This window comes from Snodgrassella alvi (assembly GCF_002777855.1).
Lineage (GTDB): Bacteria > Pseudomonadota > Gammaproteobacteria > Burkholderiales > Neisseriaceae > Snodgrassella > Snodgrassella alvi_E.
Genome location: NZ_MEIK01000034.1, coordinates 461,373 through 569,578, shown reverse-complemented (window position 1 = coordinate 569,578; position 108,206 = coordinate 461,373). Strand labels below are relative to the sequence as shown.

Here is a 108,206-nt window from a genome sequence, read left to right as displayed (position 1 = left end):
TCCATCGGCGGCCGTTATACCGTGCGCGGATTTGACGGCGAAGTCACCCTCATGGGAGAACGAGGCTGGTACTGGAACAACAACCTCAGCTGGCAATATCTAGGTACCCATCAGGTATATCTAGGGCTAGATGTCGGCCACGTTGCCGGCCCCGCCACCGAAATGCAGCTGGGTAAAACACTAGCTGGTGCCGTTATCGGCTTCAAAGGCCAGATGAAAGCCGGTGGCCAGTGGTATTACGACATCTTTGCTGGCAAACCAATATATAAACCACAGTACTTCCGTACCGCCAATACCACCGTTGGCTTCAGTCTCAACTATTCCATATAACACAATCAAACCACACATATCAGAACGCCGTTAGCCCAGACTGTACGGCCGAATAACAGGAAAAATCATGAATAAAAACAGATACAAAGTCATATTCAACAAAAAAAGAGGGATTCTGGTTGCCGTAGCCGAAAACACCATCCGTGAAGGCAAAAGCACCGCAGACCGTAATCAAAGCGGCGGCACCATCTTCAGCAGCCTACTGGCTAGACTACCCGTATTAACCAGCTCTATCCTACTCGGATTAGGTGTATGCGTACTCATTAATCACTCTGCCATAGCAGCAGACATCCATGCCGACCCGTCAGCCCCCAAAAACCAGCAACCCACCATCCTCCAAACCGCCAACGGCATCCCGCAAATCAACATCCAGACCCCGAGCAAAGGCGGCGTATCCATCAACCAGTACCGGCAATTAGACGTCAACAAACAAGGAGCCATCCTCAACAACAGCCGTAAAAGCACCCAGACCAAACAGGCTGGCTGGATACAAGGCAACCCATGGCTGGCCAAAGGCGAAGCCGGCATCATCGTCAACCAAATCAACAGCAGCAATCCCAGCCGGCTCAACGGCTACATCGAAGTAGCCGGCCGACGAGCCGAAGTCATCATGGCCAACCCTTCTGGCATCAGCGTCAATGGCGGCGGCTTTATCAATGCTGCCGGCGTCACCCTAACCACCGGCAGACCCGTACTCAATAACGGCAGCCTGGACGGCTTTCAGGTACGGGGAGGCGACATCAGCATCAACGGACAGGGGCTGGACACAAGCGGCAGCGATTACACCAACATCCTGTCCAAAGCAGCGCAAATCAATGCCGGCATCTGGGCAAATAAACTCAGCATCAGTACCGGCAGTAATGACATCGATGCCCAAGGGCAGATCACCGCCAACGTAAACAACGATATATCGAACAAACAAAGCATAGCCATAGACAGCAGCAGCCTAGGTGGCATGTATGCCGGCAAAATCGTACTAATCAGCAACGACAAAGGCGTCGGCATCAACAATGCCGGCCAAATCTTTGCCGGAGCCGGAGGCGTCAGCATCAGTGCCGATGGCAAACTGAGCAACAGCGGCAGCATCGTTGCCGCAGATAAAAACAGTAGCGCCGCAGAAGAGGCCACTGCCGCCATACATGCAGACAGCATCCGCAACAGCGGCACCCTGTCCAGCCAAGGCAAAATGCAATTACAAAGCCAGCAGCTAGACAACAGCGGTTTAATCACCAGTGCCGACGAATTAAACATCCGCAACCGGCAGCTGCTGAGCAATCAGGGCGAAATCAACGGCGGACGTCTGGACATCAGCAGTGGCAGCATCCACAACCAGCAGGGCAAAATCATCCAGAGCGGCCAGCAAAGCCTGAAACTGGATCTGGATAAACTGAATAACAGCAGCAACAGCCTGATCGGGTATGCACCATCAGAACCTCCAACCAGCAACAGCAGCGAATCAGCCACAACAGAACAGCCAGCCAAGCCGCAGAAACCGGCAGAGAACCAAGATACCCCCGTACCGACCAGTGCCACAGGTGCAGGCCAGACCGAAGCAGCGGCGAGCACCCCAAAACAATTTGCCAGCGGCCAAATCATCAGCGAACAAGAAATTCTCAACGACAACGGCCAAATAATTGCCAATGGTGGCATCGACCTAAACGCACATAACGGCCTGACCAACCGTGGCACCCTCAACCTAAACAAATTACAAGTAAGCGGCGAACTACTCGACAACCAGCAAGGGAAACTCAACACCGGCGAAGTCCACATCAGCACAGGCCGGCTGGATAACCGCAGTGGTGAAATCAGCAGCAGCGGACCGTTCCAGTACACAGGCAAAGAGCTGGACAACCGCAAAGGCCGGATTCAATCGACGGAACAAATAGCCATAGAGGCAGAGAACACCGACAACAGTGATAGCGGCGTCATAGCGGCACAGAAACAACTGCAGATACACAGTAGTGGGCAAATTGATAATAGCAAAGGCGGGCAGCTATGGAGTGGAGGTGCTGCTGAAATACAAACAGCCAACCTAAATAACAATAGTGGCGCCATCGATAGTGACAGTCTGCAACTGAAAGCGGATAGCGTAAATAATCAGCTGGGGGCTATTCGCAGCGTCAACGCCCAGCAGCTTACCGTAACCAATCAGCTTAATAACCATACCGGCCAGATAGGCAGCAATGGTCAGCTCACCATTCAAGCCAGTAATATCGATAACACAGCGGGTAAAATCAGTGCTGCACAGCAAGCAGAAATTCACAGCAGCGAATTCAATAACCAACAAGGCACAGTAGACGCAGAAAACATAAAAATTAATGCTGACACACTAAATAACAACCATGGAGCCATACGTGCCAATGGAGAAACGCGCACCAGCATCAACCAAAGCCTGAACAACCAGCAGGGACAGATTAGCTCGCAAAAAGACGTTTATATCAGCGGTAGCGCCTTACAAATAGATAACAGCCAGAACGGACAAATCATTGCCGGCCAGAATCTTACCCTACAGGCAAAAAATCTGAATAACCCAGGCACCATGGCTGCCGGCCACGATGCAGAAATCGCATTAACAGATAACTTCAGCGTCGATGCAGACATCACCGCCGGTCACAACCTGACTATCAGCAGCCAAGGGACGATTAGCAACAGCCATACCCTTAGTGGCGGCGACAGCGTGCGTCTGCAAGCTGCCGATATCGACAATCAGGCCAGCGGCACCATTCAGAGCAACAACCAAACTGAATTACAGGCACAAAGCAATATCACCAACCGTGGCCTGATAAACAGCAACGGCACCACACTAGTACAGTCCGGAAACAGCATCAACAACATCGGCACCGGCCGCATCTATGGCAACCATGTCGCCATCGGCAGCCATGATTTATACAATCAGGAAGAAACCAGCGGCACCGAAACCAAAGCAGCAGTGATAGCCGCACGCCAGAGGCTGGACATTGGTGCAACTAATATCGTTAACAAAGAACACGCCCTGCTTTCCAGCGAGGGTGACATCGCCATCGGGGGCAGCCTAAGCCAACAGCATCAGGCTGTGGGTATGGCAGATAATCTGCTCAACAGCAGCGCGCGCATCGAAGCACAAGGAAATGGCAACATCGCCGCACGGCAACTACAGAATCTGAATAATCATTTTGCTGTAGAAGAATATCTCGACAACAGTAAAAAAATCTTCCAGATACAAGAAAAAGGCAATCCAGCAATCTGGGTAGATGGCGTAGATGGAAAATTCAAAAAAGGGAAAAAAGAACTCAGTTTCAAATTCAATGACGGCACCAATAAAAAATGGAAAAAATACTCAGCTAAAGACGTAAAATGGTGGGACTATAAAAGTGATACGTATAAACAGCGTGTTACCGAAAGTCAGCCAGCAGAAATCATCATCGGCGGCGACCTAACCATCAGTGGCGAACACTGGGTCAATAACAACAGCCGTATCATCATCGGTGGCAATCTGACCGGTGGTGACAGCCTCAATCTGGAAAACCAAGAAACCAAAGGCCAGCAGCGGGTTGAAAATCATGGTCAACAAGGTGGATACAAATATAAAAATCCCAAACTGGGCTCCGGTAAAATTAAAAAAACAGGCGAAAAGCCATATAACGAAACCATCATAACCAGCCATGAATTTGACACACCAGTAAGCGTTGTACAGCAACATGCCGGCGTTAGCGCCAATCAAGGCAAAGCCGAACAGGCAAATACAGGCAGTCAGCTGCAACCACAGGATAAAGCGCAGACACAGACAGAAAACCACAACCAAAGCATCCAAAGTCTCAGCCGCTTCAATACCAACTTGCCTAACAGCAGCCTGTACCACATCAATCCCACCAACAGCGGCTATTTAGTTGAAACCGATCCAGCGTTCACCAACATGAAAAAATGGCTCGGCAGCGACTACATGCTCAGCGCATTAGGGCAGAATCCAGACAGAATGCAAAAACGGCTGGGTGATGGCTATTACGAACAAAAACTGATAAACGAACAGATAGCACAGCTTACCGGCTACCGCCGGCTAGAAGGCTACAGTAATGACGAAGAGCAGTACAAAGCACTCATGAATGCCGGCATCAGCTTTGCACAGCAGTTTCACATCACCCCGGGAGTCGCATTAAGTGCCGAGCAAATGGCACAGCTTACCAGCGATATGGTCTGGCTGGTCAACCAGACCGTCACCCTGGCCGATGGCAGCCAGCAGACCGTACTCGTACCCAAAATCTACCTGAAAGTACGTGATAACGACGTGACCACAGCCGGCGCACTAATCAGTGCGCACAACATCAACCTGCAAAACAGTGGCAACATCAACAATCAGGGCAGCATTGCCGGCCAGAACATCCTCAATCTGGGGGCACAGAATATTAACAATAGTGGCATGCTTAGCGGCAGCAAAGTAGCTCTTACCGCCAGTGACAGCATCAATTTCAACGGCGGATCCGCAGTAGGTAAAGACCTACTCAGCCTCAAGGCCGATAAAATCAACCTCAACACCACCACGGCCAGCTATGGCGATGAACGCAACGGTGGTACCGTTATCGACCGCACCGCTGGGCTGTATGTCACCGGAGACAAAGACGCTGTTCTCAGCGTAGCCGGTACCCACGGCATCACTACCCATGGCGCCAGCATCGTCAACAATGCAGATAATGGCACTACACAGCTCAGTAGCAGTGCCGGTAGCATCGACCTCAATACCGTTACTACCCGCCGCGACATGACAGACGGCAGCAGCAGCGACAAAAACCACTGGATAAACCACTATCAAAACGAAAACGGCACCAGCATCAGTGCTGCCGGTGATATACAAATACAGGCTGCAGACCAGCTCAACATCCGGCAGGGCGACATCAACAGCGAAAACGGCAACGTCAGCCTGCACGGCAAAAACGGTGTCAATATCATAGAAGGGCGTCAACAGACCGAGCTAGACCACTCCGTCTACATCAAATCCAGCGGCCTAATGTCCAAAAAAACCAGTCTTGACCAATCGCGGGCCAACTATGATGAAGCTGTAGGCAGCAATATCACCGGCGCCAAAGTCAGCATCAGTAGTGATCAAGACATTAACATCCGTGGCAGCAACATCATCTCCGATAATGGCACGGTGCTGAAAGCCGGCCAGAATGTTAACATCACAGCGGCGTCCAACCAGTATCAAGATCAGGAATACCACAAAGAAACCAAGTCTGGCCTAATGGGCAGTGGTGGCATCGGCTTTAGCATCGGGAAACAGAAAGAAACCGATGACACCACCAGCCGCCGCACCATCCACAGCGGCAGCAGCGTTGGCAGCCTCAACGGAGACACCACCATTGTAGCCGGCAACCACTATACCCAAACCGGCAGCAGCGTCTCCTCCCCGCAAGGTGACGTAAACATCATAGCGAAACAAATAGACATCAACGCAGCCGAAGACCAGTACAGCCGAGACAACATCCATACCTTCGAAAAAAGCGGCCTTACCGTAGCCGTCAACGTACCCATAGTCAATGCCATCCAAACAGCCAGCACCGCCGTAAATCGCATAGGCGAAAGCAAAAACGCGCGCGTCAACGCCATGGCAGCCTTCAATGCCGGCGTAGACTTGTATAAAGCCGGCAATGCCGCCGCCGACCTGGCCAACAATCCACAAAACGCCACCAATGTCAGCATCAGCATCACCGTAGGCCAGCAAAAAAGCCGCAGTGAAACCCATAGCCGCGACAGCGTCGCCGCAGCCAGCCAGATTAATGCCGGTGGTGAAGTCAACCTACTGGCAACCGGAGCCGGACAGGATTCCAACATCAACATCATTGGCTCAGATGTCAATGGCAAACAAGGTACACACTTACAAGCAGACAACGAAATCAACCTGCTGGCGGCTGAACAAAACCACAGCGAGCGCAGCAGCAACAAATCCAGTGGCTGGAATGCCGGTGCCACCATCGGCATTGGTTCAGGTGGTCCAAAGTTAGGTATTACTGCTGGAATTAATGCCGGCAAAGGCCATGGCAATGGCGACGAAACCAGCTACCGCAACAGCCATATTGGAAGCAGCAGCGGCAACACCAGCCTCACCAGCGGCGGTGCCACCAACATCAAAGGCGCACAGGTAGCAGGTAAAGGCGTACAGATTGATGCAGCCGAACTAAATATCGAAAGCTTACAGGACACAGCCAAATACAACAGCAAACAGCAGAATATCAGCGGGCAGGTTACCGTAGGCTATGGCGCATCCGCCTCTGCCAGCTTTAGTAAAAGCAAAATTAAAGCCGATTATGCTGCTGTAACAGAACAAAGCGGCATCATTGCCGGTGACAATGGCTACCAGCTCAACATCAAAGGCAATACCGACCTCAAAGGTGCCATCATCACCTCTACCGAAGCAGCCGAAGCGGCAGGCAAAAACCAAGTAATTACCGGCAGCCTGACGAGCAGCGATATTCATAATCATAGTGATTACAGTGGCAGTAGTATTGGTATCGGTGCCAGTGGCAGCATTAGTGGATCAACACTGGGACAAAAACAGCCTACTGGTAATGACAAGATTAATCTGGCTAATCAGGGTGAAACGGGTGCCAGCAAGTCCCTTGGCTTCGGACACGATAGTGGCCATAGCAGCAGTACCACCCACAGCGGCATCAATACTGGCAACATCATCATTACCGATGCTGCTGCCCAGCAGCAGAAAACCGGCAAAAGCGTAGCCGAAACCATAGCCGGAATTCATACCGCTACCAGCAGCGACAACTATGCGGATAAAGCCGGCTACCTGAGCAACAACTTTGACAAAGACAAAGTTCAGAAAGAGCTGGATACACAGCGTGAAGTCACACAGGAGTTTGACCAAAATCGGCAGGATTTGAAAAAAGAGCTACTGCAAAAGGCGCGCAAAAAATATGAAGAAGCGCAACTAGAGCGGCTGCAACACGATGGCTTACGAACCGAAAAGAGCATCCAGTTAGAACAGGAAGGGCGTAAAATAGAACAGAACGTTGCCTATCTAGATACCGCGCTTGGTCTGATATGGGCAGGTAACATCGGTATCGGAGCATTAGAAACCGTTGCCCAGCATGCTGATTACACCAAAAATGCTGCTCGCCACATCACAGCCGGACAAGTATATAAAGTTACCTGCAACGGTGAAGCAGCTAAGTACGAGTGTAAAGATATTAATAATGCTAAGGATGCCATGGCAGCCGGAGACGAAAGCAAAATAACTAAAGAAAAAAATCAAGGGGCACCGTTTGAGGGCACGGCCACTGAGATTTATGATTACCGCCAGATAATGGATGGCAAATCAGTAATAATGATTTCAAATCCAGGAATCTACAACAACGAAGATGCCGCATTCAGAAATGCCGTCAAACAGAATCCTGATGCAGCAGCCAGTGGCAATTTGTATGTAGTGGTCAACAACCCTACCGCAGAAGCTATTCCGGCATTAAGTGAAGTGGGTAGCTATGCTTTGTGGGATAAACTCAACGAATGGTTTGGCGGCAGACTGCCCAAGACCAATGCCGAAAAAACCAACGCAGAATTGAAAGAATTGGCCAAAGAAACCGGTACACCAATTATGTTTAACAACCACAGCCGCGGTTCACTGACAGACAAAGTCAGCACGGCTTATCTGCAAAATGTAAAAGGAATAACCGGTATACCGATTGAACAAACTAAATATCTAGGGCCGGCAGCCAATATCGTAGGCGAATTTGACATGCTGAACAAAAATGGCTACGTTGATGAAAATGGTATTAATAGCACATTATTTCTGGGCAATAACAATACTGACTTTGTTGGCAGACTGGTAGGATTGAATCCAGTTGCCGCAGGGGATTGTACTGGTAATCCTTTAGGCTCCTGCTACAGTCATAGTAGTTATAATGGTGCTTATTATCTAAAACCAAATCTGGAAGATGCAAATGGTAAAGAATATATTGATAAAAAAACGGGTAAACCAATTGCAAATCCAGAGTTTGACAAAATTAAAAACACTGTAGCCGAACCTGAACAGGATAAAAACGAACAATATATCAATCCGACGCTTGCTCAAGCAGTAGTAATAGGCAACGATGGGAATATCAATCTGGTAGACCGGCAAGGTAATATGACTACCTATGATAAAAAAACCTTAAAACCGATTAAAACCACGCAGATACCAATTCATGAAATTAATGGCAAACGCTACTTTAACTATGGAGGTAAGAAATACTATGCAGACCCGTTTAAGTAAAATAAGGTTAGTGATTCTGACAGTCCTTAGTCTGTTATTAGAAGGGTGTAGTATATCGGACTGGTATAACGGTTATTATGCTGAAGAGGCTGCGATTATCAAAGGCCAAAAAGATAGGAATGCTTTTTATGATGCTGAGTCTCCGCAAATAAAAGATCTGAGAAAAAAAAATCAAGAATATTGTTTAGAGCTGGCACATAAGCCGGAAAATCGGCTTCAAGAAAAAGGTTATCCAAATGGTGTATCTAATCAACCTCTGTTCCAAAGGTGTATGAAAGATCGTGGGACACCAACGTATGAAGCCTACATGTCAATGCAGGCAAAGAAACGTCGTGCTGAGCGCAGGGCGCAAGGTGAAATAGTTCCTGAAAACCAATAAGACATGTAATTACTAAGTTGTTTTACCTATAGCTAATTAACGGGCGTCAGTGTATGAGAACGACAGCAAATACTCTGATGCCTTTTACTATACCGATAAATACCCCTAGACCATTTAGCCAAAGAATAAATCAAGCATTTCTTCAAGCAGAAATTTTCTTAATTATGAAGGTAAAAAACGTCATGCAGTACTACTGCCCAAGTAAAAAACGCTTATTAATTGTGACAGGAATCAGTCTGCTAGTAGGTGGTTGCAGTTTATCGGACTGGTATAACGGTTATTATGTGGATAGGTCATCATGGAAAAGCTATCAGAAAGATAGTGATGCTTATTATGATGCTGAGTCTCCGCAAATGAAAGAACTGAGAAAAAAAAATCAAGACTATTGCCTAGAGCTAGCAAATAAGCCGGAAAATCGACTTCAAGAAAAAGGTTACCCAAATGGTGTATGGAATCAACCTTTGTTTGGAAAGTGTATGGAAAATCGCGGAACACCCACGTTTCAAACCTATCAATCGAATCGTGCGAAACAACGTGATGCTGAGCGTAGAGCACGAGGCGAAATAGTGTAATAATTAAGATTACTGTAACCATACAGAGTACCGTTAGCGACGTGTAATGGCTAGATGGTAAAACGTCGTCAGATTAAACAGCCGATGAAAAGGAACATGGCCATTTATCTGCACTAACCCACCTTAATATAGGTGGGTTTTTTATGTGAAAAAGATATTGTGGTTAATGCGAGATCACCGCAGGTGCCAACCGCGGCAAAGGACATGGCAACGGCGACGAAACCAGCTACCGCAACAGCCATATTGGAAGCAGCAGCGGCAACACCAGCCTCACCAGCGGCGGAGCCACCAACATCAAAGGCGCACAGGTAGCAGGTAAAGGCGTACAGATTGATGCAGCCGAACTAAATATCGAAAGCTTGCAGGACACAGCCAAATACAACAGCAAACAGCAGAATATCAGCGGGCAGGTTACCGTAGGCTATGGCGCATCCGCCTCTGCCAGCTTTAGTAAAAGCAAAATTAAAGCCGATTATGCTGCTGTAACAGAACAAAGCGGCATCATTGCCGGTGACAATGGCTACCAGCTCAACATCAAAGGCAATACCGACCTCAAAGGTGCCATCATCACCTCTACCGAAGCAGCCGAAGCGGCAGGCAAAAACCAAGTAATTACCGGCAGCCTGACGAGCAGCGATATTCATAATCATAGTGATTACAGTGGCAGTAGTATTGGTATCGGTGCCAGTGGCAGCATTAGTGGATCAACACTGGGACAAAAACATCCTACTGGTAACGATAAGATTAATCTGGCTAATCAGGGTGAAACGGGTGCCAGCAAGTCCCTTGGCTTCGGACACGATAGTGGCCATAGCAGCAGTACCACCCACAGCGGCATCAATACTGGTAACATCATCATCACGGAAGCTGCTGCCCAACAGCAGAAAACCGGTAAAAGCGTAGCCGAAACCATAGCCGGTATTCATACCGATACCAGCAGCGACAACTATGCGGATAAAGCCGGCTACCTGAGTAATAACTTTGACAAAGACAAAGTTCAGAAAGAGCTGGATACACAGCGTGAGGTCACACAGGAATTCAGCGCCAATATACAGGCTACCTCAGCAATGATAAACAGCAAAAAGGATAGCCTGAAAGAAAAACTGAAAGACGAAAACCTGACCTTATCAGAGCGGGAACAATACGAAAAAGAACTGTCGCAATGGAACACAGGCGGCTTACTGCTGAATGCCATCGGAGCGGGATTGGCCGCACCAACCAATAGCGTAGGGGGCATATTGGCAGCCACAGCCAGTCCGGTGGTTTCCTATCAGATAGGCCAATACTTTAAAGGCAAAGAAGCTGAAGGCAGCACAGCTCATCTGGTGGCACATGCAGTATTAGGTGCAGCGGTAGCGGCAGCAGGGGGGAATGATGCATTGGCAGGAGCATTGGCGGCAGGTGGATCAGAGGCAATTGCTCCCGTTGTATCGAAATGGCTGTATGACAAAGAACCAAAGGATTTGACGGCAGAGGAGAAGGCAACTGTATCAGCAATATCAGGACTGGCAGGAGCGGCTACGGGAGCGGTAGCGGGTGGAGGTATGGCAGATGCAGCGCAAGGTAATCAGGCTGCGCATACGGCTGTAGATAATAACCTAAACAATAATGATTGGCCTTATTTTGGGACAACTCCTGAAAAAACTAGAAAGCTAAATGAAGAAAAATTTATCAAATTAATTTGTAAAAACTTAAATCCAAGCGAATGTCAAAGAAAAAGAGAAGAAGTTCAAAAGGATGCAGCTAAGTTTATTATAAGCAATGTAATAGATTTTATACCAATATTAGGAGATATAAAGGGATTGTATGAAGCAGAGACAGTTGGGGATTATGTATTTACCGCAATTGGAGTAGTGCCACTTGTTGGTGATGCAGCTAAAAAAATGCATACTGCACAAAAAGCCTATGAAAAAGCGAAAGAAGCAGGAAATGTAGCAGAAATGGTTAAGCAAACTGAAAATGTGGCTAATCTTATAAAAGAGGATAAAATTAAAAAAGGAATGGATGGGAATGCAGGAAAGGGGATGACAGGAGCCACACAGGCTGATGCAACAAAATATTTTGGGCAAGAAAGAAAATATTGGTCTAAAGATCCTATAGAGTTTAGTGGTAATAAGGTTTATCAACGTGATGATTTATTTGATCCTAAATATATTGATCCTAAATCGGGAAAAACAAATTTACAGCTTATGGAACAAGGGAGAGCACCAATAGGTTATGATAAAAAACCAATTAATTTACATCATATGACTCAACGGCAAGATAGTGCCATAGCGGAAGTTACACAATCATTTCATCAACAATATAGTGATAAAATTCACATTAATCCAAATACTATTCCTTCGGGAATAAATCGTAATCAGTTTAATAAATGGCGCTCTAATTATTGGAAAAATAGAGCAAATGATTTTAAATAATAGGAGTATCAATGAGTGATCTAAATAACGTTATTGAACATTTAAAAAAATTATCAAATGGAGAGGTAATTAATGTCGCTCTTCCTGATGATAATTTGCTTGATAATTATGAGAAAGAAATTAACTTTTGTTTTCCAGAAGATTACAGAAAGCTTCTTAAAGAAGCAGATAATATTTTTTATGGAACAATTGAATTACTATTAGTAACAAAAGAAAAAAAATATCCTTCTGAATTATCAATAGTATTGAATGAAGCAAGGGAGCTAGGTTTACCTGAAGATTGGCTACCAATATGTGAGGATAATGGTAGCTATTATTGTTTACTTCCAAATGGTAAAGTACATTATTGGACACCAGATGGCTATAGCAATGATTCTTGGGAAGATCTTGCAGATTGGATAGAACAAGTATGGATTAATGGAGATTAAATAGTTTATTAGTTAAAATTTAGAATTAAGATCATAATTAAATAAATCATGAAAATAACCAATTAAAAATTAATAGAGTTCTTTAATATCGTTTTAAAGCAGCAAATCAATCTCTACTACCAACTTGCCCTGTTCAATCTGAATGATATCAGGGCATCCCACATAAAAGCCAACCCGCTTTAGCCACACTGATAGTGGTCACAGGCCACTGTCAACAGTATCAATGCAGATATTGACGGCAAACTAAGCATTATCAGTCCGCAGGACAAAGTAGACCAAGTTATCCATCAGCATTGGTTCAGGTGGTCCAAAGTTAGGTATTACTGCCGGAGTTAATGCCGGCAAAGGACATGGCAATGGCGACGAAACCAGCTACCGCAACAGCCATATTGGAAGCAGCAGCGGCAACACCAGCCTTACCAGCGGCGGAGCCACCAACATCAAAGGCGCACAGGTAGCAGGTAAAGGCGTACAGATTGATGCAGCCGAACTAAATATCGAAAGCTTGCAGGACACAGCCAAATATAACAGCAAACAGCAGAATATCAGCGGGCAGGTTACCGTAGGCTATGGCGCATCCGCCTCTGCCAGCTTTAGTAAAAGCAAAATTAAAGCCGATTATGCTGCTGTAACAGAACAAAGCGGCATCATTGCCGGTGACAATGGCTACCAGCTCAACATCAAAGGTAATACCGACCTCAAAGGTGCCATCATCACCTCTACTGCAGCAGCCGAAGCGGCAGGCAAAAACCAAGTAATTACCGGCAGCCTGACGAGCAGCGATATCCAAAATCATAGTGATTACAGTGGCAGTAGTATTGGTATCGGTGCCAGTGGCAGCGTTAGTGGATCAACACTGGGACAAAAACAGCCTACTGGTAATGACAAGATTAACCTGGCTAATCAGGGTGAAACGGGTGCCAGCAAGTCCCTTGGCTTCGGACACGATAGTGGCCATAGCAGCAGTACCACCCACAGCGGCATCAATACGAGCAACATCATCATTACGGATGCTGCTGCCCAGCAGCAGAAAACTGGCAAAAGTGTAGCCGAAACCATAGCTGGAATTCATACCGATACCAGCAGCGACAACTATGCGGATAAAGCCGGCTACCTGAGCAACAACTTTGACAAAGACAAAGTTCAGAAAGAGCTGGATACACAGCGTGAAGTCACACAGGAGTTTGACCAAAATCGTCAAGAATTACGCAATATCTTGCATAAAATCGCCGATAATAAACGCCAACAGGCAGAAAATATTCGTAAGGACAACTATATAGACGGCAAAAATGGTTATAACACTAACGAATCACTGGCACTGGAAGGGAGTGCCGATAAATGGGACAAAGCCGCCTTCTATACAGATATGATATTAGGTACGGTTTATGGGTATGGTAATACTGCTGCACTGGTTTATGCAGATGGCGGCGCTATTATTGACCCCGCAGTTAGAGCAGCCAGAAGACCAATACAGATATGGAATGTGACCTGTGCACAAGATGGTTTATATTGTTCCAATAACAGTTACGATAACAAGAAAACCAGACCGATAGATGCAGACAGTCCCTATGCAGAAATAGGGAATAAAAGACAGATATTTGATATAAATGAAATCAAACCTGGACAGAACACAGGTGTAATAACCATATCCAATCCTGGCATACTCAACCCATTAAATGATGCTTTAAAAAATGCGGTTAAGCAGAACTTGTGGGAAACAGGAGCAGATGGTATCTATGTAGCAGCCAATCCACCAACCAGCAATTTTTTATCAGAAGGAGTATATGCATTTTATGATAAAGTGAATGATTTGGGCGGTAGCTACCTTCCTTTGACCAATTCAGAAAAAGCAAATATATTACTTTATGAGTATGCCAAAGAAAAAGGCTATAAAATAGACCTAAGTAACCACAGTCGTGGTGGGATGACGGCAAGTAATGCGCTACAGTATGCTAATCGAAATGGATTAACCGGCATACCAATAAGAGAAGCAAGATTTTACGGTACAGCAACTAATGTACAACAGTATGCAGACCAGCTACTAATAAATGGTTATGAAGGAAGTAAAGCATATTCAGCAGTGCATTACACCGATTTTGTGGGTAGAAGTCCGCTAATATTGTTCCGTAGTCAATATACGATAGGAGGTAATCCACCTACAGGTGGCGTAGAAGATAAACCCTTTATGTATTCGCACAGTAGCTATTTTAGAGAAAAACCAAAAGATGTTTTGGTAGATGAAAAAGGTAGAAATATAGATGCAAACGGAAATTTGACGGGCGATAAAAAAGTTGATAATCCTTATTTAGATGATTGGAATAAAAAATGGTTGAAGGGATCAAATCATAATTTAAACCAAGTTAATCCCTCTTTACCGGTTTTAGTCAAACCCTCAAAAGCAAGGCAAGGAGTGAAATGAAATGAGACACAACATTAATATTTTATTGATAGGCATCTTGTGTTTTGGACTATCCGGCTGTTATGAATCTTTAGTCCGTTTTTGGAACGGACCAGGTTGGGATTTCTCGTCTGAAGCCGAAAAAAAAGCTAAACAAGAGTGCTTTGAAGAATTGCGTTCACTTCCACGGCCGAAGAATGAATATATTGGATCTAAAGAAATGCAGGATTGGTTAGGTGAAGTATATATACCAGCCAGAAATGAATGTCTAAGAAAAAAAGGATTTTAGATTCAAGCAAAGATTTAATCTATGTATAAGGAAATAAAATGATGGAAAGCAAAATGAAATTAATAGCGATAACAAGTTTTATTGTATAAGTGGTTGTAGCACCGATGTGTCTAGATATCAAAAGCAGCTTTAAGCAAATGGATATACGGGCAGTAGAGTAGTGGTTTATCCAAGGAATGGATATGTACAGCCACCAGCAAAATATCTGGTAGATGAAAATGGGCGTTATATAGACCAGAATGGTAATCGAACCGATTATCCGGTAGAAAATCCATATTATAGAGAATATATAAAACGTCATAAATAAAGGTTGATATTTTGATAATAATAATATTCTCATGAATATCGATGCCTGAGTAATAACTTTGACAAAGACAAAGTTCAGAAAGAGCTGGATACACAGCGTGAAGTCACACAGGAGTTTGACCAAAATCGGCAGGATTTGAAAAAAGAGCTACTGCAAAAAGCGCGCAAAAAATATGAAGAAGCGCAACTGGAGCGGCTGCAACACGATGGCTTACGAACCGAAAAGAGCATCCAGTTAGAACAGGAAGGGCGTAAAATAGAACAGAACGTTGCCTATCTAGATACCGCGCTTGGTCTGATATGGGCAGGTAACATCGGTATCGGAGCATTAGAAACCGTTGCCCAGCATGCCGATTACACCAAAAATGCTGCTCGCCACATCACTGCCGGACAAGTATATAAAGTTACCTGCAACGGTGAAGCAGCTAAGTACGAGTGTAAAGATATTAATAATGCTAAGGATGCCATGGCAGCCGGAGACGAAAGCAAAATAACCAAAGAAAAAAATCAAGGGGCACCATTTGAGGGTACGGCCACTGAGATTTATGATTACCGCCAGATAATGGATGGCAAATCAGTAATAATGATTTCAAATCCAGGAATCTACAACAACGAAGATGCCGCATTCAGAAATGCCGTTAAACAGAATCCTGATGCAGCGGCCAGTGGCAATTTGTATGTAGTGGTCAACAACCCTACCGCGGAAGCTATTCCGGCATTAAGTGAAGTGGGTAGCTATGCTTTGTGGGATAAACTCAACGAATGGTTTGGAGGCAGACTGCCCAAGACCAATGCCGAAAAAACCAACGCAGAATTGAAAGAATTGGCCAAAGAAACCGGTACACCAATTATGTTTAACAACCACATCCGCGGTTCTCTGACAGACAAAGTCAGCACGGCTTATCTGCAAAATGTAAAAGGAATAACCGGTATACCGATTGAACAAACTAAATATCTAGGGCCGGCAGCCAATATCGTAGGCGAATTTGACATGCTGAACAAAAATGGCTACGTTGATGAAAATGGTATTAATAGCACATTATTTCTGGGCAATAACAATACTGACTTTGTTGGCAGACTGGTAGGATTGAATCCAGTTACCGCAGGGGATTGTACTGGTAATCCTTTAGGCTCCTGCTACAGTCACAGTAGTTATAATGGTGCTTATTATCTTGATAAAAATTTAACTGATGCAAATGGTAAAGAATACATCAATAAAAAAACAGGATTACCAATTCCAAATCCAGAATTTGGAAAAATTAAAGATACTGTATTTGAACCTAAACTTGACCAAAATGGACGATATATCAATCCAACAATTGCTCAAGCAGTAGTGATAGGAGAAGACGGTAATATCAATCTGGTAGACCGCCAAGGTAACATGACAACTTATGACAAAAAAACACTAAAACCAATTAAAATTACACAAATACCGATTCATGTGATTGATGACAAACGCTACTTTAATTATGGAGGAAAGAAATACTATGCAGATCCACCCAAGTAGAAAAAAGTTATTAATTCTGACAGGAATAAGTCTGGTATTAGGTGGTTGCAGTATATCGGACTGGTACAATGGTTATTATGTTGATAGGTCATCGATGAAACATTATCTTGAAGAAAGAAGTGCTTATTATGATGCTGAATCCCAAGAAATTAAGCAACTGAGAAACATGAATGATGTTTTTTGCAGAAATTTAGCATCAAAACCTGAAAATTTAATATCACGTGCGGGTTATCCAAACGGAGTTTATAATTCACCTATGTATGAAATTTGTATGAAAGAAAATGGAACACCAACTTTTGATGCTTATTCTTCTATTCAGGCAGAAAAACGTCGAGCTGAGCGTAGGGCTCGTGGTGAAATAGTTCCTGAAAACCAATAAGACATGTAATTACTAAGTTGTTTGACATATAGCTAATTAACGGGCGTCAGTGTATGAGAATGACAGCAAATACTCTGATGCCTTTTACTATACCGATAAATACCCCTAGACCATTTAGCCAAAGAATAAATCAAGCATTTCCCCAAGCAGACATTTTCTTAATTATAAAGGTAAAAAACGTCATGCAGTACTACCACCCAAGTAAAAAACGCTTATTAATTTTGATTAGTATCAGTCTGTTATTAGAAGGGTGTAGTATATCGGACTGGTATAATGGCTATTATGTTGAAAGATCATCAAGTATTAGTTTTGATAAAAAAAGTGATGCTTATTATAATGCTGAATCGCCGCAAATGAAGGAGCTGAGAAGTAAAAATCAAGAATATTGCTTAGAGCTTTCAAATAAGCCGGAAAATAGAGTAGAAAGAATAGGATTTCCAAATGGTGTATGGAATCAACCCATGTACGAGCAATGTATGGAAAAAAGAAAAACACCGACTTATGGAGTTTACGTTTCAGAGCAGGTAAAGAAAAGAGATGCTGAGCGCAGGGTGAGAGGTGAAATAGTCTTGTAAAAGACTTGAAGAAAAATCCACGACACAAAATTTTCGTAGTAACGGCTTGATGTGATTAGAATACCTAGCTAGAGCTGTTCACCCCCAAATTGCCTTTTTGACTGCTTCGCTAAAAACATCAATCATAATGTCACGCACGCCAGAAGCGATTGGTGTTCCAACTTTGCTCATTACCTGCTTGAAGCGAGACAAGGCAACTTGCAATTTTGAACTATTTTTCGTCAGTTCTGCCAAATCGGAACGGAACTGTTGCAATTCTTCGGGGGAAAGAGCAGCCTGAACGTTAACCAACTCAACAGCGCTTGCGATCTTTCGTTCAGTCCAAGGAAACGCTTTACCGCAGTTATAGCAAAACGCTGGTGGTTTGTAATCACTACCCAAATATAATACGTCTTCAACGTGATAGTCACCACGGATAGGTGCACTGCAATTCGGGCATTGTGTTATAGTCTCTTCTCCACATTGCGAACAGAACGCTTCTCGAAATTCGGGATAAACGTCTGCTGCGGTTGTAGCAACATGTCCGTTTGGACAGATCTGTGCCACTCGATAAGTTCCCATAATTTCCTATGTCGACAATGCCCGTTTTGTTATGGGCTTTATAAAGATTAAAAAATAAAAATCTTAGTAATGAGTGTTTTTTAATTATAATTTGGCGGAAGCGGTGAGATTCGAACTCACGGAGGGCTATCAACCCTCGACGGTTTTCAAGACCGTTGCATTAAACCGCTCTGCCACGCTTCCGTCTTTGAAGATGCGCATATTAGACGATAAATGCGCATTTGCCAAGTTTTTTATCTTAATAATTTGCAGTTATCTGCTAAATCATTATTTTTATTTTTAATTAAATTTTATAAGTGATGTATTTCATCCCTTAGGAATACCCATTCTTTATCTGTAGATGATGCTTTGTCGAAATAGTAGCCTTCACAATCGAAATTTTTAAGTTGCTCTGGTTCACTCAGTTCGTTTTGGGCAGCATAGCGCACAAATAAACCACGTGCACGCTTGGCATAAAAGCTGATTATTTTATAGGTACCGTTTTTTTGGTCTTTGAAAACGGGTGTAATTACAGGTGCAGATAATTTTGATGGCTGAATGGCTTTGAAATACTCCTGTGACGCCAGATTAATTAATACTTTGTCGTGAGCAGCTTGCATATTTTTTTCTACTGTATGGGTAATAGTGTTTCCCCAAAATTCATATAAATCCTTACCGTGTTCATTTGCCAGTTTGGTGCCCATTTCCAGCCGATAAGGCTGAATTAGATCCAGAGGCTTTAATAAACCATACAAACCGGAAAGTATACCTAGATGTAGTTGTATATAATTTAAAGCTTCAGAGGATAATGTAGTGACATCAAGGCCTTCATAAACATCACCATTAAACAAATAGACTGCTTGTTTTGCATTTTCTAGAGTAAAAGGAGGCTGCCAGTCGTTAAAACGCTCGGCATTCTGCACTGCAAGTTTGTCCGAAATACCCATTAATTCGGCGATATCATGCGGAGCCAGCTGTTTTAATACTGGTATTAATTTTCTGGCCTGTGTTAATAGCTCAGGTTGTGTATGTTTGTGGGTTAAATTTTCTTTTTTTTCATTCAGTTTTTTTGCAGGTGATATTACAAAGTACATATTTTTTCCTTTTGCCTAGCTATAACTGTGAATATGAGAATTCTGTATCCCAATGTTTAGAAATTTAGCTGTATATACTGGTGTGGGAAGTCTGGTACAAAGAATACTACATTCCTGAATCTGATTAGCTGGTTATTTGCATAATCCAAAAAAAAACGGCACAATTCTTTACTCATATTTATAGATTAACTTAATTATTATGTCTACATTGCATTTGCACCCAGAAACTATTGCGATCAGAGGTGCTAAGGAACAAACTTCATATAATGAGCATAATTCTGCTTTGTTTTTAACCAGTAGTTTTATGTTTGATAGTGCTGAGGCCGGCGCGGCTCTATTTGCTGGTTCGGTACCGGGTTATACATATACTCGTACTAATAATCCAAATGTTGCTGCTTTTCAGGCACGAGTAGCTCAGCTGGAGCAGGCCGAAGCTGGTTTAGCAGCTTCTACAGGAATGGCTGCTATTAACGCCGTTTTTTTGGCTTTGTTGAAAGCCGGTGATCATCTGGTTGCTAGTAAAAGTTTGTTTGGTACCACAATAGGTTTACTGAATAATATTCTGCCTCGTTTTGGCATTGAAGTAACATTGGTTAGCCAAACTGATACTGATGAATGGCAGGCAGCTATGCGTCCTAATACACGTATGCTGTTTGTGGAAACACCATCTAATCCGCTAAATGAATTGGCTGATATTGGGAAACTAGCAGAAATTGCGCACACTAATCAGGCTTTGCTGGTGGTGGATAACAGTTTTCTTTCTCCAGCATTACAGCAACCTCTGGCTCTGGGCGCTGATATATCCGTACAGTCTGCTACTAAGGCAATCGATGGCCACGGGCGAGTGATGGGTGGCGTAATTTGTGGCAGTGAAGCCTTGATTAATGAAATTTTCCAGCATGTACGTACTACTGGGGAAGTGCTGGCACCTTTTAATGCGTGGGTGTTGCTAAGTGGATTGGAAACATTATATGTCCGCATGGAAAAACAATGTGCTAATGCATTAGAAGTAGCTCAGTTCCTGTCTACGCAACCACAAGTCGTGGCTGTTCATTACACTGGGCTGGCAAATCATCCTCAAAAAGCTTTGGTGCGCAAACAGCAGCAAGGTGGCGGTATAGTAGTGGCTTTTGAAGTAAAAGGTGGAGAGCAGGCAGCTTGGCAGGTGATTGATGCTTTAACGTTGTTTAGTAAAACCGGTAATCTTGGAGATGTAAAATCTACTGTGACGCATCCATGGACGACTACGCATGGTCGCATGACTCCTGAAGCTAAGCTAGATGCAGCTATTCAGCCAGGATTGATTCGTTTATCGATTGGACTGGAACATGCGGTGGATTTAAAGGCTGATCTAGCCAATGCTCTGACAGTGATTACAATGTAATACTATAATTTTCAGAAGTATATTTGAGAACTAATGTATGTGTAGAGTTGTATTCATTCTTGGGTAATATTCAGCTATTGCAATGATAGACGATTGGCTATATGGTATATAGACAATGTGATAATAAAGGAAACCATAATGAGTAGTGATTTAATTGTTCATATAGGCGATGGAAATTTTGCAAATGAAGTTTTACAATCAGACGTGCCCGTATTGTTGGATTTTTGGGCACCATGGTGCGGTCCATGTAAAATGATTGCCCCGATATTGGACGATTTAGCTGCTGAATATCAGGGAAAGTTGAAAATTGTGAAGCTAAATGTAGATGAAAATCAGGAAACGCCTGCAAAATTTGGAGTTCGTGGTATTCCCACCCTTATGATTTTTAAAAATGGCTCCAGTGTCGCAACTAAAGTCGGAGCTTTGAATAAAGGGCAACTAGAAGCTTTTATTAATGCTTCTCTATAGTTGATAATTATTAAGGTTTATTTATGTCCTTGAATAATAATGGTTTATGTGTTTATTTGCCTTATAAGAACTGCATTATTCAAGGACATAAATTTATTCGACTTTGATTAACCGGTGATATTTATTAATACATCCTGAACTAAAAATTAATTGGCCTTAATAAAGCCAAGAATAAATTCAAATAAATTTCTAAATTTTTGTCATTTGTTTATGCTGTAGATGATAAATAATTTGATATTCGCTTTAATCAAATCGTTTTTTTTGTATAATTTGTCTTGATAGCAATTAAATTTAAGAGATTTATAAAATTTTGATTATTTATTTTCAATATCCATAAAATAACGATAAATTATAATAAAAATTATACTATCTTAGGTATCTATCACGTGTAAAAACATTGTAAACATATTAATGCATTTTAGTTAAAAATGATTATATGTGTTAAATCTATTCGAATATATTTTTGGAATATCATTTTATTGGCATTTTATTTTACTAATAATGTTTAATTTGAATTAATATTCAATTTTATTGTTTAAATAAATGTAATTTTAGCGTTTTATTTCTTTTTTGGCGCATGAGTTAACTTTATTGTTCAAGCATGCTGGCTTTTGTTAGAATGATTTTGTGATATTTCATTCGTAATTAAACGAAAGCGAGAGCGCTATGAATCAAGAATCAAGAGCCTCAGTGTCTCCTCCCAGTGGTAAAGAATCCAACCTATTAAATAAAACATTTGTGATAGCTTGGTTAATCTGTGCCATTTTCTATTTTGTCCAATATGCATTGCGTTCTGCACCAAGTATTATGCAGACTGAAATAATTGCCACCTTACAAATAAGTAAAGTGGAAATGGCCGGTATTATTGGCCTGTATTTCTATTCTTATGCTTTTTTTGCGCTGGTATCCGGTGTATTGTTGGATCGAATTGGGCCACGTTTTACAGCTTCATTGGGTATTATTTTAGTTGCTATTGGATGTGTGCTGTTTTGCTCGGGTACAGTAATTACTGCTCAGAGTGGACGTTTCCTGCAAGGTGCGGGTTCTGGGCTTGCTTTTACCAGTGCAGTATTTTTAGCTACGCGTGGTTTTCCCAAAAAATGGCTGGCTACTGCCGTTGGTATGACACAATGCTTTGGTATGCTAGGCGGTTTCATGGGGCAGGCTGTAGTCTCTCCAATTATAAAAAATCAGATTTTGACCTGGCAAATGTTCTGGATGGTGGCCGCTGGTGTGCTGGCAGTAATATTCTTTGCTTCAGTGTTCATTACTCCACGTACACGAGAAGGAAAAATTGACTGGACTGGGCTCAGCCATCCTTATTTGGTAGTGCTGAAAAACCCTCAATCGTATATCTGTGCCTTTATTGGGGCTATGATGTTCTTGCCTACTAATGTGGGAAATATTGCCTGGGGTAATCAGTTTTTACAAGAAGGTCTGAGCGCCAGTAATGATGTGGCGTTGCGTTTGGCTATGGTACCTTTAGGCTGGGTGGTTGGTTGTCCAGTTCTGGGCTATTTATCAGATGTGATCGGACGCCGTAAACCTGTTGTAATGGGTAGTATTATTGCTATGGGCATTACCGGTGGTCTGATTGTGTATTTGCCTAACGCTATGCCCCCTTATATTATGGGTTTTCTATTTGGGGTTGCTTCAGGCGCTGCTATGATTCCTTACACTATGATTAAAGAAGTTAATCCAGATGAGGTGAAGGGTACGGCTACAGGTGTGATTAACTTTTTCGTGTTTGTTATTAGTGCGATTATGACTAATCTTTTCAGCATACTGATTGATCATTTGGCTGGGGCTGAAGGTCAGTTGAATCTGAAAGTTTTCCAGAATGCTGATATCGTGTTTGTAGTCGGATTAATTCTAGCTTTTATTATGACGATATTCGTTCGTGAAACCGGCAGTAGAGTAAAAGGTTAATTGATTCTGCTGTGTTGTAGATATTTTATCTATTCCAAAACGGCTACCAAATAGGTAGCCGTCTGTGTTTTTAATATCGGGTAGTCTATATATACAGGAATATAAACTTGTTTAAGCCCATTCTAAATCAGGATTTTGCGCTATTACAGCTTTAAATTGAGCAATAATACCGTCCAGAGCTTGCTGATCATCAGCCTCAAAACGCAAGACTAAGACAGGTGTGGTGTTAGATGCGCGCATTAGCCCGAAGCCGTTTTCAAACTCTATTCTTAATCCATCAATAGTAATGCGTTTTACTTCTCCGCTAAACTCAGCTGTTTTAGCCAGATTGGATATGATTTCGTGTCCTGATTGACCGGCAGGTACGGCAATGTTAATTTCAGGAGTAGATATGCCTTCAGGTAAGGCATTTAAAACCGCAGATGGATCTTCAGTCGCGGATAATATTTCTAGTAATCGTGCACCGGCATATAAGCCATCATCAAATCCTAACCAGCGTTCTTTAAAAAATACATGGCCACTCATTTCACCAGCTAGCAATGCACCGTGTTCTTTAATAGCGGCTTTAATAAAGCTATGTCCGGTTTTACTCATGATGGCTTCACCACCATGTTGTTCAATCCACGGTTTTAATAATCGGGTTGATTTTACATCATAGATGATTTTCGCTTTAGGGTTTCGAGTTAGTACATCAGCAGCAAACAACATTAGCTGCCGGTCTGGATAGATGATTTGTCCATCTTTGGTGACTACACCTAAACGATCACCATCACCGTCAAAAGCCAGCCCTATTTCAGCGTCACTGCTGTGCAATGCTTGAATTAAATCCTGCAGGTTAGCTGGCTTGGCAGGATCAGGATGATGATTAGGAAAATGGCCATCTACTTCGCAGAATAATTCTTTCACCTCACAACCAAGCGCACGATACAGGTCACCTGCATAGGCTCCGGCTACGCCGTTTCCCGCATCAATTACGATTTTCATTGGGCGCTTAAGCTGCACCTGATTGCTTATGTAAGTAATGTATTCCCTTGCTATAGGCAAAGGAACCACATTGCCACTATGTTCTGCATTTGCAGCAAGTTGTTCGGACTCAATTATTGTGCGTAATGTTTGTATATCGTCGCCGGCAAGCGTGGTGCCAGCTAGCATCATTTTAAAACCATTATAATCTGGTGGATTATGACTTCCGGTGATCATGATGCCGCTGCCCTGGCAATGCTCTACTGCGGCAAAATACAGCATGGGTGTAGCTACCATTCCTACATCAATCACGTTGATACCACAGGCAGTGATGCCTTGAATCAAGCTAGCTGCTAGTATTGGACCTGAAAGCCGGCCATCACGGCCAAGAGCAATCTGGCTGATGCCTTTGCTTAGTGCTACTGTGGCTATGGCGCGGCCAATCAGTTCAGCTGTATCTTTGTTTAAAGACACATCAACTACACCGCGGATATCATAGGCTTTAAATATGCTGGCATCTATCTGATTTGGAGTCATGAGTATTTTCCTGAATAATTGTGCTCAGTTAATTTGAGATAGGTCTGATGCTGGTATGGCTGATTCGTGCAATGTATTTTGGGAATCAGGTTTTAATGGTTGGAGCTGGTAAGCCAAAATGGCTGTAACTAAGTTCTGTTGCCATGCGTCCGCGAGGTGTACGTTGTAAAAAACCCTGTTGAATTAAATAGGGCTCTATTACATCTTCTATGGTATCGGTAGATTCACCGATTGCTGCAGCAATATTGTCAAGACCTACTGGTCCACCAGAAAATTTATAGAGAATCGCTTCAAGATATTTGCAATCCATTACATCAAGTCCAGATTGATCGATATCCAGCATTTTTAACGCGGCATCTGCAATTTCTGCATTGATTTTTCCTTCATGTTTCACTTCGGCATAATCGCGTACGCGGCGCAACAGGCGATTAGCAATGCGAGGTGTGCCACGGCTGCGTCTGGCAATTTCAGCTGCACCTGTGTCGTCGATATGAAGTTGTAATAGCTGTGCAGAACGAGTAACGATTGTTGTTAAGTCATTATTATTATAAAACTCTAGACGAGAAACGATACCGAAACGATCACGCAATGGATTTGTAAGCATCCCTGCACGCGTGGTGGCACCTACCAGTGTGAAAGGAGGCAAGTCTATTTTCACCGAACGTGCTGCCGGCCCTTCACCAATCATGATGTCCAATTGGTAGTCTTCCAGTGCGGGATACAGTATTTCTTCTACTACAGGGTTTAAGCGATGAATTTCATCTATAAAAAGGACATCGTGTGGTTCGAGATTAGTCAGAATGGCAGCGAGATCGCCTGCGCGTTCCAGCACAGGACCTGATGTCTGGCGCAAACTCACGCCAAGCTCATGGGCAATGATATGAGCAAGAGTAGTCTTGCCCAAGCCGGGTGGGCCAAATAAAAGGGTGTGATCCAGTGCCTCTTTTCGTATTTTGGCCGCCTGTATAAAAATAGAAAGCTGTTCTTTAGCTTTGTGCTGGCCGATGTAGTCTGTTAATGCGCGCGGCCGTAATGCACGCTCCAGCTGCTCTTCTTGAGCGGAGGCAGTTTGTGGGCTGATAACCCGCTGTGGTTTTGCACCGGAAAGTTGGTCTGCTTGTAGCATGGCTGGATAAAAAATTAAATTATAGCAATATTGGCTTAATGCCAAAGTTAATCGAAACAGACAAGGTAAAATTTAGATTTTAAACAGGTGTGCACATGCTGGCAAAAATTTTGAAATAATTGGGAAAGGTTTTATTCACGCACTGAGGATCATCGATATAGACCGATGTTCCCAAAAGACTTACTAATGAAAAGCACATTGCCATACGATGATCATCATAGGTACTGATATGTACATCTGATTGTAATGTAGTTGGTGGTGTAATGCTGATACTGTCTTCAGTTTCGATTATTTTAGCGCCAAGTTTGCGCAATTCTGTTGCCATGGCTGAAATGCGATCAGTTTCTTTAACGCGCCAACTGGCAATATTTCGAATGCGACAGGTATTTTTACAGGCCAGAGCAATGATGGCTAAAGTCATGGCTGCATCGGGAATATGATTGGCATCAATGTCAAATGGTAAGATTTCTTGCTCAGGTGAACGAGATATTTCTATATATTGGTTTCCCCAGCTAACACGTGCTCCGATTTTTTCAAGTTCATGTACAAAAGCTATATCTCCTTGAATACTATTGGCATCTATGCCATTTACGCGTATGGGTTGGCCAGATAAAAGTCCGGCTGCGAGGAAATAGGAAGCACTGGATGCATCACCTTCAACAAATAATTTTTCTTGAGCATGATAATGTTGACCTGCCGGTAGCTGAAATATCTGAAAATTTTTATGGGTTATTTGTACTCCGAATTGTTGCAACAATTTAAGAGTGATAGCGATATAGGGTTTTGAAATTAATTCACCTGCTACTTTGATGGTATAAGCTTGTCCGGTTAAGGGTAAAGCCATCAGTAATGCTGTCAAAAATTGGCTGGAGACATTACCTTTAATACTGAGGAGATGATTAGTCGGAGTTTGGGCTGGATATATTTGTAACGGTGGATAACCTGTTTTTCCTTTATATTCAATAATTGCGCCGGCTGTTTTTAACGCATCGACCAAGTCACCAATCGGGCGTTCATGCATACGTGCTACACCGTGTAAATAGTATTCCCCACCCAAAATTGCTAGTACAGCAGTTAAGGGTCTAAAAGCAGTGCCTGCATTCCCCAAAAATAATTCTGCTTGCTGTTGTGGAAACTTACCATTACATCCGTATATCCGCAAATTCAACCCTGATTCTTTTTCTGCATTGGGTAGCTGTTCAATTTTAACACCCAATATTTTTAATGCATTCAGCATATGTAGAGTGTCATCAGAATCCAGCACATCGTATATTTCGCTTGTATTGTCTGCTAGTGCCGCAAGAAGCAAAGTTCGGTTGCTGATACTTTTCGAACCGGGTAAGTTAATGGTAGAGGCATGACAAGTGCTGGATGTTAAATGCAGTGTATTCATTCAGGTATTAATAAATTTTCATGATTAGTTTGCAAGTTTATCAGTTAATTGTGCGGGCGGATATGCTAAAAAAGAATGGATTTCGGCAAAGTTAAACATGAAAATGCATAATAAGTGGTTAAATATAAAACCAGTAAGTATTAGTTAGATTAGGTATAATATTAGACATGTTAGTATCTTAAAATAAAAGTTAGTTAGTATGAAATTTAAATTTGATTGGCACTGGTCCAAACTCAGTACACTTTGGTTGATCATGATATTGGGTGTGCCTTTCGCGCAGCAATTGCACATTCCTCCTGATTTTGTTTCCAAAGTTGAAGAGGGGCAGACGCTGTTTCTGCTTTTTTGTTGCTTATTTACTTTTTTTTCAACTATTTGCAGTGGGTTGTCCGGTAAGAAAAAAGCGTTTTGGTTATGGGCATCCTTATGGTGGCTTTTGTTGCTGGGACGTGACCAGAATTGGGGTAGGCAGACATTTCCCGGCTATGAACACGCGGTATATCACACAATAGCGGCAATATTGATTCTCGGGTTAATCTTGATGCTGGTTTGGCCTCGTTTGCGTGAAGGAATTGTTTATTATTACAAGCAGCCTTTTCCTATTTGGAATTTTTTGCTTGCTGCGGCTGGTTTTCTACTTGCTGATGCCATTGAACGTGGTCGTTGGATTTCACAGTTTATTCTTTTCAATTCTGCTTATGATGACTTGTTGGAAGAATTGTATGAATGTCCTTTTATGCTTGCTTTATTCACTGTATCTGCTGTAATGCAGTGGCGTACCATTTTACAGATGAAGAAATCCTTAAAACAAGTTGAAGCACATTGATAAATCTGAAATTTGAATATATAGATGCCAATAACTGCTTTTAAGCATTATGCTAAAGGTTAGAACCAGACTGGAAATCTTTAACAGCGGTTAAAGTACATTGGGTGTGATTGCGCATCTTCGATTATCAGTTATCCCGAAGATACTGGTCATTGAAAAAATTTTGTACAATATATAAAAGATGTACTTAATAAAGGAAGAATATGGTGGCGAAACAACTTGAGCCACGTTTGAAAGTAATTGCAATTGATGGTCCAAGTGCTTCTGGAAAAGGGACTGTGGCAGCAAGAGTAGCAAATGTTCTCAATAGAGATTATTTGGATTCTGGAGCTTTGTACCGGTTGACTGCACTCTATGCACGGCAACAGCATATTAATTGGCAGGATGAATCAGGTGTTGCAGTGTTGGCAAAGAATCTACCTGTGATTTTCCACAATGAATGCATTTTGCTTGATAGTAAGGATGTAACAGCAGAAATTCGTGCCGAGGATATTGGTATGGGAGCCTCCGCAGTTGCTGCTTTACCGGCAGTGAGAGACGCATTATTGCAACGTCAGCGCAATTTTCTGACTTCCAAAGGATTGGTGGCAGATGGCAGAGATATGGCTACAGTCGTATTTCCTCAGGCTGAACTGAAAATATTTCTTACAGCCAGTGCTACAGTACGAGCACAACGGCGTGCCTTGCAGTTTGGAATTGCCAATAATGGGATCGAATATCAGCAGATACTGGCTGATATCGAAAAACGTGATCAGACAGACCGCACCCGATTAGTGGCTCCGCTTAAACCTGCTTGTGATGCCAAAATTCTTGACACATCTCTACTTACTATTGAAGAAAGTGTAGAAAAAGTACTTGATTGGTATCGAAAAATCTAAAAATAATGTATAATTCTCGGATTTTGTACGCAGTGCTAAGTGTGTTCGCCAATACAAGAGCATTCGAGTACTGTATCAAATAATTGTTTTACATATTTATATTTTGCGCTGGTGTATGTATTTATTATATTGGTCGCAATTAAATTAATAGTATTGCTGGCACAGTCAGGGTGTGCCGGTTTTGATTAACTAACTTTCGTATCCCCTGACGATACTTGTTTGAGAACATATATATATGACTATGGAAAATTTTGCCCAGTTGCTGGAAGAAAGTTTCACCTTGCAAGAGATGAATCCCGGCGAAGTCATCACCGCAGAAGTTGTTGCTATAGACAATAATTTCGTCACTGTGAATGCCGGTCTGAAATCAGAATCTCTGATTGATGTGAGCGAATTCAAGAATGCAGCGGGCGAGATTGAGGTTAAAGTTGGCGATTTTGTCACTGTAACCATTGAATCTGTGGAAAATGGTTTTGGTGAAACCAAACTTTCTCGTGAAAAAGCTAAGCGTGCGGCAGACTGGATTAAGCTGGAAGAAGCCATGGAAAATGGTGAAATTCTGTCTGGCGTGATCAACGGTAAAGTCAAAGGCGGCCTGACTGTAATGATCAACAGCATCCGTGCTTTCCTGCCTGGTTCGCTGGTAGATGTTCGTCCGGTTAAAGATACTTCTCACTTTGAAGGTAAAGAAATTGAATTCAAAGTAATCAAGCTGGATAAACGTCGCAACAACGTTGTTGTTTCACGCCGTGCTGTATTAGAAGAAACACTTGGTGAAGAACGTAAAGCACTGCTGGAAAATCTGAAAGAAGGTTCTGTAGTAAAAGGTATTGTGAAAAATATCACTGACTACGGTGCATTCGTTGACTTGGGCGGTATTGATGGTCTGTTGCACATCACTGATTTGGCTTGGCGCCGAGTTAAGCACCCGAGTGAAGTGCTGGAAGTTGGTCAGGAAGTTGAAGCCAAAGTACTTAAATTCGATCAGGAACGCAGCCGTGTATCTCTGGGTCTGAAACAGCTGGGCGAAGATCCGTGGAATGGTCTGGCTCGTCGCTATCCGCAAGGTACTCGCCTATTTGGTAAGGTAACTAACCTTACTGACTACGGTGCATTTGTGGAAATCGAGCAGGGTATTGAAGGTCTGGTACACGTTTCTGAAATGGACTGGACGAACAAGAATGTTCATCCAAGTAAAGTCGTTCAGATGGGTGATGAAGTCGAAGTGATGATTCTTGAAATTGATGAAGATCGTCGTCGTATTTCCCTAGGTATGAAGCAGTGTCAGGCTAATCCATGGCAGGAATTCGAATCCAATCATGAAAAAGGCGATAAAATCAAAGGGGTAGTAAAATCTATTACTGACTTCGGTGTATTTGTCGGCTTGCCTGGTGGTATCGATGGTCTAGTGCACCTGTCTGATCTTTCATGGACTGATGGCGGTGAAGAAGCTGTACGCCAGTTCAAGAAAGGTGAAGAAGTTGAAGCCGTGGTTCTGGCTATCGATGTAGACAAAGAACGTATTTCTCTGGGTGTGAAACAACTGGCAGGTGATCCGTTCAGCAACTATGTTAGTGTAAATGACAAAGGCAGCATTGTAACCGGTAAAGTAAAATCACTGGATGCTAAAGGCGCAGTCATTGCATTGGCAGATGATGTTGAAGGCTATCTACGTGCATCAGAAGTTTCTAATGATCGCGTTGAAGACATTCGCAATGTTTTGAAAGAAGGCGATGATGTTGAAGCTGTGATTACTACAGTAGATCGTAAAAACCGCAACATCAATTTGTCTATCAAAGCGAAAGATGCACAGGACAATACTGCTGCTCTGCGTTCATTATCAGCTAACAATGCCTCAGCTGGTACCACCAGTCTGGGTGATTTGTTAAAAGCTAAATTATCTGGTGAAAGCGAATAAGCGGTTATGACGAAGTCGGAGTTAATGATTCGCTTGGCGGAGTTATATACTGTTAATAATGATAGTACCATTTTAAATGCTAAGGATGTCGAACAAAGTATCAAGATTCTCGTTGATACAATGACTCGTGCTTTGGCAAAAGGCCAGCGAATCGAAATTCGCGGATTTGGTAGCTTTGATCTGAACCACCGTCCAGCTCGCATTGGTCGTAATCCCAAAACGGGTGAAAAAGTTTCGGTACCTGAAAAATATGTACCTCACTTCAAACCTGGCAAGGAATTACGTGAACGCGTAGACAAAGCGCTACTGTCTGCGGACAAGTAATACTTTTTTATTTGAGATAGACGTTAACGCCGCAGTTTCTGCGGCGTATTTTTATTTTTGGGTGGTCGAAGCTTTAATGAGTGTGCTATGGTTACGTCTTTTAACTTTTGCCTTATACGCTCTTTCCTCAGAAGAAAACGAACAATATGACCACATCCGTCTTTGTTGCTCCCGAATTTAATAATCAAAGTCCTCTGTCTTGGTATCAGGCTGCAGAGCAGAAACCTGGATTCATACATGATGCCGCTCAGTTGCGGGCTATTAAACAACTTGACAGGCTCTGGACAGAGTTAATGATGTTTAAACGCAAGCGTAATCGATTTTTAGGACGCAGCTTACGTTCACCTCGGGCACCCAAAGGATTATATATGTATGGAGGTGTTGGACGTGGTAAAAGCTTTTTGATGGATGTGTTTTTTGGTTGCTTACCTTATCGGCGCAAACGCCGAGTCCATTTTCACGCGTTTATGGCAGAAGTGCAGCAACGTCTGAAAGAGCATCATAGTCAGGCCAATCCTTTACATGCTGTGGCAGAGGATATTGCTCGTGAGGTTAGGGTATTATGCTTTGATGAATTTCATGTCAGTGATATCGCTGATGCAATGATTCTCGGACGCTTGCTGGAAGGCCTGTTTGAGCAAGGCGTAGTAATGGTGGCTACATCTAATTATGCTCCAGCAGATCTTTATTATCAGGGGCAAAACCGTTCCAGTTTTTTACCAACTATTGCATTGATTGAAAAAGAACTGACAATTCTAAATGTTGATGGTGGTGAAGATTATCGCATGCGATCGCTCAAGCCTGCTGATATATTTTACATACCGGCAGATACAGTTAGCGAAAAAAAACTAGGGGATATTTTTCATAAAATAAATGGTCAGCAGCCAATCACTGGCGGAGATATCGAAATATTGGGCCGGAAACTGTCCTATAAAGCAATATCTGATTCAACGATTTGGTTTGATTTTGAAACTTTATGCTGTGGACCGCGTTCACAGAATGATTATCTGGAGCTGGCGCAAAAATTTCGCGTACTGATTTTATCTGCTATACCGAAGATGGGCTCTGCTCAGATGGCAGAAGCCCGTCGTCTCACTTGGCTTATTGATGTATTGTATGATTATCGAATCAAACTCTGTGCCAGTTGTGATGTGCCAATAGATAATATATATACGGAAGGTGACTTTGCTAATGAATTTACCCGAACGGCCAGTCGTCTGACAGAAATGCAGTCTGAAGAATATTTAAACTTGCCTCATCTTACTTTGGATAAAGAAACTGTACATTTAGGAAAAGATATTAAATAAAGCGGAAATTTGTTAAAATGACAAAAACAGTCTTACGCATTCTTTGCGCCTAAAAATATGTATTTTTATTAATTTGAATATAATGGAAACAAACATGGCTATCGAACGTACTTTATCTATTGTTAAACCTGATGCAGTTGCAAAAAACGTTATTGGACAGATTTACAGCCGATTTGAAAATAATGGTTTGAAAATTATCGCTGCAAAAATGAAACATTTGTCTAAAGCTGAGGCAGAAGGTTTTTATGCTGTACACAAAGAACGTCCTTTTTTTGGTGAACTGGTGAATTTTATGATTAGTGGTCCGGTGATGATCCAGATACTGGAAGGAGAAGGTGCGGTCGCTAAAAATCGTGAGCTCATGGGTGCAACTAATCCGAAAGACGCAGCAGCCGGAACTATTCGAGCTGATTTTGCTGATTCAATCGATGCTAATGCTGTGCATGGCTCTGATAGCCTTGAAAATGCAGCTACAGAAATTGCTTATTTTTTTGCTGCCGATGAATTGTGCACACGATAAAATAGTTTGTATATGAATTGAATTAGTCCACCTATAGGGGTGGACTAATTTGTAACTATATATGTTAACTGGAGAAATGAGATGTCTGATTTTTTTAATTTACCAGCTTTAAAATCACTTTCTGTACAAACATTTAACGAAACAAAACCATTTCCGAATCATCTATTTAAGGAAATTTTGTTACCAGAAGCATTTAATAATTTATATAATAATTTTCCAAGTCTTGAGTTGTTTGAAAAACATGTTAATAGACCACGTGGAAAAAGTGGTCAGCGTCCTCATAACCGTTATTATCTGGCTTTTGAGAAATCTATATATCATAAAAATGACCAGTCTGGACCAGGCGTTACCAAAATAGAACAATTACCTGAAGTTTGGCAAGAGTTTGTTCGGGAGGTACAAACTTTTGAACCTTATCAGGAGTTTTTAAGACGGTATTTAAATCTTGATGAATATGAGATTCGGTATGCGTGGCATGTTGGTGAAACAGGTTCTGAGGTTTCACCACATTGTGATAGTTTTGACAAAATCGGAACACATATTTTTTATTTTAATACTTCAGCAGACTGGGAAATAGAATGGGGTGGTTCAATATTGGCTCTCAGTGGTAAAAAAACAGCCAAAACTAACCCAGACATTAGTGATTTTGAGAGTGTGGAAGGCTTTGATATACGTGATAACAGCAGTTTTCTTTTTAAAAATACTGCTGATGGTTGGCATGCTACTGAAGTCTTAACTTGTCCGCCTAATCATTATCGTCGTTTATTTAATGTGATAGTTCAAAAGAAAAAAACTGAGAAAACACTAAAAAAAGTATGGCATTTTTTATCTGGTAAAAATTAAAGAATTGTATAAATTGTTGAATAAATTTGTATTATCAGCATAATGTTTTAGATTAGTTTGTTTTGTAGCATTTGTTACGTAATTTTTGTGTATTTTCCAGATGAAAACCAATTTGCTAAATTTTGACTTACCCGGCTTAACTGCACACTTTGCTCAGATGGGGGAGAAGCCATTTCGTGCCAAGCAGGTTATGCGCTGGATGCACCCAGGGGGTGTAGCTGATTTTACAGATATGACTGATCTGGCTAAATCATTACGCCATAAATTATTGGATAAGGCAGAAATTAAAGTGCCTGATCTTTTGGTAGAGCAAAAATCTGCAGATGGCACTTGTAAATGGTTGTTAGACGTAGGTACAGGCAATGGTGTGGAAACAGTATTTATTCCTGAAGATAGTAGGGGTACTTTATGTATTTCTTCACAGGTTGGTTGTGCTTTAGAATGCTTATTTTGCTCAACAGGCCGACAGGGTTTTAATCGTAACCTCACTACTGCAGAAATTATCGGTCAGCTTTGGTGGGCAAATAAAGCGCTGGGTGTGACACCTAGGGATGAAAGAGTGATTTCCAATGTGGTAATGATGGGGATGGGCGAACCTTTAGCAAACTTTGAAAATGTAGTTACAGCGCTGAGTATAATGCTTGATGACCATGGGTATGGCTTGTCCCGTCGCCGTGTGACAGTGTCTACGTCGGGCATGGTGCCACAAATGGATCGATTGAAGGATGTGATGCCTGTAGCTCTTGCTATTTCATTGCATGCTTCAAATGATGAGGTTCGAGATCATTTGATACCATTGAATAAAAAATATCCGCTTAGCCAATTAATGGCAGCATGTCAGCGTTATTTGGCTAAAGCTCCACGTGATTTTATTACTTTTGAATATATTATGTTAAAGGGTGTCAATGATGAACCTCAACACGCACGCGAATTGATTGAGCTGGTTAAAGATGTACCTTGTAAATTCAATTTGATCCCATTTAATCCATTCACTAATTCTGGTTTTGAACGATCGACTAACGAGCGCATCCGTGTATTTAGAGAAATATTACTGGAAGCAGGTTTTGTTGTTACTGTCAGAAAAACTCGTGGTGATGATATTGATGCAGCATGTGGTCAGCTTGCTGGCAAAGTAAAAGATAAAACTCGGCGTCAACAAAAATGGCAGCTTGTACAGGGGTAATTTGATGAAAAAAAAACTTGGATCAATTTTACTGATGACTGTAATTTTATCAGCTTGTGCTACTCAAACTCTGGATAAAAAGCCAACTGCTGCTCAGCGAGCACGCGAGGTAGCTCAAATTAAAACCCAGCTGGCAGTAGAATATCTAAGAAATAAAAATTATAGACAAGCTGTAGAAGCTATTGATGAAGCTATAAAAAATAACAGTAGCTCACTTGATGCTTGGTTAATTCGTGCGCAAATCTGGCAGTATTTGAAAGAGCCAGCTAAGGCAGAAGAAAGTTTTCAGCGAGCGCTTGCTTTGGCTCCAGACAGTGCTGAAGTTAATAACAATTTCGGCTGGTTTGTCTGTGATGTTCTTAAGAAGCCAAATGCATCCATTTCATATTTTGATAAGGCTTTATCAGATCCGACTTATCCTACACCGGAAGTTGCTCAGTTTAATAAAGGAATCTGTAGTAGTCGGATGGGACAGTATCAACTGGCAAACAGTTATTTTGAGCGGGCTTTAGCTGCTAATCCTAATTTTATTGCTGCAAAGAAAGAAATGGCTCGAAATGATTTGCAATCAGGTAGTGTTTCTGAAGCCAATTATCTGTTTAAACAATACCAAAGCCAGGTAAATAGTTTATCTGCTGATGATTTGTTACTTGGATGGAGAATTGAAAAATCTCTTGGTAATATGCAAGCGGCTTATGAATATGAAGCACAATTGCGTAATAATTTCCCTTATTCTGCTGAATTAGAGCAGGTTTCTACAGGAAAATTCTAATGAATGAGCAAACCAAAAATCTCGATTCCAGCCCGAATGCCGCTGTCACTTTGGGAGCAATATTATCCCAGGCAAGAAAGCAAAAAGGCTTATCTGTTGGTGAGGTTGCAGAGCGTTTAAAATTACCAGCTAGACAGATTGAGGCAATGGAAAGTGGCAGTTATAAAGGTTTGCCGGAAGCGGTATTCATTAAAGGTTTTTTAAGTTCCTATGCACGCTTGCTTGAGCTGGATGAGTCAGAATTTAAGCAATATTTGCAGCAGATTTTTCCATCCGGACAACGCTATTCCACATCAGACAGTAGCAAAGTGTTATCTTCTGAATTAGATTTTCAGGACAAACCGCAACGCCGCCATTTCCCGCGTTGGCTTATTGCATTGCTGGTGCTGATTATCATTGGTGCAGTGGTATATGCGTGGCAAAGTAAATCAACATCTGAAAATGCCAAACAGGCTGCTACAGCTAGTCAGGAAGTTTCTGCGCAAACTGCGTCCATTAGTGATATTGCAGCTAGTAATATTCGTGTGGTACCGATGCCTGCAAGTGAACAAGTCAGCAGTACTGCATCGACTACAGTAATCAGCGACAGTCAGCCTCAGGAAGCTAATACCAAAACTAATGCATCAGAGCCTGTTGCTGCTGATTCAGAGGCGTTGCTTATCAAACTTGAAAATAAATCTTGGTTACAAGTGAGTGACAAAAATGGCAAAGTATTAATCAGTCAGGTTGTCGATGCCGGAAGCACTCAACAATTTAGCGGCAGTGCACCTTATAAAGTTATTATTGGTTATACACCCGGGGCCAGCATCAAGTTTGCGGGCAAAGATGTTATTATTCCTCAAAATAAAAAAAGAACTGCTGTAGTTATGGTAGGTGGTAATTGAAATGACGTTGTCCGGAGTACGCAGGAAAACTTATCAGGTAAAAATTGAACAAATTGTAATTGGTTCTGACGCACCGGTGAGAGTGCAGTCTATGACCAATACTGATACGGCTGATGCTGAACTGACGGCTAATCAGGTGAAAGCACTGGCTGATGCTGGTTCTGAGCTGGTTAGAATTACGGTAAATACCCCCCAAGCTGCTGCTAAAGTGGCTGAAATTCGTCAGCGACTGAATGATATGGGTTGTAATGTACCGTTAGTAGGGGATTTTCATTTTAATGGTGATCGCTTACTCAAAGATTATCCAGATTGTGCTCGGGCACTAGCAAAATACCGCATTAACCCGGGAAATGTAGGCAAAGGGGTTAAAGGCGATGAAAAATTTGCCTTTATGATTCACACTGCAGCTGAAAATGATAAGGCGGTTCGTATCGGAGTGAACTGGGGGTCATTAGATCAGGCTTTGGCCAAACGGATGATGGACGCCAATTTGGCTTTACCTGTTCCTCAGCCTGCTGAAGCTGTAATGAAAGAAGCTTTAATTGTTTCAGCTCTTGATTCAGCACAAAAGGCTGAAAATCTGGGATTGCCTTCAGATCGAATTATTTTATCTTGTAAAGTATCAAATGTGCAGGATTTGATTGAGGTTTATCATAATCTAGCTGCCCGCTGTCAATATCCATTACATTTGGGTCTTACTGAAGCGGGAATGGGCAGTAAAGGTATCGTTGCTTCCACTGCTGCATTATCCATTCTTTTGCAACAGGGCATTGGTGATACGATTCGCGTTTCATTAACGCCCGAACCTGGAAGTGCTAGGACGCAGGAAGTCGTTGTGGCTCAGGAAATTTTGCAGACTATGGGTATCCGTTCGTTTACACCATTGGTAACAGCTTGCCCAGGTTGTGGAAGAACCACTAGTACTGTTTTTCAGGAGCTGGCACGTGATATTCAGCAATATTTGCGTGAAAAAATGCCGGTGTGGCGTTTGCAATATCCTGGTGTAGAAAACTTGAATGTAGCAGTAATGGGATGTGTTGTGAATGGACCAGGTGAAAGTAAACTGGCTGATATAGGTATTTCATTACCCGGTACTGGTGAAACGCCTGTGGCTCCTGTATATATAGACGGTGAACGGAAAACCACTCTAAAAGGTGAGCATATGGCTGAAGAATTTCTGGCATTAGTTGAAGAATATATCCATACTAATTATGGCAGTCAGGGTAAAAAAAGGGCGCCAGCTAAAGTTATTCCGATTGCCGCTTTACAATAAACAGACCTTCAAGCTGTGACAGGCTGTATTGTTTCATAGGGATAAAAATAAAATATTATGGGTAAGAAAATCCAGGCCGTTAAAGGCATGAATGATTTGTTACCAGTAGTGCAAAAAGATTTCAAGCTAACAGCAGCACTCTGGCAGGCATTTGAAGATGTAGTGGCATTATGGACACGCAGTTTTGGCTATAGCCAGATTCGGACGCCGATGGTGGAACAAACCGGTTTATTTGTGCGTTCTATCGGCGAAGAGACTGATGTGGTTGGCAAGGAAATGTACACTTTTGCCGATTCAAACGATAAATTAAGTTTGAGCCTGAGGCCTGAAGGTACAGCCTCCTGTTTACGCGCCGTAGTAGAGCACAATTTACTTTATAATAACCCGCAAAAGTTATGGTATATGGGGCCGATGTTTAGACGTGAACGGCCGCAGAAAGGGCGTTATCGTCAGTTTCATCAGGTTGGAGTTGAAGCACTTGGATTTGACGGACCTGATGTGGATGCTGAGCTTATAGCTATGAGTGCCAATTTGTGGGAACGCCTAGGCATTCAAGAACATCTTACTTTAGAGCTCAATACTTTGGGTAATCAGCAGGAGCGGGCAGCACATCGCACAGCTTTAATTGCATATCTGCAACAGCATGAAGCTATTCTAGATGAAGATAGCCGGCGGCGAATGCATACTAATCCTTTACGGGTACTGGATACTAAAAATCCTGACTTACAGGCAATGGCCAATGCCGCCCCACGCTTGACTGATTACTTGGGCGATGAGTCATTGGCACATTATAATACTCTGAAAAGTATGTTAGATGGTCTGGGTATCCATTATGTTGAAAACCCACGTCTGGTTAGGGGGTTAGATTACTATAATCTGACAGTGTTTGAATGGACAACGGATAAGCTCGGATCACAGGCTACGGTGTGTGGTGGTGGCCGATATAATGGCCTTATTGAAGAGCTAGGAGGTAAACCGGCACCGGCAATTGGTTTTGCACTGGGAATTGAGCGTTTATTATTACTTGTGCAGGAATTCGGAAAATTGAAGGTTAATGCTGCTCCTGATATTTATGTTCTGCATCAGGGTGAAGGTAGTAGTTTGACAGCAATGCAGAATGCAAAAATATTACGCGAAGCTGGATTGAGTGTTTACCTGCATTGTGGCGATCAAAGTTTGAAAGCGCAGCTGAAAAAAGCCGATGCCAGTGGTGCAGCTTTTGCTGTAATTGTGGCGCAGGAAGAAATGTTAAACAATACGCTGACAGTTAAAAATCTGCGTACTCATGAACAACAAACTGTTGCTGCAAATGCAGTTTTACAGTTAATCCAACAATGGAAGAATGCATAATGGTTGTACATATTCAGGATGAACAGGAAGTTGCGAATTTTAAGTACTTTTGGCAGCGTTGGGGACGATGGATTTTTGCAGTTTTGCTTTTGCTTGCATTGGCCTATCTGGGTTATGTGCTTTATCAGGGGCATATTCGCAATAATAATGAAAAAGCAGCTGCTGTATTTGAAACTTTTGTGACTCAGGCCAGTGCAAATAATATGGCTGAAAGTAAAAAAGCTCTGATGCAGCTACAGGAAAAATATCCGGATACCATGAATGCCACTCAGGCCACACTGATGATGGCCGGATCTGCTTTTGATGAACATAAGTATGATGAAGCAATCCGTCATTTGCAATGGGTGAAAGATAGACAGAAAGATGACTTATTGCAGACAATTGTTGCTCAGAGGCTGGCTACCGTTTATTTGCAGCAGGGTAAATATAACGAAGCATTACAGGCTCTGGATGTAAAAGTAGTGGCCCAGTTTAAACCTATTCTTTTGGAAACTAAGGGCGATGTGCTACAGGCACAAAAGAAGAATACCGAAGCCATGGCAGCTTATCAGCAGGCATTGAATCTTCTGGACAAGGATTCAGTACAGCGCGATGTGCTTCAAATGAAAATCAGCAGTCTGAGCTAATTGGTATATTTCAACCTGAGATTACGAGCAAGTAATCATGCCTTAATCTCAGGATTGTAGTTTTTTAAAAAGCTTGCCTATGGCAGGCTGTTGCTGTTTTACAGCGAAGTAAAATTATTAGAAAGAATTTATATGAAACCAACAATCGTTTTGGTTGGTCGACCGAATGTAGGCAAATCAACTCTGTTTAATCGCCTGACCCGAACCAAAGATGCGCTGGTTGCTGATTTACCGGGTCTGACACGAGATCGTCACTATGGCCATGGACGGGTGGGAAGCAAACCTTATCTGGTGGTAGATACTGGCGGTTTTGAACCAGTTGTAGATAGTGGCATTCTCTATGAGATGGCACGGCATACTTTACAGGCTATTGATGAAGCAGATGCAGTTATCTTTTTGGTGGACGGGCGGACGGGTTTAACGCCGCAAGATCAAATTATCGCCAATCGCCTACGTCAAAGCACCCGTCCGGTGTATCTGGCAGTGAATAAAGGTGAGGGTGGTAATCGGCCAGTTTTAGCGGCTGAATTTTATGAGCTCAGTCTTGGTGAACCTGTAGTCATTTCTGGTGCACATGGTGATGGTGTTTATGAGCTGATTGAAACTGTGCTGGAATCGTTTCCTGAAGAGCAAGAAGAAACTGAAAGCAAGCATCCGGTTTTTGCAGTCATCGGCCGTCCTAATGTAGGCAAATCAACGCTAGTAAATGCCATTCTTGGTGAGGAACGAGTCATTGCTTTTGATATGGCCGGAACAACGCGTGATTCGATACATATTGATTTTGAACGGGGTGATAAGCCGTTTACGATTATTGATACAGCAGGGGTGCGCCGGCGTGGAAAAGTAGATGATGCAATTGAAAAATTTTCTGTAATCAAGGCGATGCAAGCTATTGATGAGGCAAATGTAGCTGTGTTGGTATTGGATGCACAGCAGGATATAGCTGATCAGGATGCTACTATTGCAGGTTTTGCTCTTGAAGCCGGACGCGCTTTGGTGGTGGCTGTCAATAAATGGGATGGACTGAGCGAAGAACGCAAACAGCAGGTAAAACGTGATATTGCCCGTAAACTATATTTTCTGGATTTTGCAAAATTTCATTTTATTTCTGCATTAAAAGAGAAGGGCATAGACGGGCTGTTTAGCTCAATTCAAGAAGCATATGATGCAGCAATGATTAAGTTGCCCACACCAAAAATTACTCGCGTACTACAAAGTGCACTTGAGCGGCAGCAGCCACCACGTGCCGGACTAATTCGTCCTAAATTGCGCTATGCCCATCAGGGGGGTATGAATCCGCCAGTCATAGTGATTCATGGGAATGCGTTGCAACATATTAGTGATGCTTATACCAGATATCTGACACAAACGTTTCGCAAAGCCTTTCATTTACAGGGTACACCTTTACGTATTCAATATAATGTTAACCACAATCCATATGAAGAAAAAGACAGCAAGCCTGCACAGCCATTGCGTCGAGTTAAAATGAGTAACCGGATTGCCAAACGTGAGCAGATTAAACAATCGAAAAAGCAGGTAAAACGTAAAAATAAAGTCAGTACAAAGAAAACAAATGCCCATTAATGTGGTAGCATTGACTACGCTTTTCTAATCGCTGTACGCGGGTGCAGCTTAGCGACAACATAATCAAAAAAACGGAGTATCCAAATGAGCGCCAAAGGACAAATGTTACAAGATCCTTTCTTGAATGCACTGCGAAAAGAGTATGTACCGGTTTCTATTTATTTGGTTAACGGTATTAAACTGCAAGGTCAGGTAGAGTCATTTGACCAGTATGTTGTGTTATTGCGTAATACCTCTGTAACACAAATGGTATATAAGCATGCGATTTCTACCATTGTTCCTGCACGGGCTGTAAGCCTGCAGCATGAACCAAAATCATCATCTCCAGAATAATCATTTATTCTGTTTGATAAAAACCGTGGGTTAGCCACGGTTTTTTTGTTAGTGAGTCATTGACTTGGAAAAAAGATTAATGACTACAACTCCTACCAGTATCAGACCTATACCGATAATAGCCGGCATATCCAGCTTCTGGCCAAATTTTATCCATGCAATTAGTGATACGCAAACAATGCCAACTCCAGACCATACAGCATAAGCGATGCCTACCGGCATGGTTTTCAGTGTCTGTGCCAGACAATAAAAGGAAATGATATAGCCCATAATGGAGCAGAAGCTAGGTATGAGTCTGGTAAATCCATTACTTACTTTGAGCATACTGGTTGCAAAAATTTCCGCTAGTATGGCGATGGATAGGAAAATCCATTGATTCATGTTTATCCTTTAATAAGCTGAGTTTCTGTTTGCAAGGATGGCAGAAAATGGTCAGAAAAGCTACATATGAGTCATTTGAAAGAAGTGTAAATTGCATCTTTTGTCGTTATTTTTAGATGCCAGACATTTACAAATGGTATTTGAGATAAATAAAAAAGCGAGTTTACTAGCCTGATGGTTAAAACCCTATCGAAATATTAATGAAACAGCGAATTTACTTGATGAATCCGCTGTTTCATTACTTTAAGCTAATTTAGATTGGTTGCTATGATTGATTTGTTACCGCACTGAATCTTGTGATTTAAGCTTTCTCTTCAGTGCCATAGTATTTAGTGCCGATTTTAATGCTTTCGCGGCCATGTTCGCGACGCCATGCATTGCTGTCACGCAAAGAATAAGCGCAGCCGCAATATTCTTGCTGATAAAACTGCTCACGTTTGCTGATTTCTATCATACGCTGACTGCCACCGCCTTTGCGCCAGTTGTAATCCCAATATGTGAGACCAGGATATTTTTCTGCCGCACGTTTGCCGCAATCATTGATCTGCTGCATATTTTTCCAGCGAGAAATGCCTAGAGAGCTGGTGATGACCGGAAAACCGTTTTCATGAGCATATAAAGCTGTACGTTCGAAACGCATATCAAAACACATGGTACACCGAATACCACGCTCTGGTTCAAACTCCATACCTTTGGCGCGGGCAAACCAGTTGTCCATATCATAATCGGCGTCGATAAACGGAATATTGAATTTTTCTGCAAAGGCTTTGTTTTCATCTTTGCGAATTTCATATTCTTTTTTCGGATGAATATTCGGATTATAAAAATAGATGGTGTAATCAATGCCTGCGGCCAGCATGGCTTCCATTACTTCACCGGAGCAAGGTGCACAGCATGAGTGCAGCAATACTTTGCTGGCACCCTTGGGCGGAATTAGTTTAGGGCGTTGTACATCTGTAACGATTAATTGTGGGTTCATTGATATGGTTTCCTGCTATTTTAATTTTCTTCTGATGAGATTTTAACAAAGCTGCCTTTGCAACGACATAGTGCAAAAGCAAAAAAGCGTTCAGATTTCTGAACGCTTATCTGGATATTATATTTTACAATACTGCTAATGCTTCTTCATAGTTTGGTTCGGTAGTGATTTCAGCTACCAGCTGGCTGTGTAAAACCTGATTGTTTTCATCTAAAACAATCACAGCACGGGCACACAGCCCAGCTAAAGGGCCTGTGCTCAGTTTTACACCATATTCTTCTCGAAACTCGGGATGGCGGAATGTAGATAAGGTAATTACCTGATCTAGTCCTTCAGCACCACAGAAGCGAGCTTGTGCAAAAGGTAAATCGGCTGAAATACATAAAACAACTGTATTGCTCAATTTAGCCGCATCAGCATTGAAATGGCGTACTGAAGCTGCACAAACGCCAGTATCTACACTTGGAAAAATATTTAGAACTTTGCGTTTGCCGGCAAAGCTAGCCAATGAAACTTCATTTAAATTCGCATCGGTAAGGGTGAATTCAGGGGTTGTAGTGCCTTTTTGGGGGAAAAGGCCATTTACTTCAACAGGTGAACCTTTTAGGGTAACAGTACTCATAACTATATCCTTTGATGTTTAATCTCGTTAATGACGTGTAGGCTTATTGTGGGCGAAGGATGGATAACTGTCAAAGTATATCTATGCTGATTACACTAAAGCTAATTTTACGCATAAATAGAAAATTCATTTCTAAATGAATCTATTTTTATTAGGTCTGAAAATAGCAGAGGATAGAAGATTGGCTACGACATTAAATATCAGACATCATAGTTATCATACAGGCAAAGCAACAATTAAATTTAATATTTAAAAAAAGCCTGCTTGTTTAACCTCATCCTCTATTGCTAAATTCAGTTTGAATGCGAATTAACTACTGGATAATTATTGGAATTAATCGGCAGTGGGTAAGCGTACAAAATGCTGTAAGTCATAAACAATATTATCTTGTTTACTCGTATGATTACTGCTTTCTGCTAATTGCCATTCACGGGGGCTAATTTCTGGAAAAAATGTATCTCCGGCAACATCTAAATGAATTCTGGTGATGCGTAGATCAGTGGCTAAGGGCATCGCTTGAGCATAGATTTGTGCGCCGCCCATAATAATGACTTCATCAGTGTCTGCTAATTGGAAAAGAGCCTCTTCGATATTCCGGCAGGATGTAGCACCGCAAAATTCTTGCTCCGGATTTCGACTGATTACGTAATTTGGCCGTCCTGGTAAGGGTTTTTTGGGCAGCGAATCCCATGTTTTGCGCCCCATTATCACTGGTTTGCCCATGGTGTAATGTTTAAAAAATTGAAAATCTTCGGGTACATACCATGGAATCTGATTTTTTTTGCCAATACAATTATTATCAGAAAGCGCTGCAATTAAGGTGATTTTACGGAATTTGTTCATACGGCTACTGGGGCTTTGATATGAGCATCTGGATGATAATCCGTTAGAGTGAAATCTTCAAACTGAAATGCAAATAGGTCTTTTACATCTGGGTTTAAATGCATTTGGGGCAGCTTTTTCGGTGTACGGGATAGTTGCAATTTTGCCTGCTCAAAATGATTGCTGTATAAGTGAGCATCACCTAAGGTATGAACAAACTCACCTAATTGTAAATCACACACTTGAGCAATCATCATGGTCAACAGGGCATAGCTGGCGATGTTGAACGGTACACCAAGAAATATATCGGCACTGCGCTGATAAAGCTGGCAGGACAATTTGCCGTTTGCCACATAAAACTGAAACAAAGCATGGCAAGGGGGTAAGGCCATTTCATCTACCAATGCCGGATTCCATGCAGAAACAATCAGGCGCCGACTGTCTGGATTGTTTTTAATCTGCTGCAGCAAATTGCTGATTTGGTCGATATGGCGGCCATCCGGTGCTGGCCAGCTGCGCCATTGGTAGCCGTAAACCGGCCCTAGATTGCCATCAGCATCCGCCCATTCATCCCAAATGGTAACATTGTGCTCATGCAGATAGCGGATATTGGTGTCGCCGCGTAAAAACCACAGCAATTCATAAATAATGGAGCGCAAATGCAGCTTTTTAGTAGTGAGTACAGGAAACCCATCGGCGAGATTAAAGCGCATTTGATAACCGAAAACCGAACGAGTACCGGTACCGGTACGGTCTGATTTGTCCACGCCATGATCAAGTACATGTTGCATTAAGTCTAGATACTGTTGCATGCAGGTTATCCAATACAAAATAGGGTAATTGTAGCTTAAATTGATGCAGGCTGGCTGACGCTGCTATTTTTCACTGCCTGCCATGCAGCAGCAATTAAACTGGCATTGTTATTTTTTAACAAAGAAGCATCGGATAGCATACGCCGCCACTGGCGTGCTCCTTGCAGACCATGCATCAGCCCTAGGTAGTGACGTGCCATATGGCGCAAAGAATTATCGGGTTCAGCTAGCTGCTGCTGTGTATATTCAATCAATTGCTCGACTAAGGCTTCATATCCCACTGCAGGAAATGTACTGCCATAAAATTCAGCATCCCAACTACGCATCAGCATCGGATTATGATAAGCCTCACGCCCGACCATCACGCCATCGACATATTGTAAATGCTGGCTAATTTGCTTATTGCTGGTCACGCCACCGTTGAGAATGATTTGTAAATCAGGGAATTCCTGTTTCAGGCGATAAACATGGTCATAGCGTAGTGGTGGAATATCACGGTTATCTTTTGGTGATAGCCCCTCGAGCCATGCATTACGCGCATGAACGATAAAAATGCGGCAGGCGGTACGTTCGCGCAATGTGCCGACAAAATCAGCTAATGGCTCATAAGCAGTTTCTTTATCCAAACCGATGCGATGCTTAATGGTAACCGGAATATCTACGGCTTCCTGCATGGCATTCAGACAGTGGGCTACCAGCGCAACCTCACGCATTAAGCAAGCACCAAAAGCACCATGCTGTACGCGCGGGCTAGGACAACCACAGTTTAAGTTGATTTCGTTGTAACCATAGCTGGCAGCAATTTTCGCTGCCTGCGCCAATACATCGGGTTCGCTGCCCCCAAGCTGCAAGGCAACGGGCTGTTCTTGCGGATGATATGCCAGCAATTTATCTCGATTGCCATGAATGATGGCATTAGCGTTAATCATTTCCGTATACAGCCATGTATTTTGGCTAATTAGTCTGGCCATATAGCGGTAGTGCCGGTCTGTCCAGTCTAACATTGGCGCCACAGACAAGGTTCTTGGCGGCAGAGCTTGATTAATCTGCTGATTTATATTGGCCGTTGCAGTACCATCGCTGGCGCTTAAACGTTTGTATTCCTGCATTGTTTGCACTTCTAAAAACCATTGAATCAAGGCCATATCACTGTGTGAGTACAGTGAAGCCCTTAGTTAAATTCTACATAAATGCAGATTATACATGGGTTAAATATATTGCTTGGTAGGCTAAATGCAAAAATACACTTTTGCTATCATTATTCAGTATAAAAATTAACGCAAAGGCATTTCCGATTTAATCAGTTTGATTTCTTTTTCAGTTTGTTTTTTCTTGAAATGATTTTGTAGCCATAATTTATGCTGCATTTTACATTGCGGACCCAGATAAATTTTGTCTATATAATCTTCTATCTCTTTATATTCAATGTACAAATTATTAGCGGCTTGATAATCTGTTGGTTCGACAATATTTTTATCTGCGATGTGAGTTATATAAATCATGCGGCATTCGTCCTCATCTTCGAAAGCAGCGTGTTTTATCAGGCAGGATATAGGTAAGACAGCTAAGCTAAGTAATTGTTTTAAATTAGATAGCTTATTCAGTTCTTCATTTTTTAAAAGGTCTTGCATTAAATCTTTTATTTCTCTTAACTGATGGCGAATGGTTTTTATTTTATGCTCTTCTTCTAAAGCTTCAATATATTTCTCCCATTCCTGATCTATTTCTTCTGTATCTTTTTTTTCATAATACATTTCCAAGTAAAAAGACTGCTTATTCCGTTTGGCTAATGATATATATTCTGTTTTTGGGTCAAAGTAAAGGCATCGATATATAGATAATGGATAGATATTTTCTTCTATATTATTTTCGATATTAACTTGACTTGAAATTAAATCTTTATTTTCAGAAATAGAATTAGAAAAATGATTCATTATATTAATATTGTCCATATTTATACTGCGTTCAGTATTCTGACCGAAGAAATTTTGGTTGAAAGCTATGCTAACACCCGAGCCAAGAATGTTTTCCTCATTTCCATATAATCGGAATTGATTCAAAGAATTATGATTGAAGGAAAAGCTGGCTAAGAAAGTTTTGATTTCATTATCTGGATTAGTTGTAATATTCAGCCATTGCGTTAATACCTGATTCTCACTGGGATCATTCATAAAATCGACGATATTCAATCTGAATTTACTTGGATTTTTGCCTTTAAGTAAATTGAATAAAACACCCGGTCTAGTGTAATGGGCTACGCGCCGTTCTGGATTTTTTGTATTCGTTTCTTCATTTGAAAACGATTTTTTTTTGAAAGAAATTATTAATGAATTTTTTATTTTTTGAGATAAATGGCAAATTTTTTCAATATTATTAATTAATAATTCTTTTTCATCTTTTATTTTAGATATACTACACGATTTTTGATTAATTAGTTCTAATATTATTTGAGCAGATATATAATTATCCGCTGCTAAATTGCGATATTTGATTTGTTTATAAAACTTAATGGATTCTTCGGGTAGTTGTTTTTTAAACAAGTAAATATTACCTAACTCAAACTGTGCAAGATAATAATATTCTGAGTCATACTCATGACTGACATTTGAAAAAAATTTTATAGCCTCATCGTCATCATTTTTTTCCTTTTTATAGATAAGAGCTAAATTATATTGAGCAAACGCATAAATTTTAGGTTCATCCTCTCTGGTTATATTAGAGTAAAAAAGTTCAGCCTTATCATAATCCTGTTTTTTCTCTTGATAAATAATAGCTAAATTAAACTGAGCAATTGCATAAATAAAAGGTTCATCCTCTTTGGTTATATTAGAGTAAAAGAGTTCAGCCTTATCATAATCCTGTTTTTTTTCTTCATAGATAAGAGCTAAACTAAATTGAGCAATTGCATAAATAGAAGGCTCATCCTCTTTGGTTATATTAAAGTAAAAGAGTTCAGCCTTATCATAATCCTGTTTTATTACTTGATAAATAATAGCTAAATTAAATTGAGCTTTAGCATAAATATAAGGTTCATCTTCTCTGGTTATATTAGAGTAAAAGAGTTCAGCCTTATCATAATCCTGTTTTTTTTCTTCATAGATAAGAGCTAATTTGTATTGAGCAATTGCATAAATAGAAGGTTCATCCTCTTTGGTAATATTAGAGTAAAAGAGTTCAGCCTTATCATAATCCTGTTTTTTTTCTTGATAAATAAAAGCTAAATTAAATTGAGCTTTAGCATAAATAGAAGGTTCATCCTCTTTGGTAATATTAGAGTAAAAGAGTTCAGCCTTATCATAATCCTGTTTTTTCTCTTGATAAATAATAGCTAAATTAAATTGAGCATTAGCAAAAAATTTAGTTGCGTCTTCTCTGAAAATATTTAAGTAATGCTCTTCAGCCTTATCATAATCATGTTTTTTATCTTCATAAATAAGACCTAATTCAAACTGAGCCTTAGCATATTTTTCTTTTCCATCATCACGGCTTATTTTGCTTAATTCTTCAATTTGTTTGTTAACTTTATCATCTGCCATTTTGATCTCTACTTTCTAAATTTTTTAAAACATTCAGAATAGCTTTTAGCTGACTTTGCTATGTAATTTGTATTGTTAGATAACCAATTTAAGTCATTGTGTTTATAATAATTTTAACAAAATACAATAAAAAAAAACAAAGTTAAAATTTGAATGGCAATTCTTGAATTGGATTAATTATTTTAATGTGTTTCTGAAACGGCTTTTTAAATTCGGCTGTTACTGTATTTATTGTTTGTATTTAAGTTAACTATTTCTAGGTTTTACTAGTTTTTTTGTGATGTTTGTAATTAGCTGCAAATTCTGACTATATCTATTGCGGGCTTTTGGTTGTCTCTCTAAGATAAATCACTGAAGGATAAGTGTTTTATATAAAAAATTTTAAGCAATAATCAAACAGAACGGAGATGGTTATGAATATGAACGATAATGGATTTGTAGATAAAGCCAAAGGTGAAGTAAAAGAAAATGTGGGTAAGGTAGTTGGCGATACTAAGACTCAGTCTGAAGGTATTGTTGATAAAGCCGTTGGCAGTGTAAAAGATGCTGTGCATGATGCAGCTAATGCTATCGATAATGCTGTGGATTCCATTAAGAAAAAATTTCAGGATTAATTCAGAATCATGTTTTTCAGGCCGCTTTTTAGCGGCCTTTTGTTTTTTACTTAAATATAAGTTAATTAGATTTATATATTGAATAAGCTTTAATTTAATGGCTATGATATTTAATTGTTTTCTTGTAAAGAAAATATGAATTTGGTTCTAGATTGATAATAAATTTTTTTGCTTAGGTAGAAGATGCTAGTCTGTGCACTGAAAGGATATGGGAGAAGTGCTTGGTGGATATTAAAGTATTGCGTTATTTTCTGGCACTGACTAGAGAAGAAAGTATAACAGCCGCAGCTGATTACCTGCATCTTACTCAGCCTACGCTGTCGCGCCAGCTTATTGAGCTGGAAGAAGAACTAGGATGTACTTTGTTTATACGTGGCCGCCGACGAATTACGCTGACGGAAGAAGGCATACACTTGCGCCAACGTGCTGAGCAGATACTGGAGCTGGTACACAAAACGGAGTCTGAGTTTCATCATTTAGATAAAAGTCTGCACGGAGATATTTATATTGGCTGTGGTGAAACGGATGCGTTAAGACCGGTTGTAGAGGTAATCAAGATGATGCAGAAAGATTATCCTCGTATTCGCTTTCATATTTTCAGTGGTAATGCCAATGATGTAACTGAGCGGTTAGATAAAGGATTACTTGATTTTGGTGTATTAATTGATCCAGCGCGTGTGGATAAATATGATTCGATCTGCTTGCCGCAGAAAGACAGATGGGGTGTGCTGATGCGCAAAGATAATGCACTAGCTGAACGCGATTTTATCCAACCGCAAGATTTATGGGGACTGCCGCTGATTATGTCGCGCCAAAAGTATGTGAGTAACAGTATAGCTAGTTGGATAAAAAAAGATTATGACCAGCTTAATGTGGTTGCAACCTATAACTTGATTTTTAATGCGGCGCTGTTGGTTGAGCAGAATGTGGGCTATGCTTTGTGTTTGGATAAATTGATTAATACTAGTGGAGACAGTGTTTTCTGTTTTCGGCCGCTACATCCGCTATTGGAAGTGGATGTCAACATAGTGTGGAAAAGATTTCAATTGTTTTCAAAAGTTTCTATGCTGTTTTTGCAGCGTTTAAAAGAAGTTTTTTCTATTTAGTGCTCTGTTAAATGGCTTTTATTGTCAGTCTCTGCCTACATCTTTAGTTTTAATCAAAGATGCAGGCAAAATAAATATATTCAAACTATTTTGAATTAGCTGTTTTTATATTGGCTGATTAAAGGTTGGTTTTGAAAAAAGAGGTTAGTTTGGCGAAGGGAATAAGGTTAACGCGGTCGTATAAATCTACATGGCCAGCATTTTTTACGTAATACAGCTCTTTGGGTTCGGCTGCGCGGCGGTATGCATCTTCGCTGAATTCCTTAGAATGGGCTTTATCTCCTGTAATGAATAACAATGGACGTGGTGAGATGGTTTCTATGTCATTAAAGGGGTAAAAATTCATGAATTTGGGGTTGCTGCTTAGGGTGGGGTGGGTAGTTAAATCTGGTTGTGAACCGGAAGGTGTATACTCACCACGAGCAGTACGGTAAAAATCATAAAATTCATGAGCTATTGGGCTGTCAGAAGCAGTGATTTTTCCTTTATTAATGGTGCCTCCGGTATACTCGATTTTTCCGCCAGTAAATTCAATGTAGCGTTGTTCTGCAGCTTGCTGGATGATTTGTTTTCGCTTTTGCAGGGTAAGTGTATGGTGCAAACCGTTGCGGGTTGCTGCACCCATGTCGTACATGCTGACTGTGGCAATGGCTTTGAGGCGAGGATCAATTTTACCGGCGCTGATGGCAAAGCTACCGCTGCCACATATGCCGATGACGCCTATTTTATTGCGATCTACAAATGGCTGAGTGCCTAAGAAATCTACTGCGGCACTGAAATCTTCGCTGTACATATCAGGTAATACGGCATTGCGAGGATGTCCATCACTTTCACCCCAGAATGATAAATCGATAGAAAGCGTAATAAAGCCTTGTTCGGCCATTTTAGTGGCATATAAATTGGCACTTTGTTCTTTGACTGCACCCATTGGGTGGCCGACAATTATTGCGGGGTATTTTTGGCCGGTAATGATACTTTTTGGAATAAACAGATTTCCGGCAACTTTCATTTGGTACTGATTAAGAAAAGTTACTGGTTGCCTTGTAACAAGATTACTTTGATAGAAATTATCTGTCTGACTGTACATATCAGCTCCGTTAGATAGTGAAGATAGCATTGATAAAAATATTAGATTCAGTAAAGGTAGAAAATATTTTCTAAAATATAAATAAACGTTTCTCATGAGTGTATATCTTTGCTGGTAATCAGAATTAGGGTAGTTGGTTTGTGGTGGTATGCGTTAATAATGTCATACTGGTCTGAATAAGAAACAATGCCACGATGAAAATCAATGCCGATATCAAAAATATGCCATTGATACCATGATGGTCATAAATACTTCCACCGATTGCGGCGGCTAAACCGATGGCAAACTGAATAGCTGCAACTGAAAGGCCGCCCATCATTTCGGATTTATTGGCTAATGTGATGGCTATCCAGGTGGACCAGCCAACAGGTAGAAAACCAAACATAAATCCCCAAGCTACGACTAATGCTGAATCGGTTGCCGGATTATTGCTGCTGGAAAATAAACTGATGGCCAGGATAAAAAATATTATGTGGCTGATTATCATGGCCGATTTAAAATAGTAATGCATTATCCAGCCTGCAATCATTGTCCCAATAAAGTTTCCTATAGCAAATAGTAGTAATAACATTGATAAGGTATTGGCGGGCAGAGAAAGAGTATGCTGAAGAAAAGGTCTTAGATATGTAAAAAAAATGTGATATCCACCATAACTGAATATGGTGGCTAGCATACCGGTGCTTACCCATGGCTGTTTCAGCAGCAATATCATATTTTTAAAGTTGCTATCAGTTTGGGGAGCTAACTGTGGCAATGAGAAGAACTGCCAAATAAATGCAATCGCAGCTAAAAGTGCTGAATACAGAAAAATACTTCTCCAACCGATTAGGTTGCCCAGATAACTGGCCAATGGCAGGGAAATGATGGTTGCTACAGATACACCGGCATAAACGACGCTAAGAGCACGTGAAACATTCTGTTTAGGAACCAGCTGCATGGTTACAGCGGAAGATAGAGACCAGAAACTGCCAACACATAGTCCTAGTATGCTACGCCCAATTAATAATAGGATGTAGTTTGGTGCAAAGGCAATCAATATATTGGCTATGATTAGCATTAGAGAAAGTGTTAGTAATACTTTGCGTCTATTTATATTTCCGGTAATGCTAGATAGAAACAAACTGGACAATACGGCAAAAATACCTACTGCGGTGACGGTTTGCCCGGCCATGCCTTCAGTAATATGTAGGGATTTTGCTATAGGGGTGAGTAGGCTTATGGGAATGAATTCTGCACTTATAAGACTGGTGACGCCTAGAAATAGAGAAAATACGGCAGACCATTGGGCTTTTAATGGTGATAAATTGATTTGTGACTGCATTATTTTAATTCTCCTTTTCGTTGCTAATTGTTGTAGATAGGTATTTATTTCATTGGCATAATTAATATCTATAGCAGTTTTAAACTTATTGGTATAACTTTGTTTTAAAAATTTCTTTTACCAATCATTGGTTTTTTATGATTTGAGAAAGTATAGGTATCTTAAATTTATATGTAAAATACTTATGCTTTATGGTGATTCATGCTTTTTAGGCATAGATAATGGTATTTTTGAATGGAGTTAGCTTAACTGAGTTTGGTAAATGATTTATATAGAAAAGCTAGCTTCAGTAGTGAAATCTTTAAAATAATATTTTATTCTGTAGTTTGTGTATGTAGATTAGTTTTTTATTATAGGTTTTGTTTTATTCCAGTTTACTATTTTAATTAAAAATAAAAGCCTTGTAGAACAAGGCTTTTGAGTTAAATTAATTGTAATTTGTGATTATTCCCATTCGATAGTAGCAGGTGGTTTACCGCTCACATCATAAACTACGCGATTGATGCCGCGCACTTCGTTGATGATGCGATTGGATACGCGACCCAGTAAATCGTAGGGTAAATGTGCCCAGTGAGCGGTCATGAAATCGCTGGTAATCACAGCTCGTAAAGCAACTACATATTCGTATGTGCGGCCATCGCCCATGACGCCTACGGATTTTACTGGCAGGAAAACGGCAAATGCCTGACTGGTTTTGTCGTACCAAGATACGCCGTCTTCGTCGCAGGTGTTGCGTAATTCTTCGATAAAGATATGGTCGGCACGGCGCAGTAAATCAGCATATTCGCGTTTTACTTCTCCCAGTATTCGCACGCCTAAGCCGGGACCAGGGAAGGGGTGACGGTATACCATGTCGCGTGGTAAACCTAAAGCTACACCCAATTCGCGTACTTCGTCTTTGAAAAGGTCTCGCAGTGGCTCGAGTAGTTGCAGGTTGAGGGTTTCAGGTAGTCCACCCACGTTGTGATGGCTTTTAATGGCATGTGCTTTTTTTGTTTTGGCTCCGGCACTTTCAATTACATCTGGATAAATTGTGCCTTGAGCCAGCCATTTGGCATTTTGACGTTTGCCGGCTTCGTGCTGGAAAACTTCGACAAATTCGGCACCGATGATTTTACGTTTGCGTTCTGGGTCGGTTTCACCTGATAATTTGGATAGAAAATCGGCAGAAGCGTCTACGTGAATAACGTTTACGCCAAGATTTTTTCCAAACATATCCATGACCATTTGAGCTTCTTTATAGCGCAGTAAGCCATGATCTACAAAAACGCAAGTTAGCTGGTCTCCGATGGCGCGGTGAATCAGTGCTGCGGCTACAGATGAATCAACCCCACCAGAAAGCCCCAGAATGACTTCATCGGTCCCTACTTGTTCACGAATCTTGTTGACTGCTTCTTCAATGTAGTTTGGCATTGTCCAGCTTGGTTTGGCCTGACAAATATCCAGTACGAAGCGATTGATTAATTCACGCCCTTGTTTGGTGTGGGTTACTTCTGGGTGAAACTGTACGCCGTAAAAGTGTTTTTGCGGGTTTTCAATAATGGCATAGGGGCAGCTCGGGGTGTGGCCAATGCTTTTAAAGCCTACCGGCAGTTTGCTGACTTTATCACCATGGCTCATCCACACATCCAGTGTGTTGGGCTGGTTGTCAAAAATGCCATTGGTGAATTGGCTGTCTTCTGTGTGCACCTGAGCATAGCCGAATTCGCGCTGGTCGCCACCGCTCACTTCTCCGCCCATGGTATGCGCCAGCCATTGCATGCCGTAGCAAATGCCGAGAATGGGAATGCCGAGATTCAGAATTTCCGGATTGGCCTGATAGTCTGATTCGTAGACTGAATTGGGGCCACCGGACAGGATAATGCCTTTAGGGGCAAATGCCTTGATATCGGCAATGGGCATATCAAATGAATGTAATTCACAATAAACATGAGCTTCACGTACGCGCCGGGCGATGAGCTGGGTTACTTGTGAACCAAAATCGAGAATTAAGATTTTATCCTGATTCATGCTAGGCTCTTGACGGGTGTTTGGATATAAAGCGCGTTATTTTAACACTTTTCGGTTTTTATTTCTGCTTCTGCCTGACATGGGGAGGAGGCATGTTTTGAAAATATGCAATATTTTCTGATAAGATTGATTAATATGTTTATTTTAATGCTGATGCGTTTTGGGTAAGGATGTTTTGCTGTTTGAATCTAATTTTGCTGTTTTTTCAATTGTTCTCGTCTGTCTTTTGCTAGTACCTTCAGTACATTGATAAATCGTCTCTGGTAGTCGTATTTCTCGCTGGTACCAAATAATATTTTTCCGAATTCCATATAAAAATGTACGTTATCTTTAACTAGCGTATTAGGAAAAAATGTCATGCTGAATTCGATAGAGATGATTGAGTTATCGCTGTTTTTAAGTGTTCTGATGTATTCAACAGATTTAAGGTAGCTGATATCTAATTTTAGTTTCTCTATGTAAACTGCCTTAGTGGTGAAGCGAACTTGTTTAATGTTGTGCCGTTTGTTTTTATATCGTCTGAAGAGAAAAAAGGTACATATGAGTGCTGATGTAAAAAACAATAAACTGCCCGTTTCATTGTGTCTGGTTAATACATCCAGCCCGCACACCAGTGATATAAATGCACATACGCAGCAGGCAAACAGATAAATTCTGGCATAAGCTTTGGAATTGCAGCGCCATTCCTTCATTACTTTTAAAATTGCTTGCTGATCATTCATGCTTGTACCTGAAGTTGTTTATGCGGTGAAAGGTATTGTTAATCGATACAAAAATCCAGAATTTTTTTCCAATGATGTTTATTATTTCAGTGACACGTGCACGTTTTTTAGTTTTAAGCTGGTTATGAAAAGAGCGTTGCCAATATGTACTGCTGTTTCAAGAGAAGAGGTATGTGAAGCTTTCAACGTTATTTTAACTCGTGAGATTATTAAGAAGTGCTCAGCGTTGGTGGTTGCCTACGTTGTTTTATTTGATTTCCTGAGGACTGCTTTTTATTACCTGAAAACAGCTGATAGATGGCCACAGTTGATATTCTGATAAAGGAGATTATTTATGTGTGGATTGATGTATTGGCTTTACTTTACCAATGATATTTTCATAATTTCTCGCTTAGTCACTTAAAATATATATTAAATTGATTTGATTGAGGTATTTTGATTATCCAATATATTTTTTATTTTAATATGAGTTAACATTGTTTTATAAGAGGGATATTTTATAAATTAGGATATGTTAAACCGCTGAGAATTATTACGAAATTCAAATCAATTAAAAGAAATTTATTTTGGCTTTTTTATGCGGAAATTTATGAAAAAGGGAAATTGTGTTGATTCAATTTCCCTTGTAAAGATTTTATTTTATACATAAATCAGCGAGCCTGTTTCATGAGCCGCTGTTTTTCGCGGTTCCAGTCTTTTTCTTTGCTACTCTGGCGTTTGTCGTGCTGTTTTTTACCTTTGGCTAAACCCATATCGATTTTGACATAGCCATGGCTGTAATGCATGTTTACGGGAACAAGGGTATAGCCGCTGCGTTCTACTTTACCAATCAATTTATTGATTTCTGATTGTTTCAGCAGTAGTTTACGCTGCCGTACTGGATCAGGTTTAACGTGATTGGACGCTGTGGGTAATGCGGTGATGTGGCTGCCTACCAGATAGAATGCACCTTTTTTCCATTGAATATAGCTTTCTTTGATTTGCACGCGGCCGGCACGGATGGCTTTGACTTCCCAGCCTTCGAGGACGATACCGGCTTCTATTTGCTCTTCGATAAAGTAATCGTGAAAGGCTTTTTTGTTATTGATTATGCTCATGATGATTTCTGCTATGCTGTGTTTTCGTGGGTATTTTAGCAGAAAGTGATGCTTTTGAAGACTGATTGACGCTGCGGCAATGTGAATGTGGCATTAAAAAACCGATTGAATCAATCGGTTTTTTATTTGTATCAGTTTTCTATTTCTTGCCGATGGGTTTCAGGCAGTAATAGTACGGCAATGATGCTGAGTAGGCAGGCGGCTATGAGAAACCAGCCAATGTAGACACTACCTTGTAAACCGTATTCTTTAACAAGTGATGCGGCGAGAAAAGGAGTGAGTGACCCACCCAGTATGCCGCCGAAGCTAAAGGAGATGGCCGCTCCGGTATAACGTACGTTGGTTGGAAAAATTTCTGGCAGAAACGCGGCCAGAGGTGTCCATAATATTCCCATGATAAAGAGGGAAAAAGACAAGAATACAGCTGCTACTATGGTGCTGTTGTTGTTGATTAAATCGCCATAGAAGAGACCAATTATGATGGTGATGATGCCTCCTATCAGAAATACGGGACGACGGCCGATTCTGTCTGACAGCCATGCAGAGATGGGTGACCCTATGGCCATGAATACGATTGCCCCCATTAAGATGGATAGGTATTCGATTTTGTTAAATAAAGACGTACTTTGCCATGGGTGTGTGGTGGTGGCGTATTGTAGTGAAAATACGGTGGTCAGGAAGAATAGGGTGAAGCACGACATAGCAGCCAGAGAACCAAGAATGAGCTGTTTGTAATGTTTGCGAACGGTATCATTCAGCGGCACTTTGACGTGATTTTGCTTGGCAACCATGTTGCGGAATGCTTGGCTTTCAATAATAGACATGCGGACATACATGCCGAGACCAACCAATACGATGCTTAGTAAAAACGGAATGCGCCAGCCCCATGCCATCATTTGATCGTTGGTTAGATGCTTGGACAGTAGTATGAATATCAGGCTGGCTGTAATGAAGCCGATAGGAGGCCCTATTTGCGGGAACATGGCAAATAAGGCGCGTTTGCCTTTAGGTGCATTTTCTGTAGCCAATAAGGCGGCACCGCCCCATTCACCGCCAAGTCCGATGCCCTGACAGAAGCGCAGGACGCATAAGCATAATGGGGCGATAAAGCCAGCTTGCTGGAATGTGGGGAGAATACCAATTAGGGTGGTACTGATACCCATGATAAGTAAGGATGCGATAAGGGTGGTTTTACGTCCGACTTTGTCGCCAAAATGGCCAAATAATGCGGCACCAATCGGGCGGGCGATAAAGGCGATGCCGAAAGTCAGAAAGGACGCCATAGTTGTGAGGGCTTTGTCTTGAATTGGAAAAAACAGGTCACCCAGTACCAAGGCGGCGGCCAGACCGTAGATATAGAAGTCGTAAAACTCAACGGCGGTGCCTACAAGGCTGGCGATGGCGACTTTGGTAGGCGAGTTTTGTGTTTTTGCGGTTGCAGTAGCTGACTGCGATGCGGGGGTATTGGTCATATTTATTTTTGGTTGAAAGGGTTAAAAAAAGCTTGTATATGGAAAATGCATACACAAGCTTTTGCTTTAAATCAAGCAGACTGCTGCGGCTGATTAGTTTTTGTCCTGATCAACCAGTTTGTTTTTGGCAATCCATGGCATCATGCTGCGTAATTGGTTACCAATAATTTCAATCGGGTGCTCGGCATTTTGGCGGCGGCGGGCTGTCATGGAAGGATAGTTGGTAGCACCTTCGACGATGAATGATTTAGCATAGTCGCCATTCTGAATGCGTTTTAATGCTTCACGCATGGCTTGGCGGGAGTGCTGGTTAACTACTTGTGGGCCGGTAAAGTATTCGCCGTATTCTGCGTTGTTGGAAATGGAATAATTCATATTGGCAATTCCGCCTTCGTAGATGAGGTCTACAATCAGTTTCATTTCGTGCAGACATTCGAAGTAGGCCATTTCTGGAGCGTAGCCGGCTTCTACCAGCGTTTCAAAACCGGTTTTGATTAATTCAACCAAACCGCCGCACAATACGGCTTGTTCGCCAAAAAGGTCGGTTTCGGTTTCTTCTTTGAATGTGGTTTGAATTACGCCGCCTTTGGTGCCGCCGTTGGCAGCAGCATAAGACAATGCAATGTCACGGGCACGGCCAGTGGCATCCTGATGTACGGCAATCAAGCTAGGTACACCGCCGCCTTTGAGGAATTCGCTGCGTACGGTATGGCCTGGGCCTTTAGGAGCAATCATCACCACATCCAAATTTTTAGCTGGAATGATTTGGTTGTAATGAATGTTGAAACCGTGGGCAAAGGCTACGGTAGCGTTGTCTTTGAGGTTGGGGGCAATTTCGTTGATGTATACGGCAGGCTGAAATTCATCTGGGGTAAGTATCATTACTACATCAGCGGCTTTGGTGGCTTCGGCTACTTCGCGTACATCATGGCCGGCATTAACTGCTTTGTGCCAAGAGTTGCCGTTTTTGCGTAAGCCGACGATTACATTAACGCCTGAATCTTTTAGGTTGGCTGCGTGTGCATGTCCTTGTGAGCCATAGCCGATAATGGCTACGGTTTTGCCTTTGATTAATGAAAGGTCGGCGTCTTTATCGTAATAAACTTGCATTGTTATTCCTTTTGTTAAAACTTTGTGTCTTGGTTATGTTCATGTTTCGGCCTGATGCGGCCGAAAGTGTTTGGGTTTGTGCTTAAATGCGTAGCATGCGTTCACCGCGGCCAATGCCGGCAGCTCCGGTACGGACGGTTTCTAGAATCAGTGTTTTGCCTACAGTGTCTAGAAAGGCATCGAGCTTGTTGCTGGTACCGGTGATTTCTACAGTATAGGTTTTGTCGGTCACGTCGATGATGTGGCCGCGGAAAATATCAGCTAGGCGCAGGATTTCATCGCGGTCTTTGCCGGTGGCACGTAGTTTGACCAGCATGAGTTCACGTTCGACATATTGGCTGTCGTTTAAATCGATTACTTTGATAACCTCAATCAGTTTGTTGAGCTGTTTGGTTATTTGCTCCATGACGTTGTCGCTGCCACTGGTAACGATGGTCATGCGTGATAAGGTTCTATCTTCTGTTGGGGAAACAGATAAGGAATCGATGTTGTAGGCACGGGCTGAAAATAGGCCGACTATACGGCTCATCGCACCAGATTGATTTTCCATCAGAATAGATAAGATGTGTCTCATGATGCGCTCCGGCTATTCTGCTCGCGCTCGTTGGCAGCTGTAGCTTTGATTTTATCCATATGTGGTGGAAGCACCATCTCATCCAGACCTTTGCCGTTACCTACCATTGGGTAGACATTTTGGGTGCGGTCGGTAATGAAGTCCATAAATACTAGACGGTCTTTCAGAGCGATAGCTTCTTTCAGTGCACCTTCTATATCCGCAGGTTTTTCAACCCGAATTCCGACGTGTCCGTACGCTTCCGCTAGTTTGACAAAATCTGGCAGTGAATCCATGTAGGTTTCGGAGTAACGGTTTTCGTAGTAGAGCTCCTGCCACTGTCGTACCATGCCGAGAAAGCCATTGTTGAGGTTGATGACCTTAATGGGCAGACGGTATTGGTAGCAGGTGGAAAGTTCTTGAATATTCATTTGTATGGAACCTTCCCCAGTGATGCAGAATACATCTTCTTCCGGCCGCGCCAGTTTGGCACCCATGGCATAAGGCAGTCCTACACCCATGGTACCTAGTCCGCCTGAATTGAGCCATTGACGGGGACGTTGAAACGGATAGTACTGTGCAGTAAACATCTGATGCTGGCCAACGTCGGAGGTGATGAGGGCGTTGTTACCTGTGATTTTGGCTAGTGTCTGGATGACTTGTTGTGGTTTGATGTATTCATCTGCGCTTTCAAACCACAGGCTGTTGTGACTGCGCCAGTTTTCAATGGATTTCCACCATTTTTCCAGAGCGTTGTTGCTGAATGCCAGATTTTGTTTTTGCCACAGGGCAAGCAAATCTGCTAATACGTTTTTAACGTCGCCAACAATCGGTACATCTACTTTTACGCGTTTGGCAATACTGGAGGGGTCGATATCGATGTGGATAATTTTTTTGCCATCATCGGTGAATTTGTCCGGTACGGAGATAACGCGGTCGTCAAAGCGTGCCCCAACGGCTAGTACAACATCGGCGTTTTGTAATGCTAAATTGCCTTCATAGCTGCCATGCATACCTACCATACCGAGAAACTGGCGGTTGGTACTGGGAAATGCACCCAGCCCCATCAAGGTGGCAACACAGGGGGTACCGGTAGACTGAATGAAATCAGTGAGTACGTTGCTGGCATTACCTAATACCACGCCGCCGCCGAACAGTACTATTGGGCGTTTGGCTGCGGCCAGTACTTGTGCAGCTTTTTTAATCTGGCCGGTGTGCCCATGGGTTACGGGCTGATAGGAGCGGATGTTGATGTCTTCTTGTGGATAGCTGAATTTGGCCATTGCCTGTGTTACATCTTTGGGCACATCAATCACGACTACGCCTGGGCGGCCTGTGCGGGCAATCTGAAAGGCTTTTTTAATGGTTTCAGCTAGTTCGCCAATATGGGTAACTAAAAAGTTATGTTTGACACAGGGGCGGGAGATGCCGATGGTGTCTACTTCCTGAAAAGCATCGGAACCAATGGCAGGTGTACCTACCTGACCGGAAATAACCACGAGTGGGACAGAGTCGGAATTGGCGGTGGCGATACCGGTGATGGCATTGGTGGCTCCTGGGCCGGAAGTAACCAGTGCGACGCCTATTTTTTCACCGTTGCTGGCACGTGAGTAGGCATCAGCCGCATGTACGGCAGCCTGTTCGTGTCTGACAAGGATGTGGCGAAATTTTTTTAATTGAAAGATGGCGTCGTATATTTCGAGAACTGCTCCGCCGGGATATCCGAAAACATATTCTACATTCTCGGCTTTGAGACTCTGCACGAGTATTTGTGCACCTGAAAGTTGCATATCAACCTCTTATGTTCTGGCTGTCCGACTGACACGTAACCAATGCATCTGCAATCCGGTAAGATTTAACAAATGCGAACAGCGATTTGGGGTACGCGAACGCACTTATTGTGATGAACTGTTGGTTCTGCGTCCGGTAGTCGGATGAGCAGGTTTGGGTTAGCTAAATGAGTGTTTAAGATAAAGCAGGTGTTGATGTTAAGCAAGTGCTATTTTTGTGAAGTTTACTCCTATTTTGAAGTTAAAATTTTATTTTATGCTTTAATTTTTTAGTTTTGTGCATTTTTATGCTTTATTTGGACAAATTTTATGTATTTTCTGAATTAATTTGTCCAAATTTAAAGAAATTATTTGTTTTTGTAAAATTTTTAATTTTAGACTTATTGTCCAGTTAATAAATGATGATGTGGGCTCCTGCCGCCTGTGCTATCTGCATGAGTGTGGTGGAGTCCATGTAGGCATGGGCGAGATGTGAAATGTTGGCAACGATGGGTAGATGGGTAATTTTTCTGGCTTTAACAATGGCTTCTACGTCAAGGCGGTAAGGGGCATTGCGCTCAAGGCTGAGGGTGCCTGCTTCTCCAAGCATAAGGTGGTGGTTACCTTTTAAGGCGATGTGCTCAGCAGCTATAAGCCAGTCATCGACTTGATGATGTTTGTCTTTACACAATACGACAGGGATATTTAGGCATCCCACTTCGTTGAGCAGGGTACGGTTAGACATGAGTTCGCCGCCCAGATAAATGATGTCGGCCTCTGCTTGTAAGGCTGGTTCGAGCTGGCGCACGTCTCTGATGCGTAGCCATACTGATTTACCTGCCTGATGGGCACTGGCTATCTGTTGCTGCATATTGGTTCGCGGTTGAGATGGTGGGGTATAGGGTGAGGCCGCTTGAAAAAAGGGATCGATGAATATGTTGATGTTTTCTGGCAATTGTGAGTTGGTTACGCTGGCTACCAATTGATGATGGTTGCCGCCAAGCTGCTGTCCGCGTACGGTAATGACGGTGTCTTCGGCTTTGGTCTCGCGGCTGATGATGCGCCAATCCTGAAGTACGCGCATGGCTTTTTCTACTCCGGCTAGTGCTTCCAGTTCGCGTGGTTCGAACACTCTTTCGTCGCCAACTGCGCCAATAATAGTGCGCTCTTCTCCGCGCGAAATATGCTCGTGCAATCCGCGCTCACGAATGTAGCTGATGACGCTGTTAATCTGTGTTTCGGTAGCCTGACGCTGCATTACTATAATCATGTTGGTTGTCCTTATGAAGGGTGCTTTGATTGTCAGTAAAAAAAGACAGGCTGGCAAGTAGCTGGTAGGTGCGAACAGTGACTATGTAGACGATTCTGTGCCAGAAACAGGTTATGGTAACACTACAACAATGATAGTAAACTATTGTTATTAATGAAAAGTGTGTATATTTTATATGTTAACTTGCGTGATGAAATTCTGGTGGGTTTCATGATGTGAGGCCAATAAAAAACAGTACATTCAGGGACAGATAAATGAAAACAAGAAGGCTGTTGTTTGTGTTGGTGGTATTGGTTCTGGTGGGTGTGGCGGTTTGGATAAATATACGCAGTCATGTGTCTTTACCGGATGGTTTTGCAGGCGGAAACGGACGCATGGAGCTAAAACGGCTGGATGTGGCGACACTTTATTCTGGACGAGTAATTGAAATGAAGGTGGATGAGGGGGATGTGGTAGCCAAAAATCAGGTTTTGGCTGAACTGTCTTCTGATCAGACCAGTAGTAAGCTGGCGGCCGCGCGCGCAGACAAGCAACGTGCGCTGGAAAATGTATCTAAGGCTGAGGCGGAAATTGCTGCCCAGCAACAAGCTCATAAAGTGGCGCAGATGGATCTGGACAATGCGCGCCAGCTTAAATCGGATGAATTGGTGTCTGCACCTGAATTACGCCGACGTCTGGCGGAACGAGATGCGGCAATTGCCAAGGTTAAATCGGCGCAGGCAGCACGAGCTGAGGCGCTTGCGGCAGTGAATCAGGCACAGGCACAGATTGATGCGACATTTTCTGCTAATAACGATATGTTGATTCGGGCACCCAAAGCAGGTCGAGTGGAGTACCGGATTGCTGAAGCGGGCAATGTACTGGGTGAGGGGAATAAGGTTGTTTCTTTGCTTGACCCGACTGATGTAACTTTGTCGGTATATTTGTCTACGGATACGATTGGTAAGCTGAAACTCGGTGATGAGGCAAGGATTGTGCTGGATGGAATGGATGCAGTATGGCCAGCTAAAGTGGATTTTATTGATTCTAATGCGCAGTTTACGCCGAAATTTGTGGAAACGCTGAATGAGCGGCAGAAGCTGATGTATAAGGTAAAACTGAAAATTCCGGCACAGGTGGCGTTGCAGTATAGCGGTTTGCTCAAGGGCGGATTAACGGGTAATGGCTATATCCGTTTTGATAACAATAAAGCATGGCCGCAGCAGTGGCAGGTTAAATTACCTAATTTAAAACCAGCAGCCAAGGGTGCCTGAAATGGAGAAAACTGCCAGAGAGCAGGCTGATACAGAGGAAGATTGGGCAGTTGATTTACGCCATGTGTCACATCAGTATCGGCAGACGGTGGCATTGCGCGATGTATCTTTGCAAATCCGCCGCTGCGCAACGGTGGGACTGATTGGACCAGACGGGGTAGGTAAATCTACTTTGCTGTCTTTGATAGCAGGTGTAAAGATTATCCAGCAAGGTGATGTGCTGGTTTTTGGTGAAAGTATGGCGTTGAAACACAGCCGCCAATTGCTAAGTCACCGGATTGCCTTTATGCCACAGGGGCTGGGACAAAATCTGTATCCAACTTTATCAGTGAATGAAAATGTGGATTTTCATGCGCGGCTATTTGGTTTGCGTGGTGGGGAGCGTAAGCAGCGGATTGCTCGTTTGTTGCAGGCAACCAGATTGGCTCCGTTTGCCGAACGACCAGCTGGTAAGCTTTCCGGTGGGATGAAGCAAAAGCTGAGTCTGTGTTGTGCGTTGGTACATAATCCGGAACTGCTGATTCTGGATGAGCCGACTACTGGTGTGGATCCATTGTCGCGGCGGCAGTTTTGGCAACTAATTGATGAATTACGGGTAGAAAACCCGGATATGACTGTAATTGTCGCTACCGCCTATTTTGACGAGGCCAAACGCTTTGAATATCTGCTGGCTATGGACGATGGTCGTCTGATTGTTAATGCTCCTACGCAGCAGGTGCTGGAGGATACGCATACGGATACGCTGGAACAGGCGTATGTGAAAATGTTGCCTGAGGCAAAGCAAAATAAAGGTGGCAGTTTAGAGCTGACGCCGTTTGTACCAGACAAAAATTCACCTCCGGCAATTGAGGCTAAGGAATTAACTAAGCGATTTGGCGATTTTGTAGCTGTTAATAATGTAAGTTTTACTATTGAACGGGGCGAAATTTTCGGTTTTTTGGGCTCTAATGGCTGCGGCAAATCAACTACGATGAAAATGCTTACCGGCTTGCTGGATGCCAGTTCTGGTAGTGCTAAGCTGCTGGGTAAAACTGTTGATGCTAATGATATGACGACGCGCATGAAGATTGGTTATATGTCGCAGTCGTTTTCTTTGTATGAAGAATTGACGGTGCGGCAAAATCTGGTGCTCTCTGCCAAGCTGTATGAAATGGATACAAATCAAATTGAATCGGCGATACAGGAATCGTTGCAGCAGTTTGATTTACAGGAATTTGCAGATACGCAACCGAGTGAATTGCCTTTAGGTATTCGTCAACGTTTGCAACTGGCTGCTGCCTGTTTGCATCATCCACAAGTTCTGATACTGGATGAGCCTACCTCTGGTGTGGATCCTGTGGCCAGAGATATGTTCTGGCATCATCTGCTGGATTTATCACGCCAGAATCGTACCACAATTTTTGTATCTACCCACTTTATGAATGAAGCGCAACGCTGTGACCGCATATCGTTTATGCATCAGGGGCGGGTGCTGGCAATTGGTACACCACAGGAGTTGTGCGCCAATAAACAAACAGATGATCTGGAAACTGCTTTTATTGATTATTTACAGGAAGCGGTAGACAAAACAGAGAATAGCGTGCCGCAGTTAAATTCAGAACAGAAGAAACAGCAGCAAACTGCAATGGCGCCAGCTGTGGCTGAGAAGGCTATGAATGCGGACAGTGTTTCTTACTGGTTTCGGACAGTATGGACGTTTGCAGTACGTGAAGGCAAAGAGCTGATGCGAGACAAAATTCGCCTATTTTTTGCCTTGTTTGGACCGGTGGTGCTGATGATGATGGCGGCGTGGTCTGTATCCTTTGATGTGGAACATGTGAAATTTGCGGTAATGGACCGTGACCAGACGGTGGAAAGCCGTGCTTTAGTCGAATATTTCCGTGGTTCGCGTTATTTTACTTTTACCGGCACGCTGCACAGTGCAAATGAAATTGATGAAACGTTGAAGGTATCTAAGGCGCGTCTGGTTATTGATATACCGCCACATTTTGGCCGTGACTTACTGCGCGGAGATAAGCCGGAAGTTGGTTTTTATGTTGATGGCACGATGCCCTTTATGGCAGAAAACATTAAAAGCTTTATTCTCATGATACTGGAAGGTTATGCAGCGGCGGAATGGGCACAGACGGGTTTACCTATTTCGCTTAAACCGGCAGCACAGATTGCACCTCGTTATGTCTATAATCAGGATTTTAAAAGCATTTTTGCAATTACACCCGGTATGATTATGATGGCGATGATGCTAATACCGGTGATGATGACGGCGCTGGGTGTGGTGCGGGAGCGAGAAATTGGTTCGATTACCAATTTATACACTTCGCCGGCTTCGGTAAGGCAGTTTCTGATTGGCAAGCAGATTCCCTATGTTGTGGTTTCTTTTATTAGCTATTTGATTCTAGTGTGGCTGGCGGTGGTGGTGCTTGGTGTACCAGTACGTGGCAGTTTTATAGCTATGAGTGTAGGGGCTCTGGCGCTGATTTGTGCAGCCACAGCTTTTGGTTTGCTTATTTCTAGCTTTGTGAAGTCTCAGGTGGCGGCAATTTTTGGTTCGGCCATTCTGTCGCTGATTCCGGCGCTTAATTTTTCTGGCTTGCTCTATCCGTTGTCTACACTCACCGGTATTAATTACTGGCTGGGCTGGAGTTTCCCCACAGCATGGTATCAGCTAATTAGTCTTGGTGGTTTTACTAAAGGATTGGGTTTTCTGGATTTTGTTAACTACTATCTTGTTTTGCTGGCATTTTGTCTGGCGTATGTGTTTTTAGCCGGCTGCTTGTTGAAAAAGCAGGAGGTGTAGATGCTGCAATGGTTTAAAAATGTCTGGGTGCTGAGTGTCAAGGAGCTGAAAAGTCTGCTAAGTGATGTGGTGCTGATTGCGCTGATGGTGGTGGTGCTGTCCGTGGCTATCTATACAGTGGCTACCAGTATTTCTACTGAGGTGCGCCATGCTTCTGTAGCGGTGATGGATGCAGATCACAGTGTGTTATCGTACCGGATTCGGGATGCGCTGCTGGAACCCTATTTTAAGCAGCCGGTAGAAGTAAGACGCGAAGATATTGATGCGGCAATGGATAAAGGGGATTATGTTTTTGTTCTCGATATTCCGGCTAATTTTGAGCGGGATGTGGTGGCTGGCAGATCGCCTACTATTCAGGTTTTGGCTGATGCAACGTCGGTAACTCAGGCTGGTATTGGCTTTAATTATTTAAGTCAGATTATTGATGCGCAAACGCGTTCTTTTTTACGGCAACAGTCGGCCGCTACTTTTTCACCTGTCACGCCAGTGATGAATGTCCAATTTAATCCCAATGGCGAATCGGCGTGGTTTATTGCAACAATGAATGTGGTATCGAACTTAACTTTGTTGGCAATTATTCTGGTAGGGGCAGCGGTTATTCGTGAGCGCGAACACGGCACGATTGAACAGTTATTGGTGATGCCGGTACGTCCTAGTGAAATTGTGATGGCGAAGATTTTTGCTAATGGTGCTGTGATTTCGGTGGCTTCGCTGTTGTCGCTGTGGTTAGTGATTGAGGGATGGCTGCATATTCCGATTAACGGCTCGGTGTCGTTGTTTAGTCTGGGTATGTTTATTTATTTATTTTCGGTGGCTTCGCTGGGTATTTGGTTTGCCACGCTGGCGCCGACGATGCCGCAATTTGGCTTGCTGTGTTTGCCGATATATGTGGTGATGCGGTTGCTTTCTGGTTCGGAATCACCTTTGGAAAGTATGCCGGCTTTTTTTCAGTATATAACGTGGTTGTCACCTGAAACACAATTTACTCAGTTTAGTCAGGATGTGTTGTTTCGCAATGCTGGGCTGATGACCGTATGGCCGAAAATTATGATGATGTCCATTATGGGCGTGCTGTTTCTGGCCTTGGCACTGTCACGTTTTCGCGGCATGCTGGCGCAGCATTCTTAATGTAGATGTCGTAGATTCAGGACAAATGGAAATGAATAAAACGTGGTTGGCAGTAGTACTCGCTTTGGGTTTACTGGCAGGCTGTAGCCGTACCGATATAAAGGTGAGGTCTACAGTGGGTATTCCTCAACAGTTTGAGCAGAATGCTGCAGCACGGGGAACAGCAGATATCAGCCGCTGGTGGCAGAGCTGGCCTGATCCGGTATTAAACGACCTGATTGAAATCGGTTTGAAAAACAATCGTAATTTGGCTAGCATGAAAGACAATATGCTTGCAGCGCGAGCCAGTGCAGCCATGGCTGAAGCGGATTTGCGCCCACAAGCTGGAGTAGAAAGTAGTGGCGGCCTGCATCGATATAATGGTGACAATACTCTGAAAGATCTGAATTTGCCTTTGATTGGCAATACTCGTGATTATTTACAGGCTGCAGGCTCGCCTCTGGGTGCCAATCGCACTCGTTTGCATGGCAATAGTGTGCAGGCAGGTTTCACCGCCAGTTGGGAACCTGACGTGTTTGGACAGAAACGCAGTGACGCTGATGAAATGCGATATCTAAGCCTAAGCGCGACTGAGCGTTGGCATGGTGCGCAAATGATGCTTAGCAGTGAGATTGCAGAGAATTATCTGAAAATGCGAGCCATGCAGCAGCGGGCAAAAATAGGCGAACACAGTGTGGCGACGCTGAAACAGTTGCAGCGCTATACACAAGGTCGTTTCCGTGCTGGGCAGGCGACGGCTTATGATGTGAGAGAAGTGGCCGCCAAGTTGTCTTCGATGCAGGCGCAGATTACTACTTATCAGGCTCAGGCTGAAGTGTATCAGCGCAATATAGCGGTTTTAACAGGTCAGGAACCGCAAGGTTTTGTCATTGCAGCTGCACCAGTGGATATTTTGCAGCAACTTCCCGCTGCGCCGGCCGGACAACTGCCTCTAGACGTGATTACGCGTCGACCAGATATTCGCACTCAGGAAAATATGGTGAAAGCAATGAGTGCTGGTCTAGCCAGTGCTAAAGCTGATAGGTTGCCACGATTCAGCCTGAATTTTTTATGGCAGACAGGACAAATACATTTAAATAGTAATACTTCATATTTAAAAAATACAGGCGGGTTACTAGACGCCAGTATGACGATTCCGGTATTTACTGCCGGACGGATTAATCACAATATCGAAAGAGCAGACGCTCAGCTACAGGCTGCAATTGCTGAATATGATCATCTAATTCTTCAAGCTTTAGCTGAAGTGGATAATGCCTATCAGATGCAGTTTAGTCTGTATCAGCAGACGAAGTTGATACATCAGGCACAAACTCAGGCAACCAGTCAGGCTGGCGCCGCTGAAAAGTTGTTTCGCTTTGGCGATATGACGCTCGATCGCAGTTTGCGTGCACGCCTGAATGCCGAGGATATTGCTGACAAGCAAGTGCAGGTAAGGCTAGAAGAGGCACGTAATCTAGTGAATTTATATAAGGCACTGGGAGGAGGCTGGCAAAGCAGTGAGGAGGAATGAGCATTGTGCTGAAATGCAAATGCTGTATATTCAAAATTAAGTGTTGAAGATGTCGCATTATTAGTTTACTCGCTAATGCGACGTATGATTTCTGTAAGAATATTGTTTAATATCTATATTTTCTGCTTCGGGAGCCATGCATGCAGCTATGTTTTAATCGATCAATGATGCGACAAGTGCTGATGTTGATGGCATTATTCGGGCTGGCAGCTTGTTCTACACTACGCTATCAGCCTGTAGCTGTAATAGATGATGTTAGTAAGAACCCAGACGGCTATCGTTTGCAACGCGCTCTACTTAATAATAAAGCGGATAAGAAAGATGATGTAATCGGAATTGTCATGCTGTCCGGTGGGGGGACACGTGCGGCTGCTTTCGGCTATGGCGTGCTTGAATCGCTGAAAAAACAACAGGTCAAAATAGATGGCCGGCCTAAAAGCCTCTTGGATACGGTAGATGTGGTGTATGGGATTTCCGGTGGTTCTATCCTGGCTACTTATTTTGGGCTGCATGGATCGGAAACCATTCCAAAATTCGAGCAGAATTTTCTCAATTTGAATTTACAGAAAATGCTTATTGGGCAGTTATTCTCGATGGCAAACTGGTCAAGGCTTGGTTCACCAGAATTTGGCCGTGGAGATTTATTGCAGGAGCAGCTGGATTTACACTTATATCACGGGGCAACTTATGCTGATTTGAATAATAAGCGGCAAGGGCCGTTTGTAGTGATTAGTGCTACTGATATGAGTCTGGGCAGCCGCCTGGATTTTACCCAAGAATATTTTGATTTACTTTGTTTGGATCTGACCGATTTGCCGATTGCGCGCGCGGTGGCTGCTTCCAGTGCAGTACCGCTCGTCTTTGCTCCGGTAACTTTAAATAATAATGGTGGCAACTGCCACTATCATTTACCGGATAACTTAGTTGATAGTAATAATGTTGATGCTACTGGGACGACCTCATTCCGAGCGCAGACTAGAGCCGTATACCGTGCCAATTTGAAGCAGTATCAAGATAGCCAGAAGCGCCCATATATTCACTTGTTGGATGGTGGGCTGACCGATAATCTGGGTTTGCGCAGTCTGCTGGATGCCACGGAGCTCTATAGTAATAAAACTTTATATGACCGGCTGGAGTCGGCGAAGATTCATAAAATCATTATTATTAATGTGAATGCACAAACTCTGCGCAAAAATTCCATAGACAGTAGTGCTAGTGTTCCAGGTACAGCTGAAGTTGTGCGAGCACTTACTAGTATTCCGATTGAAAAATATTCAGAAGATACGCAGCATCAGTTTCAAAAATATGTGGATTGGTGGAACGAGAGCCGCAGTGAAGGTACACCACAGGTATATTATGTAAGTGTGAATTTGTTGGATATGCCGCCATCACCGCTGCGGGATAAAGTTATTCATATTCCGACAACGTTTTATTTAGCACACAGTGAAGTTAATAATCTGCGTAAGGCTGCCAAACTATTACTAGTTCAATCTTCAGAATATCAGCGTCTGATTAAGGATATTGGGGTAGCACCTAATACCTCGACACCTGAACCATTTACTTTATATGGAGATGATGTTGCTGCTACTCAGTCAGACACTGATGAAGAGTCTGCTACAGATGCAACCGGTACCGATGCAGTTGATAATGTGCAGAATCAAGTAAGTGGTGTGGTCAATTTTATTAATACTGAAGCTGTACCTATATTGCGCTAACAAGGTATTTGCTTTGAAAGATAAGGTTCGGCAGATGTAATAAATGCTGGATTTGATTTATATTGATTAAAGCCTGAGATTTTTCTCAGGCTTTTGTTTTATCTTGCCACCATACACCCAAAATAAATGCACTTGCTGATGTGCAACCACTGAAAAAGAAGAATGAATGATCTGGCTTTATAAAAATAATGTTATTTCTTAATTGTTTATTTGTATTTTATGCATTGATTAAAGCAGATTTTGATAAGAAAAATCGCAAAAACGAAGGTATGAAAAACGATTAAGGGGTTTTGGTTAAATTTATGAATATAATTGAAATGAATTTCTTTTCAATAAGCCAAATTTTTTTAATATGCAATTTTTGTTAATTTTAATGGCATTTTTTTTAGTTTAAAATCTTTTTTTGTGGTGAATTGGCTACAGAATCAATCAAAAATAAAGGAGTTGTTAATTAAGATTCCTATTATCATTTCAATATGTTAGAGATTATCAATTGTATTTGAGATGACATTTATATATCTTAATAAATTATTATGCTTTTTGGCTAAATATATTTAGTAAGAAATGAAATATTTTATTGTGAGTAGTAATACATATTTATTGAATATTTCTAACTTAAAATTCAATAAGCATAATTAAAATATAATAATATTTATTTATGAATGAATTTATCTGAACAATCTCTTAACTTTTTGCTTATAAATCAGTGGTTGCGCGCTTTTAATTTCGCTTTTTGGAAAGTGTGAAATTGCTATTACATAGTAGTTAAATGTGATTATTTGATTTAATTTTATGCAATAAAAATTAACAAAATACTAAAGTTATCAATTATTTTCATACCTATTGAAATTAAGACAAAAATTAAAAGCACACAAGCGCACACTAGCTTTCGTTCTTTCAGGAGAAGGTAGACATATGTTGAATTGGGTTTTGACTAATATTCAGGAATCGCCGGTTATTCTGCTGTTTCTGTCATTAAGTCTGGGCTACTTACTGGGCAGTATTCGTTTCGGTAAGTTCCAGCTTGGCGGAGTCGCTGGCTCTCTGTTGGTGGCAGTGGTTTTAAGCTTGCTCAATGTACACATTGATTCTGGTCTTAAGGCATTGCTGTTTACTTTATTTATTTATGCTGTGGGTTATGAAAGTGGTCCCCAGTTTTTCCGTTCACTAGGTGTAAAAACCCTGCGTGAAATCTTTTTGGCTTTGTTCATTGCCATTACTGGTTTTATCACGGTGATGATTATGGCACGCCTGTTCCACCTGGATAAAGGTCTGGCTGCTGGCCTTGCTGCCGGTGGTTTAACCCAGTCAGCGATTTTGGGTACTGCTGCCGATGCCTTGACACATATGGGACTGCCTGCTGATCAGTTGCAGCAATTACAGGCTAATGTGGCCATTGGCTATGCGGTGACTTATATCTTTGGTTCATTAGGCGCGATCATTATCTGTATGAACTTGCTGCCGAAAATCATGGGTCGTGATATTCGCGATGATGCAGTAGCTGCTGAAGCTGAACAGCTGAAAGGTGCAATGGCACTGGAAGGTAATCAGGGTATGGCGATTACGCAGATGGTAGGTCGTATCTATGTAGTGGAAAATGACATTCAGAAATCCATTAAAGATATTGAGCTGGACAATCTGGGTATTACCATTGAGCGCATTAAACGTCACGGTAACTTAATTGATTGCACACCGTCTACAGTGCTGAAAAAAGACGACATCATTCTGATCGTAGGCCGCCGTGAAGCAGTGGCTGCTGTTAGCACATTGTTTGGACGTGAGCTGGATTCTGAACAGGGTCTGGAAGTGATTGTGGATACTAAAGACGTGGTCTTCCGCAACCCTGATTATGCCAACAAAACCATGGCTGAAATCCGTTCCAAAGTGCATTCCAGTGACCACGATTTTGAAATTCAGCATGGTATTTATCTGATTGCTCTACATCGCAACGGTGAAAAATTGGATGTAACACCGGATACCGAATTCAAACTCGGTGATGTGATGACCATCTATGGTTCTACCAGTGATATTAATCGTGTTGTTCATATTATTGGTGCGCCAATTACAGTGAACAGTAAAACCGACTGGGCTTATCACGGTCTGGGTGTGGTACTTGGCCTGATTATTGGCTGGGTGGTTGTCCGTGTAGGCAATATCCCGATTACGCTTGGTGCAGGTGGCGGTGCGCTGTTGTCTGGTCTGTTTTTCGGCTGGTTACGTGCTCGCAAGCAGACATTTGGCAATATGCCGGTAGCTGCTTCCCAGTTCATGAAAGATTTCGGTCTGGCTGGATTTGTGTCTGTAGTAGGTTTGCAGTCTGGTTTACAGGCAATTACCACAATTAAAGAACATGGCCTGACCCTGTTTTTGATTGGTGTTGTGGTAACACTAGTCCCGATGATTCTTGCAATTTTCTTTGGTCGCTATGTGCTGCGTTATGACAACGCTGCAATCTTTGCCGGTGCGCTGGCTGGTTCACGTAGTGCTAATCCTGCATTTGGTGAAGTATTGGATAAAGCAGGTAATGCCATTCCGACTACTCCATTTGCCGTTACATATGCATTAGCCAATGTGTTCCTAACACTGTTAGGTCCATTGATTGTGGCTCTTGTTTGATATGTGCTTTTAACTTCTTGAGGAAAATGTTATGACTTCAAAACATGATTTTGAAAAATATGCTAATTTAAGCCCATTTGAATTGAAAAATCATTTGATTGACTTGGCACAGAGCCGCAATGACCGCATGATGCTGAATGCTGGCCGTGGTAACCCCAACTTTCTGGCTACTTTGCCCCGTAATGCATTTTTTGAATTAGGTCTGTTTGCTACTGAAGAGTCTGAAATCTCTTTCTCTTTCTTAGACCAGAATATCGGCGGAATGCCATTTAAAGATGATTTGATGGCTCGCTTCGACGATTTCATTCGTCGCAACCGCCACAAACCTGGTGTGGACTTCCTGAGTAAAGCCATGTCTTACGTGCGTGACCAGCTTGGCTACAATCAGCATCAGTTTTTGCTGGAAATGACTGAAGGCATTCTGGGCTGCAACTATCCCGTACCAGACCGCATGCTGCGTTTGTCTGAAGAAATCGTTAAAACCTACGTTCTTGAAGAAATGGGCGCCAAAACACTGGCTAACGATGATATCGACTTATTTGCCACCGAAGGTGGTACCGCCGCTATGGCCTATATTTTCAGCTCGCTGAAACAGAATGGTCTGATTCGTAAAGGTGACAAAATTGCTCTGGGTGCCCCAATTTTCACGCCTTATCTGGAAATTCCAGAACTGAATGATTACGAACTGGAAGAAGTATTAATCAATGCTGATCCGAAACTGGACTGGCAGTATCCTGAAAGCGAACTGCGTAAACTAGAAGATCCTTCTATCAAAGCATTCTATCTGGTTAATCCGTCCAATCCACCTTCAGTGAAAATGGACGACCGCAGTCTCCAGATTATCGCGGACATCGTGAAAAAACGTCCTGACTTGATTATCTTGACTGATGACGTATACGGTACTTTTGCTGAGAACTTTGAGTCTCTGTTTACCATGTGTCCGTACAACACCATTCTGGTTTACTCTTTCTCCAAATACTTTGGTGCAACCGGTTGGCGTTTGGGCGTAATTGCCATGGCCAAAGAAAATGTACTAGATAAGAAAATTGCAGAACTGCCTGAAGAAGAACGCAAAATTCTGCATGAACGTTACTTGTCTATTACGCCGGAACCAGAAAAACTGAAACTGATTGACCGTATGGTAGCTGATAGCCGTGCTGTAGCGCTGAACCACACTGCTGGTCTGTCTACTCCGCAGCAGGTACAGATGGTACTGTTCTCTCTGGCTGAAATGATGGATACCAAGAAACAGTATAAAGACGCATTGATGGCTCTGATTCGCAATCGCAGCGCCGCTATGTACAAACAGCTGGGTATCAAACACGAGTTCAACGAAAACAGCGTAGATTACTATACTCTGGTGGATATGGAAGATACTGCCCGTCAGTTGTATGGTAACGAGTTTGCTGAATGGGTAGTTAAAACCAAAAACCCAAATGAACTGCTGTTCAGAATTGCAGATGAATCCGGCGTAGTATTGTTACCTGGTAAAGGCTTTGCAGTACGTCACCCATCTGGTCGTGTATCTCTGGCCAACCTGAACGAATACCAGTACAAAGCCATCGGTGCTTCACTGCATAAACTGGCTTGCGAGTATTACGAAGAATTTAAAGCCAGCAAATAATTAATTTTGTTTGAGCTTTAAATCAGCGCCGTACTTTAGAAAGTACGGCGCTATTATGTTCGCCTTTATTACGCACAGCTTTTGTTTTAGCTAGTATATTAGTATAGTTTAGTATAATTATTTAGTTGATTTATATGGAGGAGAACAGAATGCGAATACATATTATTGTGCACGAAAATTTTGAGCAGCCGGCAGTATGCCTCGAATGGGCGCAAAGTAGGGGGCATACAATTTCGTTATCTGCTATTTATCAGGGAGATAAAGTGCCAACATCTGCCGATGGCTTTGATATGCTCATTATCATGGGTGGCCCTCAGTCACCACTAACTACAATACAGGATTGTGCCTATTTTGACAGTGCTGCTGAGCAGCACCTTATCCGCCAAGCCATTGATAATGGTAAAGCAGTACTGGGAATTTGTTTGGGAGCACAATTAATCGGACAAGCGCTGGGCGGTATGGTAGAAAGCAGCCCAAATAAGGAAATCGGTAACTTTCCGATTCAGCTTACAGCGGCAGGTCTAGCCGATGAGATGATAGAACATTTTGGTCAGGAATTGACTGTGGGCCACTGGCATGGAGATATGCCTGGACTACCTCCAAAGGCACAGATTCTAGCTTATAGTACTGGTTGTCCACGCCAGATTATCCGGTTTGCGCCAATAGCATACGGATTTCAGTGTCATCTTGAATTCAACCGGGCAGCAATTGAATCATTAATTCCCCATTCAAAGGCTGATTTGCAGCATGCCGGACAGTATCCGTATATACAGCCTGCTTCTGAAATTTTGGACTATGATTACGAACCCATGAATCAGAAACTATATGTTTTTCTGGATAAATTATTGCATAGATATCAGACACAGAAGCATTAATACTCAGCAAAATGCTTAAACCAGCTCTAAGCCTTGTTGGTAAAAAAACGGTTGATTGCGTTTTGAGCCTGTTCTTTCAAAGCTGGTGTGAGAGCAGTTTGTAGTTGTTTGCATACCATAGCAATAACGGCAATATCGTCGGTGAAACCAAGCGGCCCTAGAAAGTCTGGTATGAGGTCTATTGGGCTCAAAAAGTAAAGTAAGGCACCTAGAATCAACATTTTACTGCGTAAAGGCGTCTGAGGGGATTTAAATAGCAGAAATAACGAGTACAGCTGTATAACCACTGGTTTGCCCAAACGCAAAGCATTTCTGGACAGTTTGGCAAAAAAGCTCTGCTCATTAACCCATCCATGCAGATTGACCACACTTTTGGAAAAAAACTTCATAGCAATGTGTTTTCTAAATAAAGGATTTATTTTAAATTTGACGGTGACAAAACCACTTTTACTCGTGCTTGATGGCGTTGCTGGTAAAAACGGACATCAAACCACCAAAAAGCCGATTTTTTTACCGACCAGAATTGTTGTGGCAGCCAGACGCCATTAAGAAGATAAGCACAAAACTGGCCAATCCATGGCTGATGCCCTACCCATATCTGAGTGGATGTAGGGGGCTGCTGTTGCAGAAACGTTGCTAGATCAAGCGGGTGGCAGTCCGGATTGAATAATTTGTTTACAGTAAACGGCTGCTTCAGATAACGAGCAGTTTGCTGAGACCTGACAGCTTCTGAACAGTAAATTTGACGATTATCCGGCAGATGCTGACGCAGCCATTGCGCGCTCAGCTTTGCTTGCAGTTGGCCTTTAATAGTGAGTTTGCGTGCCATATCCTCCCAGTTATCCTCAGCTTCGGCATGGCGCCATAAAATTAAGTCCATTTCTTACTCCTTTGGATTATGGTGTCAGAGTGCAGTGTACTGTTATGCTTATGTTACAATTGTTTGGTTTCCATTCTCAGTTTGATAGTAGAGCTAACCAGATGGTCTGGCAATGTCACCCCGACTATCTTTGTATTTTTTAATCAAGCATTAACATTGGAAGACTAAACTGGCGTGAATCGATTTTCTGTAGAAGGTAAACTGCGGCAGAATCAATGCTGGCGGCTGGCGGACCGTCTGCAAGTTTATATGCAGTTAATGCGTATAGACCGTCCTATCGGCACATTATTGCTGCTCTGGCCCACGTGGTGGGCACTGTGGATTGCAGGTGATGGCCATCCAGACTGGATAACGGTGATGGTATTTACTGTTGGTACTTTTTTAATGCGCAGTGCAGGCTGTGTGATCAACGATTATGCCGACCGCGACTTTGACGGTGCGGTAGACCGTACTAATCAACGCCCGTTTGCTTTGAAAAAAGTGAGCAAAAAAGAAGCGCTTTTGCTTACGCTGGTGCTGTGTATTTTGGCTGCACTGTGTCTGTTGCCATTGAATCGGCTTACTTGGTTGATGAGTATACCGGCTTTGTTTTTGGCTATGACTTATCCCTTTACCAAGCGCTTTTTTCCGCTGCCGCAACTATATCTTGGCCTCGCATTTTCTTTCGGTATTCCGATGGCTTTTGCAGCAGTGAGCAATCAGGTACCCATGATTGCATGGGTATTACTCGCAGCCAATACATTATGGACTCTGGCCTACGATACCATTTACGCGATGGCAGATAAGGAGGACGACCTGAAAATTGGCATCCGTACTTCTGCTATCACTTTCGGGCAGCATGATATCACTGCAGTAATGTTGTGCCATCTTGGCTTTGATATATTCATGATTATTGCTGGCGGGATGATTCAGGCCACTATATGGTACTGGCTTGCTTTGCCGCTGGTGCTGGTTTTACAGTATATACAGTGGCGGAATATTCGCACACGAGACCGCAAAATATGCTTTGCTATGTTTTTACGTAACAACCGTATCGGACTTATCTGGTTTGTAGGGCTATTGCTGCATTATTGGCTAGGCCAGCCTTAATACATAACCGTCTATGCAATTAGAAGATAATATAATTGGGTAATTGATTAATAGTAATTGAAGAAATTGCACATCCTGTAGCTCAAGGGTTTAAGACCCGCTGCAATGAGCAATTTGATAGGAATAGAAAATGAGCATGAGTTTAATTGGGGATATATTACCGGTTTCACACGTGGTTCTCGATTTAAATGTTAGCAGTAAAAAAAGATTGTTTGAGGAAGCCGGAAAACTATTATCCGAGCAGGCCGGTCTGTCGCAAGAAGATGTATTTAATTGCCTGTTTGCACGTGAAAAACTGGGTTCTACAGCTTTAGGCAAAGGCGTTGCTATTCCCCATGGTAGAACTAGTACCGTAAAAGATACTGTAGGCGCGTTTTTCCGGCTGCAAACTCCCATAGCCTTTGATGCACCGGATGAGCAACCTGTAAACATGGTGTTTGTGCTATTAGTGCCGGAAAATGCTTCCACTAAACATCTGAATGTATTATCAGAGCTGGCAGGAAAATTTTCCCAGAAATCAGTTCGCAATGCACTTTTGTCTGCTACCAGTGCTGAAAGTGTGCGCGATATACTTGTTGCCGAAGAGCTATAAGGACAGACTTTTATGCCCAGCATATCGGTACGGCGTTTGTATCATGATAACCAGACTAAGCTTAAATTGGCGTGGTCTGCCGGCACCGCTGGCGCTGATAACCGCATCAGTATCGATGCTGATAAACCGGTATTGGCTCTTGTCGGCCATTTAAACTTTATCCATCCCAATCAGATACAGGTAATCGGTATTGCCGAAGTTGAGTATTTGAATAAGATTGAGGCCGGAGAAATCAAAACTACCCTCAATGAATTATTCGACCTTACCATGTCTTTGATCATTGTGGCTAATGATTTACCCGTGCCTTATATGTTGCGTGATTATTGTCATACGCATAATGTGCCACTGTTAACATCGAAAACAGAAAGTCCCTTCCTGATGGATGTGCTGCGCATCTATCTGCAACGGGTACTGGCTGCCTCAACTGTTAAATACGGTGTTTTTTTAGATGTATTTGAAATCGGCGTACTTATTACCGGCCAGTCTGGACTAGGAAAAAGCGAGCTGGCACTGGAGTTGATATCCCGTGGCCATGGTCTGGTCGCAGATGATGCCGTAGAGCTGTACCGCATTGGGCCGGAAACGCTGGAAGGGCGCTGCCCTGCCATGCTGAAAGATTTTTTGGAAGTGCGTGGGCTAGGCGTGCTCAACATCCGTGCCATTTTCGGTGAAACCGCCGTGCGCCCGAAAAAACAGCTACAGCTCATCATCAATCTGGTACTTGCCGATGATAGCCATATGCAACGAATGGATCGTCTGAGTATCAAAAGTGAAACCGAAAGCATTCTGAATGTCTCTATACGTAGTGTGACCCTACCGGTGGCCGTAGGGCGCAATCTGGCCGTTTTGGTGGAAGCTGCAGTAAGTAATTTTGTTTTACAAATGAGAGGTAAAGACAGTACCAAGGAATTTTTGGATCGTCATAATTCAATGCTAAAAGAGGATGCGGTGAATCATGAGGATAATATTGATTAGCGGATTATCCGGTTCTGGAAAATCTATTGCTTTGCGTTTGCTGGAAGATGTTGGCTTTGTCTGTGTGGATAATCTACCAGTTAAGCTATTACCCGGTCTGATTGAGCATTATGCCGCTAGCCAAACAGCTCAATTGGGTGTAAGCGTAGATATTCGCTCACGCTTTAATCCAGCAGAAGTGTTAGAGCTAGTAAAAAGATTGCGGCAGCTAGGGCATCAGGTAGATCTGCTGTTTCTAACTTCATCGGTACCTGTTCTGCTGCGTCGTTTTTCAGAAACGCGCCGCAGCCATCCTCTGGCGCAAGAGCACCAGACACTGAATGAAAGTGTCGCTGCCGAACAGCAATATATGTCTACATTACAAAGCTTCGCTTATGTAATTGATACTTCTTTGCTCAACGTACCCCAGTTGCGCCGTCAAATACAGCAATGGTTGAATCTGCCGGTGGCACCCCTGCGTGTGGTACTAGAATCTTTTGGCTATAAATATGGAGTGCCAGCAGGACTGGACTTTGTCTTTGATGTACGCTTTCTTCCCAATCCTTATTACGATTTTGATTTGCGTCCTTTCACCGGACTGGATGAGCCAGTAAAAAATTTTTTTGCTCGCCAGCCGGTTATGGCAGAAATGATTGCAGATTTATCTGGTTTTTTATGCCGCTGGTTGCCCGAAATGGAAAAGGAAAGCCGCAGCTATGTTAATATCGGCATTGGTTGTACCGGCGGACAGCATCGCTCTGTATATATTGTTCAGGCACTCGCACAGCAGCTTAATGCATATTCGGTTATCATTCGGCATCGGCAGCTGGAATTGAGAAAAAATTCTGAAAAAACGGTATAATAAGTACAGTGAATTATTCAGGCAGCCTGAAATCAGGCTGCCTGTGTGTTTTCTGTGTAGGATTTTTTAGCAGACAAGGACAGTTTATGGCGATTCAATGGTATCCCGGGCACATGAATAAAGCCAAAAAAGCCATTGCCGAGCGTATTAAAAGTGTGGATATGGTTATTGAGGTACTGGATGCACGTTTACCGGCTTCAAGTGCCAATCCATTGCTGGCCAAGCTAGCTGCCGATAAACCCAAACTTAAAATACTTAATAAACAAGATTTAGCCGATCCAGAGCGTACTGAGCTATGGCTGACCGACTATCGCGCCCAGCCTCATACCAATGTACTGGCACTGGATGCATCAGAAAAACAGGCAGCAAGTAAAATCATTGCAGCGTGCCGATCACTGGTACCCAATCGCCATGGGTTAGACCGTCCGCTAAGAGTGCTTATTTGTGGTATTCCTAACGTAGGCAAATCCACATTGATTAATGGTATGCTGGGTAAACGCAGTGCCAAAACCGGCAATGAACCAGGTATCACCAAGGCAGAGCAGCGGCTAATATTGGCAGATGATTTCTGGTTATATGATACCCCCGGTATGCTGTGGCCTAAAATCATTGTCGAAGAAGCCGGTTATAATTTGGCCGCTAGTGGAGCAGTGGGTCGCAACGCACTAGATGAGGAAACAGTAACACTTGAATTACTAGATTATCTGCGCCGCCATTACCTTTCTTTACTGCAACTGAGATATCAGGCAGATTTGAGTGAAAGCCCGCACTGGCGTGATGACAATTGGCTAGAATGGATTGGTAAAAAACGCGGTGCCTTGTTAAGCGGAGGCCGCATTGATTACCAGAAAGCAGCTGAGCGTGTGCTCACCGATTTTCGCGATGGACTGATTGGCCGAATTACATTGGAAACCCCAAACCAATGGGCAGTGTGGCTGAAAAAAGGACAAATGCAGGAAGCTCAGCTAAAAGCTGAGCGCGCAGCCAAAAAAGCTGCACGGAAAAGTTGATCTCTTTTCTAGACCTTATCATGTCTGCACTGACAGCGTAGGAACTCATGGCTATGAATCATACAGTCTCTATCGAAGCTTTGATTGAAGCTGCATTACTCACCCAAAGTGAGGCACTTAGCGAGAAGCAATTGTGCTCACTCAGGGAGCCGCCATTATCAGCAGATGAACTGAGTAGTGTATTGTCTCATTTGCAGGAGTGTTGGCATGAACGCGCATTGAATTTGGTGCATTGTGCCGAAGGCTGGCGATTTCAGGTCACACCGGTAGCTTATCCGTTGCTGGCCAGTCTGGATGTGCAACGCACACCGCGCTATTCACGTGCAGTATTGGAAACACTAGCAATAATTGCCTATCAGCAGCCGGTTACACGTGGTGATATAGAAGCAATACGTGGCGTGGCTGTTTCCAGTAATGTGTTACAAACATTGCAGGATCGTGGCTGGATAGAGATTATCGGACAACGCGACAGCGTAGGGCGACCCAACTTATGGGCCACTACCGCTACATTTTTAAGTGATTTACAGCTGGAAGATTTAAATCAGCTTCCACCTTTAACCGAATTGGGTGAACTGGTTTTACCTGAATTAAGTGAACCTGCGGAAGTTTCAACAACCGCAGAAGAACCGTCGGATGACGGATCGGGAGTTTAAACATGAGTCAAGCCAACAAAAAATTAACCAAGCGCCAGATACGCGATGGTGTGGCCTCAAAGAGTAATAAAGTCAGCAGTAAAGGCCGGCAAAATAATAAGATAAAAAAGGTTGCATTAGAACATAAAAATGCAACTACTGGAAAAAATACCGCTTTCGAACAGAAAGTGGAAAACAAAGTACGTATTCAGCGTGCCAGAAAGCTGGTGCAGCGCACACCCAATCAAGATATATTGCAACGTTCCCGTATACTGAAAGAACAGCGTGTAAACTTGGAAAAAATGGAACCAGTGCGCTTGCAAAAAGCCCTGGCTGCTTCTGGAGTCGGTTCACGGCGTGAAATGGAGCAGTGGATCAGTCAAGGACAGGTGCGAGTAAATGGCAAAGTAGCGCAGTTAGGTGACAGAATCACGCCAGAAGATGAAGTCAGCGTAAGAGGTTCTGCGATTAATATTAAATGGCCAGATCGCCTGCCGCGCATCATGGTGTATTACAAGCAGGAAGGCGAGATTGTCAGCCGTGACGACCCGCAGGGGCGAATTAGTATATTTGATCGCCTGCCGCAAGCGGCCAGCAGCCGCTGGGTGGCAATCGGGCGTCTGGATATCAACACCTGCGGCTTACTGATACTGACAACTTCCGGTGAATTAGTGAACCGTTTTGCTCATCCGAGTTTTGAAGTTGAGCGTGAATATGCAGTACGCGTATTGGGTGAGCTCAGTGATGAGCAAAAACAAAACCTGCTAAATGGTGTAGAACTTGAAGATGGTATGGCAAAGGCTCAACATCTGTGGGAACAGGGTGGCGAAGGAGCCAATCGATGGTATAACATCATCATCAAAGAAGGGCGTAACCGTGAAGTACGGCGATTGTTTGAAAGTCAGGGTTTAACGGTAAGTCGATTAGTACGGGTACGCTTTGGTCCAATCTCCTTACCTAAACGTTTAAAACGCGGGCAGTATTATGAATTCAATGAATTTGAAGTTGCCGGTATCATGAAATGGGCAGGTTTGTATCAATCTGATTATGCAAGAAAAAAATAGATTCTTGGCATAAATTCTGAGCGTATAAGCATCCTATTTTATGTTATATCTGATTTACCCATGCAGGAAATTATTTACATAATTTCCTGCATTATTTGATTTTCATCAAAAAATTGTGTGATTTTTTATACAAATTAATCAAATGCTTTGTATTATTTTGCTAATCGGCGCAATATATAAGGTATATAAACTTTTGCATTATTCGTCTGGTTGTCCACATTCAAGAAAATGGAGTCAGAATGATTTCACCGATGCAGGTGCCTGAAATTGAGCACCGTACATTTGAATTGACACATTACGATGGGGTAACACGCACCGTATATTGTACTGATGTAGAAACAGAATTTCCTGATGGCTGTCTGATTACTTCTACTACAGATTTAAAGGGAATAATTACACATGCCAATGAAGTATTCGTGCATATGAGCGGCTGGTCGCGCGAAGAGCTAATGGGCGCTGAGCATTATATCCTGCGTCATCCCGATATGCCGAAAGTGGCTTATAAAGATTTGTGGGATACCGTGCAAGAGGGTAAGAAATGGCACGGCTATGTTAAAAACCTCCGTAAAGATGGTGGATTTTACTGGGTATATGCAACAATTGTGCCTAATATAAGGGATGGTGTGATTCAGGGATATACTTCAGTGAGGCGAAAACCATCTCGCAGCAAGGTGCTGGAAATGCAAAGTCTGTATGAAGGACTAATGAAAGAAGAACGGGGTAATTCATGACCATTAATTTTCTGATTGCACCAGATTTTCCCCCTGAATTCTATGCTGGCTGGCATTTTCTAAATACCCGTCTGCAACGCCTAATTGATGCCCCAGTGCACCTGTTTATGGCCAGCAATGCTGAAGAAGAGCAGCAGGAAATTGACAAAAACAATGTCGATATTATCTATGCAAATCCATTTAATGCTTCTAAGCTGATTAGAGAGTTGGGTTATTTGCCGGTCGTTCGTCCTGTTAATCGTTTCGATGAAATGGTTATTGCCAGTGCGGCTGACAGTGAAATCAAATCACTTCAGGATGTCAAACCCGGTATGAAGATTTTGTGTACCGAAAATTATGATGTCAAATTGATTGCTTTACGTCTACTGGAAGCAGTAGATATTGAAGAAAAAGACCTCACATGGGTAAAAAGTGAATCATTTTCAGCAGTGGCACGCGGTTTGATTCAGCACGAAGGTGATATAGGCTTATTTATGTCTTCCGCCTATCACAAGCTGACTTCAATTACACTCAGCCGCCTAAATTTGCTGATTGAAAGTAAAATCAATGATTTATATCATATGATTTTGCTACATCCGCGGCATGCAGATATGCTTGATACTTTACAGAATGCATTTACCTCCATGCATGAAACACCGGCAGGAGAAATGCTGCTGGAAGATCTGGGTCTGAATGATGGGTTTGCTGTTTTGAAGACAGAAGAGGTAGAATTACTGATCGACCTAATTGAAACATTACGCGATTAAACCTGCTGCAACCATTTTTATTTTATAATTAAAAACGCAACTTGTCAGACAACAGGTTGCGTTGTTTTTTGTAAGAGCAATGGTTATACGCGTGAGCAGTCCTGATATACAGACGAAAATATCTTTTCCCAGAATATTACTTGCCCCTATGCAGGGACTCATAGATGCACCTATGCGCGATTTATTAACTCGTATAGGTGGCTTTGATATATGTGTCACTGAATTTGTACGGATTACCCATACCTTGCACGGCAAGTCTATGTGGCTGAAATACATGCCAGAGTTGGCACAGAATAATCAGACTCAAGCCGGCACAGCTGTGGCCGTTCAGTTACTGGGCAGCCATGCTGAAAATATGGCTTTAAATGCATTGAAGGTAGTTAAATTAGGTGCCAACCATATAGATTTGAATTTTGGTTGTCCGGCTCCTACCGTCAATCAACATCAGGGTGGGGCCGTACTTTTGCAGTATCCAGAAAAAATCGAACAAATAGTTGCTACCGTACGTCAAAGTTTACCAGCTGAAATCAAACTGAGCGCAAAAATGCGACTGGGCTATGAACATAAAAATCTTGCACTAGAATGCGCTTACGCAATCGAACAGGGTGGTGCTGGTGAAGTCACCGTGCATGCACGTACAAAAACAGAAGGCTATCGGCCGCCCGCACACTGGGAATGGATAGGACGCATCCGCGAAGCTTTAAGCATTCCAGTTATTGCCAATGGCGATGTGTTCACTTTAACCGATTATCATCAGATACGCGAAATCAGTGGTTGTACCGATGTCATGCTCGGACGCGGTGCCGTTCAATGTCCGGACTTAGCAAGACAGATTGCCGCCACCAATCGGGGAATCAATCTTCCTGCTTTAACATGGACCGAAATTTTGCCATGGATTGAGGATTTTTTTAATGGCTGTTGTCAGCTAAGCAATAGCCATGTCAATTATCCGGTGGCACGTTTGAAACAATGGCTTGGCATGCTCAGACTGCACTATGCAGAAGCCGGAGAGTTATTCATACAACTACGTAAAATAACGACTATTGCCGACATTCAAAAAGAATTAAGTCTACTCACATCAGAAAATGGAATTTCGGTATGAACTACAAAATTATCCAGTCAGCCAGTAATACCGAACTCAAGCATCTGTCGCGGTTAATTGCACAATCACATTATCGACGTCAGCACCGGCTTGCTGTGGTGGAGGGTATACACCTGATTCAGACATTTATGCAGGCAGGTCACACCATCCACACAATGTATGTACCGCAAATTCGTGCAAATGATCCTGAAATAGTTGCCTTAATGAGAGAGCTACCGGCACAGCAAATTGTACTAGTTGCCGACCATTTGTTAGAGAAAATCAGCGATTTAACTCACTCAAAAGAACCAATTGCCATCTTATCCCTACCTACGCAGATTGAGGCATCTATAGATAACGATGTAGTTGTGTTAGAACGGGTACAAGATCCAGGAAATGTTGGTACGATTTTACGCAGCGCTCTTGCGGCCGGTGTTAAGCATATTGTGCTCAGTAAAGACAGTACTGACGTTTGGTCTCCAAAAGTCTTACGGGCCGCCATGGGTGCACATGCTTATCTTTCTATACAGACGGTTGCTGATTTGGATATTTGGCGTGAAGATTACGCTCATCCCTTATACGCTACCGCATTAAGCACTGCAGCCAGAAACTTGTACACACTGAATCTGACTCATCCTGTTGGCTGGCTATTTGGTAATGAAGGCAGTGGCTTAAGTGCAAAAATGCTACACAGCGCTACCGAGCATGTAATAATACCAATGATCGGACAAACAGAATCACTTAATGTTGCCATGGCTGCAACTGTCTGTTTATTTGAACAACAGCGTCAGCGACTGACGGCTGGCGGTACACTAAATTAACCAATTTATGTGTCCGGTACATGCAAATCAAAATTGTTCACATTTGAATAAGTCTGATTACACCGATAAACACCGCGGACAAACAGCCAGTTTGATGTTATCCTGCAACTCTTCCAGAACGTGGATATATAAGACATTTCGAGCATGAATAAACGGATTTTAACCATTATTGCCGCCATCGTGGCTGTCATATTGCTTGTTGTACTCGCCTTACCTTGCTATTTAGGGGTAAAAACGCAGCAAAGTATGGATGAACAACGCGATTTACTGGCTAAAAGCTCTTTTTTAATTATTGATAAACAAAGCTATCAGCGTGGATGGTTTACCTCTACTGAAACCATGCAGATTCGCTTTAAACCAAGCTTTTTTGCTGGTATTCAGCAACAGCTTCCTGATAATGTGCGTACCGTGTTACAACAGCCTATTACCGTGGTTAATCATGTACGGCATGGTTTATTTGCCGGCAGCATCCGGCCGGTACGAGCACATGTGGAAACAGAATTGCGCTTTACCCCGCAGGCGCAGCAGATTCTGGCTCGTTTTTTCGGGCAGGAAGCTCCGGTCAAACTTGAAAACACCATCAATCTGAGCGGCAGCGGGCAGATGCATGTAGTGATACCTAAATTCAATTATGAAGAATTGTCAGGTATTAAAATAAATTGGCAGGGCTTGGATTCTACTATTGATTACGCTGAAGATTTCAATAGTTATGACAGCCACACAGTCAGCCCTGGTCTGGACATGATTCTGTCGACCAAAGGCCGTGCTTCTTATCAGGATTTGCAGTTTACCAGTCATACTGAGCATGGAAAGACATCCCTGGCTCTTGGAAACAGTGACCTTAGCATAAAAGATATTACTTTTATTTGGAATGATACCGCTGACAACAACATCCGTCTGGATCAGCTGGTTAATCTGGTTACTAATCTGCAAATAGGTGCCTTTATCAGTCCGGCCGGCAATAATATGCCCACCAAAATCAATATTCAGAATTTGAAACTTTCTACATCCACCAAAGAGCAGGATCAATGGATTAATAGTCAGGGTAAATTCGGCTTCGAAAGAATGCAGTACGGCAATGATGTCTATGGCCCTCTGGATATTGATGCAGCCGCAGAACATTTGGATGCAGCCAGTCTGGTAGCCATCAATAACAAAATTACTCAGCTATCTACCCAGAACCTGAATAATGATCAGCTACGCGCAGCCATTGTTTCTGCCGTACGAAACGAAGGATTGGGTTTGTTTACGCATGATCCTTTAATCAAACTCAATACCTTTAACCTGCAAATGCCACAGGGATTGATTGATATTCATGGTAATCTTGGTTTTAAAAATCTGCTTGCATCTGATATGCAGCAACTGAGCACCATGCTGAATAAAACTGAATCCGAAATGGATTTTGCCATACCGCAGGCAATAATGGAAAATTTTGCCATTAGTCAGGCTAGAGCTTTGTTTACTGTTGATGCTAGTGCTGGCGGTGCAGAAGCGCTAGAGGATATCGACCAGACCATACGTCTGATGATTGATAGTGCAATTAAATCCATGCAGGCAAAAGGCTACATTCAGGTGAGCAACGGTATTGTGAAAACCCATCTGAAATTAATTAATGGCAAAGTTTACCTAAACGGCAAAATGTGGAATATAGAGCCGGAGCCAGAAACCGAACCTGATTATGCTGAACTGCCAGCTGCATCTGCAGTAGCCGCTAGTACAAGCCATTAGACTGTTACTTTAGTCATAATCAACAAACCCTCTTTATCTTTTTAGATAAAGAGGGTTTTGAATTAAGATTATTTATACAAGTACTGATATTTGTAATGCTTCTGAATATTGCACAGTTTTACTGCCCACGTAAAAATAAAGCATCTAAATCTTGCAAGCGCAATTTTACCCATGTCGGACGGCCATGATTACACTGATTAGCACGTTCAGTCTTTTCCATATCCCGCAGTAATGCATTCATTTCTGGTAAAGTTAATCTACGTCCAGCACGAACTGAACCATGGCAAGCAAGAGTAGAAAGAATTCGATTTTCACGTTCTTTTACTACATCACTGCTGCCAATAGTTATCATATCAGCCAATACCTGCTGTACTAGTCGCTGAATATCACTTTTTATCAACATGGCCGGAACAGAATGCACCACCAGCTGCTGGTTATTCTCAATCTGAATGTCTAAACCATATTCCCGCAGCGTAAGAGAATAGTCCTCTGCTGTAGCCACTTCTTCATTGCTCGCTTGAAAGCGTACTGGAATGAGTAGGGTCTGACTACTCACTTTACCTGTAGCATCGCGTTGTTGTTTCATCTTTTCATAATTTACCCGTTCAGCAGTAGCATGCATGTCTACCAAAATGAGTGCTTCTTCAGCTTGAGCCAGAATATAAATATCCAGTAACTGAGCAATGGCATAGCCCAATGGCGGAATATCCGTATCATTTACTGTTGTCTGCTGCGTTGTTGAAGCTGTTGCTACACCTCGAGCCTGTTCCCACATTACGAGTTCACTATCTGCTTCCGACTCAAAATTGTCCGCTATAGAATTGTCTGTCGTAGACGGTTCCTGTTTATATAGCTGCGCATAAGTGTTCAGAGCAGCTTGCGATTCTCTTAGACTCAAGTTACGCTGCAGTGGCGTATGGCTGCGCTGATAAGGAGCCGGAGTCTTCTGTAAATTGCTTTTATTTTCAGAAGTAGCAAATAGCTGCTGTACATCAGCCGGTTGCTTTTGCATGATGTCAGCCAGTACGGTGGCTGGTTGCGAAACTGATTCGGTTTGAGCGGCATTTGTTGCTGCCAGACATTTATTCAGAGCATGGAAAATAAGCTGATGTACGGCCTGACTCTGCCGGAAGCGTACTTCCGATTTAGTAGGGTGCACATTGGCATCGACCTCTGTTGGTGGCAGAGTTAAAAAAAGCACGAATGCCGGTGTGAGCGCCTGATGCAAAACATCGTTATAAGCTTGTTTTACAGCATGTAAGATGATTTTGTCACGTACAAAGCGCTGATTAACAAATATATATTGCTGACTGGATTTTCCCTGCATAAAGGTCGGTTTGCCAATCAGCCCATACACACGCATGGTATTCATGCTTTCGTCCACATTTAGACTGGCAGCAGCAAAATCTGTACCCATAATAGCGGTACAGCGCTCAAACAGCGATTGAGCTGGAAGACTAATAATATCTTTGCCATTATGCTGCAAATCAAAAGCCACATCAGGATGTGCCATCGCCAGACGCTCAACCATAGTGCGGCAATGGGCAAATTCGGTACCTGCAGATTTGAGAAATTGTCGTCTGGCCGGAGTATTGAAAAAGAGTTCCACTGCTTCTACTGTAGTACCAGCCGCATGAGCAGCAGCTTTGATAGGGCTGAGCCGGCCATCTTCTGCGTATATCTGCGTGGCATGGTTGGCATCAGCAGTGCGACTGGTTAAGGTCAGACGGCTTACAGAAGCGATGCTGGCCAGACCTTCACCGCGAAAACCCATGCTCACAACTTTTTCTAAATCTTCCAAACTGCCGATTTTACTCGTGGCATGGCGATGCAGAGCAAGCGGTATATCGGATTCACTCATGCCTTGTCCATCATCTGTCACACACAAACGTTTGATACCACCAGCTTCCAGTTTTATATCAATATGGCTAGCACCAGCATCGAGACTGTTTTCAATAATCTCTTTTAGCGCATTGGCCGGACGTTCAATTACCTCACCGGCAGCTATCTGGTTGATTAAATGATCTGATAACAGATGTATCTGGCTCATATTTTTCCTGTAAATAGTTATTCAGCAGCAGATAAAAAATTATTTGTTTGTGCCTTTGCCCAGCTTATGGCGCATGATTTCAATAATTGCCGGTAGCAGTGAGATAGCAATAATGATTATCAGGGCCAAAGATAGATTCTCTTTGATGAACGGCAGATTGCCAAAAAAATAGCCTGCATATGAAAAGAGCACCACCCAGAGAATAGCACCAATACAGTTATAGCGAAAAAAATGACCGTAATGCATGTGCCCCATACCGGCCACAAAGGGGGCAAAAGTGCGCACAATTGGGACAAAACGAGCAATAATTATGGTCTTTCCACCATGTTTTGCATAAAACTCCTGAGTTTTGTGCAAATAAATCTGCTTAAATATCCGCGACTGTGGATTGGCAAACAGATGTGCACCGAATTTCTGACCCACATAAAAATTAACTGCGTCGCCAATAATAGCTGCCAGCAGTAATAACACTACCATACAATGAATATTCATTTCCCCGACGGCAGCAATACCACCAGCAGCAAACAATAATGAATCACCAGGTAGAAAAGGGGTAACCACCAACCCCGTCTCACAAAATATCAACGCAAACAGAATCACATAAATCCAGACACCATATTGAGAGACAATAAATTGCAGGTGCTGGTCAATATGTAAAATAAAATCAATCAGAGCAGAGATAATATGCATATGCTAAGGCGGCAAAATAAAAGGGAGTATTTTAACGCAAAGCTTTCCGCGAAAGCAGGAATATGCATGTTAAAATCAAAATCATGACAACCAGTCTCCAAATAGAGGCTGATACACATCAATTTAATCTACAGAATAAACTATGAGCCAATATGTGTACTCCATGCTGCGCGTAAGTAAAACCGTGCCGCCACAGAAACAAATTATCAAAGACATTTCCTTGTCGTTTTTTCCTGGCGCCAAAATTGGCCTGCTGGGTCTGAACGGTGCAGGTAAATCCACCGTACTGAAAATCATGGCCGGTGTAGACACCGAATTTGAAGGCGAAGCCATTCCAATGAGTGGCATTAAAATCGGCTATTTACCACAAGAACCCCAACTGGACGCTAATAAAACTGTGAGGGAAGAAGTTGAATCCGGATTGGGCGATGTGGCTACCGCGCAAAAGAAACTGGAAGAAGTTTATGCTGCCTACGCCGAACCGGACGCAGATTTTGATGCGCTGGCTGAGGAACAGGCTCGTTTGGAAGCCATCATTTCAGCAGGAGCTGGTGACAATATAGAGCATCAGCTGGAAATTGCTGCAGACGCCTTACGGCTGCCGGAATGGGATGCCCTTATCGGCAATCTCTCTGGCGGTGAAAAACGTCGTGTGGCTTTGTGCAAACTACTATTGAGCAAACCAGACATGCTCTTACTGGACGAACCTACCAACCATCTGGACGCCGAATCGGTAGAATGGCTGGAACAATTTTTGGTTCGTTTTCCTGGTACTGTAGTAGCTGTAACGCACGATCGTTATTTTTTGGACAATGCTGCTGAATGGATTCTGGAATTAGACCGCGGTCACGGCATTCCATGGAAAGGTAACTACAGCTCATGGCTGGAACAAAAAGAAGCCAGACTGGAACACGAAGCCAAAGCCGAAGCAGCGCGAATAAAAGCTATGAAACATGAGCTTGAATGGGTGCGACAAAACGCCCGTGGGCGTCAGGCCAAGTCCAAAGCTCGATTGGCACGTTTCGAAGAAATGAGTAACTACGAATATCAAAAACGCAATGAAACGCAGGAAATCTTTATTCCTGTAGCAGAGCGTCTGGGAAATGAAGTTATCGAATTCGAACACGTCAGCAAAAGTTTTGGCGACAAAATACTAATTGATGATTTGAGTTTTAAAATCCCGCCGGGAGCCATTGTCGGCATCATTGGACCAAATGGAGCTGGTAAGTCCACTTTATTCAAAATGATTACCGGACAGGAACAACCAGATCAGGGACAAGTGAAGATTGGTCAGACTGTTAAACTTTCTGTTGTAGATCAGAGCCGGCATGGCCTGCATGAAGATAAAACCGTTTTTGACGAAATTGCCGAAGGCAGGGATATTTTACAGGTAGGACAGTTTGAAATACCGGCACGAGCCTATCTAGGAAGGTTTAACTTTAAAGGGAGTGACCAGAGCAAAATCGTCGGCAAACTCTCCGGCGGTGAGCGCGGTCGGCTGCATCTGGCCAAAACTCTAATTTCTGGCGGCAATGTGCTTTTGCTGGATGAACCCTCCAATGATTTGGATGTAGAAACCCTGCGCGCGCTCGAAGATGCTTTATTAGAATTTGCTGGCTGTGTACTAGTGGTATCCCACGATCGTTGGTTCCTCGACCGTATTGCCACCCATATATTAGCGGCAGAAGGCGATTCGAAATGGGTCTTCTTCGATGGTAATTATCAAGAATATGAAGCAGATAAAAAACGCCGTCTGGGTGAGGAAGGTGCCAAACCCAAACGTATCCGTTATAAACCGGTTACCCGCTAATTAGCTTTGGCCGGTTCAGCGATCGCAATAAATCTATCCTGGCCGGCCTTTAGTTTATAGGCATATTAAATCCATTTATGCCCTTACCCAAAATCACGTCAATGATTAATCAGCACAAAAGCACTTGAAAAACGCTGGTTCAGCACCATTTTCTCATCCAATTTTATAGCATATTTACAGGAAAGATTGAGGCATTACATGGCTGAAGTTTATGATTCTTCTCCGGTGCAGCCAACAACTATGGCAATGTTGCCCCTACGCGACGTTGTTGTTTACCCGCACATGGTACTGCCCCTTTTTGTCGGGCGCGAAAAATCTATAGCAGCGTTGGATGCAGCTGTGGAGCATGACGAGCCCGTATTCTTACTGGCACAGAAAAATGCCGATACAGATGAACCACATGCAGAAGATATGTATGCAATGGGTACTGTAGCCAACATTCTGCAAGTACTCAAACTACCAGATGGCACAGTTAAAGTGCTGGTAGAAGGTCTGTATCGTGCACAAGTACAGTATATAGATGAGAGCGGCCCTTACGCCGAAGCGCACATAGAAAAATGTGCCGACATCAATACCGATTCTCATGATGATGAAGCATTACGCCGTACATTGCTTTCCCAGTTTGACCAACTGGCAAAGTTAAACAAAAAAATTCCTGCTGAGGTAGTGACTACCATTCATGGGATTGAAGATTTAAGTAGACTTGCTGATACTATTGCCGCCCATTTGCAACTTAAACTAGATCAGCGTCAGCAAATATTGTCTATGATAAATGTTACAGCAAGACTGGAACATTTATTGCATTTGCTTGAATCAGAACTGGACATCCTTCAGGTAGAAAAACGTATTCGAGGCCGCGTCAAACGGCAGATGGAAAAATCTCAGCGGGAATACTATCTGAATGAACAGGTAAAAGCGATTCAGAAAGAGCTGGGTGAAGAAGATGATGATCTGGTTAATCTGGAAACTCAAATTCGTGACGCTGGCATGAGCAAAGAAGCTGAAGAAAAATGTCTTTCTGAATTCAAAAAATTACGCATGATGCCACCGATGTCAGCAGAGTCTACCGTAGTTCGCAACTACATTGACACTCTGCTGGAGCTTCCGTGGAAGAAAAAATCTAAAGTAAGCAAGGACATTGCCAAAGCAGACCTAATTCTGAATGCAGATCACTACGGATTAGAAAAGGTCAAAGAGCGTATTCTTGAATACCTTGCCGTGCAGAAACGCATGAATCAGCTTAAAGGTCCTATTTTGTGTCTCGTAGGACCACCGGGTGTAGGTAAAACCTCACTGGGCGAATCCATAGCTAAGGCTACAGGACGAAAATATGTACGCATGGCATTAGGCGGTGTGCACGATGAAAGTGAAATCCGTGGCCACCGGCGCACTTATATTGGTTCCATGCCTGGTAAAATTCTGCAAAACATGGCCAAAGCCGGTGTGAAAAACCCACTGTTTTTGTTGGATGAAATTGATAAATTAGGTAATGATTTTCGGGGTGATCCAGCCAGTGCTTTACTGGAAGTGCTGGATCCTGAACAAAACCATTCATTTTCTGACCACTATGCAGAAGTAGAATTTGATTTGTCGGATGTAATGTTTATTGCCACATCCAACAGTCTTAACATCCCTTCTCCTTTGCTTGATCGCATGGAAATTATTCGTCTTTCTGGCTATACCGAAGACGAAAAAATCAATATTGCCATGAAATATTTAGTGGCTAAGCAAATCAAACAGAACGGTGTACGGGAAGGCGAAATCAGCATAGAAGAATCTGCAGTACGCGATATTATCCGCTATTACACTCGTGAAGCCGGTGTTCGCTCATTAGATCGAGAAATAGCCAAAATTTGCCGTAAAGTAGTGATGAAACAGGCTGTTGCAGAAGAAAAACTTAGTGCCGGTAAAGCTAAAAAAACCAAAACCAAGCCTGAAGCAATCGTAATTAATGCTGATAATCTGCATGATTATCTGGGTGTTCGCCGCTTTGATTATGGTGTTGCAGAAAATGAAAACCGTGTTGGTCAGGTTACCGGGCTGGCTTGGACTGAAGTCGGTGGTGAGCTTTTAACCATTGAGGCAAGCAAATTTCGTGGTAAAGGCAATATTTTGCGCACCGGTAAGCTTGGTGATGTTATGCAAGAATCTGTTAGTGCTGCATGGAGCGTGGTACGTTCTCGGGCTGAAAGCTTAGGCATTGAACCTGATTTTTATGAGAAAAACGATATTCATGTTCATGTACCCGAAGGAGCGACACCTAAAGATGGACCCAGTGCTGGCAGTGCCATCACACTGGCTTTGGTCTCTGCGTTTACCGGTATTCCGGTACGTGCAGATGTGGCAATGACTGGTGAAATCACTTTGCGCGGCGAAATATTGCCTATTGGCGGTCTTAAAGAAAAGCTGTTGGCTGCATTACGAGGTGGTATCAAACATGTGTTGATTCCAAAAGACAATGTCAAAGATTTGGAAGAAATTCCTGCCAACATCTGCGAAAAACTCACTATTCACCCGGTACAGTGGATTGATGAGGTGCTTAATCTCGGTCTGGCTTATCCGCCTACTCCATGGACAAGCGTGCCTGAAGAAGGAGTAATAGCTAAATCTGCGGCCAAGTCAACTACTAAAACCGTAAAACATTGATATGCAGCCATTCACCAACACTAATTGGTGAATGGCTTTGTTTTTGGCATGATTTAACCTTATGCAGCGGTGACGATGCTTGACATAAAGAATTTGGGCTTGTTATAAAGTAATCGTAATGTATTGTTCAGGTTCCACTGCACATATGGTTCCTGAAAATCAAATGAACATAACAACAGAAAGGGACTTTATTGTGAATAAGTCTGAATTGATTGAAGCCATTGCCCAAGAGGCTGATTTATCTAAAGCTTCTGCCGCCAAGGCTCTGGACGGTATGATCAGTGCTGTTACCCGCACTTTGAAAAGTGGCGACACAGTTACGCTGGTAGGTTTCGGTACTTTTTATGTTGGTGAGCGTGCAGCCCGTGCTGGACGTAATCCTAAAACAGGTGAACCGTTAGAAATCAAAGCAGCTAAAACGCCTAAGTTCCGTGCCGGTAAAGCACTGAAAGATGCTCTGTAATTCAGTTTTATGTTTTAAATCAAGGCGGGATATCCCGCCTTTTCTTTTGTCTGTCGTTTTTGTGCATTAGCTGTACAAACAGCATGGTTGAGCCTCACAAAAAACGCTACAATAGGCTTCTTTTATCTGCTTTAGAAAAGTTAACTGAATCTCATGTTCCACATTGTAGAAAAATATAGAACACCGGCTCAGATTATTCTCGGTGTGATTTGCTTGAGTTTTGTATTTGCCGGTGGTTACACACTGGCTGTTCCCGGTACAGATTACATCAGCAAAGTTGGCGACATTAAAATCAAAGTAAATGATGTTAATGATTTTCAGCGCCGAATACAAAATGCTTCTGGGAATCCGGTAAGCAAAAAGCTGGTATATGATTCACTGGTCGATCAGGCATATGTGCAGCAGGGTGCAAATGATATGAATATCACTGTACCAATAGATCAGATAAAGCAGGTTATTGCATCTGATCCCAGTTTTCAGGAAAACGGAAAATTTGTAGAAGCCAAATATCGTGCTTTCCTGCAACAAGCCGGTATGTCTGAAGATGCGCTTATTGACGGTATGCGTAAACAATATGCCATGCAATCCATGCTTAATTTGATGAAAGCGGGAAATGTGGTCAGCGATGCTCAGGCCAAACAAATGGTGAATCTGTTACAGGCTGCTCGTGAAGTACAGACATTGACATTTCCTGCCGCTAATTTCACTCATCAGGTAGTAGTAGACGACAACAAACTAAAAGCTTATTACGAAGCGAATAAGAAAAAATATTATTTGCCGCAGGCTGTCAAATATGAATATGTCCAGTTGTCTGCCATGGAACTTGGTGCTAAAGAAAGCGTGAGTGAAGCAGAGATACAGGAAGCCTATAATCAGATTCCGACTACGGCCTCAGCACCCAAACCGGCGCTAGAGAACGTCCGTACGCAGCTGACACAGGAAATTCAAGCCCGTAAGGGTGCAGCTGTGGTAGCTAAATTAAAAGAAAATGTGAGTGACTTGGCTTTTAATAATCCGAAAACCTTGCAACCGATAAAAGACAAGCTAGGTTTAACGATACATAAAATAGATCAGGTGTGGCTCACTCGAGACATGGCTAATAATAGTGGCATGCCCAAGGCATTACAGGATGCATTATTTGGCAACGATGTTCTGGTTAAACGCTACAACTCTGAACCAATTGATATAGGTAATGGCAATTACTGGGTAGTTCGTGCTATCGATGTGCGTAAAGAACATCAGGCATCCTTTACGGAAATCAAAGCACAAGTTCAACAGGATTATGTGGCCGCAGAAAGTAAAAAATTGGCTTTAGCAGCAGCAAAGCAAGCTTTAAACAACGTTAGTACAAACGTCAATGCCAGTTTGAGCTGGTCGCAAACAGCTGATTTAACGCCGCAGCAGGCTGTAGCAATGATGTCTAAAACTGATTTTCAGAGCTGGATTAAAGCCAAACCTGTTAGTGGCAAACCTGCCTACATTCTTTTGAGTGATCAGCAAAATCCAGTACTGGTAAAAGTTAATGCCATAAAACAACCACAGGATATGGCGAATGTTCTGCCACAGGCAAAACAGGTAATCAGTCAGAATTTGGCACAGAATCTGGCCACCAGTAATTTAGCCTGGTTAAAAAGTCGTTATAAACTCAAACAAGGGGCACAAAAGCTGGATACAGCTGACGAGCAGTAATTTATACCATTGACCTTATAAATTTTATAAGGTCAATATTATTTGGGACACTGAATTTTTCTGTACTGCATGCAGTCTGAAACACATCATGCAGATAAAGGATTGTTGTGTTGTATACCAGTTATCATGCTGTATCGGGTGAACTCCTATTTAGCCATACATGTCTGACAAAAACTGAATTTGATGTGCAAAGTCAGCAGCTCAGCCAACGTCAATATGATTTTGCCAGTAAAAATGTTCAAATTCGCACACAGTATTTACTGAGCTTTGCATCCCGGCTTGAAGAGGCGCGAGACGAGCTGGCGTATCAGATTTGTATTGAAGTAGGACGGTGCCTGCGTGAGTGTGAAGCTGAAATCACAAAATCCATAGCCCTAATCCGATACTACGCTCATCTGGCTCCAGAGCTGTTGGCGCATAAAACCATTGCTACACAGGCGAGTTTGAGTCAGGTACGCTTTGAACCGTTGGGTACGGTATTGGCAGTGATGCCGTGGAATTATCCAGTATGGCAAATATTACGCTTTGCTATACCAGCCTTATGTGCTGGCAATGCCTGTATGGTTAAGCCCGCACCTTCTGTTGGTAAAATCAGCCAGATGCTGTTTGAATTGGTGGGAGAGGATTTACCTTTCCAACTAGTCTGGTTGGAGGAGAAAGATACTGAATATGCCATATCTCAGACACAGGCGCTGGCTTTCACAGGTTCTACCCATACTGGTCGGCATCTGGCGGCACTAGCAGGAAAACATCTGCGTAAATGTGTTATGGAGCTCGGTGGTAGCAATGCATTTATCGTGTTAAATGACGCAGATATTGAGCAGGCAGCTGCTGAAGCATGCTATTCACGCTTTCGGGACGCTGGCCAATCATGTAATGCAGCCAAACGCATTATTGTTCATGCTGATATAGCTGAAGAGTTTATCGCAGCTTTTAAACGCCATTGTCAGAAATTACAGATGGGGGCTCCATGGTTGTCTGCAACCACACTTGCTCCATTACATCGACAGGATTTGCGCGACAGTGTACACGCACAAGTGATGGATGCTCTGGCACATGGCGCAGAATGTTTGCTAGGAGGAGAAATACCAGAAAATCTGCAGGGCTGGTTTTATCCCGCTACGATTTTAGATAAAGTTAATCGGCAATGCCGTGTATACAATGAGGAAGTATTTGGACCTGTAGCGCTCATTCTGAGAGCTGAAGACAGTGAACATGCCGTAATGCTGGCCAACGACAATCCTTTCGGGCTTGGAGCCAGCATTTACAGCAATGATACAAATCATGCATGGCAGTATGCTGAACGCCTCAACGCTGGCAGTGTCTTTATTAACCGTCATACCAGCAGCGATCTGCGTTTGCCCTTCGGTGGCGTTAAAGATTCGGGTTTTGGACGAGAGTTGTCGGAATTTGGTATATATGAATTTGTCAATGTTAAAAGCTATTGGCAAAAATAGGCCATTTATTCAAATAGTAATGAATCTGTTTGAAAAATAATGTAATAATGATAGTAATAATTTTTATTGCATAAAATAATGATTCTGCTTAGTGAAAAGGGATATAAGTCATGTATGTAGCCAGACGTATTTACTGGTACGTACTCGCCGTAATACTCATTCTGATTGTGTTAGTGTGGCTGATATTTTCTCACACTCACAAAACTGTGTATTTTGATGCAAATGGTCAGATTGTAAACAAACAATCCGAAGCTCAATATGTGCGTCAGTTTCATGATGATGGTAAAAAAATCGAAGTTCAGGATTTTTACTATCCAGACAAGAGCAAATATAGTGACAGCTATGCTTTACCGATAGATAAGCTGCAACAATTTATACCGGCAATGAAAGAGGGTAAATTGCAACTCTGGTATCCGGACGGCCAAAAAAAAATTCAAGGTAATTACAAAAACGGTAAACCTGTTGGACAATGGCATACTTGGTATCCAAACGGCCAGATGGCGATTGAAATGAGCTGGCAGAAAGGGCAGCCTAGCGGCCGTACTATGAGCTGGTATGAAAACGGACAAAAGCGTGGCGAGCTGAATTTTATTAATGGCAAAGCTGAAGGGCGCTGGCAGCGCTGGTATCCGAACGGTCAGTTGAAACAGGATATGTATGTCCATCATGGTATCGTACAAACCATGACAACATGGGATGATAAAGGCCATTTGTTAGCTGATGTTGCTATCCACGAAAATAAAGTCAGTGGTGTGGTTTTGAGCTGGTATGACTCAGGGGCTAAAAAAAGCGAATCGGTTTTTGAGAAAAACGAACTAATGCGTAAAACCGAGTGGGATGAGGATGGTTTGGTTGTTGACCTGAATGACAACTAATTCTAATTTATAAAATTTATTTAAAATAAATATCTTTATGAAGTCCACAGCGCGGATTGAATGCTGACTGACAAAATGGGCAACGGTGTTGCTGATATTGTGCATAGGTCAGAAGATGTCTACATTTCCCACACATCACGGGTTTGCTATTTTGCACCGGCATGGCAACAAACTTATGATTGCACAACTGGTCGTGACATTTGAAGCAGGCATAATATTGTCTGCATTGTGCACATTGCAGCGCGGCAATGTCAAACTCTGTATGATAATGAGTGCAGCGACCACATGAATCGATATCAATTCCAAAAATCATAGATATATTTATCAGCAGACTAGCTTAGCAATTTAGATTGTTTAGATTAATTTTATTTTATCAGAATGAAGGTAACCTTTGGGCAGTAATTAAAACATCATATAACAAACTATCTTACCAACGTGAAGTCTGAATATAATAAAACCGAATCTTTCAGATTCGGTTTTTAGGAAATTATCACATTACGCTTTACATACGCTCAATCAAGGCTTTACCAAAAGCAGAGCAGGAAACTTCTTTAGCGCCTTCCATCATGCGAGCAAAATCGTAGGTTACAATTTTATCAGCAATGGCTTTTTCGATTGAAGCATTAACCAATTCAGCAGCCTCTTTCCAGCCCAGATGACGCAACATCATTTCAGCAGAAAGAATAATGGATCCTGGGTTAACTTTATCCTGACCAGCATATTTAGGTGCAGTACCATGAGTAGCTTCGAATACGGCATATTCATCAGAAATATTGGCACCTGGAGCAATACCGATACCCCCTACCTGTGCAGCCAATGCATCGGAAATGTAATCGCCATTGAGATTCAGTGTCGCGATGACATCATACTCTGCCGGACGTAATAAAATCTGCTGGAGGAACGCATCCGCAATACAATCTTTAATTACAATATTTTTACCGGTTTTCGGGTTTTTGAACTCGCACCAAGGTCCTTCACCAATCAATGTAGCACCAAACTCATTTTTTGCTACTTCATAAGACCAGTCTCGGAAACCGCCTTCGGTGAATTTCATGATATTACCTTTATGAACAAAGGTAACGCTATCGCGGTCGTTATCAATAGCATAGCGAATGGCCGCACGGGTTAAACGCTGAGAACCTTCTTTAGATACAGGTTTGATACCGATGCTGGAGGTTTGCGGGAAACGGATTTTGGTTACGCCCATTTCATCTTGCAGGAAATTGATAATTTTTTTGGCATCAGCTGTTTCAGCCATCCACTCAATCCCTGCGTAGATATCTTCAGTATTTTCGCGGAAAATAACCATGTTTACCTTGCTCGGGTCTTTCAAAGGTGAGGGCACACCGGTGAAATACTGCACTGGACGGACACATTGATATAAATCAAGCTGCTGACGGATGGCTACGTTCAGTGAGCGGATACCACCTCCCACGGGTGTAGTCATCGGCCCTTTGATGGCTACTTTATATTCTTTAATCGCTTCTAATGTTTCATCCGGCAGCCAAGTATTTTCACCATACACTTTCGTGGCTTTTTCACCGGCATAAACTTCCATCCACACAATTTTTCTTGAGCCGTTATAGGCTTTGGCTACTGCTGCATCAATCACGTCTTTCATTACCGGCGTAATGTCAACACCAATGCCATCCCCTTCAATAAACGGAATAATTGGATCATTCGGAATGGGTTGGCCGGAAACGATTTTGTGACCTTCAGTAGGCACTTTAATGTGACTCATGGTAACTCCTGTACTGTTACTTTTTCTGATAGATGACTACATATTTCAGTTTGTAGTCCGTCACAATGATTATCCTTTATTTTGTTAACTTAAGCCAGCAAAATGTAGTGCAATGTAGTCAGAAATATGTCTGAAGCCAGTCAGACATATAGTAGATATAGATCTGTATGTGAAGTATTAGCAGCTGTGTTCTGGACTCCATAAATCAGCCTGATACTCATGCTGATAAAAATCGCTGATACCTAGCCCAATTAAACGAAACAACGCCTTATCATCAGGCATTCGTTGCATCAGATCCTTCCCAGCCGCTACCAATGCAGCTGCATCCGGCAATGGCGATGAATAGGTTTGAGAACGGGTATAAATCTGAAACTGAGTATTTTTTAATTTCAAAGTAATGCAATTACCCTGAAGACCCTTGCGCTGCATATTTTGTACTAAAACCTCAGCCAGCTCTGGCAGATGGCGAGCAATTTCTTGCAGGCTTTCATTATTATCTAGCGTAATTTCAGTAGAAATCTGCTGTCGGTTGCGTTCTGGTGTAACTACACGGTCGTCACGGCCTTGTGCCAAATCAAAGAGGCGATAACCCCAGCGGCCGAAATGGTGTACCAGAACCGACATGCTTACTTTGCTTAAATCTCCAACAGTCTTCCAGCCTAAAGCATTCATTTTCTGCTCAGTTACTTTGCCGACACCGGGAATCTTACCTAAAGGTAGATTGTGTAGAAAGTCTAATACTTGTACTGGCGCAATCACAAACTGGCCATTGGGTTTACGCCAGTCAGAAGCAATTTTGGCTAAAAATTTATTAGGGGCGATACCGGCAGAAGCTGTGAGACCCGTTTCTTTCAGTATAGACGTACGGATTTCCCGTGCAATATCTCGAGCATAAGGCAAATGACCTTTGTAATCGGTAACATCCAGATAGGCTTCGTCTAAAGATAAGGGTTCGATTTGTTCAGTATAGCGCCTAAATATATTGTGAATCTGACTGGATACAGCCCGATATTTAGTAAAATCTGGTGGGATATAAATTGCCTGAGGGCACAATCTTTTGGCTGTTGTTACCGACATGGCTGAATGTAAACCGTATTGACGTGCCGGATAGGACGCAGCACAGATAACCGATCTGGGGCCATCCCAGGCCACCACAACAGGTTGGTTTTTTAGTTCAGGACGGTCGCGTAATTCAACTGAAGCATAGAAAGCATCCATATCTATATGGATTATTTTTCGTTCCGTCATATTAAGTCAATAAATACAAAAGGATGATTTACATTTTTTCGGGTTTGTTTAGGCTATTCTTCGTAGGCTTATCTTTTATCACCGCAAATATTTACCATCTTATTGTATGCAGGAATCTAAACCCGTATTGGGAATAGTCTACAATTTTTACCAAAAAATCATTTTATCAGAATAAAAGTGCTGATATATAACCATTCATTGCTGTAAGGATAATAGGCGCTAGTACCAATGCAAATGTGTACAAAGCAGAAAAGAGAGTATTTTGCTGTAAAAGATTGAGATTGTTTTCACACAGATTATAAACTTTGGAAACCTGAATGAAGTATAAAAGTATTCAGTTTAAGGTATTCTAGCTGATGTGATTTAAAATATTTTTCCACTCAAATTAAACAGACACCAAAATTCAGCAGAATTATTGGTGCCCGTTTGGAAAATCAATTAGCGCAAAGTGTAGCCGTTGAGGTATTTGATGCGTTCATTAGTCAATTGAGTATCGCATTCCAGCCGCAGAAATTCTGCATAAGTTGCTGAGCTTGCTTTAGCTCCACGTGCCTGACACTGACTGGTTTTATTAGCTATCCATTTTTGTTCTTCGTGCTGTAAGGTTTTACGCACGGTGTCATCCAGATTACGCCATAATGTGTTGATTACATTGTTAGCGTTACGATTGTTGTCACGTGCCAGCTGTAGCTGACTAGCATTTATCTCGCCCTGTCTGGCTGCATTTTCAGAATTCCGACCCGTTGCATTATCGTTAGCCTGATTGTCGTTAATTATTGCTGCTGCGTGGCCGTTCAGAATGGCGCTGGCCATCTGTGCAGACTGGCTTTGTTGGTCAACCGGTGTGACTTTGGCATTAGGATTATTAATTAACTCAAGGGCGTCAGCTCGTTTGTAGGTATGGCCATTAATCACTACTATATCTTTGATACCGTAAGGCAATAACGCGTTGCCCAGTACAGTACCTAAAGTCTGTATGCCAGCCAAATCGAAGTTAGTAGCCGCACTGGTCGCAGACGCTGCATTAGATGCAGCATTGCCATTAATGGTTACAGGTGAATATTGAATGGGTTTAGTAAACTCATTGTCATGCAAAACCACTTCATTGCCTTGCAGTTGTTTATTCAAGCGAGCAATAAAATCTGTTTTACCAAAAAGCAGTGGAGCGTTGGTTTGTATCTGCTGCCAGATATTGGTAGGAACAGTTACTTTTAGTTCACTGCTGCAGACCGGATTACCATTTCCATCTTTATCTAATTTACCTTCAGACAACGCAATATTTAATTCGCCGCCGGCACCGATTACTTTATCGGCATCAACAAACTGACGCCTATCTGTCTGAGCAAATTGACGAGCATTGTTATCAATGCCTGTGTGCAGAGTATCTTGGATCTGGTTGCGGATTTGTTCGGTGTTACAGCTCAGTTTTTCTGATGAATCATCGCGAGAACAGGCAGCCAGTGAAAGAATGCTTATAATGCTATATACGAGTACGCTTTTTTTCATGATTATTTCCTAAACAAACATGGATAAAATACAGACAACTCAATTACATATAACCCAAGTTCATTATGCTGCGTATGTAACCATTAATCATTTGATTTTACTAAAAAATACAAAAAAGCCTGAACACTGTTCAGGCTTTGGATAATCGAGGTGAAAATTAACGCAAACTATCAAGAATAGAATAAATTGGGCTCAGAATTGCTTCACCAAGACGCAGAGAGCGCTGACCATTCCATCCGAAATCATCATCTGGCCACTGATTATTATCTTTAAATGGCATTTCCAAGGTGTATGCCAGACATTTAAATGTTTCACCGATATAGGAAGTAGCAATATTCAGATTAGCCTGACCAGCTGCATCTTTTTCATAGCCATATTTATCTTGAAAATCGGGACTGGCCACCAAAAAAGCCTGTTTGAACTGTTCCTGTAATTGATGCAAACGCTCATCAAAAGAAGGAATACCTTCATTACCAGAAAGGAATACATAAGGAATAGATTCATCACCGTGTATATCCAAAAACAAATCCACGCCGGTCTCATGCATTCTTTCGCGTACCAGATACACTTCGGGGCTGTTATGCATACTTGGCTGCAGCCACTCACGATTCAAATTGGCGCCGGCGGCATTGGTGCGCAAGTTGCCCAGTACCGAACCATCAGGATTCATGTTGGGAACAATATAAAAAGTAGCTCGATCCAGCAGGGCTCTTGCTGTCGGGTCTTGATGGTCCAATAAGCGTCCCAGCACGCCTTCAATAAACCATTCAGCCATGGTTTCACCCGGATGCTGGCGCGCAATAATCCAAATTTTTAAATCACTGGCAACTTGATTGCCGATAGTGAGTAAATTGATATCACGTCCTTGGATAGTGCTGCCTAAATCCTCTATCTGACACAATCCACTACTTTGGCTGTCACCCAGCAAATTCAGATGCTGTTCATAGGTATATGGTTCGAAATAAGCGTAGTACACACTGTTGGACAATGGCGTATGGCAAATGGTTAAGATGCCATTTTCTAAAGTTGTAGGGACACGAAACCAGTTTATTCTGTCATAAGAGCACATGGCCTGATAATCTTCCCAGCCGGCTGGATAGGCTGATTCGGCTGTGTTGATGAAATTCAGACGAAGATTTTGGTAGGCTACGCCCTGCACGCGAAAATAAAACCACTGACGAAATTCGGCAGCATTGTCTTTGGGAAGTTTGAGCAGGATATTAGATGGATCATTGGCTTCAACAATTTCAACCTTACCACCATCAAACTGTGTGCTGATTTTAAGCATGCAACCACTTTCATTTAAACAACGGTCTTAATTCTTATTGTAATCTTTCTGTATTCGACTTACCACGTCTGCCAGAAAAATTTATGGCAATTTGATAATCATTTTATATTGAGCGATAAATTGCGATTGATAAAGGATTTAACGATTCAGCCAATGAAATGCTTTTTTCTGGATGTTCAATGCAATCAGAATCACTGGCAGCAGAAGTGATACCAGTCTAGGTACTGCTATGAAATTTTTGGATTACTATTGTTTGAATTTTAAAATCTTTTTAGGATTATGATAAATTCTTCGGCGCACAGCAGCGCATTCCGCTAAAATAAGCAGTTATTTTCTGGTTTTTGGCTTTGCAATGGCCAGAATACTCCTATCAGAATTAATTTAAATTAATGGCTTACATGAACAATATACGCAATTTTTCTATCATCGCCCATATTGACCATGGGAAGTCGACCTTGGCGGATCGCTTTATTCAGTATTGTGGCGGTCTGGAAAACCGGGAAATGAGCGCTCAGGTGCTCGATTCGATGGACATTGAAAAAGAACGCGGCATCACTATTAAGGCGCAGACAGCAGCTTTGCAATACAAAGCGCGAGACGGCCAAGTCTATCAGCTGAATCTGATTGATACTCCAGGACATGTGGATTTTTCCTATGAAGTATCCCGCTCGCTGTCTGCTTGTGAGGGAGCTTTGCTGGTAGTAGACGCCTCGCAGGGTGTGGAAGCGCAGACAGTAGCCAATTGCTATACCGCAATTGATTTGGGCGTAGAAGTCCTGCCGGTGCTGAATAAAATTGATCTACCGGCGGCTGAGCCTGAGCGAGTGATTGAAGAAATAGAAGATATTATCGGTATCGAAGCCATGGATGCGGTACGCTGTTCAGCTAAAAGTGGTGTCGGTATTGAGGATGTACTCGAAGAAATTGTCAAAAAGGTACCCGCACCCTCAGGTAAAGCAGATGCTCCATTAAAAGCTCTAATTATTGACTCATGGTTTGATAATTATGTAGGTGTGGTAATGCTGATTCGCATGGTGGACGGCTGTGTCCGTTTGAAAGATAAAGTGCGTTTCATGGCTACTGGTGCGGAAACACAGGTAGAACAACTCGGTATATTCACGCCCAAATCAGTGCAGAAACAACAGTTGAATGCTGGTGATGTGGGTTTTCTGATTACGGGAGTGAAAGAGCTCGGTTCGGCCAAGGTAGGTGATACCATTACGTTGGCTCGAGAACCTGCCAGTGAACCTTTACCCGGATTTAAAGAAGTACAGCCACAGGTGTTTGCTGGGCTATATCCGGTAGAAAGCCACGATTATGATGCTTTGCGTGAAGCGCTGGAAAAATTGCAACTGAATGATGCCGCGCTTAAATTTGAGCCAGAAGTGTCTCAAGCACTTGGCTTCGGATTCCGTTGTGGCTTTCTGGGTCTCCTGCATCTGGAAATTGTGCAGGAGCGACTAGAACGCGAATTTGACATGGATTTGATTACCACTGCGCCAACAGTGGTTTATGAAGTGTTGCTAAAAAGTGGCGAGCGTATTGAAATTGAGAATCCATCTAAATTACCAGATATCGGCACACTCGAAGCCATTTATGAGCCAATCATTACCGCAACCATTTTATTGCCACAAGAATATGTTGGTGCTGTGATGACATTGTGCAACCAGAAACGCGGTGTACAGAAAAACATGCAGTACATGGGACGGCAGGTGATGCTGACTTATGAAATGCCAATGAATGAAGTGGTAATGGATTTCTTTGACAAACTCAAATCAACATCGCGCGGTTATGCTTCACTGGATTATGAATTTTTGGAATTCAGAGCAGCCGATTTGGTGAAATTGGATATTCTGGTCAACAGTGAAAAGGTCGATGCACTGAGCC

Annotated in this window: 89 protein-coding genes and 1 tRNA gene (1 of these 90 only partly in view); 58 read left to right on the top strand and 32 right to left on the bottom strand. The window is 42.6% G+C overall.

The annotated features are described in order from the left end of the window. The 11 genes from BHC43_RS10775 to BHC43_RS08320 all read left to right on the top strand — a co-directional run. Nucleotides 1-330, top strand: a 330-nt coding sequence (locus BHC43_RS10775; protein WP_180297458.1) for a ShlB/FhaC/HecB family hemolysin secretion/activation protein, incomplete at its 5' end; no start/stop codon positions are given. Nucleotides 331-397: 67 nt separating this feature from the next. Further along, a complete protein-coding gene (locus BHC43_RS08365) occupies nt 398-8,560 on the top strand; it encodes a hemagglutinin repeat-containing protein (protein WP_100157073.1) in 8,163 nt (2,720 codons plus the stop codon). Continuing rightward, on the top strand, nt 8,541-8,939 hold the full coding sequence (locus BHC43_RS08360) for a hypothetical protein (RefSeq protein ID WP_100157072.1): 399 nt from the start codon (nt 8,541-8,543) through the stop codon (nt 8,937-8,939). Before BHC43_RS08365 ends, BHC43_RS08360 begins: the two co-directional genes overlap by 20 nt. Nucleotides 8,940-8,992: 53 nt before the next feature. Beyond that, nucleotides 8,993-9,511 (top strand): hypothetical protein, encoded by a 519-nt coding sequence (locus BHC43_RS08355; protein WP_144078749.1) that lies wholly within the window; start codon nt 8,993-8,995, stop codon nt 9,509-9,511. A 173-nt stretch (nt 9,512-9,684) separates the two neighbouring features. Further along, nucleotides 9,685-11,928, top strand: coding sequence for an HNH/ENDO VII family nuclease (locus tag BHC43_RS10835; RefSeq protein ID WP_257378010.1), 2,244 nt, complete (start codon nt 9,685-9,687; stop codon nt 11,926-11,928). Nucleotides 11,929-11,939: 11 nt separating this feature from the next. Next, nucleotides 11,940-12,356: an SMI1/KNR4 family protein gene (locus tag BHC43_RS08345; RefSeq protein ID WP_100141378.1), complete on the top strand. Its 417-nt coding sequence runs from the start codon at nt 11,940-11,942 to the stop codon at nt 12,354-12,356. A 286-nt stretch (nt 12,357-12,642) separates the two neighbouring features. Then, nucleotides 12,643-14,775 (top strand): hemagglutinin repeat-containing protein, encoded by a 2,133-nt coding sequence (locus BHC43_RS08340; RefSeq protein ID WP_306807699.1) that lies wholly within the window; start codon nt 12,643-12,645, stop codon nt 14,773-14,775. A 1-nt stretch (nt 14,776) separates the two neighbouring features. After that, nucleotides 14,777-15,043, top strand: coding sequence for a hypothetical protein (locus tag BHC43_RS08335; RefSeq protein ID WP_100157068.1), 267 nt, complete (start codon nt 14,777-14,779; stop codon nt 15,041-15,043). Between the two features lie 442 nt (nt 15,044-15,485). Then, nucleotides 15,486-16,856: a hypothetical protein gene (locus BHC43_RS08330; protein ID WP_100157067.1), complete on the top strand. Its 1,371-nt coding sequence runs from the start codon at nt 15,486-15,488 to the stop codon at nt 16,854-16,856. Next, the gene (locus BHC43_RS08325) at nt 16,837-17,235 is read left to right on the top strand and encodes a hypothetical protein (protein ID WP_144078748.1); all 399 of its coding nucleotides are present in this window, start codon (nt 16,837-16,839) and stop codon (nt 17,233-17,235) included. Before BHC43_RS08330 ends, BHC43_RS08325 begins: the two co-directional genes overlap by 20 nt. A gap of 53 nt (nt 17,236-17,288) precedes the next feature. Then, nucleotides 17,289-17,810 carry a hypothetical protein gene (locus BHC43_RS08320; RefSeq protein ID WP_144078747.1) on the top strand — a complete coding sequence of 174 codons (522 nt, stop codon included), beginning with the start codon at nt 17,289-17,291 and terminating at the stop codon, nt 17,808-17,810. Between the two features lie 78 nt (nt 17,811-17,888). Here the strand turns inward: BHC43_RS08320 and BHC43_RS08315 are convergent, their stop codons facing one another. From BHC43_RS08315 to yaaA, 3 genes are all read right to left on the bottom strand, one after another. Beyond that, the gene (locus BHC43_RS08315; protein WP_100157064.1) at nt 17,889-18,371 is read right to left on the bottom strand and encodes a DUF2321 domain-containing protein; all 483 of its coding nucleotides are present in this window, start codon (nt 18,369-18,371) and stop codon (nt 17,889-17,891) included. Between the two features lie 92 nt (nt 18,372-18,463). Further along, nucleotides 18,464-18,554 (bottom strand) — tRNA-Ser (locus tag BHC43_RS08310). A gap of 107 nt (nt 18,555-18,661) precedes the next feature. Further along, nucleotides 18,662-19,444 carry a peroxide stress protein YaaA gene (gene yaaA / locus BHC43_RS08305; RefSeq protein WP_100157063.1) on the bottom strand — a complete coding sequence of 261 codons (783 nt, stop codon included), beginning with the start codon at nt 19,442-19,444 and terminating at the stop codon, nt 18,662-18,664. 199 nt (nt 19,445-19,643) lie between these two features. Here yaaA and BHC43_RS08300 point away from each other — a divergent pair, with 199 nt between their 5' ends. The 3 genes from BHC43_RS08300 (at nt 19,644) to BHC43_RS08290 (ending at nt 23,225) form a co-directional block, all read left to right on the top strand. Continuing rightward, nucleotides 19,644-20,828 (top strand): O-succinylhomoserine sulfhydrylase, encoded by a 1,185-nt coding sequence (locus tag BHC43_RS08300; protein WP_100157062.1) that lies wholly within the window; start codon nt 19,644-19,646, stop codon nt 20,826-20,828. Nucleotides 20,829-20,966: 138 nt separating this feature from the next. Then, nucleotides 20,967-21,296 (top strand): thioredoxin TrxA, encoded by a 330-nt coding sequence (gene trxA / locus BHC43_RS08295; protein ID WP_100140927.1) that lies wholly within the window; start codon nt 20,967-20,969, stop codon nt 21,294-21,296. Nucleotides 21,297-21,962: 666 nt separating this feature from the next. Continuing rightward, nucleotides 21,963-23,225: an MFS transporter gene (locus tag BHC43_RS08290; protein WP_100157061.1), complete on the top strand. Its 1,263-nt coding sequence runs from the start codon at nt 21,963-21,965 to the stop codon at nt 23,223-23,225. Nucleotides 23,226-23,336: 111 nt separating this feature from the next. On the opposite strand, the gene BHC43_RS08285 is transcribed toward BHC43_RS08290, so the two are convergent. From BHC43_RS08285 to aroA, 3 genes are all read right to left on the bottom strand, one after another. Next, a complete protein-coding gene (locus tag BHC43_RS08285) occupies nt 23,337-24,725 on the bottom strand; it encodes a phosphomannomutase/phosphoglucomutase (protein WP_100157060.1) in 1,389 nt (462 codons plus the stop codon). A gap of 85 nt (nt 24,726-24,810) precedes the next feature. After that, on the bottom strand, nt 24,811-25,851 hold the full coding sequence (ruvB, locus tag BHC43_RS08280) for a Holliday junction branch migration DNA helicase RuvB (RefSeq protein WP_100157059.1): 1,041 nt from the start codon (nt 25,849-25,851) through the stop codon (nt 24,811-24,813). Between the two features lie 79 nt (nt 25,852-25,930). After that, the gene (aroA, locus tag BHC43_RS08275) at nt 25,931-27,244 is read right to left on the bottom strand and encodes a 3-phosphoshikimate 1-carboxyvinyltransferase (RefSeq protein WP_100157058.1); all 1,314 of its coding nucleotides are present in this window, start codon (nt 27,242-27,244) and stop codon (nt 25,931-25,933) included. 199 nt (nt 27,245-27,443) lie between these two features. Between aroA and BHC43_RS08270 the strand changes: the two genes are divergently transcribed. The 15 genes from BHC43_RS08270 (at nt 27,444) to hfq (ending at nt 41,865) form a co-directional block, all read left to right on the top strand. After that, nucleotides 27,444-28,070 (top strand): hypothetical protein, encoded by a 627-nt coding sequence (locus BHC43_RS08270; RefSeq protein ID WP_100140932.1) that lies wholly within the window; start codon nt 27,444-27,446, stop codon nt 28,068-28,070. A 203-nt stretch (nt 28,071-28,273) separates the two neighbouring features. Continuing rightward, nucleotides 28,274-28,948 carry a (d)CMP kinase gene (cmk, locus tag BHC43_RS08265; protein WP_100140933.1) on the top strand — a complete coding sequence of 225 codons (675 nt, stop codon included), beginning with the start codon at nt 28,274-28,276 and terminating at the stop codon, nt 28,946-28,948. Nucleotides 28,949-29,183: 235 nt separating this feature from the next. After that, nucleotides 29,184-30,866, top strand: a complete 1,683-nt coding sequence (gene rpsA, locus BHC43_RS08260) for a 30S ribosomal protein S1 (protein WP_100140934.1) — start codon at nt 29,184-29,186, stop codon at nt 30,864-30,866. A 6-nt stretch (nt 30,867-30,872) separates the two neighbouring features. Continuing rightward, entirely contained in the window at nt 30,873-31,190 is a 318-nt protein-coding gene (locus BHC43_RS08255) for an integration host factor subunit beta (RefSeq protein ID WP_100140935.1), read from the top strand. A 146-nt stretch (nt 31,191-31,336) separates the two neighbouring features. Then, entirely contained in the window at nt 31,337-32,497 is a 1,161-nt protein-coding gene (zapE, locus tag BHC43_RS08250) for a cell division protein ZapE (protein WP_100157057.1), read from the top strand. A 94-nt stretch (nt 32,498-32,591) separates the two neighbouring features. After that, nucleotides 32,592-33,017 carry a nucleoside-diphosphate kinase gene (gene ndk / locus BHC43_RS08245; protein ID WP_100157056.1) on the top strand — a complete coding sequence of 142 codons (426 nt, stop codon included), beginning with the start codon at nt 32,592-32,594 and terminating at the stop codon, nt 33,015-33,017. Nucleotides 33,018-33,098: 81 nt separating this feature from the next. Next, nucleotides 33,099-33,860, top strand: a complete 762-nt coding sequence (locus BHC43_RS08240) for a hypothetical protein (protein ID WP_100152676.1) — start codon at nt 33,099-33,101, stop codon at nt 33,858-33,860. Nucleotides 33,861-33,960: 100 nt separating this feature from the next. Continuing rightward, entirely contained in the window at nt 33,961-35,043 is a 1,083-nt protein-coding gene (gene rlmN / locus BHC43_RS08235) for a 23S rRNA (adenine(2503)-C(2))-methyltransferase RlmN (RefSeq protein ID WP_100157055.1), read from the top strand. A 4-nt stretch (nt 35,044-35,047) separates the two neighbouring features. Then, on the top strand, nt 35,048-35,815 hold the full coding sequence (pilW, locus tag BHC43_RS08230; RefSeq protein WP_100140940.1) for a type IV pilus biogenesis/stability protein PilW: 768 nt from the start codon (nt 35,048-35,050) through the stop codon (nt 35,813-35,815). Continuing rightward, a complete protein-coding gene (locus BHC43_RS08225; protein ID WP_100157054.1) occupies nt 35,815-36,699 on the top strand; it encodes a RodZ domain-containing protein in 885 nt (294 codons plus the stop codon). Before pilW ends, BHC43_RS08225 begins: the two co-directional genes overlap by 1 nt. A gap of 1 nt (nt 36,700) precedes the next feature. Beyond that, entirely contained in the window at nt 36,701-37,972 is a 1,272-nt protein-coding gene (ispG, locus tag BHC43_RS08220) for a flavodoxin-dependent (E)-4-hydroxy-3-methylbut-2-enyl-diphosphate synthase (RefSeq protein WP_100157053.1), read from the top strand. 57 nt (nt 37,973-38,029) lie between these two features. Further along, complete coding sequence (gene hisS / locus BHC43_RS08215) at nt 38,030-39,322, top strand: histidine--tRNA ligase (RefSeq protein ID WP_100157052.1); 1,293 nt, start codon at nt 38,030-38,032, stop codon at nt 39,320-39,322. Continuing rightward, nucleotides 39,322-39,948 (top strand): YfgM family protein, encoded by a 627-nt coding sequence (locus BHC43_RS08210; protein WP_100157051.1) that lies wholly within the window; start codon nt 39,322-39,324, stop codon nt 39,946-39,948. Before hisS ends, BHC43_RS08210 begins: the two co-directional genes overlap by 1 nt. A 132-nt stretch (nt 39,949-40,080) precedes the next feature. Beyond that, nucleotides 40,081-41,532 (top strand): ribosome biogenesis GTPase Der, encoded by a 1,452-nt coding sequence (gene der / locus BHC43_RS08205; RefSeq protein WP_100157098.1) that lies wholly within the window; start codon nt 40,081-40,083, stop codon nt 41,530-41,532. An 84-nt stretch (nt 41,533-41,616) separates the two neighbouring features. Continuing rightward, nucleotides 41,617-41,865 carry an RNA chaperone Hfq gene (hfq, locus tag BHC43_RS08200; RefSeq protein ID WP_100140945.1) on the top strand — a complete coding sequence of 83 codons (249 nt, stop codon included), beginning with the start codon at nt 41,617-41,619 and terminating at the stop codon, nt 41,863-41,865. A gap of 48 nt (nt 41,866-41,913) precedes the next feature. Here hfq and BHC43_RS08195 read toward each other — a convergent pair whose 3' ends face one another. The 7 genes from BHC43_RS08195 to BHC43_RS08165 all read right to left on the bottom strand — a co-directional run bounded on the left by BHC43_RS08195 (nt 41,914) and on the right by BHC43_RS08165 (nt 49,017). Then, nucleotides 41,914-42,246, bottom strand: coding sequence for an SMR family transporter (locus BHC43_RS08195; protein WP_100140946.1), 333 nt, complete (start codon nt 42,244-42,246; stop codon nt 41,914-41,916). 301 nt (nt 42,247-42,547) lie between these two features. Then, nucleotides 42,548-43,225, bottom strand: coding sequence for an epoxyqueuosine reductase QueH (locus BHC43_RS08190; RefSeq protein ID WP_100157050.1), 678 nt, complete (start codon nt 43,223-43,225; stop codon nt 42,548-42,550). Between the two features lie 124 nt (nt 43,226-43,349). After that, the gene (gene tpx / locus BHC43_RS08185) at nt 43,350-43,847 is read right to left on the bottom strand and encodes a thiol peroxidase (RefSeq protein WP_100157049.1); all 498 of its coding nucleotides are present in this window, start codon (nt 43,845-43,847) and stop codon (nt 43,350-43,352) included. 333 nt (nt 43,848-44,180) lie between these two features. Further along, complete coding sequence (locus BHC43_RS08180; protein WP_100157048.1) at nt 44,181-44,690, bottom strand: dihydrofolate reductase; 510 nt, start codon at nt 44,688-44,690, stop codon at nt 44,181-44,183. After that, nucleotides 44,687-45,481: a thymidylate synthase gene (locus BHC43_RS08175; RefSeq protein WP_100140950.1), complete on the bottom strand. Its 795-nt coding sequence runs from the start codon at nt 45,479-45,481 to the stop codon at nt 44,687-44,689. The genes BHC43_RS08180 and BHC43_RS08175 overlap by 4 nt, the downstream gene beginning before the upstream one ends. Before the next feature lie 35 nt (nt 45,482-45,516). Further along, complete coding sequence (dusA, locus tag BHC43_RS08170; RefSeq protein ID WP_100157097.1) at nt 45,517-46,590, bottom strand: tRNA dihydrouridine(20/20a) synthase DusA; 1,074 nt, start codon at nt 46,588-46,590, stop codon at nt 45,517-45,519. 165 nt (nt 46,591-46,755) lie between these two features. Then, nucleotides 46,756-49,017, bottom strand: coding sequence for a tetratricopeptide repeat protein (locus tag BHC43_RS08165; RefSeq protein ID WP_100157047.1), 2,262 nt, complete (start codon nt 49,015-49,017; stop codon nt 46,756-46,758). A 413-nt stretch (nt 49,018-49,430) separates the two neighbouring features. On the opposite strand from BHC43_RS08165, the gene BHC43_RS08160 reads away from it, so the two are divergent. Together BHC43_RS08160 and BHC43_RS08155 are read left to right on the top strand one after the other, a co-directional pair. Next, nucleotides 49,431-49,631: a CsbD family protein gene (locus BHC43_RS08160; RefSeq protein ID WP_218965425.1), complete on the top strand. Its 201-nt coding sequence runs from the start codon at nt 49,431-49,433 to the stop codon at nt 49,629-49,631. Between the two features lie 224 nt (nt 49,632-49,855). Further along, the gene (locus BHC43_RS08155) at nt 49,856-50,737 is read left to right on the top strand and encodes a LysR family transcriptional regulator (protein WP_100157096.1); all 882 of its coding nucleotides are present in this window, start codon (nt 49,856-49,858) and stop codon (nt 50,735-50,737) included. 118 nt (nt 50,738-50,855) lie between these two features. On the opposite strand, the gene BHC43_RS08150 is transcribed toward BHC43_RS08155, so the two are convergent. From BHC43_RS08150 to BHC43_RS08100, 10 genes are all read right to left on the bottom strand, one after another. Further along, nucleotides 50,856-51,824 carry an alpha/beta hydrolase gene (locus BHC43_RS08150; RefSeq protein ID WP_218966481.1) on the bottom strand — a complete coding sequence of 323 codons (969 nt, stop codon included), beginning with the start codon at nt 51,822-51,824 and terminating at the stop codon, nt 50,856-50,858. 124 nt (nt 51,825-51,948) lie between these two features. Then, on the bottom strand, nt 51,949-53,145 hold the full coding sequence (locus BHC43_RS08145; RefSeq protein WP_100157046.1) for an MFS transporter: 1,197 nt from the start codon (nt 53,143-53,145) through the stop codon (nt 51,949-51,951). A 444-nt stretch (nt 53,146-53,589) separates the two neighbouring features. Then, nucleotides 53,590-55,155, bottom strand: a complete 1,566-nt coding sequence (gene guaA, locus BHC43_RS08140; protein WP_100152663.1) for a glutamine-hydrolyzing GMP synthase — start codon at nt 55,153-55,155, stop codon at nt 53,590-53,592. Nucleotides 55,156-55,343: 188 nt separating this feature from the next. After that, nucleotides 55,344-55,877 (bottom strand): hypothetical protein, encoded by a 534-nt coding sequence (locus BHC43_RS08135; protein WP_100157045.1) that lies wholly within the window; start codon nt 55,875-55,877, stop codon nt 55,344-55,346. A gap of 650 nt (nt 55,878-56,527) precedes the next feature. Further along, nucleotides 56,528-56,974 carry an SsrA-binding protein SmpB gene (smpB, locus tag BHC43_RS08125; RefSeq protein ID WP_037405662.1) on the bottom strand — a complete coding sequence of 149 codons (447 nt, stop codon included), beginning with the start codon at nt 56,972-56,974 and terminating at the stop codon, nt 56,528-56,530. Between the two features lie 131 nt (nt 56,975-57,105). Next, the gene (locus BHC43_RS08120; RefSeq protein ID WP_100157043.1) at nt 57,106-58,446 is read right to left on the bottom strand and encodes an MFS transporter; all 1,341 of its coding nucleotides are present in this window, start codon (nt 58,444-58,446) and stop codon (nt 57,106-57,108) included. Nucleotides 58,447-58,539: 93 nt separating this feature from the next. Beyond that, nucleotides 58,540-59,556: a ketol-acid reductoisomerase gene (gene ilvC / locus BHC43_RS08115; protein WP_100140560.1), complete on the bottom strand. Its 1,017-nt coding sequence runs from the start codon at nt 59,554-59,556 to the stop codon at nt 58,540-58,542. An 82-nt stretch (nt 59,557-59,638) separates the two neighbouring features. Next, on the bottom strand, nt 59,639-60,130 hold the full coding sequence (gene ilvN, locus BHC43_RS08110) for an acetolactate synthase small subunit (protein ID WP_100140561.1): 492 nt from the start codon (nt 60,128-60,130) through the stop codon (nt 59,639-59,641). Continuing rightward, entirely contained in the window at nt 60,127-61,899 is a 1,773-nt protein-coding gene (ilvB, locus tag BHC43_RS08105) for a biosynthetic-type acetolactate synthase large subunit (protein WP_100152660.1), read from the bottom strand. Before ilvB ends, ilvN begins: the two co-directional genes overlap by 4 nt. 391 nt (nt 61,900-62,290) lie before the next feature. Beyond that, nucleotides 62,291-63,148 (bottom strand): chorismate mutase, encoded by an 858-nt coding sequence (locus BHC43_RS08100; protein ID WP_100152659.1) that lies wholly within the window; start codon nt 63,146-63,148, stop codon nt 62,291-62,293. Nucleotides 63,149-63,402: 254 nt separating this feature from the next. Between BHC43_RS08100 and BHC43_RS08095 the strand changes: the two genes are divergently transcribed. From BHC43_RS08095 to BHC43_RS08060, 8 genes are all read left to right on the top strand, one after another. After that, nucleotides 63,403-64,401, top strand: coding sequence for an HlyD family secretion protein (locus tag BHC43_RS08095; RefSeq protein ID WP_100157042.1), 999 nt, complete (start codon nt 63,403-63,405; stop codon nt 64,399-64,401). Between the two features lies 1 nt (nt 64,402). Next, nucleotides 64,403-67,198, top strand: a complete 2,796-nt coding sequence (gene rbbA, locus BHC43_RS08090) for a ribosome-associated ATPase/putative transporter RbbA (protein ID WP_100157041.1) — start codon at nt 64,403-64,405, stop codon at nt 67,196-67,198. Further along, nucleotides 67,199-68,326: an ABC transporter permease gene (locus BHC43_RS08085; protein WP_100157040.1), complete on the top strand. Its 1,128-nt coding sequence runs from the start codon at nt 67,199-67,201 to the stop codon at nt 68,324-68,326. A gap of 31 nt (nt 68,327-68,357) precedes the next feature. Then, on the top strand, nt 68,358-69,836 hold the full coding sequence (locus BHC43_RS08080) for an efflux transporter outer membrane subunit (protein WP_100157094.1): 1,479 nt from the start codon (nt 68,358-68,360) through the stop codon (nt 69,834-69,836). Nucleotides 69,837-69,976: 140 nt separating this feature from the next. Continuing rightward, complete coding sequence (locus tag BHC43_RS08075; protein WP_100157039.1) at nt 69,977-71,551, top strand: patatin-like phospholipase family protein; 1,575 nt, start codon at nt 69,977-69,979, stop codon at nt 71,549-71,551. 915 nt (nt 71,552-72,466) lie between these two features. Beyond that, nucleotides 72,467-74,167, top strand: coding sequence for an aspartate-alanine antiporter (gene aspT, locus BHC43_RS08070; RefSeq protein WP_100140569.1), 1,701 nt, complete (start codon nt 72,467-72,469; stop codon nt 74,165-74,167). Nucleotides 74,168-74,198: 31 nt separating this feature from the next. Next, nucleotides 74,199-75,791 (top strand): bifunctional aspartate transaminase/aspartate 4-decarboxylase, encoded by a 1,593-nt coding sequence (locus BHC43_RS08065; RefSeq protein WP_100140570.1) that lies wholly within the window; start codon nt 74,199-74,201, stop codon nt 75,789-75,791. A gap of 149 nt (nt 75,792-75,940) precedes the next feature. Then, nucleotides 75,941-76,666, top strand: a complete 726-nt coding sequence (locus BHC43_RS08060) for a glutamine amidotransferase-related protein (RefSeq protein WP_100157038.1) — start codon at nt 75,941-75,943, stop codon at nt 76,664-76,666. 26 nt (nt 76,667-76,692) lie between these two features. On the opposite strand, the gene BHC43_RS08055 is transcribed toward BHC43_RS08060, so the two are convergent. After that, nucleotides 76,693-77,055, bottom strand: coding sequence for a YkvA family protein (locus BHC43_RS08055; RefSeq protein ID WP_100157037.1), 363 nt, complete (start codon nt 77,053-77,055; stop codon nt 76,693-76,695). 26 nt (nt 77,056-77,081) lie between these two features. Next, nucleotides 77,082-77,546 carry a SixA phosphatase family protein gene (locus tag BHC43_RS08050; RefSeq protein WP_100140573.1) on the bottom strand — a complete coding sequence of 155 codons (465 nt, stop codon included), beginning with the start codon at nt 77,544-77,546 and terminating at the stop codon, nt 77,082-77,084. 249 nt (nt 77,547-77,795) lie between these two features. On the opposite strand from BHC43_RS08050, the gene ubiA reads away from it, so the two are divergent. The 12 genes from ubiA to BHC43_RS07990 all read left to right on the top strand — a co-directional run bounded on the left by ubiA (nt 77,796) and on the right by BHC43_RS07990 (nt 88,856). Further along, the gene (gene ubiA / locus BHC43_RS08045) at nt 77,796-78,635 is read left to right on the top strand and encodes a 4-hydroxybenzoate octaprenyltransferase (protein WP_100157093.1); all 840 of its coding nucleotides are present in this window, start codon (nt 77,796-77,798) and stop codon (nt 78,633-78,635) included. 136 nt (nt 78,636-78,771) lie between these two features. Beyond that, nucleotides 78,772-79,227, top strand: a complete 456-nt coding sequence (gene ptsN, locus BHC43_RS08040; protein ID WP_100140674.1) for a PTS IIA-like nitrogen regulatory protein PtsN — start codon at nt 78,772-78,774, stop codon at nt 79,225-79,227. A 12-nt stretch (nt 79,228-79,239) separates the two neighbouring features. Further along, a complete protein-coding gene (gene hprK / locus BHC43_RS08035; RefSeq protein ID WP_100140574.1) occupies nt 79,240-80,202 on the top strand; it encodes an HPr(Ser) kinase/phosphatase in 963 nt (320 codons plus the stop codon). Further along, the gene (rapZ, locus tag BHC43_RS08030; protein WP_100157036.1) at nt 80,183-81,043 is read left to right on the top strand and encodes an RNase adapter RapZ; all 861 of its coding nucleotides are present in this window, start codon (nt 80,183-80,185) and stop codon (nt 81,041-81,043) included. Before hprK ends, rapZ begins: the two co-directional genes overlap by 20 nt. Nucleotides 81,044-81,129: 86 nt before the next feature. Continuing rightward, complete coding sequence (ylqF, locus tag BHC43_RS08025) at nt 81,130-82,053, top strand: ribosome biogenesis GTPase YlqF (protein WP_100157035.1); 924 nt, start codon at nt 81,130-81,132, stop codon at nt 82,051-82,053. Between the two features lie 53 nt (nt 82,054-82,106). After that, nucleotides 82,107-82,706: an SMC-Scp complex subunit ScpB gene (gene scpB, locus BHC43_RS08020; protein ID WP_100140675.1), complete on the top strand. Its 600-nt coding sequence runs from the start codon at nt 82,107-82,109 to the stop codon at nt 82,704-82,706. Nucleotides 82,707-82,708: 2 nt separating this feature from the next. Continuing rightward, a complete protein-coding gene (locus tag BHC43_RS08015) occupies nt 82,709-83,749 on the top strand; it encodes a pseudouridine synthase (RefSeq protein ID WP_100157034.1) in 1,041 nt (346 codons plus the stop codon). A gap of 239 nt (nt 83,750-83,988) precedes the next feature. Further along, the gene (locus BHC43_RS08010) at nt 83,989-84,480 is read left to right on the top strand and encodes a PAS domain-containing protein (RefSeq protein WP_257378004.1); all 492 of its coding nucleotides are present in this window, start codon (nt 83,989-83,991) and stop codon (nt 84,478-84,480) included. Further along, complete coding sequence (locus BHC43_RS08005) at nt 84,477-85,226, top strand: PhnD/SsuA/transferrin family substrate-binding protein (protein WP_100140578.1); 750 nt, start codon at nt 84,477-84,479, stop codon at nt 85,224-85,226. Before BHC43_RS08010 ends, BHC43_RS08005 begins: the two co-directional genes overlap by 4 nt. A 79-nt stretch (nt 85,227-85,305) precedes the next feature. Next, a complete protein-coding gene (locus tag BHC43_RS08000; protein ID WP_100157033.1) occupies nt 85,306-86,328 on the top strand; it encodes a tRNA dihydrouridine synthase in 1,023 nt (340 codons plus the stop codon). Further along, nucleotides 86,325-87,128: a TrmH family RNA methyltransferase gene (locus BHC43_RS07995; RefSeq protein ID WP_100157032.1), complete on the top strand. Its 804-nt coding sequence runs from the start codon at nt 86,325-86,327 to the stop codon at nt 87,126-87,128. Before BHC43_RS08000 ends, BHC43_RS07995 begins: the two co-directional genes overlap by 4 nt. 144 nt (nt 87,129-87,272) lie before the next feature. Then, nucleotides 87,273-88,856 carry a YdgA family protein gene (locus BHC43_RS07990; protein ID WP_100157031.1) on the top strand — a complete coding sequence of 528 codons (1,584 nt, stop codon included), beginning with the start codon at nt 87,273-87,275 and terminating at the stop codon, nt 88,854-88,856. 118 nt (nt 88,857-88,974) lie between these two features. On the opposite strand, the gene mutL is transcribed toward BHC43_RS07990, so the two are convergent. Next, nucleotides 88,975-90,906 carry a DNA mismatch repair endonuclease MutL gene (gene mutL / locus BHC43_RS07985; RefSeq protein WP_100157030.1) on the bottom strand — a complete coding sequence of 644 codons (1,932 nt, stop codon included), beginning with the start codon at nt 90,904-90,906 and terminating at the stop codon, nt 88,975-88,977. 39 nt (nt 90,907-90,945) lie between these two features. Then, entirely contained in the window at nt 90,946-91,590 is a 645-nt protein-coding gene (locus BHC43_RS07980; protein ID WP_100157092.1) for a DedA family protein, read from the bottom strand. A 148-nt stretch (nt 91,591-91,738) separates the two neighbouring features. Between BHC43_RS07980 and ettA the strand changes: the two genes are divergently transcribed. The 6 genes from ettA to BHC43_RS07950 all read left to right on the top strand — a co-directional run bounded on the left by ettA (nt 91,739) and on the right by BHC43_RS07950 (nt 100,536). Continuing rightward, nucleotides 91,739-93,406, top strand: coding sequence for an energy-dependent translational throttle protein EttA (ettA, locus tag BHC43_RS07975; protein ID WP_100157029.1), 1,668 nt, complete (start codon nt 91,739-91,741; stop codon nt 93,404-93,406). Nucleotides 93,407-93,646: 240 nt separating this feature from the next. After that, nucleotides 93,647-96,052: an endopeptidase La gene (gene lon, locus BHC43_RS07970; RefSeq protein WP_100140678.1), complete on the top strand. Its 2,406-nt coding sequence runs from the start codon at nt 93,647-93,649 to the stop codon at nt 96,050-96,052. A gap of 193 nt (nt 96,053-96,245) precedes the next feature. Beyond that, on the top strand, nt 96,246-96,515 hold the full coding sequence (locus BHC43_RS07965) for an HU family DNA-binding protein (RefSeq protein WP_100140679.1): 270 nt from the start codon (nt 96,246-96,248) through the stop codon (nt 96,513-96,515). A gap of 153 nt (nt 96,516-96,668) precedes the next feature. After that, nucleotides 96,669-98,204, top strand: coding sequence for a peptidylprolyl isomerase (locus BHC43_RS07960; RefSeq protein WP_100140584.1), 1,536 nt, complete (start codon nt 96,669-96,671; stop codon nt 98,202-98,204). A 110-nt stretch (nt 98,205-98,314) separates the two neighbouring features. Beyond that, nucleotides 98,315-99,661 carry an aldehyde dehydrogenase family protein gene (locus tag BHC43_RS07955; RefSeq protein WP_100157028.1) on the top strand — a complete coding sequence of 449 codons (1,347 nt, stop codon included), beginning with the start codon at nt 98,315-98,317 and terminating at the stop codon, nt 99,659-99,661. 110 nt (nt 99,662-99,771) lie between these two features. Then, the gene (locus tag BHC43_RS07950; protein ID WP_100140585.1) at nt 99,772-100,536 is read left to right on the top strand and encodes a toxin-antitoxin system YwqK family antitoxin; all 765 of its coding nucleotides are present in this window, start codon (nt 99,772-99,774) and stop codon (nt 100,534-100,536) included. Between the two features lie 16 nt (nt 100,537-100,552). On the opposite strand, the gene BHC43_RS11015 is transcribed toward BHC43_RS07950, so the two are convergent. The 5 genes from BHC43_RS11015 to BHC43_RS07925 all read right to left on the bottom strand — a co-directional run bounded on the left by BHC43_RS11015 (nt 100,553) and on the right by BHC43_RS07925 (nt 106,319). Beyond that, a complete protein-coding gene (locus BHC43_RS11015; RefSeq protein WP_100157027.1) occupies nt 100,553-100,849 on the bottom strand; it encodes a CHY zinc finger protein in 297 nt (98 codons plus the stop codon). A 189-nt stretch (nt 100,850-101,038) separates the two neighbouring features. After that, nucleotides 101,039-102,277, bottom strand: a complete 1,239-nt coding sequence (gene icd, locus BHC43_RS07940; RefSeq protein ID WP_100157026.1) for an NADP-dependent isocitrate dehydrogenase — start codon at nt 102,275-102,277, stop codon at nt 101,039-101,041. Nucleotides 102,278-102,454: 177 nt separating this feature from the next. After that, entirely contained in the window at nt 102,455-103,525 is a 1,071-nt protein-coding gene (gene dinB / locus BHC43_RS07935; RefSeq protein WP_100157025.1) for a DNA polymerase IV, read from the bottom strand. Nucleotides 103,526-103,963: 438 nt separating this feature from the next. Next, the gene (locus tag BHC43_RS07930; RefSeq protein WP_100157024.1) at nt 103,964-105,031 is read right to left on the bottom strand and encodes a lysozyme inhibitor LprI family protein; all 1,068 of its coding nucleotides are present in this window, start codon (nt 105,029-105,031) and stop codon (nt 103,964-103,966) included. Nucleotides 105,032-105,188: 157 nt separating this feature from the next. After that, nucleotides 105,189-106,319 (bottom strand): M14 family metallopeptidase, encoded by a 1,131-nt coding sequence (locus BHC43_RS07925; protein WP_100140590.1) that lies wholly within the window; start codon nt 106,317-106,319, stop codon nt 105,189-105,191. Between the two features lie 398 nt (nt 106,320-106,717). Between BHC43_RS07925 and lepA the strand changes: the two genes are divergently transcribed. Then, on the top strand, nt 106,718-108,206 hold the 5' portion of the coding sequence (gene lepA, locus BHC43_RS07920) for a translation elongation factor 4 (RefSeq protein WP_100140681.1). Its footprint extends 302 nt past the window's final position; the window shows 1,489 of its 1,791 coding nt (coding positions 1-1,489); the start codon lies at nt 106,718-106,720; its stop codon lies off the right edge, out of view.

Bases quoted from the DNA above. Each gene is read 5' to 3' on its own strand.
- BHC43_RS08365 (WP_100157073.1), top strand. From the start codon at position 398: ATGAATAAAAACAGATACAAAGTCATATTCAACAAAAAAAGAGGGATT.
- BHC43_RS08360 (WP_100157072.1), top strand. From the start codon at position 8,541: ATGCAGACCCGTTTAAGTAAAATAAGGTTAGTGATTCTGACAGTCCTT.
- BHC43_RS08355 (WP_144078749.1), top strand. From the start codon at position 8,993: ATGAGAACGACAGCAAATACTCTGATGCCTTTTACTATACCGATAAAT.
- BHC43_RS08345 (WP_100141378.1), top strand. From the start codon at position 11,940: ATGAGTGATCTAAATAACGTTATTGAACATTTAAAAAAATTATCAAAT.
- BHC43_RS08335 (WP_100157068.1), top strand. From the start codon at position 14,777: ATGAGACACAACATTAATATTTTATTGATAGGCATCTTGTGTTTTGGA.
- BHC43_RS08325 (WP_144078748.1), top strand. From the start codon at position 16,837: ATGCAGATCCACCCAAGTAGAAAAAAGTTATTAATTCTGACAGGAATA.
- BHC43_RS08320 (WP_144078747.1), top strand. From the start codon at position 17,289: ATGAGAATGACAGCAAATACTCTGATGCCTTTTACTATACCGATAAAT.
- BHC43_RS08315 (WP_100157064.1), bottom strand. From the start codon at position 18,371: ATGGGAACTTATCGAGTGGCACAGATCTGTCCAAACGGACATGTTGCT.
- yaaA (WP_100157063.1), bottom strand. From the start codon at position 19,444: ATGTACTTTGTAATATCACCTGCAAAAAAACTGAATGAAAAAAAAGAA.
- BHC43_RS08300 (WP_100157062.1), top strand. From the start codon at position 19,644: ATGTCTACATTGCATTTGCACCCAGAAACTATTGCGATCAGAGGTGCT.
- trxA (WP_100140927.1), top strand. From the start codon at position 20,967: ATGAGTAGTGATTTAATTGTTCATATAGGCGATGGAAATTTTGCAAAT.
- BHC43_RS08290 (WP_100157061.1), top strand. From the start codon at position 21,963: ATGAATCAAGAATCAAGAGCCTCAGTGTCTCCTCCCAGTGGTAAAGAA.
- BHC43_RS08285 (WP_100157060.1), bottom strand. From the start codon at position 24,725: ATGACTCCAAATCAGATAGATGCCAGCATATTTAAAGCCTATGATATC.
- ruvB (WP_100157059.1), bottom strand. From the start codon at position 25,851: ATGCTACAAGCAGACCAACTTTCCGGTGCAAAACCACAGCGGGTTATC.
- aroA (WP_100157058.1), bottom strand. From the start codon at position 27,244: ATGAATACACTGCATTTAACATCCAGCACTTGTCATGCCTCTACCATT.
- BHC43_RS08270 (WP_100140932.1), top strand. From the start codon at position 27,444: ATGAAATTTAAATTTGATTGGCACTGGTCCAAACTCAGTACACTTTGG.
- cmk (WP_100140933.1), top strand. From the start codon at position 28,274: ATGGTGGCGAAACAACTTGAGCCACGTTTGAAAGTAATTGCAATTGAT.
- rpsA (WP_100140934.1), top strand. From the start codon at position 29,184: ATGACTATGGAAAATTTTGCCCAGTTGCTGGAAGAAAGTTTCACCTTG.
- BHC43_RS08255 (WP_100140935.1), top strand. From the start codon at position 30,873: ATGACGAAGTCGGAGTTAATGATTCGCTTGGCGGAGTTATATACTGTT.
- zapE (WP_100157057.1), top strand. From the start codon at position 31,337: ATGACCACATCCGTCTTTGTTGCTCCCGAATTTAATAATCAAAGTCCT.
- ndk (WP_100157056.1), top strand. From the start codon at position 32,592: ATGGCTATCGAACGTACTTTATCTATTGTTAAACCTGATGCAGTTGCA.
- BHC43_RS08240 (WP_100152676.1), top strand. From the start codon at position 33,099: ATGTCTGATTTTTTTAATTTACCAGCTTTAAAATCACTTTCTGTACAA.
- rlmN (WP_100157055.1), top strand. From the start codon at position 33,961: ATGAAAACCAATTTGCTAAATTTTGACTTACCCGGCTTAACTGCACAC.
- pilW (WP_100140940.1), top strand. From the start codon at position 35,048: ATGAAAAAAAAACTTGGATCAATTTTACTGATGACTGTAATTTTATCA.
- BHC43_RS08225 (WP_100157054.1), top strand. From the start codon at position 35,815: ATGAATGAGCAAACCAAAAATCTCGATTCCAGCCCGAATGCCGCTGTC.
- ispG (WP_100157053.1), top strand. From the start codon at position 36,701: ATGACGTTGTCCGGAGTACGCAGGAAAACTTATCAGGTAAAAATTGAA.
- hisS (WP_100157052.1), top strand. From the start codon at position 38,030: ATGGGTAAGAAAATCCAGGCCGTTAAAGGCATGAATGATTTGTTACCA.
- BHC43_RS08210 (WP_100157051.1), top strand. From the start codon at position 39,322: ATGGTTGTACATATTCAGGATGAACAGGAAGTTGCGAATTTTAAGTAC.
- der (WP_100157098.1), top strand. From the start codon at position 40,081: ATGAAACCAACAATCGTTTTGGTTGGTCGACCGAATGTAGGCAAATCA.
- hfq (WP_100140945.1), top strand. From the start codon at position 41,617: ATGAGCGCCAAAGGACAAATGTTACAAGATCCTTTCTTGAATGCACTG.
- BHC43_RS08195 (WP_100140946.1), bottom strand. From the start codon at position 42,246: ATGAATCAATGGATTTTCCTATCCATCGCCATACTAGCGGAAATTTTT.
- BHC43_RS08190 (WP_100157050.1), bottom strand. From the start codon at position 43,225: ATGAACCCACAATTAATCGTTACAGATGTACAACGCCCTAAACTAATT.
- tpx (WP_100157049.1), bottom strand. From the start codon at position 43,847: ATGAGTACTGTTACCCTAAAAGGTTCACCTGTTGAAGTAAATGGCCTT.
- BHC43_RS08180 (WP_100157048.1), bottom strand. From the start codon at position 44,690: ATGAACAAATTCCGTAAAATCACCTTAATTGCAGCGCTTTCTGATAAT.
- BHC43_RS08175 (WP_100140950.1), bottom strand. From the start codon at position 45,481: ATGCAACAGTATCTAGACTTAATGCAACATGTACTTGATCATGGCGTG.
- dusA (WP_100157097.1), bottom strand. From the start codon at position 46,590: ATGCAGGAATACAAACGTTTAAGCGCCAGCGATGGTACTGCAACGGCC.
- BHC43_RS08165 (WP_100157047.1), bottom strand. From the start codon at position 49,017: ATGGCAGATGATAAAGTTAACAAACAAATTGAAGAATTAAGCAAAATA.
- BHC43_RS08160 (WP_218965425.1), top strand. From the start codon at position 49,431: ATGAATATGAACGATAATGGATTTGTAGATAAAGCCAAAGGTGAAGTA.
- BHC43_RS08150 (WP_218966481.1), bottom strand. From the start codon at position 51,824: ATGTACAGTCAGACAGATAATTTCTATCAAAGTAATCTTGTTACAAGG.
- BHC43_RS08145 (WP_100157046.1), bottom strand. From the start codon at position 53,145: ATGCAGTCACAAATCAATTTATCACCATTAAAAGCCCAATGGTCTGCC.
- guaA (WP_100152663.1), bottom strand. From the start codon at position 55,155: ATGAATCAGGATAAAATCTTAATTCTCGATTTTGGTTCACAAGTAACC.
- BHC43_RS08135 (WP_100157045.1), bottom strand. From the start codon at position 55,877: ATGAATGATCAGCAAGCAATTTTAAAAGTAATGAAGGAATGGCGCTGC.
- smpB (WP_037405662.1), bottom strand. From the start codon at position 56,974: ATGAGCATAATCAATAACAAAAAAGCCTTTCACGATTACTTTATCGAA.
- BHC43_RS08120 (WP_100157043.1), bottom strand. From the start codon at position 58,446: ATGACCAATACCCCCGCATCGCAGTCAGCTACTGCAACCGCAAAAACA.
- ilvC (WP_100140560.1), bottom strand. From the start codon at position 59,556: ATGCAAGTTTATTACGATAAAGACGCCGACCTTTCATTAATCAAAGGC.
- ilvN (WP_100140561.1), bottom strand. From the start codon at position 60,130: ATGAGACACATCTTATCTATTCTGATGGAAAATCAATCTGGTGCGATG.
- ilvB (WP_100152660.1), bottom strand. From the start codon at position 61,899: ATGCAACTTTCAGGTGCACAAATACTCGTGCAGAGTCTCAAAGCCGAG.
- BHC43_RS08100 (WP_100152659.1), bottom strand. From the start codon at position 63,148: ATGATTATAGTAATGCAGCGTCAGGCTACCGAAACACAGATTAACAGC.
- BHC43_RS08095 (WP_100157042.1), top strand. From the start codon at position 63,403: ATGAAAACAAGAAGGCTGTTGTTTGTGTTGGTGGTATTGGTTCTGGTG.
- rbbA (WP_100157041.1), top strand. From the start codon at position 64,403: ATGGAGAAAACTGCCAGAGAGCAGGCTGATACAGAGGAAGATTGGGCA.
- BHC43_RS08085 (WP_100157040.1), top strand. From the start codon at position 67,199: ATGCTGCAATGGTTTAAAAATGTCTGGGTGCTGAGTGTCAAGGAGCTG.
- BHC43_RS08080 (WP_100157094.1), top strand. From the start codon at position 68,358: ATGAATAAAACGTGGTTGGCAGTAGTACTCGCTTTGGGTTTACTGGCA.
- BHC43_RS08075 (WP_100157039.1), top strand. From the start codon at position 69,977: ATGCAGCTATGTTTTAATCGATCAATGATGCGACAAGTGCTGATGTTG.
- aspT (WP_100140569.1), top strand. From the start codon at position 72,467: ATGTTGAATTGGGTTTTGACTAATATTCAGGAATCGCCGGTTATTCTG.
- BHC43_RS08065 (WP_100140570.1), top strand. From the start codon at position 74,199: ATGACTTCAAAACATGATTTTGAAAAATATGCTAATTTAAGCCCATTT.
- BHC43_RS08060 (WP_100157038.1), top strand. From the start codon at position 75,941: ATGCGAATACATATTATTGTGCACGAAAATTTTGAGCAGCCGGCAGTA.
- BHC43_RS08055 (WP_100157037.1), bottom strand. From the start codon at position 77,055: ATGAAGTTTTTTTCCAAAAGTGTGGTCAATCTGCATGGATGGGTTAAT.
- BHC43_RS08050 (WP_100140573.1), bottom strand. From the start codon at position 77,546: ATGGACTTAATTTTATGGCGCCATGCCGAAGCTGAGGATAACTGGGAG.
- ubiA (WP_100157093.1), top strand. From the start codon at position 77,796: ATGCAGTTAATGCGTATAGACCGTCCTATCGGCACATTATTGCTGCTC.
- ptsN (WP_100140674.1), top strand. From the start codon at position 78,772: ATGAGTTTAATTGGGGATATATTACCGGTTTCACACGTGGTTCTCGAT.
- hprK (WP_100140574.1), top strand. From the start codon at position 79,240: ATGCCCAGCATATCGGTACGGCGTTTGTATCATGATAACCAGACTAAG.
- rapZ (WP_100157036.1), top strand. From the start codon at position 80,183: ATGAGGATAATATTGATTAGCGGATTATCCGGTTCTGGAAAATCTATT.
- ylqF (WP_100157035.1), top strand. From the start codon at position 81,130: ATGGCGATTCAATGGTATCCCGGGCACATGAATAAAGCCAAAAAAGCC.
- scpB (WP_100140675.1), top strand. From the start codon at position 82,107: ATGAATCATACAGTCTCTATCGAAGCTTTGATTGAAGCTGCATTACTC.
- BHC43_RS08015 (WP_100157034.1), top strand. From the start codon at position 82,709: ATGAGTCAAGCCAACAAAAAATTAACCAAGCGCCAGATACGCGATGGT.
- BHC43_RS08010 (WP_257378004.1), top strand. From the start codon at position 83,989: ATGATTTCACCGATGCAGGTGCCTGAAATTGAGCACCGTACATTTGAA.
- BHC43_RS08005 (WP_100140578.1), top strand. From the start codon at position 84,477: ATGACCATTAATTTTCTGATTGCACCAGATTTTCCCCCTGAATTCTAT.
- BHC43_RS08000 (WP_100157033.1), top strand. From the start codon at position 85,306: ATGGTTATACGCGTGAGCAGTCCTGATATACAGACGAAAATATCTTTT.
- BHC43_RS07995 (WP_100157032.1), top strand. From the start codon at position 86,325: ATGAACTACAAAATTATCCAGTCAGCCAGTAATACCGAACTCAAGCAT.
- BHC43_RS07990 (WP_100157031.1), top strand. From the start codon at position 87,273: ATGAATAAACGGATTTTAACCATTATTGCCGCCATCGTGGCTGTCATA.
- mutL (WP_100157030.1), bottom strand. From the start codon at position 90,906: ATGAGCCAGATACATCTGTTATCAGATCATTTAATCAACCAGATAGCT.
- ettA (WP_100157029.1), top strand. From the start codon at position 91,739: ATGAGCCAATATGTGTACTCCATGCTGCGCGTAAGTAAAACCGTGCCG.
- lon (WP_100140678.1), top strand. From the start codon at position 93,647: ATGGCAATGTTGCCCCTACGCGACGTTGTTGTTTACCCGCACATGGTA.
- BHC43_RS07960 (WP_100140584.1), top strand. From the start codon at position 96,669: ATGTTCCACATTGTAGAAAAATATAGAACACCGGCTCAGATTATTCTC.
- BHC43_RS07950 (WP_100140585.1), top strand. From the start codon at position 99,772: ATGTATGTAGCCAGACGTATTTACTGGTACGTACTCGCCGTAATACTC.
- BHC43_RS11015 (WP_100157027.1), bottom strand. From the start codon at position 100,849: ATGATTTTTGGAATTGATATCGATTCATGTGGTCGCTGCACTCATTAT.
- icd (WP_100157026.1), bottom strand. From the start codon at position 102,277: ATGAGTCACATTAAAGTGCCTACTGAAGGTCACAAAATCGTTTCCGGC.
- dinB (WP_100157025.1), bottom strand. From the start codon at position 103,525: ATGACGGAACGAAAAATAATCCATATAGATATGGATGCTTTCTATGCT.
- BHC43_RS07930 (WP_100157024.1), bottom strand. From the start codon at position 105,031: ATGAAAAAAAGCGTACTCGTATATAGCATTATAAGCATTCTTTCACTG.
- BHC43_RS07925 (WP_100140590.1), bottom strand. From the start codon at position 106,319: ATGCTTAAAATCAGCACACAGTTTGATGGTGGTAAGGTTGAAATTGTT.